The 112,198-nt window shown below is 63.2% G+C and carries 108 protein-coding genes, 1 tRNA gene and 5 pseudogenes (1 of these 114 cut by a window edge); 50 read left to right on the top strand and 64 right to left on the bottom strand.

Features of this window, described 5'->3' with window-relative positions:
- On the top strand, positions 1-2,640 hold the 3' portion of the coding sequence (fdhF, locus tag AX756_RS04970) for a formate dehydrogenase subunit alpha (protein ID WP_068309292.1). 117 nt of this gene lie to the left of the window's left edge; the window shows 2,640 of its 2,757 coding nt (coding positions 118-2,757); its start codon lies off the left edge, out of view; it ends in the stop codon at positions 2,638-2,640.
- Positions 2,641-2,673: 33 nt separating this feature from the next.
- On the opposite strand, the gene AX756_RS04965 is transcribed toward fdhF, so the two are convergent.
- Positions 2,674-4,887, bottom strand: a complete 2,214-nt coding sequence (locus AX756_RS04965; RefSeq protein ID WP_068309290.1) for a hypothetical protein — start codon at positions 4,885-4,887, stop codon at positions 2,674-2,676.
- 265 nt (positions 4,888-5,152) lie between these two features.
- Here AX756_RS04965 and AX756_RS04960 point away from each other — a divergent pair, with 265 nt between their 5' ends.
- From AX756_RS04960 to AX756_RS04945, 4 genes are all read left to right on the top strand, one after another.
- Positions 5,153-7,366 (top strand): NADP-dependent isocitrate dehydrogenase, encoded by a 2,214-nt coding sequence (locus tag AX756_RS04960; RefSeq protein ID WP_068309288.1) that lies wholly within the window; start codon positions 5,153-5,155, stop codon positions 7,364-7,366.
- A 452-nt stretch (positions 7,367-7,818) separates the two neighbouring features.
- Complete coding sequence (locus AX756_RS04955) at positions 7,819-8,871, top strand: UDP-glucose--hexose-1-phosphate uridylyltransferase (protein WP_068309286.1); 1,053 nt, start codon at positions 7,819-7,821, stop codon at positions 8,869-8,871.
- Positions 8,868-9,974, top strand: a complete 1,107-nt coding sequence (gene galK / locus AX756_RS04950; protein WP_068309284.1) for a galactokinase — start codon at positions 8,868-8,870, stop codon at positions 9,972-9,974. The genes AX756_RS04955 and galK overlap by 4 nt, the downstream gene beginning before the upstream one ends.
- Before the next feature lie 273 nt (positions 9,975-10,247).
- Positions 10,248-11,090: an SDR family NAD(P)-dependent oxidoreductase gene (locus AX756_RS04945; protein WP_068309281.1), complete on the top strand. Its 843-nt coding sequence runs from the start codon at positions 10,248-10,250 to the stop codon at positions 11,088-11,090.
- A 385-nt stretch (positions 11,091-11,475) separates the two neighbouring features.
- On the opposite strand, the gene AX756_RS26615 is transcribed toward AX756_RS04945, so the two are convergent.
- From AX756_RS26615 to sciP, 5 genes are all read right to left on the bottom strand, one after another.
- Positions 11,476-11,598, bottom strand: coding sequence for a hypothetical protein (locus tag AX756_RS26615; protein ID WP_269432943.1), 123 nt, complete (start codon positions 11,596-11,598; stop codon positions 11,476-11,478).
- Positions 11,599-11,713: 115 nt separating this feature from the next.
- Positions 11,714-13,804, bottom strand: a complete 2,091-nt coding sequence (gene recG / locus AX756_RS04940; RefSeq protein ID WP_068309277.1) for an ATP-dependent DNA helicase RecG — start codon at positions 13,802-13,804, stop codon at positions 11,714-11,716.
- Complete coding sequence (gene ligA / locus AX756_RS04935; protein WP_068309274.1) at positions 13,801-15,999, bottom strand: NAD-dependent DNA ligase LigA; 2,199 nt, start codon at positions 15,997-15,999, stop codon at positions 13,801-13,803. Before ligA ends, recG begins: the two co-directional genes overlap by 4 nt.
- Positions 16,000-16,237: 238 nt before the next feature.
- Entirely contained in the window at positions 16,238-16,951 is a 714-nt protein-coding gene (gene ctrA / locus AX756_RS04930; protein ID WP_068309271.1) for a response regulator transcription factor CtrA, read from the bottom strand.
- A 127-nt stretch (positions 16,952-17,078) separates the two neighbouring features.
- Entirely contained in the window at positions 17,079-17,363 is a 285-nt protein-coding gene (gene sciP / locus AX756_RS04925) for a CtrA inhibitor SciP (RefSeq protein ID WP_068309270.1), read from the bottom strand.
- A gap of 298 nt (positions 17,364-17,661) precedes the next feature.
- Here sciP and mnmA point away from each other — a divergent pair, with 298 nt between their 5' ends.
- Both mnmA and AX756_RS04915 read left to right on the top strand, forming a co-directional pair.
- A complete protein-coding gene (gene mnmA / locus AX756_RS04920; protein ID WP_068309268.1) occupies positions 17,662-18,804 on the top strand; it encodes a tRNA 2-thiouridine(34) synthase MnmA in 1,143 nt (380 codons plus the stop codon).
- A gap of 66 nt (positions 18,805-18,870) precedes the next feature.
- Complete coding sequence (locus tag AX756_RS04915; RefSeq protein ID WP_068309267.1) at positions 18,871-19,950, top strand: FAD-dependent oxidoreductase; 1,080 nt, start codon at positions 18,871-18,873, stop codon at positions 19,948-19,950.
- A 7-nt stretch (positions 19,951-19,957) separates the two neighbouring features.
- Here the strand turns inward: AX756_RS04915 and lpxB are convergent, their stop codons facing one another.
- From lpxB to pyrH, 14 genes are all read right to left on the bottom strand, one after another.
- On the bottom strand, positions 19,958-21,127 hold the full coding sequence (gene lpxB / locus AX756_RS04910) for a lipid-A-disaccharide synthase (protein WP_068309264.1): 1,170 nt from the start codon (positions 21,125-21,127) through the stop codon (positions 19,958-19,960).
- Positions 21,128-21,130: 3 nt separating this feature from the next.
- The gene (locus AX756_RS04905) at positions 21,131-21,937 is read right to left on the bottom strand and encodes an LpxI family protein (RefSeq protein WP_068309262.1); all 807 of its coding nucleotides are present in this window, start codon (positions 21,935-21,937) and stop codon (positions 21,131-21,133) included.
- Between the two features lie 4 nt (positions 21,938-21,941).
- A complete protein-coding gene (gene lpxA / locus AX756_RS04900) occupies positions 21,942-22,739 on the bottom strand; it encodes an acyl-ACP--UDP-N-acetylglucosamine O-acyltransferase (RefSeq protein WP_068309260.1) in 798 nt (265 codons plus the stop codon).
- 2 nt (positions 22,740-22,741) lie between these two features.
- Positions 22,742-23,221 (bottom strand): 3-hydroxyacyl-ACP dehydratase FabZ, encoded by a 480-nt coding sequence (gene fabZ / locus AX756_RS04895; RefSeq protein ID WP_068309258.1) that lies wholly within the window; start codon positions 23,219-23,221, stop codon positions 22,742-22,744.
- 180 nt (positions 23,222-23,401) lie between these two features.
- On the bottom strand, positions 23,402-24,010 hold the full coding sequence (locus tag AX756_RS04890; protein ID WP_068309255.1) for an OmpH/Skp family outer membrane protein: 609 nt from the start codon (positions 24,008-24,010) through the stop codon (positions 23,402-23,404).
- Positions 24,010-26,415 (bottom strand): outer membrane protein assembly factor BamA, encoded by a 2,406-nt coding sequence (bamA, locus tag AX756_RS04885; RefSeq protein ID WP_082738941.1) that lies wholly within the window; start codon positions 26,413-26,415, stop codon positions 24,010-24,012. The genes AX756_RS04890 and bamA overlap by 1 nt, the downstream gene beginning before the upstream one ends.
- Before the next feature lie 125 nt (positions 26,416-26,540).
- Positions 26,541-26,675, bottom strand: a complete 135-nt coding sequence (locus AX756_RS26610) for a hypothetical protein (RefSeq protein ID WP_269432942.1) — start codon at positions 26,673-26,675, stop codon at positions 26,541-26,543.
- 79 nt (positions 26,676-26,754) lie between these two features.
- Positions 26,755-28,092: an RIP metalloprotease RseP gene (gene rseP / locus AX756_RS04880; protein WP_068309252.1), complete on the bottom strand. Its 1,338-nt coding sequence runs from the start codon at positions 28,090-28,092 to the stop codon at positions 26,755-26,757.
- A gap of 6 nt (positions 28,093-28,098) precedes the next feature.
- The gene (gene dxr / locus AX756_RS04875) at positions 28,099-29,277 is read right to left on the bottom strand and encodes a 1-deoxy-D-xylulose-5-phosphate reductoisomerase (RefSeq protein WP_068309250.1); all 1,179 of its coding nucleotides are present in this window, start codon (positions 29,275-29,277) and stop codon (positions 28,099-28,101) included.
- Positions 29,274-30,083 (bottom strand): phosphatidate cytidylyltransferase, encoded by an 810-nt coding sequence (locus AX756_RS04870; protein WP_269432941.1) that lies wholly within the window; start codon positions 30,081-30,083, stop codon positions 29,274-29,276. Before AX756_RS04870 ends, dxr begins: the two co-directional genes overlap by 4 nt.
- Positions 30,076-30,801 (bottom strand): undecaprenyl pyrophosphate synthase, encoded by a 726-nt coding sequence (uppS, locus tag AX756_RS04865; RefSeq protein ID WP_068309556.1) that lies wholly within the window; start codon positions 30,799-30,801, stop codon positions 30,076-30,078. Before uppS ends, AX756_RS04870 begins: the two co-directional genes overlap by 8 nt.
- A gap of 36 nt (positions 30,802-30,837) precedes the next feature.
- Positions 30,838-31,404 carry a ribosome recycling factor gene (frr, locus tag AX756_RS04860; protein ID WP_068309246.1) on the bottom strand — a complete coding sequence of 189 codons (567 nt, stop codon included), beginning with the start codon at positions 31,402-31,404 and terminating at the stop codon, positions 30,838-30,840.
- A 205-nt stretch (positions 31,405-31,609) separates the two neighbouring features.
- Positions 31,610-32,194, bottom strand: coding sequence for a VPLPA-CTERM sorting domain-containing protein (locus AX756_RS04855; protein WP_068309244.1), 585 nt, complete (start codon positions 32,192-32,194; stop codon positions 31,610-31,612).
- A 166-nt stretch (positions 32,195-32,360) separates the two neighbouring features.
- Positions 32,361-33,098: a UMP kinase gene (gene pyrH, locus AX756_RS04850; protein WP_068309555.1), complete on the bottom strand. Its 738-nt coding sequence runs from the start codon at positions 33,096-33,098 to the stop codon at positions 32,361-32,363.
- A gap of 78 nt (positions 33,099-33,176) precedes the next feature.
- On the opposite strand from pyrH, the gene miaA reads away from it, so the two are divergent.
- The 8 genes and pseudogenes from miaA to AX756_RS04815 all read left to right on the top strand — a co-directional run bounded on the left by miaA (position 33,177) and on the right by AX756_RS04815 (position 41,113).
- Positions 33,177-34,046 carry a tRNA (adenosine(37)-N6)-dimethylallyltransferase MiaA gene (gene miaA / locus AX756_RS04845; RefSeq protein WP_068309242.1) on the top strand — a complete coding sequence of 290 codons (870 nt, stop codon included), beginning with the start codon at positions 33,177-33,179 and terminating at the stop codon, positions 34,044-34,046.
- A gap of 104 nt (positions 34,047-34,150) precedes the next feature.
- Complete coding sequence (locus AX756_RS04840) at positions 34,151-34,957, top strand: AraC family transcriptional regulator (protein WP_068309240.1); 807 nt, start codon at positions 34,151-34,153, stop codon at positions 34,955-34,957.
- Positions 34,958-35,265: 308 nt separating this feature from the next.
- A complete protein-coding gene (locus AX756_RS04835) occupies positions 35,266-35,865 on the top strand; it encodes an ABC transporter substrate-binding protein (RefSeq protein WP_068309237.1) in 600 nt (199 codons plus the stop codon).
- Positions 35,866-36,354 (top strand): hypothetical protein, encoded by a 489-nt coding sequence (locus AX756_RS26730; protein WP_321186382.1) that lies wholly within the window; start codon positions 35,866-35,868, stop codon positions 36,352-36,354.
- Positions 36,239-37,282 (top strand): annotated as a pseudogene (locus tag AX756_RS04830) (ABC transporter permease). The gene AX756_RS26730 and the pseudogene AX756_RS04830 overlap by 116 nt, the downstream one beginning before the upstream one ends.
- 12 nt (positions 37,283-37,294) lie before the next feature.
- Positions 37,295-38,455 (top strand): ABC transporter permease, encoded by a 1,161-nt coding sequence (locus AX756_RS04825; protein ID WP_068309235.1) that lies wholly within the window; start codon positions 37,295-37,297, stop codon positions 38,453-38,455.
- On the top strand, positions 38,455-38,820 hold the full coding sequence (locus AX756_RS04820; RefSeq protein WP_068309232.1) for a hypothetical protein: 366 nt from the start codon (positions 38,455-38,457) through the stop codon (positions 38,818-38,820). Before AX756_RS04825 ends, AX756_RS04820 begins: the two co-directional genes overlap by 1 nt.
- Positions 38,821-39,043: 223 nt before the next feature.
- A pseudogene (locus tag AX756_RS04815) lies at positions 39,044-41,113 on the top strand (dipeptide ABC transporter ATP-binding protein).
- A gap of 68 nt (positions 41,114-41,181) precedes the next feature.
- Here AX756_RS04815 and AX756_RS04810 read toward each other — a convergent pair.
- From AX756_RS04810 to fabG, 3 genes are all read right to left on the bottom strand, one after another.
- Positions 41,182-41,556: a hypothetical protein gene (locus tag AX756_RS04810; protein ID WP_068309230.1), complete on the bottom strand. Its 375-nt coding sequence runs from the start codon at positions 41,554-41,556 to the stop codon at positions 41,182-41,184.
- A 268-nt stretch (positions 41,557-41,824) separates the two neighbouring features.
- A complete protein-coding gene (locus AX756_RS04805) occupies positions 41,825-42,058 on the bottom strand; it encodes an acyl carrier protein (RefSeq protein WP_068309229.1) in 234 nt (77 codons plus the stop codon).
- A gap of 350 nt (positions 42,059-42,408) precedes the next feature.
- Entirely contained in the window at positions 42,409-43,146 is a 738-nt protein-coding gene (fabG, locus tag AX756_RS04800; protein WP_068309227.1) for a 3-oxoacyl-[acyl-carrier-protein] reductase, read from the bottom strand.
- A 230-nt stretch (positions 43,147-43,376) separates the two neighbouring features.
- Here fabG and trhA point away from each other — a divergent pair, with 230 nt between their 5' ends.
- Positions 43,377-44,042, top strand: coding sequence for a PAQR family membrane homeostasis protein TrhA (gene trhA / locus AX756_RS04795; RefSeq protein WP_068309224.1), 666 nt, complete (start codon positions 43,377-43,379; stop codon positions 44,040-44,042).
- 64 nt (positions 44,043-44,106) lie between these two features.
- Here the strand turns inward: trhA and AX756_RS04790 are convergent, their stop codons facing one another.
- Both AX756_RS04790 and AX756_RS04785 read right to left on the bottom strand, forming a co-directional pair.
- A complete protein-coding gene (locus AX756_RS04790) occupies positions 44,107-45,903 on the bottom strand; it encodes an AMP-dependent synthetase/ligase (protein WP_068309222.1) in 1,797 nt (598 codons plus the stop codon).
- A 415-nt stretch (positions 45,904-46,318) separates the two neighbouring features.
- On the bottom strand, positions 46,319-46,507 hold the full coding sequence (locus AX756_RS04785) for a hypothetical protein (RefSeq protein WP_068309220.1): 189 nt from the start codon (positions 46,505-46,507) through the stop codon (positions 46,319-46,321).
- Between the two features lie 347 nt (positions 46,508-46,854).
- On the opposite strand from AX756_RS04785, the gene ruvC reads away from it, so the two are divergent.
- From ruvC to ruvB, 3 genes are all read left to right on the top strand, one after another.
- A complete protein-coding gene (ruvC, locus tag AX756_RS04780; RefSeq protein WP_068309217.1) occupies positions 46,855-47,358 on the top strand; it encodes a crossover junction endodeoxyribonuclease RuvC in 504 nt (167 codons plus the stop codon).
- Positions 47,355-48,029: a Holliday junction branch migration protein RuvA gene (gene ruvA / locus AX756_RS04775; protein WP_068309215.1), complete on the top strand. Its 675-nt coding sequence runs from the start codon at positions 47,355-47,357 to the stop codon at positions 48,027-48,029. Before ruvC ends, ruvA begins: the two co-directional genes overlap by 4 nt.
- A 106-nt stretch (positions 48,030-48,135) precedes the next feature.
- Positions 48,136-49,185, top strand: a complete 1,050-nt coding sequence (gene ruvB, locus AX756_RS04770; protein WP_068309214.1) for a Holliday junction branch migration DNA helicase RuvB — start codon at positions 48,136-48,138, stop codon at positions 49,183-49,185.
- A 242-nt stretch (positions 49,186-49,427) separates the two neighbouring features.
- Here the strand turns inward: ruvB and AX756_RS04765 are convergent, their stop codons facing one another.
- The 5 genes from AX756_RS04765 to AX756_RS04745 all read right to left on the bottom strand — a co-directional run bounded on the left by AX756_RS04765 (position 49,428) and on the right by AX756_RS04745 (position 53,375).
- Complete coding sequence (locus AX756_RS04765) at positions 49,428-49,778, bottom strand: hypothetical protein (protein ID WP_156461396.1); 351 nt, start codon at positions 49,776-49,778, stop codon at positions 49,428-49,430.
- 76 nt (positions 49,779-49,854) lie between these two features.
- Positions 49,855-50,724, bottom strand: a complete 870-nt coding sequence (locus AX756_RS04760) for a 50S ribosomal protein L11 methyltransferase (RefSeq protein ID WP_068309211.1) — start codon at positions 50,722-50,724, stop codon at positions 49,855-49,857.
- Between the two features lie 88 nt (positions 50,725-50,812).
- Positions 50,813-51,358, bottom strand: coding sequence for an AAA family ATPase (locus AX756_RS04755; protein WP_068309210.1), 546 nt, complete (start codon positions 51,356-51,358; stop codon positions 50,813-50,815).
- 17 nt (positions 51,359-51,375) lie between these two features.
- A complete protein-coding gene (msrA, locus tag AX756_RS04750) occupies positions 51,376-52,038 on the bottom strand; it encodes a peptide-methionine (S)-S-oxide reductase MsrA (protein WP_068309208.1) in 663 nt (220 codons plus the stop codon).
- A gap of 101 nt (positions 52,039-52,139) precedes the next feature.
- Positions 52,140-53,375, bottom strand: coding sequence for an MFS transporter (locus tag AX756_RS04745; protein WP_068309206.1), 1,236 nt, complete (start codon positions 53,373-53,375; stop codon positions 52,140-52,142).
- A gap of 165 nt (positions 53,376-53,540) precedes the next feature.
- Here AX756_RS04745 and AX756_RS04740 point away from each other — a divergent pair, with 165 nt between their 5' ends.
- On the top strand, positions 53,541-54,605 hold the full coding sequence (locus tag AX756_RS04740) for a YeeE/YedE family protein (protein WP_068309204.1): 1,065 nt from the start codon (positions 53,541-53,543) through the stop codon (positions 54,603-54,605).
- 272 nt (positions 54,606-54,877) lie between these two features.
- Here the strand turns inward: AX756_RS04740 and AX756_RS04735 are convergent, their stop codons facing one another.
- Together AX756_RS04735 and AX756_RS04730 are read right to left on the bottom strand one after the other, a co-directional pair.
- Positions 54,878-55,999, bottom strand: coding sequence for a flavin-containing monooxygenase (locus AX756_RS04735; protein ID WP_068309202.1), 1,122 nt, complete (start codon positions 55,997-55,999; stop codon positions 54,878-54,880).
- Positions 56,000-56,096: 97 nt separating this feature from the next.
- Entirely contained in the window at positions 56,097-58,295 is a 2,199-nt protein-coding gene (locus AX756_RS04730; protein ID WP_068309199.1) for a primosomal protein N', read from the bottom strand.
- A gap of 87 nt (positions 58,296-58,382) precedes the next feature.
- Between AX756_RS04730 and AX756_RS26850 the strand changes: the two are divergent.
- The 6 genes and pseudogenes from AX756_RS26850 to AX756_RS04705 all read left to right on the top strand — a co-directional run.
- A pseudogene (locus AX756_RS26850) lies at positions 58,383-58,509 on the top strand (fructose-6-phosphate aldolase); the annotation flags it as partial.
- Positions 58,510-58,686: 177 nt separating this feature from the next.
- A pseudogene (locus tag AX756_RS26845) lies at positions 58,687-58,806 on the top strand (fructose-6-phosphate aldolase); the annotation flags it as partial.
- A gap of 56 nt (positions 58,807-58,862) precedes the next feature.
- Positions 58,863-59,576, top strand: a complete 714-nt coding sequence (locus AX756_RS04720) for a DUF484 family protein (protein WP_068309196.1) — start codon at positions 58,863-58,865, stop codon at positions 59,574-59,576.
- A gap of 29 nt (positions 59,577-59,605) precedes the next feature.
- Complete coding sequence (locus tag AX756_RS04715) at positions 59,606-60,496, top strand: tyrosine recombinase XerC (protein ID WP_068309195.1); 891 nt, start codon at positions 59,606-59,608, stop codon at positions 60,494-60,496.
- Between the two features lie 281 nt (positions 60,497-60,777).
- Positions 60,778-61,044 (top strand): hypothetical protein, encoded by a 267-nt coding sequence (locus tag AX756_RS04710; RefSeq protein WP_156461395.1) that lies wholly within the window; start codon positions 60,778-60,780, stop codon positions 61,042-61,044.
- 157 nt (positions 61,045-61,201) lie between these two features.
- Entirely contained in the window at positions 61,202-61,912 is a 711-nt protein-coding gene (locus AX756_RS04705) for a CDP-alcohol phosphatidyltransferase family protein (RefSeq protein ID WP_068309192.1), read from the top strand.
- A 210-nt stretch (positions 61,913-62,122) separates the two neighbouring features.
- Here AX756_RS04705 and truA read toward each other — a convergent pair whose 3' ends face one another.
- A complete protein-coding gene (gene truA / locus AX756_RS04700) occupies positions 62,123-62,890 on the bottom strand; it encodes a tRNA pseudouridine(38-40) synthase TruA (RefSeq protein ID WP_068309191.1) in 768 nt (255 codons plus the stop codon).
- A 206-nt stretch (positions 62,891-63,096) separates the two neighbouring features.
- Between truA and AX756_RS04695 the strand changes: the two genes are divergently transcribed.
- Positions 63,097-64,515 (top strand): YcjX family GTP-binding protein, encoded by a 1,419-nt coding sequence (locus tag AX756_RS04695; protein ID WP_068309190.1) that lies wholly within the window; start codon positions 63,097-63,099, stop codon positions 64,513-64,515.
- 22 nt (positions 64,516-64,537) lie between these two features.
- The gene (locus AX756_RS04690) at positions 64,538-65,560 is read left to right on the top strand and encodes a YcjF family protein (protein WP_068309554.1); all 1,023 of its coding nucleotides are present in this window, start codon (positions 64,538-64,540) and stop codon (positions 65,558-65,560) included.
- On the opposite strand, the gene AX756_RS04685 is transcribed toward AX756_RS04690, so the two are convergent.
- Together AX756_RS04685 and AX756_RS04680 are read right to left on the bottom strand one after the other, a co-directional pair.
- Positions 65,557-65,979, bottom strand: coding sequence for a PaaI family thioesterase (locus tag AX756_RS04685; RefSeq protein WP_068309189.1), 423 nt, complete (start codon positions 65,977-65,979; stop codon positions 65,557-65,559). The genes AX756_RS04690 and AX756_RS04685 overlap by 4 nt on opposite strands.
- A 95-nt stretch (positions 65,980-66,074) precedes the next feature.
- Positions 66,075-66,554, bottom strand: a complete 480-nt coding sequence (locus AX756_RS04680) for a component of SufBCD complex (protein WP_068309553.1) — start codon at positions 66,552-66,554, stop codon at positions 66,075-66,077.
- 218 nt (positions 66,555-66,772) lie between these two features.
- Here AX756_RS04680 and hemB point away from each other — a divergent pair, with 218 nt between their 5' ends.
- Positions 66,773-67,774: a porphobilinogen synthase gene (gene hemB, locus AX756_RS04675; RefSeq protein WP_068309187.1), complete on the top strand. Its 1,002-nt coding sequence runs from the start codon at positions 66,773-66,775 to the stop codon at positions 67,772-67,774.
- 373 nt (positions 67,775-68,147) lie between these two features.
- Positions 68,148-68,717, top strand: a complete 570-nt coding sequence (locus AX756_RS04670; protein ID WP_068309185.1) for a lipid-binding SYLF domain-containing protein — start codon at positions 68,148-68,150, stop codon at positions 68,715-68,717.
- A gap of 17 nt (positions 68,718-68,734) precedes the next feature.
- On the opposite strand, the gene AX756_RS04665 is transcribed toward AX756_RS04670, so the two are convergent.
- From AX756_RS04665 to AX756_RS04650, 4 genes are all read right to left on the bottom strand, one after another.
- The gene (locus AX756_RS04665) at positions 68,735-69,703 is read right to left on the bottom strand and encodes a DUF3179 domain-containing protein (RefSeq protein ID WP_068309183.1); all 969 of its coding nucleotides are present in this window, start codon (positions 69,701-69,703) and stop codon (positions 68,735-68,737) included.
- Positions 69,704-69,798: 95 nt separating this feature from the next.
- Positions 69,799-71,151, bottom strand: a complete 1,353-nt coding sequence (locus tag AX756_RS04660) for an NAD(P)/FAD-dependent oxidoreductase (RefSeq protein WP_068309181.1) — start codon at positions 71,149-71,151, stop codon at positions 69,799-69,801.
- 108 nt (positions 71,152-71,259) lie between these two features.
- The gene (locus tag AX756_RS04655; protein WP_068309179.1) at positions 71,260-71,877 is read right to left on the bottom strand and encodes a peptidylprolyl isomerase; all 618 of its coding nucleotides are present in this window, start codon (positions 71,875-71,877) and stop codon (positions 71,260-71,262) included.
- Positions 71,867-72,370 carry a peptidylprolyl isomerase gene (locus AX756_RS04650; protein ID WP_068309177.1) on the bottom strand — a complete coding sequence of 168 codons (504 nt, stop codon included), beginning with the start codon at positions 72,368-72,370 and terminating at the stop codon, positions 71,867-71,869. Before AX756_RS04650 ends, AX756_RS04655 begins: the two co-directional genes overlap by 11 nt.
- Before the next feature lie 147 nt (positions 72,371-72,517).
- Between AX756_RS04650 and AX756_RS04645 the strand changes: the two genes are divergently transcribed.
- The 4 genes from AX756_RS04645 (at position 72,518) to ilvN (ending at position 76,989) form a co-directional block, all read left to right on the top strand.
- Positions 72,518-73,693: a phosphoglycerate kinase gene (locus AX756_RS04645; RefSeq protein WP_068309175.1), complete on the top strand. Its 1,176-nt coding sequence runs from the start codon at positions 72,518-72,520 to the stop codon at positions 73,691-73,693.
- A 299-nt stretch (positions 73,694-73,992) separates the two neighbouring features.
- On the top strand, positions 73,993-74,889 hold the full coding sequence (locus AX756_RS04640) for a cation diffusion facilitator family transporter (RefSeq protein WP_068309173.1): 897 nt from the start codon (positions 73,993-73,995) through the stop codon (positions 74,887-74,889).
- A gap of 196 nt (positions 74,890-75,085) precedes the next feature.
- On the top strand, positions 75,086-76,015 hold the full coding sequence (locus AX756_RS04635) for a class I fructose-bisphosphate aldolase (protein WP_068309171.1): 930 nt from the start codon (positions 75,086-75,088) through the stop codon (positions 76,013-76,015).
- 410 nt (positions 76,016-76,425) lie between these two features.
- Positions 76,426-76,989: an acetolactate synthase small subunit gene (gene ilvN / locus AX756_RS04630; RefSeq protein ID WP_068309169.1), complete on the top strand. Its 564-nt coding sequence runs from the start codon at positions 76,426-76,428 to the stop codon at positions 76,987-76,989.
- 57 nt (positions 76,990-77,046) lie between these two features.
- Here ilvN and AX756_RS04625 read toward each other — a convergent pair whose 3' ends face one another.
- The 11 genes from AX756_RS04625 to yajC all read right to left on the bottom strand — a co-directional run bounded on the left by AX756_RS04625 (position 77,047) and on the right by yajC (position 84,780).
- Positions 77,047-77,733: a fumarylacetoacetate hydrolase family protein gene (locus AX756_RS04625; protein ID WP_068309167.1), complete on the bottom strand. Its 687-nt coding sequence runs from the start codon at positions 77,731-77,733 to the stop codon at positions 77,047-77,049.
- Between the two features lie 31 nt (positions 77,734-77,764).
- Entirely contained in the window at positions 77,765-78,316 is a 552-nt protein-coding gene (locus AX756_RS04620; protein ID WP_231700982.1) for a DsbE family thiol:disulfide interchange protein, read from the bottom strand.
- Complete coding sequence (ccmD, locus tag AX756_RS04615; RefSeq protein ID WP_068309165.1) at positions 78,309-78,491, bottom strand: heme exporter protein CcmD; 183 nt, start codon at positions 78,489-78,491, stop codon at positions 78,309-78,311. Before ccmD ends, AX756_RS04620 begins: the two co-directional genes overlap by 8 nt.
- The gene (locus tag AX756_RS04610) at positions 78,488-79,240 is read right to left on the bottom strand and encodes a heme ABC transporter permease (RefSeq protein WP_068309163.1); all 753 of its coding nucleotides are present in this window, start codon (positions 79,238-79,240) and stop codon (positions 78,488-78,490) included. The genes ccmD and AX756_RS04610 overlap by 4 nt, the downstream gene beginning before the upstream one ends.
- 56 nt (positions 79,241-79,296) lie before the next feature.
- Positions 79,297-79,953, bottom strand: coding sequence for a heme exporter protein CcmB (gene ccmB, locus AX756_RS04605; RefSeq protein ID WP_068309161.1), 657 nt, complete (start codon positions 79,951-79,953; stop codon positions 79,297-79,299).
- Positions 79,950-80,570: a heme ABC exporter ATP-binding protein CcmA gene (gene ccmA / locus AX756_RS04600; RefSeq protein ID WP_068309159.1), complete on the bottom strand. Its 621-nt coding sequence runs from the start codon at positions 80,568-80,570 to the stop codon at positions 79,950-79,952. The genes ccmB and ccmA overlap by 4 nt, the downstream gene beginning before the upstream one ends.
- Before the next feature lie 79 nt (positions 80,571-80,649).
- The gene (locus AX756_RS04595) at positions 80,650-81,030 is read right to left on the bottom strand and encodes an Mth938-like domain-containing protein (RefSeq protein WP_068309156.1); all 381 of its coding nucleotides are present in this window, start codon (positions 81,028-81,030) and stop codon (positions 80,650-80,652) included.
- A gap of 7 nt (positions 81,031-81,037) precedes the next feature.
- On the bottom strand, positions 81,038-81,796 hold the full coding sequence (locus AX756_RS04590) for a sulfite exporter TauE/SafE family protein (RefSeq protein ID WP_068309155.1): 759 nt from the start codon (positions 81,794-81,796) through the stop codon (positions 81,038-81,040).
- The gene (gene secF / locus AX756_RS04585) at positions 81,783-82,751 is read right to left on the bottom strand and encodes a protein translocase subunit SecF (protein ID WP_068309153.1); all 969 of its coding nucleotides are present in this window, start codon (positions 82,749-82,751) and stop codon (positions 81,783-81,785) included. Before secF ends, AX756_RS04590 begins: the two co-directional genes overlap by 14 nt.
- Before the next feature lies 1 nt (position 82,752).
- Positions 82,753-84,414, bottom strand: a complete 1,662-nt coding sequence (gene secD / locus AX756_RS04580) for a protein translocase subunit SecD (RefSeq protein WP_068309151.1) — start codon at positions 84,412-84,414, stop codon at positions 82,753-82,755.
- A gap of 36 nt (positions 84,415-84,450) precedes the next feature.
- Positions 84,451-84,780 carry a preprotein translocase subunit YajC gene (yajC, locus tag AX756_RS04575; RefSeq protein WP_068309149.1) on the bottom strand — a complete coding sequence of 110 codons (330 nt, stop codon included), beginning with the start codon at positions 84,778-84,780 and terminating at the stop codon, positions 84,451-84,453.
- A gap of 368 nt (positions 84,781-85,148) precedes the next feature.
- Between yajC and AX756_RS04570 the strand changes: the two genes are divergently transcribed.
- Positions 85,149-87,197, top strand: coding sequence for an ASKHA domain-containing protein (locus AX756_RS04570; RefSeq protein ID WP_231700981.1), 2,049 nt, complete (start codon positions 85,149-85,151; stop codon positions 87,195-87,197).
- A 51-nt stretch (positions 87,198-87,248) separates the two neighbouring features.
- Positions 87,249-87,322: transfer RNA gene (locus AX756_RS04565), tRNA-Gly, on the top strand.
- A gap of 22 nt (positions 87,323-87,344) precedes the next feature.
- Here the strand turns inward: AX756_RS04565 and AX756_RS04560 are convergent.
- A complete protein-coding gene (locus AX756_RS04560; RefSeq protein ID WP_068309146.1) occupies positions 87,345-87,974 on the bottom strand; it encodes a TetR/AcrR family transcriptional regulator in 630 nt (209 codons plus the stop codon).
- A 137-nt stretch (positions 87,975-88,111) separates the two neighbouring features.
- Here AX756_RS04560 and AX756_RS04555 point away from each other — a divergent pair, with 137 nt between their 5' ends.
- From AX756_RS04555 to AX756_RS04520, 8 genes are all read left to right on the top strand, one after another.
- Positions 88,112-89,173 carry an ABC transporter substrate-binding protein gene (locus tag AX756_RS04555; protein ID WP_068309144.1) on the top strand — a complete coding sequence of 354 codons (1,062 nt, stop codon included), beginning with the start codon at positions 88,112-88,114 and terminating at the stop codon, positions 89,171-89,173.
- 53 nt (positions 89,174-89,226) lie between these two features.
- Entirely contained in the window at positions 89,227-90,036 is an 810-nt protein-coding gene (locus tag AX756_RS04550; protein WP_068309143.1) for an ABC transporter permease, read from the top strand.
- Positions 90,036-90,824 (top strand): ABC transporter ATP-binding protein, encoded by a 789-nt coding sequence (locus AX756_RS04545; RefSeq protein WP_068309140.1) that lies wholly within the window; start codon positions 90,036-90,038, stop codon positions 90,822-90,824. Before AX756_RS04550 ends, AX756_RS04545 begins: the two co-directional genes overlap by 1 nt.
- A gap of 17 nt (positions 90,825-90,841) precedes the next feature.
- Positions 90,842-91,609, top strand: coding sequence for a creatininase (locus tag AX756_RS04540; protein WP_068309551.1), 768 nt, complete (start codon positions 90,842-90,844; stop codon positions 91,607-91,609).
- Positions 91,609-92,376 carry an SDR family NAD(P)-dependent oxidoreductase gene (locus AX756_RS04535; RefSeq protein WP_068309550.1) on the top strand — a complete coding sequence of 256 codons (768 nt, stop codon included), beginning with the start codon at positions 91,609-91,611 and terminating at the stop codon, positions 92,374-92,376. The genes AX756_RS04540 and AX756_RS04535 overlap by 1 nt, the downstream gene beginning before the upstream one ends.
- Positions 92,373-93,077 carry an SDR family NAD(P)-dependent oxidoreductase gene (locus AX756_RS04530; protein WP_068309138.1) on the top strand — a complete coding sequence of 235 codons (705 nt, stop codon included), beginning with the start codon at positions 92,373-92,375 and terminating at the stop codon, positions 93,075-93,077. The genes AX756_RS04535 and AX756_RS04530 overlap by 4 nt, the downstream gene beginning before the upstream one ends.
- A gap of 9 nt (positions 93,078-93,086) precedes the next feature.
- Entirely contained in the window at positions 93,087-94,040 is a 954-nt protein-coding gene (gene speB, locus AX756_RS04525; RefSeq protein WP_170307690.1) for an agmatinase, read from the top strand.
- A 79-nt stretch (positions 94,041-94,119) separates the two neighbouring features.
- Positions 94,120-94,800 carry a GntR family transcriptional regulator gene (locus AX756_RS04520; protein ID WP_068309134.1) on the top strand — a complete coding sequence of 227 codons (681 nt, stop codon included), beginning with the start codon at positions 94,120-94,122 and terminating at the stop codon, positions 94,798-94,800.
- Position 94,801: 1 nt separating this feature from the next.
- Here AX756_RS04520 and AX756_RS04515 read toward each other — a convergent pair whose 3' ends face one another.
- The 5 genes from AX756_RS04515 to AX756_RS04495 are packed head-to-tail and all read right to left on the bottom strand — an operon-like array spanning position 94,802 to position 99,712.
- Positions 94,802-95,629: a sulfite exporter TauE/SafE family protein gene (locus AX756_RS04515; RefSeq protein WP_068309131.1), complete on the bottom strand. Its 828-nt coding sequence runs from the start codon at positions 95,627-95,629 to the stop codon at positions 94,802-94,804.
- Positions 95,630-95,633: 4 nt separating this feature from the next.
- On the bottom strand, positions 95,634-97,220 hold the full coding sequence (locus tag AX756_RS04510) for a gamma-glutamyltransferase family protein (protein ID WP_068309129.1): 1,587 nt from the start codon (positions 97,218-97,220) through the stop codon (positions 95,634-95,636).
- A gap of 3 nt (positions 97,221-97,223) precedes the next feature.
- Positions 97,224-98,549 carry a TRAP transporter large permease gene (locus tag AX756_RS04505; RefSeq protein ID WP_068309127.1) on the bottom strand — a complete coding sequence of 442 codons (1,326 nt, stop codon included), beginning with the start codon at positions 98,547-98,549 and terminating at the stop codon, positions 97,224-97,226.
- 6 nt (positions 98,550-98,555) lie between these two features.
- Positions 98,556-99,137 carry a TRAP transporter small permease subunit gene (locus tag AX756_RS04500; RefSeq protein WP_231700980.1) on the bottom strand — a complete coding sequence of 194 codons (582 nt, stop codon included), beginning with the start codon at positions 99,135-99,137 and terminating at the stop codon, positions 98,556-98,558.
- Positions 99,092-99,712: a hypothetical protein gene (locus AX756_RS04495; protein ID WP_082738958.1), complete on the bottom strand. Its 621-nt coding sequence runs from the start codon at positions 99,710-99,712 to the stop codon at positions 99,092-99,094. The genes AX756_RS04500 and AX756_RS04495 overlap by 46 nt, the downstream gene beginning before the upstream one ends.
- A 589-nt stretch (positions 99,713-100,301) precedes the next feature.
- Here AX756_RS04495 and AX756_RS04490 point away from each other — a divergent pair.
- The 3 genes from AX756_RS04490 to AX756_RS04480 all read left to right on the top strand — a co-directional run bounded on the left by AX756_RS04490 (position 100,302) and on the right by AX756_RS04480 (position 103,971).
- Positions 100,302-101,486 carry a hypothetical protein gene (locus AX756_RS04490; RefSeq protein ID WP_068309121.1) on the top strand — a complete coding sequence of 395 codons (1,185 nt, stop codon included), beginning with the start codon at positions 100,302-100,304 and terminating at the stop codon, positions 101,484-101,486.
- Between the two features lie 93 nt (positions 101,487-101,579).
- Positions 101,580-103,346: a hypothetical protein gene (locus tag AX756_RS04485; RefSeq protein ID WP_068309119.1), complete on the top strand. Its 1,767-nt coding sequence runs from the start codon at positions 101,580-101,582 to the stop codon at positions 103,344-103,346.
- A complete protein-coding gene (locus AX756_RS04480; RefSeq protein ID WP_068309117.1) occupies positions 103,339-103,971 on the top strand; it encodes a cytochrome b/b6 domain-containing protein in 633 nt (210 codons plus the stop codon). Before AX756_RS04485 ends, AX756_RS04480 begins: the two co-directional genes overlap by 8 nt.
- Positions 103,972-104,014: 43 nt before the next feature.
- Here AX756_RS04480 and AX756_RS25995 read toward each other — a convergent pair whose 3' ends face one another.
- Together AX756_RS25995 and AX756_RS26605 are read right to left on the bottom strand one after the other, a co-directional pair.
- On the bottom strand, positions 104,015-104,272 hold the full coding sequence (locus tag AX756_RS25995; RefSeq protein ID WP_082738937.1) for a hypothetical protein: 258 nt from the start codon (positions 104,270-104,272) through the stop codon (positions 104,015-104,017).
- 25 nt (positions 104,273-104,297) lie between these two features.
- Positions 104,298-104,429, bottom strand: a pseudogene (locus tag AX756_RS26605) (hypothetical protein); the annotation flags it as partial.
- Between the two features lie 167 nt (positions 104,430-104,596).
- Between AX756_RS26605 and AX756_RS26600 the strand changes: the two are divergent.
- Positions 104,597-104,941, top strand: a complete 345-nt coding sequence (locus AX756_RS26600; RefSeq protein WP_269432940.1) for an IclR family transcriptional regulator domain-containing protein — start codon at positions 104,597-104,599, stop codon at positions 104,939-104,941.
- A gap of 237 nt (positions 104,942-105,178) precedes the next feature.
- On the opposite strand, the gene AX756_RS04475 is transcribed toward AX756_RS26600, so the two are convergent.
- From AX756_RS04475 to AX756_RS04455, 5 genes are all read right to left on the bottom strand, one after another.
- Entirely contained in the window at positions 105,179-105,535 is a 357-nt protein-coding gene (locus tag AX756_RS04475; protein ID WP_068309115.1) for a hypothetical protein, read from the bottom strand.
- Between the two features lie 178 nt (positions 105,536-105,713).
- Positions 105,714-105,920: a cold-shock protein gene (locus AX756_RS04470; protein WP_068309113.1), complete on the bottom strand. Its 207-nt coding sequence runs from the start codon at positions 105,918-105,920 to the stop codon at positions 105,714-105,716.
- A gap of 167 nt (positions 105,921-106,087) precedes the next feature.
- Positions 106,088-106,315, bottom strand: a complete 228-nt coding sequence (locus AX756_RS04465) for a hypothetical protein (protein ID WP_068309111.1) — start codon at positions 106,313-106,315, stop codon at positions 106,088-106,090.
- Positions 106,316-106,468: 153 nt separating this feature from the next.
- Complete coding sequence (locus AX756_RS04460; RefSeq protein WP_068309109.1) at positions 106,469-106,717, bottom strand: ParB N-terminal domain-containing protein; 249 nt, start codon at positions 106,715-106,717, stop codon at positions 106,469-106,471.
- A gap of 91 nt (positions 106,718-106,808) precedes the next feature.
- Positions 106,809-107,630 (bottom strand): transglutaminase-like domain-containing protein, encoded by an 822-nt coding sequence (locus AX756_RS04455; RefSeq protein WP_068309107.1) that lies wholly within the window; start codon positions 107,628-107,630, stop codon positions 106,809-106,811.
- Between the two features lie 372 nt (positions 107,631-108,002).
- Between AX756_RS04455 and AX756_RS04450 the strand changes: the two genes are divergently transcribed.
- The gene (locus AX756_RS04450) at positions 108,003-109,310 is read left to right on the top strand and encodes a tyrosine-type recombinase/integrase (RefSeq protein WP_068309105.1); all 1,308 of its coding nucleotides are present in this window, start codon (positions 108,003-108,005) and stop codon (positions 109,308-109,310) included.
- Positions 109,311-110,228: 918 nt separating this feature from the next.
- On the opposite strand, the gene AX756_RS04440 is transcribed toward AX756_RS04450, so the two are convergent.
- Positions 110,229-111,683 (bottom strand): SEL1-like repeat protein, encoded by a 1,455-nt coding sequence (locus tag AX756_RS04440; RefSeq protein WP_068309101.1) that lies wholly within the window; start codon positions 111,681-111,683, stop codon positions 110,229-110,231.
- Between the two features lie 174 nt (positions 111,684-111,857).
- On the opposite strand from AX756_RS04440, the gene AX756_RS26725 reads away from it, so the two are divergent.
- On the top strand, positions 111,858-112,085 hold the full coding sequence (locus AX756_RS26725; protein WP_331457756.1) for a transposase: 228 nt from the start codon (positions 111,858-111,860) through the stop codon (positions 112,083-112,085).
- The last annotated feature ends 113 nt before the right edge of the window (positions 112,086-112,198 follow it).

Raw genomic sequence — 112,198 nt, 5'->3', positions numbered from 1 at the left:
CCCGCGCCCGGCTACCGGCCGGACGGCAATTGCCGGGCCTGCATGGTGGAGATCGAGGGAGAGCGGAACCTCGCCGCCTCCTGCATCCGGGAGCCATCCGAGGGTATGGTCGTCAATACGGCCACCGCCCGCGCCGAGAGCGCGCGCAAGATGGTGGTGGAGATGCTCGTAGCCGACCAACCGGAGCGCGAGGATGCGCATGACCTCTCCAGCCATTTCTGGGACATGGCGGATGCCGTCGGCGTCAAGGAGAGCCGCTTTCCAGCCATGGAGAAGGCGCGCATTCCGCTTCTGGATGACAGCCACGTCGCCATGCGGGTCAACCTCGATGCCTGCATCCAGTGCGGCCTTTGCGTGCGGGCCTGCCGCGAGGTGCAGGTGAATGACGTGATCGGCATGGCCGGGCGCGGGCATGACAGCTTCCCCGTCTTCGATCAGGGCGATCCGATGGGCGCCTCCACCTGCGTGGCGTGCGGCGAATGCGTGCAGGCCTGCCCAACTGGCGCATTGATGCCCGCGTCGATCATGGACGGAGCGCAGCGCGGCGACAAAGCGGATTTCGACAGCGAGACGCAAAGCGTCTGCCCGTTCTGCGGCGTGGGCTGTCTTGTCAGCCTCAAGGTCAAGGACGGGCGGATTGCCCATGTCGAAGGTATCAACGGGCCGGCGAACGAGGGCCGACTGTGCGTCAAGGGACGTTTCGGCTTCGACTATATCCACCACGAACACCGGCTGACCAAGCCGCTGATCCGGCGCGCGGATGCGCCTCCCAAGGGGTTGAATGTGGACCCCGGAAACCTCTCGACCCATTTCCGCGAGGCGAGCTGGGACGAGGCGCTGGAGGCCGCAGCCGGTGGCCTTGGCGGCTTGCGTAACGCGCATGGCGGACGGTCGGTCGCCGGTTTCGGTTCGGCCAAATGCACCAACGAGGAGGCCTATCTCTTCCAGAAGTTGATCCGCGAGGGCTTTGGCCACAACAACGTGGACCACTGCACCCGGCTCTGCCACGCCTCCTCGGTCGCCGCCCTGTTGGAAAATGTCGGCTCGGGCGCAGTCACAGCCACGTTCAACGAGATCGAGAATGCCGATGTGGCGATCGTCATCGGCGCCAACCCGGTCGAGAACCACCCCGTCGCTGCGACCTATTTCAAGCAGTTCGCCAAACGTGGTGGCAAGCTGATCGTGATGGATCCGCGCGGGATCGGCCTGCGCAGCTTTGCCTCGCATATGCTGCAATTCCGGCCGGGCACCGATGTGGCCATGCTCAACGCGATCATGGCGACCATCGTCGAGGAGGGCCTTTTCGACGAAGCCTATATCGCTCAGCGCACCGAAAACTGGGAAGCCGAAAAGGCGCATCTGGCCGAATTTGCCCCGGAGAAGATGGCGAAGATCTGCGGCATCGACGCGGCAACCCTGCGCGATGTCGCCCGGACCTTTGCCGGGGCCAAGGCGGGAATGATCTTCTGGGGCATGGGTGTGAGCCAGCATATCCACGGCACGGACAACTCGCGCTGCCTTATCAGCCTCGCGCTCATGTGCGGCCATGTCGGGCGCCCCGGCACCGGGCTGCACCCGCTGCGCGGACAGAACAACGTGCAGGGTGCGTCCGATGCAGGCCTGATCCCGATGTTCCTGCCCGATTACCAATCCGTTACGGATGACGGTATCCGCCAGCGCTTCACCGAGCTTTGGGGCTCGGAGGATTTTGGCGACCAGAAGGGGCTGACCGTTACCGAGATCCTCGATGACGTCCATGCCGGGCGCATTCGCGGCATGTATATCCTCGGCGAAAACCCGGCCATGTCGGACCCGGATGTGGAGCATGCCCGCGAAGCGCTGGCCAAGCTGGAGCACCTCGTGGTGCAGGACATCTTCCTGACCGAGACGGCCAATTTCGCCGACGTGATCCTGCCGGCCTCCGCGCTCTACGAGAAAGCCGGCACCGTCTCCAACACCAACCGGCAGGTGCAGATGGTCCGCCCTGCCCTCGCCCCGCCGGGCGAGGCGCGCGAGGATTGGGCGATCACCATGGAGCTTGCGCGCAAGCTGGGGCTGGACTGGCAGTATACGCATCCGCGCGAGGTCTTTGCCGAGATGAAGATCACCATGGCCAGCCTGAACAACATCACCTGGGAACGGCTGGAGCGGGAGAGCGTGACCTATCCGTCTCTGTCCGAGCAGGATCCGGGGCAAGCGGTGGTGTTCGGCGACGGCTTCCCGCGCGAGGGTGGCCGGGCGAAATTCACCCCCGCCGCCATCATCGCACCGGACGAGGCGCCGGATGCGGATTTCCCAATGGTCATGACCACCGGGCGGCAGCTGGAGCATGGGCATACCGGGTCCATGACCCGCCGCTCGAAGGTGCTGGACGCGGTGGAGCCGGAGGCGAATTGCTCGCTCCACCCGGCCACGCTGCGCAAGCTCGGCGTGGAGCCGGGCGGCATGGTGCGGCTAAGCACGCGGCGCGGGGCTATCGAGATCATGGCGCGGGCGGACCGGGCAGTCTCGCCGGACATGGTCTTCGTGCCCTTCGCCTTCGTCGAGGCGGCGGCGAATGTACTGACCAACCCGGCGCTGGATCCATATGGAAAGATCCCCGAGTTCAAGTTCTCGGCCGTTCGTGTGGAACCTGCCTGACCTAACGAGCGCGGCCCATGGGCGGCGCCCCGACTAGCCCTCGACCAGCTCCCGGATCTCGGCGACAGGGAACGGGCTTTCGGCGATGACGGCCTCCGCAACCGGCAACTCTCCGGCCTTGTCGAACAGGCGATACATGTGGGCGAATGTCGTCGCCTGCGCCACGCCGCTGCGGGCCAGTTCCCGGAAGATCGCCGCGGATCGCTCCAACTGCCCCATCTCGGCCAGGATGCGCGCCTGCGCCGTCTGCAGCCGTTGCGCGCCATGGCCGAGCTGGACCGCACGGGTGATCTGCGCCAGCGCCTGCTCCCGTGTTGCCTCCCGGCGGCGGAGCACTTCCGCCGTCATCAGCTGCAGCTCGATCAGGTCATGTTCCACCGTGGCGATCTCGGCATAGACCTGAGCCATCTCCTCCGGACGCTTGGCGCGGCCATACCAATGGCCGAGGGCTGCCAGGTAACAGGGGTGCCGCTCCGCCGCCTCTGTTGCCTCTTCCAGCCGCACAAGGCCCGCGGCAAGCTTGCCGTCTTCCAGCAGAATATCTGCCTCGCGCTTGAGGTAGATCGGTTCGTCGGGATAGGCGCGCAGTGCCGCGCGGTTGCGCGCCAGCGCCTCGTCGGCCTGGCCCAACTCGCGCAGCATCACCGCCGCTGCGCTCTCCAACTCCGGGCTACCGGCCAGGCGCGCGTGGTTTTTCTCCAGCCGCACCAGCCCGTTGCGAATGCGGGTATGGTTCCAGTAGCCGCGCCCCACCCGCTTGCCATGCACCAACCGCCAATCCCTGAGCGCGACCTCCCAGGGGTAGGACACCGTGCCGGCGTCCATCCAACCCTCGGGCGGCGCATAGTCGTTCAGTTTCGACAGCCGCTCGTCGGCGCCGGGAAAGAGACTGCCCTTGCGCGAGATCATGCGGGGGTCGATCGGATAGCTCGGCGCACGGTTCAGCCAACCCGCCGAAAGCAGCGCCCCCAGAACGCCGGGCACCAGCCGGTCCATCGGACCCATCCACCAAGCGACATGCGCCCAGCGATGCGCCTCCTGCGCTTCCCCGGCTTCGAGATGGGCAAGCGCCGCGTAGCTGGCAACATTTCCGAGCGCATCGTCACCGGTCACCGGACGGCCCCAGGCTGCCTTGTGCACCTTGCGGCTGCTGGAAAGGTCACCGCAATCGACGCAAAGCTCGCTCAGAAGCGGGAAGACATAGGGCTTGCGGAAGCCGCGATTGACCTGTGCCGCGAGCAGGTCGCGGGCCTGCGCGGCGCGTCCCTGCCCGCGCAGGTAATCGACGAGAAAGGGGAAGCACTGTCCCAGGTCGCCATCGCCGAGGAAATGTTCCTCCGGCGCATCCATGCGAGAGATCAGAAGCTCCATCGCCTCGGCCTGCCCCTCTGAGGAAAGCGCGTCCTGCACCGAGAAGACCGTGCCGCCGCCCAGCGTCGCCGCGGTCTGCGAAAAAGCGGAATGCGGCGGGCCGAAGATCTGCTTGCAGCGCGACATGGCAAAAAGTTCAAGGAAATCGCGCTGCCCAAGCAGCAATTCCTCGTCCCCCACCAGCTCCTCGAAGGTCATCACCCGGTCGCCACCGGCAACCTTGAGCCGCTCCACCTCGTGGCGCGTGTCGGAAAAGACGAGACAGGCCGCCTCCGGGTCTTCCAACTGGTGGGTCAGGTGCACCTCGTAGAATTCGCGCGGGATATACTTGTTCGGCCAGAGCTTCTGCGAGGTGATCGGGTTGGAGATGATGTCGCCGCGCCGGATGTGATAGGCACTCAGATGGGTGCCCGCGAGCCGCGCGTCGATCTGCTCGGAGACGCGCCGGATCGTATCGCAAAAGCCGATGCCGTCGAAACAGCCCGCCAGCCGCTCGGCCACGGCCTCCGCATCCTCCCATGGCAGAACGGTCGTACCCACCGAGCGCTGCGAAAGAAACCCCTTCCCTTCGGTCGCGGCTGCCTTCAGCGACTCGGCACTGCCGAGATGAGTCGCGTCCAGATCGTCCAGCGCCGCCCAGTCCGCAGCCGACATGTCGCCATCGATGAAATGGCGCGAGACATATTCCGGCGTAAAGATATCGGTCGGGTTGCGCAGCTCCTCGGCGGTGCGGCCATGGCTGACCCAGGCCACGACGAAGGGAATGTCATAGTCGCGCGAAATTCGGATGGCATTGAGAATGGAGATCAGCCGCCCGCCCATGCGGTCGTTGCGATGGGCGACGATTTGGCCGCCATGCGTCTGAGATCGGTCCATTCTGCTCTCCCGGCTTTTGCCAGCATGATGGGCTGCAATTGAAAGCAGGTAAACGGCGGAACTGCGGCAGGGACCAGCTCTTACCGAGGCGCAACCCCGTTTTGCTGCAGATGCACACTTATGGTCGCATTTGCATGTTCCTCCAGAGTCGCTACTGTGCCGCCCGAACCGGGCCTGCAGTCGCAGAATCTGGCATTGGGGAGAATGCCGCGCCGCCTGTCCCGACCTGAGGAACACTTCGGAATATTTTGAAAGGTAACGACAAATGGCTGAAAACCAAACGCCCGACATTCTGTATACCAAGGTAGACGAAGCGCCCGAACTCGCTTCTGCTTCGTTGCTGCCGATCATCCGGAAATTCGCTGCCGCAGCCGGAATCGAGGTTGGAACGAAAGATATCTCCGTCGCCGGACGGATTCTTGCGACTTTTCCGGAATATTTGAAGGAAGATCAGCGGGTTTCCGATGACCTTGCGGAACTGGGTGAGCTGGTGAAGACGCCGCAAGCCAACGTGATCAAGCTGCCCAACATCTCCGCCTCCGTGCCGCAGCTGACCGCCGCCATTGCCGAGCTGCAGGCCCAGGGTTTTGCCGTGCCGGACTACCCCGAGGATCCCGCCACCGACGAAGAAAAGGCCGTGCGCGCCAAGTATGACGCGATCAAGGGCTCCGCCGTGAACCCCGTTCTGCGCGAGGGCAACTCCGACCGTCGCTCCGCCAGGGCGGTGAAGAACTACGCCCAGAAGAACCCGCATTCGATGGGCAAATGGGCTTCCGACAGCAAGACCAAGGTCTCGTCCATGTCGGATAACGACTTCTTCGCCAACGAGAAATCCGCCACCATCACCGCCGCGCAGGCCGGCGACGCGAAGATCGAGTTCGTCGCCAAGGACGGTGCCGTGAGCGTTCTCAAGGCTGGCTGGCCGCTGGAAGAAGGCACCGTGGCCGACGCGACCTTCATGTCGGTGCGTGCGCTCTCGGCCTTCCTCGCCGAAGCGATCGAGGACACCAAATCCGACGGCACGATGTTCTCGCTGCACATGAAGGCCACGATGATGAAGGTCTCCGACCCGATCATCTTCGGCTACGCGGTGAAGGCCTGGCTCGCCCCGGTCTTCGAGAAATTCGGCCGCGAGATGGCCGCGCTTGGCGTGAACGCCAATTCCGGCATGGGTGACGTGTTGGAGCGCGTGAAGGGCAACCCGGAGATCATGGCCGCAATCGAAGCCGTGGCCGCCGAGCGCCCCTCCATGTACATGGTCGACAGCGACAAGGGCATCACCAACCTGCATGTCCCGTCGGATGTCATCATCGACGCCTCCATGCCGGCCGTGATCCGCGCTGGCGGCAAGGGTTGGGACGAGAAAGGCCAGAAGGGCGACACCAACTGTGTCATCCCCGACCGCTGCTATGCCACGGTTTATGACGAGACGATCAACTTCTTCAAAGCCAACGGCGCGTTGGACGTGTCCACTGCGGGCTCTGTCGCCAATGTCGGTCTGATGGCGCAGAAGGCGGAGGAATACGGCTCCCACCCGACCACTTTCGAAGCCCCGGGCGATGGCGAGATCCGCGTCGTCCTGGCAAATGGCGAGACGTTGCATTCGCACGCTGTCGAGGCCGGCGACATCTGGCGCGCCTGCACCGTGAAAAAGGCCCCGATCGAGAACTGGATCCAGCTCGCGCTGGACCGTCAGCGCCTGACTGGCTCCGAGGCGATCTTCTGGCTGGACAGCGCACGCGCCCATGACGCGCAGCTGATCGAATACGTGAAACCCGCCTTGGAAGCCGCTGGTGTTGCGGATAAATTCCAGATCATGGCGCCGCGCGAAGCAACTGCCCAGTCGCTCAAGACTATCACCGCCGGCAAGGACAGCATCGCCATCACCGGCAACGTGTTGCGGGACTACCTGACGGACCTGTTCCCGATCCTGGAGCTGGGCACCTCGGCCAAGATGCTGTCCATCGTCAAGCTGATGAATGGCGGCGGGTTGTTCGAGACCGGTGCCGGCGGGTCGGCCCCCAAGCACGTCCAGCAACTTGTGGCCGAGAACCACCTGCGGTGGGACTCGATGGGTGAGTTCTGTGCCCTCGGCGAGAGCTTCAACTTCCTCGCCGACACCAACGAAAACGCCAAGGCCGGCGTGCTGGGCGCAGCCGCCGAGGCCGCGACTCAGGGCATCCTGGACTTCAACCGTTCGCCCTCGCGCAAAGTGGGCGAGCCCGACAACCGCGACAGCCATTACTGGTTCGCCCGCTACTGGGCCGAAGCCCTGGCCGCGCAGACCGAAGATGCCGCGCTTGCCGCCGAGTTCGCCCCGATCGCCAAGGCGCTGGCCGATGGCGAGGAAGCGATCCTCGGCGAGCTGGCCGCTGTGCAAGGCGTGAAGGTTGACCTCGGTGGCTACTTCAACACCGATCCGGCCAAGACCGCCGCGGTAATGCGCCCCTCGGCGACGTTGAACGCGATCATTGGCTGAACACAGTCGATTGCAGAGTAGGAAACGCCCGCTTCGGCGGGCGTTTTCCGTTTTCCGTGCGTCTCCGTTGCGCGCATCTTGACGCGTCACTTGCGGGCGTTTTCAGTATAGGGGGCGTTGGCCCCGCACTCATGCGAGCGCTCCCCCCAAGATAATTGGGGAAGGTGGATGTAACACGCGGCGGAAAGGCATTATTAGTTTCGTTATTAGTTTATTAGTTTTTCGACACAGCGCCATGTTGGAGGCACGGAAACCCCGCCCCAAAGTCGCGCTTCTTCTTGCTGATTTGCTTATAATATGATACCCGCGTAGCGTTCGACATGCAGGAACGACAGGAACCTTTTGGACAAGAACCCCGAAGCCCTGCCGAAGTATCGACAAAATCGAACAATTTAGAACACAAACGCGCATACAGCCCTGAATGCGCGTTCCCAGTGCAAAGGGATGAGCACATGGCATCCGATACCGTCTCCACCGACGCACCGCATCGGCGTTTCAACCCCCTCAAGGGCGAATGGGTGCTCGTCTCTCCGCATCGCAACAAGCGTCCCTGGTCCGGCCAGCAGGAAAAGACCGCAGGTGTGGAGAAGCCGGAATTCGACCCGGGCTGCTACCTCTGCCCCGGCAACACGCGCAACAATGGCGTAGTGAATGACAGCTACAAGGGGCCCTGGGTCTTCGACAACGACTTTCCGGCTCTGCTGACCGACAGCCCAGAGGGTGGCACCACGGGCGATCCGCTGTTCCGTGCCACCAATGTGCGCGGCACGGCGCGCGTCATGTGCTTTTCGGAGCGCCATGACCTGACACTGCCCGAACTGCCCGTGACAGAGATCCGCAAGGTGGTCGATGTCTGGGCCGGGCAGATCGAGGAATTGGGCGCGCGATATGACTGGGTGGCGCTGTTCGAGAACAAGGGCGTGGTGATGGGCTGCTCGCAGCCGCACCCGCATGGGCAGATCTGGGCCTCCGATTTCCTGCCCAACGAGGTCACCCGCGAAGACGAATGCCAGAGGAAACATCTCGAAGAGACCGGCAATGTGCTGCTGGTCGAATATGCCGCTTCCGAGGCGCAGAAACAGGAGCGCATCGTCGTCGAGAATGACGACTGGCTAGCCGTCGTTCCGTGGTGGGCGGTTTGGCCCTTTGAAGCGCTCGTGATGCCGCGCCGCCACGTGCTGCGGCTGCCGGATCTGACCGGGACGGAACGCGATGGGCTGGCCGATATCCTCAAACGGCTCTGCACCCGTTATGACAACCTTTTCGAGACCGAGTTCCCCTACACGATGGGCTGGCATGGCGCGCCGACGCGGGAGGGCCGCTGGGACCACTGGCAGTTGCACGCCCATTTCTACCCGCCGCTGCTGCGCTCGGCCACGGTGCGCAAGTTCATGGTTGGCTACGAGATGCTGTCGGAAGCGCAGCGCGACCTGACGGCGGAACAGGCTGCCGAGCGGCTGCGCGGCCTGTCGGATGTCCACTACAAGCAAGGAGCCGCCTCGTGAAAACGCAGGATCGGGACATGACGGCTGATGTCGCCGCCGCCTATGAGCAGCATTTCGGCCGGGCGCCGGAGCTGACCACCTATGCCCCCGGTCGTGTGAACCTGCTGGGCGAACATACCGATTACAATGGCGGCTACGTGCTGCCGATGCCGCTCAAGGGGCTTGGCGTCTCCATCGCGGTCGGACGCGGGCCAGCACCGGGCGTGGTGGAGGCCTATTCGGACACGTTCAATGCCTCCGAGACCCGCAAGATCACGGATGGCAAGGAAGGCCGTTGGTCGGATTACGTGCTGGGCTGCCTGAAGGCCGTCGCCCAAGAGGAGATCGCGGAAACCGGACTACGCGTGACGCTGATCACGACATTGCCGATGGGGGCGGGCCTGTCGAGTTCCGCCGCGCTCGAAGTCGCCTCGATCCGGGCCGCCTCCGAGCTGTTCGGAAAGCCGATTTCTCCGGTCGAGATTGCCGTAAAGGCCCGCGCGGTGGAGAATGGTTTCGTCGGCATGCCCTGCGGGATCATGGATCAGTTTGCCTCCTCCGTCGGCACGCCCGGCAATGCGCTCTTCCTGAACACCCGGACGCTGGACTACCAGCCGGCGCATCTGCCCGATGGGCACAGCTTCGTCATCGTGCATTCCGGCGTCAGCCATCAACTGACCGAGGATGGCTATGCGACGCGGGTGGCCGAGTGCAACGCCGCCTGCGAGGCGCTCGGTGTGGAGATGTTGAGCGACCTTGGCCCCGGCGATCTTGATCGCCTGTCGGGTATCCCGGGGCTTCTGGCGCGGCGCACGCGGCATGTGATCACCGACAACCAGCGCGTTCTGGACGGGCTCGACGCTCTCAAGGCCGAGGACATGATCCTTTTCGGCGAACTGATGAATGCCAGCCACGCCTCGCAGCGGGACGATTACGAGATCACCGTTCCGGAGACGGATGCGCTGGTCGAGGCGGCCTTGAAGGCCGGCGCCATCGGCGCGCGCCAGACGGGCGGCGGCTTCGGCGGCTCCATCGTTGTGCTGGTGCCTGATACCGCCGTCGAAACGGTCGGACAGGCGCTGGTGGACTCTTTCTCCAAAGCGCGGGTGCTTGCGGTCACCTGAGGCCTCCAACAGATCAGGGCAACCAATTGTTAGGAATTATGACCGACCTTGAGGGCGTGCGGGATGAGGCTCCACTTCCTCCTGCGTGCGGCGCTTGAGTCGCTGCGGGAAAGGCCCGCCATGTCGATCGCCGGCTGTTCTGCCTGGAACAGGTCTCAACTGATTGATTTGGCGGGTCTCTTTTCCTCTGCCCTCCGGTTCGAACCAAAGCGTCCCATTGGGTTCTGGCCTGCTGCGCGCTAGGGTGCCGGCGAAGCCAAATGGGAGGTTCAGATGGTCGATTCCGTTTTCAATGAAGATTCCGTCGCTGTCGTCACCGGATCCGGTGCCGGGATCGGCCTTTCCCTCGCGCGGGAATTCGCATCCATCGGCATGCGCGTGGTGCTTGTGGACAATCGCGCGGACGTTCTGGACACCGCTGCGCAGAGCGTGCGCGCTGCCGGTGCCGCCGACGTGATGACGCGCAGCGCCGATGTTTCCGATGCAGCCGCGATGGAAGCGCTCGAGGCGGAGGTTGCCGAGCGTTTCGGGGGCACGGACATCCTCGTCAACAACGCGGGCATCCAGCCCGGCAGCTCCATGTTCGGCCCGCGAGACGCTTGGGAAGCTGTTCTGAATACCAATCTTTGGGGCGTCATCAATGGAACACGCGCCTTCGCGCCGCGGATGATCAAGCGCGCCCGCCCCGGGATGATTGTCAATACGGGCTCCAAGCAAGGGATCACCACGCCTCCGGGCGATCCGGCCTACAATGTCGCCAAGGCCGGCGTTAAGGCCTATAGCGAGGCTCTGGCGCACGAATTGCGCAGCGGTCCGGGCGCACATCTCAGCGCGCATTTGCTGATCCCCGGCTTCGTTTTCACCGAACTCACCGCCGGTGGGCGGACAACGAAGCCCGACGGCGCCTGGACGTCGGAGGAACTTGCGCGTTTTGCAATGGACAAACTCCGCGAACGGGATTTCTACATTCTTTGCCCGGATAACGACGTCTCGCGGGAACTCGACGAAAAGCGGATGGCCTGGGCGATGGGCGACATTATCGAGAACCGACCGGCCCTCTCGCGCTGGCATCCCGATTATGCGGCAGCATTCGAGGCCTATATTCGGAAAGCCTAGACCGCCCGGCCGGGATCTCGCCCCCAAACTCATATCGGTCATTTGGGGGCACCGCCCCCAAACCCTCCAGATATTTGAGGAAAGAAGAAGGCGGTGCGCGGACGGGCCTTTCCTCTTTCCGCAAGTATCCGCACCGGAGGCACGATCCGCAGGATCGCAACCGCACGCCCAGAACGTCGACAAGCTCCCCATTGGAGGACAGTCCTCCGAACAAAAAAACCGCCGCGCATCCGGGCTGGATGGCGGCGGCAAAGTCGCGATTCTGTAGTCCGGCTGGCTGGGGCGAGGCGCGCCCCTGACCTATTGGGGACAGGCAAGATGCCGGGCGTTCATCACGATGGGGACGAGGATGGACGCCGCCGGTTGGCAGATCGCAGGCAGAAACTCAGACGAGCGCGGGCAGATGCAGGCCAGCGACGAGGATCACCATGAGCGCAACCGCGCCAAGTGCATCAGGCAGAAGAGTCGCTTCGGTACGGGCAATCAGGTCTTTCAGATCGGTGAACATCGGGGCAGGTCCTGTTGGCTGTCTTTGCTCGCTTTGTTGCACCTTTGTTCTCATTTCGGCACGCAAAAGTAAAGAACTTTTTAAGAACATTCGTGAACAAAGTGGAACAAGCCCGTTAACCCACTGAAATCAGGCGAATCGCCTTGTCCTGTTCCATGAGCCAAAGGAGCGTGCGGACGGCTTTGCCGCGCGCGCCCGTCAGGTCCGGGTCGTCCTGCAACAAGCGGCGGGCATCCTGCTGGGCCACCTGCATCAGGCCCGCCTGCCGTTCGATATCGGCAACTCGGAATTTGGGAAGGCCCGACTGTGCGGTTCCGATCAGGTCCCCTGCCCCGCGCATGGCGAGATCCTCCTCAGCGATGCGGAAACCGTCCTCCGTCTCGCGCAGGATCTCAAGCCGCCGGCGCCCGCCTTCGGTCAGCGGCCCCTTGTACATGAGCAGGCAGGTCGAGGCCGTCGCGCCGCGCCCGACCCGTCCGCGCAGTTGGTGCAACTGCGCCAAGCCGAAATTCTCCGCCTGCTCGATGACCATGATCGAGGCATTCGGAACGTTGACCCCGACCTCGATCACCGTCGTTGCCACAAGCACCGCCGTCTCCCCCGCAACGAAACGCGCCATCGAGGCGTCCTTTTCCGCCGGCGGCATCTGTCCGTGCACGAGACCGACCTTGCCTTCGCCGAGGGCGGCACGCAGGTGACGAAAGCGGTCCTCGGCAGCGGTCATGTCGACCACCTCGCTCTCCTCGACCAGAGGGCAAACCCAGTAGGCCTGCCGCCCCTCTGCAATCGCGCGGCGCAACCTCTCGACCACTTCGTCGATACGTTGGGCGGAAACGAGCGCCGTCTGCACCGGTTGGCGCCCGGGTGGTTTCTCGTCCAGCACCGAAAGATCCATATCTCCATATTGCGCGAGCGACAGGCTGCGGGGGATCGGTGTGGCGGTCATCACCAGCACATCGACCGCGTGCCCCTTGGCGCCGAGTTCCATCCGCTGAGCCACGCCAAAGCGATGCTGTTCGTCAACCACGGCGAGTCGAAGATCCCGGAATTCCACATCTTTCTGGAACACTGCATGTGTGCCGACAAGAATATGGATATCGCCACGCGCCAGCGCCTCCAGCTTGGCCCGCCGCTCCGCCCCCTTGTCGCGGCCGGTCAGGAGTTCCAAAACCACGCCCGCGCTCTCGGCCAGCGGCCGCAGCGATTCCAGGTGCTGTCGGGCCAGGATTTCGGTCGGTGCCATCATCACACCTTGCCCGCCGGCCTCCACCGCCACCAGAAGCGCCATCACCGCGACCAGCGTTTTGCCCGCGCCGACATCGCCCTGCAGCAACCGCGACATGCGCTTGGGGCCAGCCATATCGGCGGAGATCTCGGCGATCGCGCGCTCCTGTGCGCCGGTCGGCACATAGGGCAAGGCATCCAGAACGCGTGACTGCAAACGGCCCGTCGCGACGGATTGGCGCCCCTTGCCGCGCCGCTCGACCTGCCGGGCCAGCGCCAGCGTCACCTGATGCGCGAAAAGCTCGTCATAGGCCAGCCGCCGCCGCGCGGCGCTGTCAGCGGAGATATCGCGCAGGCTCTCGGGGCTATGCGCGGCCTCGAGCGCGCTTCTCCAGCCGGTCCATCCCTCTCGCTCCACCAGCCCGGGATCGGACCATTCCGGCAAGTCCGGCGCCCGTTTCAACGCGCCCCGGCTTGCCTTCAGCATCACCTTCTGCGTCACGCCCGAGGTCAGTGGATAGACTGGCTCGAATTCCGGGATCTCCCCCGCCTCTTCCGGGCGCAGGATGTGGTCCGGATGGACCATCTGCGCCACACCATCGAAAAACTCGATCTTGCCCGACACCAGACGGCGCTGCCCGGTGGGCAACTGCCGCTGAAGATACTCGGCATTGGCGTGGAAAAAGACGAGCTGGAAACGTGTCTGCGCATCTTCGACCTCTATCCGATAGGGCCCGTTGCGCCGCGCCGCGCCGTGATGCTGGCCGACCGTCACTTCGACACTTGCCGTGCGCGGCAACTCCAAGCCCTGCACCGTCGGAACCCGCCTGCGGTCGATGCCGGAATGCGGTAGCGTAAAGAGCAGATCGCGCGGGCGCTCGATGTCGATATGCGCGAGGTTACGGGCCGTTTTCGGCCCGATGCCTTCCAGCGTCTCCAGCTCGGCAAAGAGCGGGAACAGGATCGACGGCCGCCCGCTCATGCCTGCCCTATCAGTTCCAGCCAGCCGTCTTCATCCAGCGTCTCGATGCCAAGCTCGGCCGCTTTCTTTGCCTTGGAGCCTGCGCCGGGTCCAGCAACCAGCAGGTCCGTCTTCTTGGAGACCGAACCGGACACCTTCGCGCCCAGTGCTTCGGCGCGCGATTTGGCCTCGGCCCGGGTCATCTTTTCCAGTGTACCCGTGAAGACAACGGTCTTTCCGGCGACCGGGCTGTCGCTCACGCGCGGCGCCGCAACATCCTGGATCTGCAGCCGGTCGACAAGCGCGTCGACCATCTCCCGCTCGGCCGTCTGCGCCATCGCGGTTACCAGCGATTGCACCAGCGTCTCGCCAATGCCATCGACCGACAGCAACTCGGCCCAGTTCGGGCTTTGCTCCAGCACCGCCTTGCGTGCCTTGGCATCCCCGGCCTGCGCGGCGGGTTCGGAAATCGCGCCGTCGATCACCGTTTTCAGGGCGTCCCAACTGCCGAAATGCCGCGCGAGCGTCGCGCCCGCCACCTCACCCAGATGCCGAAGTCCTAGCGCGAAAAGGAAACGGTTGAGCGGTATACGCCGTTTCTCTTCGATGGCGCGGAAGAGATTGGTGGCCGATTTCTCGCCCCACCCCTCCCGGTTCTGCAATTGCTGCAGCCCGGAGCCGTAGTTTTCTTCCAGATCGAAGATGTCCGCCGGAGTCTTGATCCAGCCATCGCGATAGAATTGCTCAACTTGTTTCGCGCCCAGCCCCTCGATATCGAAGGCCGCGCGGGAGACGAAATGCTTCAGTTTTTCAACCGCCTGAGCGGCACAAATCATGCCGCCAGAACAGCGGCGGACGGAATCGCCTTCCTCGCGGATGGCGTCAGAACCGCAGACCGGACAAGTATGCGGAAAGGCAAAGGGCTGAGCATCGGCAGGGCGTTTCGAAATGTCGACATCGGCGATCTTGGGGATCACGTCGCCGGCGCGATAGACCTGCACCCAGTCGCCGACGCGAATATCGCGACCCTCCCGGATTTCCGCGCCCGAATTGTCGCGCCCGGAAATGTAGTCCTCATTATGCAGGGTCGCGTTCGACACCACGACCCCGCCCACTGTCACCGGCGACAGGCGCGCAACCGGGCTGAGCGCGCCGGTGCGGCCGACCTGGATGTCGATCCCCTCAAGCCGTGTCCAGGCAAGCTCGGCCGGGAATTTATGCGCGATCGCCCAGCGGGGCGTGGTGGAACGGAAGCCAAGCCGCGCCTGGTACGCCAGATCGTCCACCTTGTAGACCACGCCATCGATATCATAGCCGAGGCTCGCCCGCTGCGCTTCGATATCGCGATAATGGCGAATCATCGCCTCGGGATCGGGGCAGAGGATGGTGAGCGGGTTGGTCTGGAAACCCAGGTTAGCCAGTCGCTTGATGGCGGCAAGTTGCGTCTCGTCCAGCGGCGCGGACAGCTCTCCCCAGGCATAGGCAAAAAAGCGTAGCGGGCGTTCGCGGGTGATCGCGGGATCGAGTTGGCGCAGAGACCCCGCCGCGGCGTTGCGCGGGTTGGCGAAGGTCTTTGCAACCCGTTTTCCGGGGTTCGGGATCGCGGCATGCTCGGCCAAAATTCGGTCGTTGAGGGCTTCGAAATCGGCGTGGCTCATATAGACCTCGCCGCGCACTTCCAGGATCTCCGGCGCGTTTTCAATATGTTGAGGGATATCGCCGATAGTGCGGGCATTGGCGGTCACGTTCTCGCCAACGCTGCCATCGCCGCGCGTTGCAGCCTGGACCAGCTGGCCATTCTCGTAGCGCAGCGACAGCGACAACCCGTCGATCTTGGGCTCGGCCGTGTAGGCCAGCGGTGCGTCCGCCGACAGCCCGAGATAATTGCGAATCGAGCGGTCGAACTCCAAGACGTCCTCGTCTTCAAAGGCATTGCCAAGCGAGAGCATCCGGACGGCATGCGTGACTTTGGAAAAACCTTCCGAGGGTGCGGCGCCGACCTGTTCCGTCGGGGTGTCCGGTCGCATCAGTTCCGGGAAACGCGCCTCGATTTCGGTATTTCGTCGTTTGAGCGCGTCATATTCGGCATCGCTCATCACTGGCGCATCATCGGCGTGATAGGCGCGGTTGGCATCCGCCAGCATCTGCGCCAGGCGCGCAAGCTCGCTGGCGGCCTCTTTGGCAGTCAGGGATTGCACCGCTTTCGATTTTGCCATGTCTTCCTCCGCCGCCAAGGTTCCCGATTGATAGGGGGTGGACGGCGTCTGGTCCAGATACCGCCGACAGGGAACCCCATACCAGAGAGCCGGTTGTCCTTCCCGCCGACGCTTCAGGCAAAAAAAGTGGGCGGCCATGTCACCATGAACCGCCCCGAGATACACTGCCTGAAGGGATCTTGTGGTGGGTCCGGTTGCTGCGTGGCAAGCGGGCCCGTCCGTGTGTTCTGTCGGCGGCTCAGGCGCCGACTGCGACGCGCCGGCTCATGCCGTCTATGTCGGGGTCACGCAGGACGTAGCCCCGCCCCCAAACCGTCTCGATATAATTGTCGCCGCCCGTGGCATTGCTGAGCTTCTTACGCAACTTGCAGATGAAGACGTCGATGATCTTCAGCTCGGGTTCATCCATGCCGCCATAGAGATGGTTGAGAAACATCTCCTTGGTCAGCGTCGTCCCCTTGCGCAGGCTCAGAAGCTCCAACATCTGGTATTCCTTGCCGGTCAGATGCACGCCCTTGCCTTCGACATCCACCGTCTTGGCGTCGAGGTTGACCGTCACCTTGCCGGTTCGGATCACGGATTGCGCATGCCCCTTGGAGCGTCGAATAATTGCGTGAATACGCGCGACCAGCTCTTCGCGATGGAAGGGCTTGGTCAGGTAATCATCCGCACCGAAGCCAAAACCCTTTATCTTGTTGTCGGTATCGTCCGCCCCGGAAAGGATCAGCGTTGGCGTCTCGATCCGCGCAAGCCGCAATTGGCGCAACACCTCATGCCCGGTCATGTCCGGAAGGCCGAGATCCAGCAGAATCAGATCGTAATCGTAAAGCTTTGCCAGGTCGATTGCCTCCTCGCCAAGATCCGTCGAGTAGACGTTCAGGTTGGCATGAGTGAGCATCATTTCGATGCTCTTGGCAGTCGCCGGGTCGTCTTCGACGAGCAGGACACGCATTTTCTTACTCCGCTTCAATCCCTTATTTCAGACACCATGACCGGATTTGGTTAACCCACAATTACCGGAAAAACAGATGCCGACGTTTCAATCAAAAGTTGCACAAAACGTTAAATGGTTAACCTCGCTATTTTGGGGGAGTACGGTAGTGCTGAAGTCGTGTTGTCTTCAGCGCGACCTCGCCATGAACCGACACGGCCGTCATCCAGCTTTCGAATTCCTCCTCCGAAACCGAGTACCACTTGCGCGCTTCCTCCATGGAGATCAAGCCTCCGCGCACGGCCCGAACCACGGCAGCCTTGCGGCTGGCGACCCATCTGCGCGTGTCTTTCGGCGGCAGGTCCGCCCGAGTCATGATGGTTCCATCCGGCAGCGTCACGGCACGCGGCCCGTCGATTTTCTTTATGAACATGTCTAGTACCCACGGGATGCGGTTGAAGAGTTGGTTTTTCGGAAGCTCAACGGAGACCAGTTCTGCAGTCTCCGGAGCATCACGCTCCTTGCCGCCGTCATGGGGGGATGCTGGCCGGGAAGCGGTGCAAAATAGGTTAAGCGGAGCGGCCAACCCGCCGGCTAAGTATCTTCAATGCTCGACATTTTTTAGGAACTCCCGCCCTGCGCCGGTAAGGTTACCTTGACAGTCGGGGCGGGCATTGCCATCTGCTCCCCTTCGGCCCCCAGTCCCGGCAACAAGCGAAAGGCTCCACAAGATGGCGCTCGATGCAAATATACCGTTGAATTCCCTCGGCTTTCCCAAGCCGCCGAGCGAAACCCGTGTGGTCGTTGCCATGTCGGGCGGGGTTGATTCGTCCGTCGTCGCCGCCGAGTTGGCCAGCCAGGGCTATGATGTGGTTGGCGTCACCCTTCAGCTTTACGATCACGGCGCGGCGCTCGCCAAGAAGGGCGCCTGCTGCGCCGGGATCGACATTCACGACGCCCGTCGGGTGGCCGAGGATATGGGCTTTCCCCATTACGTGCTCGATTACGAGAACATCTTCCGCGAAACGGTAATCGACGAGTTTGCCGACAGCTACCTTGCCGGCGCCACGCCGGTGCCCTGCATCCGCTGCAACGAGCGGGTCAAGTTCAAGGACCTGTTGCAGACCGCGCGCGACCTGGATGCCGATTGCATGGCCACCGGCCATTACATCCAGCGCAAGATGGGTCCGAACGGCCCCGAGCTGCATGCCGGTGCCGATCCGCGCCGCGACCAGTCCTATTTCCTGTTCTCGACGACGCCGGAGCAGCTCGACTTCCTGCGCTTCCCGCTCGGCCACCTGGCCAGCAAGGACGAGACGCGGGCACTGGCCGCGCGGCACGGACTGATGGTCGCAGACAAGCCGGACAGCCAGGATATCTGCTTCGTGCCGGACGGGAACTATGCCTCCGTCATCGAGAAACTGCGCCCCGGCGCGGGTGAGCCGGGCGAGATCGTCGATATGGAGGGCAACGTGCTCGCGCAACATGAGGGCGTTATCCACTACACGATCGGCCAACGGCGCGGGCTTGGCATCGGCGGGCTGACGGAACCGCTCTACGTGGTCAAGCTCGACCCGGATGCCCGGCAGGTAATCGTCGGCCCCAAGGAAGCGCTCTCGACCCGGATCGTGCCGGTGCGCGAGATCAACTGGCTTGGCGACGCGCCACTGCAATCGCGCGACGAATGGCACCTCTCGGTCAAGGTCCGTTCCACCCGCCCGCCCCGCGAGGCGATCCTGCGCCCGACCGGGCCGGACACGGCGGAGGTCGAGCTGTTCACCCCCGAGGAAGGCGTCTCGCCCGGACAGGCCTGCGTTTTTTACGAAACCGAGGGCAGCCGCATCTTTGGCGGCGGCTGGATCTGGCGCGGCTGACCCCTCGACACGCCGCGCGAGGCCGGGCACAAAGCGCGGCAGGGCAGAAGGCGCGGGAGCAGCACCATGAACAAGAAAGTCGTGATCGTCGGCGGCGGGTATGTCGGCACGGAACTGGCACAGTCGCTCGAGCGCTACTGCGACGTGACGCTTGTCGAGCGGAAGAAATTCTTCTGCCACGCGCCGGCGATGATCCGGTCTCTGGTACAGCCGGACCTGTTGGAGAAGGCGCTCTTTCCCTATGACAAGCTGTTGCAGCGCGGCCAGGTCATGCAGGCCAGCGTGATGGCGGTGAGTGAAAGCGGTGTCACGCTGGAAAACGGCAAGGCGCTTGCCGCCGATGCCATTGTTGTGGCGACCGGCTCTTCGCACGATACCGCCTTCAAGGCACCGGGCGCATCGGTGGACGACCTGCGCGCCGCCAATCGCGCATTGGCGCAACAGATCGAAGGCGCCGCGTCGATCGCGATCATCGGTGGCGGGGCGCTTGGCGTGGAACTGGCCGGCGAGATCAAGGCCGTTCGCCCGCAAAAGCACGTCACGCTCGTCTCGGACTCATCGCTGACCGATGGCTATGACCCGCGCCTTGGACAAGGGCTTGAAGCCAAGCTGGGCCTGCTCGGCGTGGAGGTCATCACCGGCCAGAAGGCCGTTGACCTGCCGCAGACGCGTGGCGCCTTTGCCGGCCCGGTCCGCCTTGCCGATGGACGCGAGATCGCGGCCGAACTGGTTATCCCCGCGCTCGGGTCGACGCCCAACACCGCGCTGCTCGATCCGCTTCCGGGCGTGGAGAAAACCGCCGATGGACGCGTGCGCAATGATCGATGGATGCGGCCCTCGGAGCTTCCGAATGTCTTTGCCGCCGGCGACGCGGCCGACAACGGCGACCAGATGACGATTGTCGGCGCCTCGCGGCAGACGCCCTGGCTCGCTCGCAACCTGCGCAATTTCCTCGCCGGCAAGCGGATGGACCTGACCCCGGCCTATGGCCCCTGGCGCAGGCCGCCGCTGCTGGTGCCTCTGGGCGAGCATGTCGGGCAATCGATCCTGCCGGTGGTGGGGCTTGTCGGCTCGCGCACGACGCGGCTGGTCAAGGGGCGGGATCTGTTCCTGCCGAAATACCGCAAGCTCTTCCGGACAGGCTGAGGACGCCTCAGCGCGCCTTCGCCAGCCCGTCCAGCACCGCCCGGGCCGCGCGCAGGCCCGGAGCCTCCTGTCCACGCCCCAGCCGCTCCATGGTAAGCTGCATTGCCGCACGTTGCGCATCCGGATTTCGCAGGACGTCCAGAAGCGCATCGGCGAGGGCGTCGGGGCGACAGGCCTTGCCGATGAACTCCGGCACGACGCGGGTGTCGGAAACGAGATTCACCAGCGTCACCGTGTCCACCAGCAGCATCCGCTGCACGATTTTTCCGGTGAGCCAGTTCGCGTCATAGCCGATCACCATCGGCGTGTCGGCGGCGGCCAGTTCGAGCGAAACTGTGCCCGAGGCCGCCAGCGCCACATCGGCGGCGGCAAAGGCCGCACGCTTCTCGGCCTGAAAGGCCTGCGCCGTCTTGCCCCGCGGGTCCAGCAGGATCGGGGAACCGGGCCAGCTTTGCAGGGCCTCCTGCATGATCTCCGCCTTGGCCTCGATCGTGGGCACCACGATGCGCGCGGACGGATGTTCGGCCAGCAGCCGCTTCAGCGTTTCGCCAAAGACCGGTGCAAGCCGCTTGATCTCGCCTCCACGCGAGCCGGGAAGCACGAGAATGAGCGGCGCATCCGACGCGATGCCGTGGCCCGCCCGGAACGCGGCAACATCTTGCTCCGTTGGCTGCGGCTCGGCCACGACCGGGTGGCCGACGAAATCGCAGCGCATACCCGCCGCTTCCATATAGGGCGGCTCGAAGGGCAGCAGCGCCAGCACCTGATCGATAGTCGGCGCCATCTTCACCGCCCGCCCGGGGCGCCATGCCCAAACGGTCGGGGCGACGTAATGCACCGTGCGTTGATCCGGCCGCCGTTTGCGTACCTCCCGCGCCAGTGGCACGCAGAAGGCCGGCAGATCGATGGTCAGCAGGATATCGGGCGCCAGTTCTTCCGCGCGGTCCACCGCTTCGAACAGGCGGCGGCGCAGATGCATGTACTTGGGCAGGATCTCCACGATCCCCATCAGCGACAGTTCGGACATCGGGAAAAGGCTCTGCAGGCCCTCGTCTTCCATCTGTGGCCCGCCGATGCCGTGGAATTCCACCTCTGGCACCAACTCCTTCAACCCCGCCATCAGCGCCGCGCCGAGCTTGTCGCCCGAGGCCTCTCCGGCCACCACGAATACCCGCATCGCTCAGCCTCCCTTCGGCCGCACCCAGAGGAAGAGCCCGGCCGCATCGGCCGCGGCAACTGCCTCCGCGCGGTCGAGCAGCATCACGCCACCCGCCTCGATCACCACGCCGCGCAGGCCCGCCTCGGCAGCCGCGCGGATGGTGTCCGGCCCGATCGTGGGAAGGTCGACGCGCCGGTCCTGACCGGGTTTCGGCGCCTTGAAAAGCAGCCCACCCTCCGGCAGCCCGCTGCGAGTGCCCTTCAGCGAGGAAAGCATCCAGTCCGTGCCCGGCATCGCTTCGATGGCCAGCGCCTGCCGGCGGGCCACGACACAGGCCTGCCCGACATCGGCCACGCCCATCGCGGCGACGATCTCCTCGCCGCGGGCGGCGTCCTTCTCCTCGTTCTTGTCCGGCCGTGCGCGGGTCAGAACGCCTGGATCGGGCAACAACTCGGGCAGGATCTCATGCGCGCCACGGACAGTCATGCCATTCTCCTCGAAAAGCGCGATCAGCTCGCGCAGCGCCCCATCGTCACCCTTGCCAAGCGCACGCAAAAGGCGCGGCACCAGCAACAGCGTTGCGAAATCCAGTCGGCGCAGGCGCAGCTTTGGTCGCGTGATACCGCCGGCCATGCAGATTTCCGTCACGCCCCGGCGACGCAGCTTCCGCACCAGCCCGCCCAACCCTTCGAGATGAAAGGTCAGTTCGGGCGAGAGGCGATCCGGCGCGCTGGCATAACCGCACACCAGCGGCGTCTTGCCCGCCGCGCGGGTCTGCTCGGCCAGGATCTCCGGCAGACGCCCCTGCCCCACGATCAAGGCCAGCATCGGCTTATTCCGGCTGGTGGAAACTGCGGTCGGACTCGCCGGTGATGAACTCGACGATCTGCTGGACATATTCGCTGTCGGAGGCCTCACCAAGCGCCGCCGCGCGTTCCTTGAACGTGCCGCCTTCGGCTGCAAGCGCTTTGTAGGCCGCGCGCAGCTCGGCAATGTCGATCCGTTCCAGCCCGCGCCGCTTCAGCCCGACAAGGTTGAGCCCGACAAGGTGGCCCGCGCCGCCCTGAACCTGGCCGTAGGGAATGACGTCCTTCTCGACCTTGGTCAGCCCGCCGATAATTGCGCCCTGCCCGATCCGCACCCATTGATGCACACCCGAGATGCCGCCGATGATCACATCGTCGCCAACATGGCAATGGCCGGCAAGGCCGGAATTGTTCACCAGAATCACGCGACTGCCGACCTGGCAATCATGCGCGACATGGGTGCCGGCCATCAGCAGGCAGTCATCGCCGATGCGAGTGATGCCGCCGCCGCCCTCGGTGCCCGGGTTGATCGTCACATGCTCCCGGATCCGGTTGCGCGCGCCGATCACCAGCCTGGTGTCCTCGCCGTGGAATTTCAGGTCCTGCGGGATCTCGCCGATCACCGAGAAGGGAAAGATCACCGTGTCGTTGCCGATCGTGGTGTCCCCGGTCACGACGACGTGGGACTTGATCTCCACGCCTTCGGCCAGTTTCACCTTCGGGCCGATCATCGAGAACGGCCCGATGCTCACCCCGGGGCCAATCTCCGCCGCCTCGTCGATCGCTGCCATCGGGTGAATGCGGGCGGTTGGGTCGATGGCCATTCTCAGCTCTCCGAGGCTTCGTTTTTCGGCAGTTGTACCATGGCGGAAAACTCCGCCTCTGCGGCAAGTTCACCGTTCACCAGCGCGCGACCTTCGAACTTGCCGATGCGCGAGCCGGCCCGCTTCACCGACACATGCAACTCAAGCACATCGCCGGGCACGACGGGCCTGCGGAACTTCGCCTTGTCGACCGTGGTGAAGTAGATCATCAGCTCTTCGGTGATCCCGCGCGAAATGCCGATCAGAACAGCCGATGTCTGCGCCATCGCCTCGATCACGAGAACACCAGGCATGACCGGGTGACCGGGGAAATGGCCCTGGAAATGCGGTTCGTTGAAAGTGACATTCTTGACGCCCACGGCGCTCTTGCCCGGGTCAATGTCGCGTACGTGATCAACGAGCAGGAACGGGTAGCGGTGCGGCAGAATCTTCAGGATGGTCTCGTGATCCGCCTCGAGAAGCGCGCTGGTCTCTTCTGTCATGGTTTCCGATGCCTTGTTGTCGTCTGGTCGCCGCGCCCGCGGCTTCCCGGCGTCCTACACGCAGGACTTGCCAACAGCAAGCAGCGCGCGCCGGGTTGTCCCAAGCTGCAGCCAGATCGGCGTGATTTCGAGCTCCAGACCAGGTGTTTTTCAATCTCCCAAGCGCCAAGGGAGCGCTGCTCATTTTTCGGCGGGAGCCGTTGGCTCGGGTGTCTCCTCTGGTGGAGCGGTCTCCTCCGCGCTCGTGCCATCTCCCAGAACCGCGTCGATCCTCGCAATGGCCCGGTCTGTCACGTCGATCGCATCGGCCGAAAGGATGACCGCCCGGTTGTCGAGCAGCGCCACCGCACCGCTGTCGCGGACAATTTCGGACAGGATCGGCAGCGCGCGGCCAGTGAAGATCCGGCGGTCCAGATCCCGCCGCCGTTGGAGCGCGGAGATCTTGGCATCCTGATCCTCACGAAGTTTGACGACCTTTTCGTCGAATGCATCCGCAAGACCACGAAACTCTTCGATAGAGACCTGCTTGCGCTTCTCCGTCAGCTCCAGTTCCTCGACCGTCAGCGCCTCGGTCAGTTCCCGGTTTCGCTCCGCCAACGCCTTCGAGGCCTGCGCAAAATCTGCCTGAAGGCGTTTCCCGAACAGGGTCTCGGCATAGAGGCGATCCTGATCAAGCGTCAGAACGGGCGAATTGATCGGCGAAAAGACCTGGGCCAACGCAGGAAGCGGGGCAAGCGACGCCGCAAGCAGCAGCCAGCAAGACAGTGCCTGCCCCCAAAAACGACGCATCAGAAGGACGTCGACACGGTGAACTCGAAGTTCTGCTCCTCGTCATAATCCTCTTTCAACAGAGGCCGCGAGAAGTTGAACCGCAACGGGCCGAGCGGCGAGTCCCACAAAAGCGCGACACCGGCCGCGGAACGGAGATAGAAGTCGTCATCGACCTCGTCATTTCCATCCGTGCCACCAGCAGTATTGTCGAGCCCCCAGACCGAGCCGATATCCCAGAACAGGCCGCCCGAGATGCCGTATTCCTCGGGCAAACCGATCGGGAACTCGGCCTCGAAACGTGCCACGGCGAAATAGTTGCCACCCAGAACGTCCTCGTTGCCGACATTCAGGTCGCGCGGACCCACCGAGTTGGGCTCGAAGCCCCGGATTTTCCGCGACAGCATGTAGCGTTCGAAGATCCGGCTTTCGCCACCGGTGAAGGCCACCGCACCGCCTTCCAGTTCGGCCCGGAAGGTGACGTCTTCGTTGAAGGTCTGCTTCTTGGCCCGCAGCAACGCCTCGGTCCGAACGAAGCTCGCGCCGTCCTCGCGGCCTCCGAAATCCTGCCGGAAACGGAGATAGACCCCTGAACGCGGGTCCAGACCGTTGGTGATGGTGTCGTAGATATAGGAATAGCCGACCGAGAAGGAGCTCAGCGGGCCCATCTCCTCTTCCTGCTGGAGGATATAGGAGGACACATCATCATCGGAATCGCCGTCATCGTCGGTGTCGTCTGTACCGTCCTCGACACCGTGCAACTTGCCGTAATCATAGGTCGCCCGAAGGCCCAGCCGCGAAAAATCAGTCAGCGGGAAGGTCAGAGAGGGTTCGAACTGGCCCAGATCGGTATCGTAGGAGGAGTTGTCCTGCTCGGTCTTGCGATAATAGGCAGACAGTCCGAAGGCGACGTCTCGTCCCAGGAAGGCCGGTTCGACGAAATTGAAGTTGAAGGTCGAGGTGGACCCCGTGATCCCGAGACCCGCGCTGAGCGACTGCCCCCGACCGAGGAAGTTGCGCTCGGTGAAGGAGAAGTTGAAGCCTAGGCCGTCAGAGGTACCATAGCTTGCGCCGAAGCCGAGCGAACCGGTCGGCGCCTCCTCGACATTGACATCCACGACAACGAGATCGCTGCTGGAGCCCTGCCGGGCTTCCACCTGGGCGTCCTTGAAGAAGCCGAGCGCGCGAATCCTGTCCGCCCCCTGGCGAATCTCACGCGCGTTGAACGGGTCGCCCTCGGCAACGTCGAATTGACGGCGCACCACTCGGTCGAGCGTTGTCGTGTTGCCCTCGATGTCGATCCGCTCGACGAAGATCCGCGGACCGCGGCTGATGACATACTCGATATCCAGCGTCAGATCGCGGTCATTGCGGGTCACGCGCGGTTCCACGCGGATGAAATCCAGACCCCGGCGCGAGGCGAGGGTTTCGAGCCGGGTGATGTCCGTGTCGATCGGCACCGGGGAATAGACCGTGCCGGAACGGAGCTTGGCCGTCTTGCGGAAGGCATCGATATCGATATCCGCAACGGTCGAAGAGACCGAAACCTTACCGACCCGGAACTGTTGTCCCTCGCGCAGGTTGAAGGTGACGACATTGCCGCGGCGGTTGCGGTCGATCTCGGCCGTCGCGCTGAGAACCTGCACGTCGACATAGCCACGGTTGGTATAGAAATCGCGCAGCAGCTGCTTGTCATATTCCAGCCGGTCCTCAACCAGCGTGTCGCGCGCCACGAAGGCCCGGAAGATCCCGGCCTGCTTTGTCTCCAGCGCCCGGCGCAGCCGGTAATCCGAATAGCTCCGGTTGCCGACGAAGGAAATGCGCTCGATCTCGGAGACCTTGCCTTCCTGGATCTCGAACACGAGGTCCACGCGGTTGTCGGAGCGACGAATGATCTTTGGCGTGACGGTCGCGGCAATTCGGCCTGTCTGCCTATAGGCCTCGGCGATATTGGCCGCATCTGCCTCGGCGTCCGTGGGAGAATAGATTCGGCGCGTTTGCGATTCGACGACCTCGGAAAGCGCCGTGTCGTTCAGGCGACGATTCCCCTCGAAGGCGATCACGTTGATAGTCGGGTATTCCTGAACCTTGATGATCAACGTGTTGCCACTCGGAACCAGTTCCACGGTCTCGAACAGGCCGGTACCGGCAATGCCCTGATATGCATCGTTCAACTCGGCGGCCGAAACCGTCTGCCCCCTGCCGATTCCGGCGTAAGTGGCGATGGTAGCGGCATCAATTCGCTGATTCCCCTGAATATCCAGGTTCGTGAAGCTGTAGCTCTGGGCCATGGCCGCTTGCGGAAAGGTGCCGCCGGAAACCATCAGAACCCCCGAGAGGGCCAATGCCGCCACACCGGAAAGCTTCCGTGTCCGGCTGCTCTTCCGGGCGTTCATGGCAGTGCCGCCCGTTATATGTTTTTTCATGCTGCCGCCCCCCAGGCGCGAGGTTCTCTTATTTATGCCATTTGCTAGCGAGGTTCGCATCTCTTGTCAAAACGACAAAGGGCGCCGCGTGAGCGTCGCCCTCCCTCAAGAAATATCGGCGGAAATCAGCCTGCAAGCAGGGATCCGAGCGCCGCGGCACCGGTCAGAGCCGCGATAATCGCTGCAATATAGAAGAACCTGTCCCAGTTCAGCTGAACAATCAGGCTGATGCTTTGGTACCCAGCGGACATCGTTTGCATGACTCGCACCCTTTGCGCGTTTCGTCTTGGCCTCAACTTAGCCGGAAAATATGTCCAGATTGGGGCGAAACGACGCGCTTTATGGGCAGAACAAATCGTTGGTGACCGCGAAAACCATCAGGCTCAGCATCAGTGTCAGACCGATTCCCATGAGCACACGCAATGCGTTGTCGCTTGGCGGGCGCCCGGTGATGGCTTCGTAGAGATGAAAGGCCAGGTGGCCGCCGTCGAGAACCGGAATCGGGAAAAGGTTCAACAGGCCGACCGCCGTCGAGAGCACCGCAATGAACCAGATGAAATTGCTTGCCCCCTGGCTCGCCGCCGCGCCCGAAGTCTCGGCAATGCCGATGGGGCCGCGCAGGTTGCAGGACGAAATCGCGCCCGTCACCATGTGCCAAAGGCCCGAGAGAGAGCTTTTGACGATGAACCAGGTCTGATCGACACCGTAGTTGATGGCCTCGAAAACACCCGGCGCCTCGGTGGCCGGCGTGAAGAGCAACCCGCCGGTCATGCCGATGAGCCAACGGGTCTCAAAGCTGCCATCCGCGTTCGGCACGTCCACGCGCCGCGGCGCAAGGACGAATTCGAGCGCCTCGCCATCACGCCAGACATCGAGCTTCAACGCCCGCCCCTCGGAGCCGGCCACGGTTTCCTGCAATTGCTTGAAGGCCGTGATCGGGGTGCCGTCGATGGCCGTGATCACGTCGCCGACTTCGATTCCCACATCCATCGCCGCCGAGCCCGGTTGCAGCCCGTCTACCATCGGTGGGAAAGGAAATGGCCCGTCCACCGAGACCTGCCGTCCCGCGCGCTCGATCTCGTAAGACACCGTCTCGGACACGTCCAGCCCGCGCACGACCTCGAAGAAGCCGACATAATTGATGGCTTCCTGCCCGCCGACCGAAAGGATTCGATCCCCCGGCATGAGCGCCTGCACCTGCGCCGGCATCGGCTTGAGCGCGCCCACTTCCACCGGCTCCTTGGCCGTGCCTTCCCACAGGATCATGGCCGAGAAGACGAGAATCGACAGGATGAAATTGAACACCGGCCCCGCGGCAACCGTCGCCGCACGCGCCCAGAGCGGTGCGCCATGCATGGTGTGGCGGCGCGTTTCCGCATCCATCTCCTCGAAATCGTCCGAGGCCTTGTCGCTGGCCGCCGAAGCATCGCCCAGGAATTTCACGTATCCGCCAAAGGGAAGCGCCGCGACCTGCCACTGGGTGCCATGTTTGTCCGTGCGCTTGAGCAGGACCGGCCCAAAGCCAATGGAGAACACCTCCGCCCGGATCCCGGACCAGCGGCCCACGATGTAATGGCCGTATTCATGCACGAAAACGATCACGCTGAGAGCGATGACAAAGGCGGCGATGGTCCAGAGAAGGCCCCCGAATTCGGGGATCAGCGAGGCAAAATCCATATGATATCAAGCATCCATGTTGATCCGGGCCGCGGCCTCGGCCGCACGCATCCGAGCGACATGATCTGTTTCAATGACATCTTCAAGGCACATGCGGTCACATTTCAGGGCGTTCTCGCCTTCCATTGCGGAAAGCACCTCCTCCACGACGACCGCCATGTCGGTGAACCGGATCTCTCGCGCAAGAAAGGAATCCATCGCCCGCTCCTTGGCGGCGTTGAACACGGCGCCGGCAAGGCCACGCATCGCCATCACCTCGCGCGCAAGCCGCAGAGCCGGCCAGCGGGCCTCGCTGGGCTCGCGGAATTCCAGCTTTCCGATCCGCGCGAGGTCCAGCCGCTCCACGGGCAGCGACCGGCGATGCGGGTAGTGCAGCGCATAGCCGATTGCGTGGCGCATGTCCGCCGGGCCCACATGCGCCATCAGCCCGCCATCGTTGAAGCCGATCAGCGCATGCACCAGCGATTGCGGGTGCACCAACACCTCGATCTGGCGAGGGTCAAAACCGAAAAACTCTCTTGTTTCAATCAGTTCCAGGGACTTGTTGAACATGGACGCGGAATCGACCGTGATCCGCTGCCCCATATCCCAGTTCGGATGGGTACTGGCCTGTTCCGGCGTCGCTTTCGGCAGGTCCTCCAGCGGCCAGTCCCGAAAGGCCCCGCCGGACGCTGTGATGATCACCCGTTCCACCGCGGAAATATCTTCGCCAACAAGGGCTTGCCAGACGGCGCTGTGCTCGCTGTCGACCGGCAGAACATCGGCCTTGTTGGCCCGTGCTGTCCGCATCAGCAACTCGCCGGCACAGACGAGCGATTCCTTGTTGGCCAGCGCCAGGGTCGCGCCCTGTTCCAGCGCCTTCAGCCCGGGCACCAGCCCCGCCGCGCCGACAATGGCGGACATGACCCAGTCAACAGGGCGTTCCGCGGCCTCGGCGATCGCCATCGGGCCGGCCGCAACTTCGATTCCGGTGCCTGAAAGAAGCTCTGCAAGATCCTGTTTGTATTCTGGAAAACAGGTCACAGCCAGCTTAGCGTTGAGCGAGATCGCCTGCTCCGCTAGCCGCGCAATATTGCGCCCGCCGGACAGGGCCACGACCTCGTATTCCTCCGGGGCGCGCGCGATCAGGTCCACCGTGTTCTCGCCAATGGAGCCGGTGGAGCCAAAGATCGACACCCGTTTCATATACGAACCTCCGGCACATCCACCAGAAGCGCTAGGAGCAGCATGAAGAGCGAGGCGCCCAACAGCCCGTCAAAGCGGTCGAACAGCCCGCCATGGCCGGGAATGATGGCCGAGGAATCCTTGACCCCCAACCGGCGCTTGAGTGCGCTTTCGGCGATATCCCCCATCTGAGAGGCGAAGGACAGCAGCATGGAGAGCCATATGAGATCCCGCCCGGCATCGGTGAAGGTTAGGAAGATCGCCCCGATCAGGCCGGCACCTATCCAGCCCGCGGCCGTCCCGGACCAGGTCTTCTTGGGGCTGATACTCGGCCAAAATTTCGGCCCGCCAAAATGGCGCCCGGCGAAATAGCCTGCGATATCCGTCACCACGACACAGATGACCATCCAGAATAGCCAGGTTCCGCCATAGGCTTCACGCGCTTCTACAAGGCCCCAGCCAGCCAGCGTTATCCCGAACGCAAACAGAAAAAATGTAATCTTTTCCAGTGGCATGGAGAGCATTCCTGCCAAGGCGGGCAGGAACAGGAGAAACAGGTGCCAATCGGGCTGCTGCGGGGTCAGCCCGGAAATGACGGAGGCGGAGAAGGCCGCGAGCAGCATCGCGCCTACGTCCCATCCCGGCCGGATCATCCGCGCCAGTTCCCAGATCATCACCGAGGTGACGAACACCACCAGCATCTGGAACCAGATACCACCGAGACGGATCGCCACGATGCCGATCAGCACCATGAGCAATCCGGTCCATGTCCGCGCATTCAGGTCTTCCCAACGTGCGGTGGACGTCTTTTTATTGCCTTCAGCCAAGAACCGCTCCATATCGCCGCTCCCGCTTGCCATAGCTGGCAAGCACCTCGGCGAATTTATCTGCCGTGAAATCGGGCCAAAGCGTATCGACGAATTCATATTCCGAATAGGCCGATTGCCAGAGCAGGAAATTCGAGATCCGCGCCTCGCCCGATGTCCGGATCACCAGATCCGGGTCCGGCAGGGTATGGGTGTCGAGGAAACGGCCCAGCGTTTCTGCATCGACGTCATCAGGGTCCAGCCGCCCGTCCGCGACCTCGCGGGCCAGCCGCCGGGTCGCCCGGGTAACCTCGTCCCTGCCACCGTAATTCAGCGCGATCGTCAGGTGAACATGGTCATTGTCCGCCGTCAGCGCTTCCAGGTCGTCCATCAACTTCACCAGCTTGCGATCCAGACGGTCACGATCGCCGATAAAGCGCACCCGTACCCGCTTGGCCAGCAAACGCTGCGCCTCTTTCAGGATATAGCGGCGAAACAGCGTCATCAGCCCGGAAACCTCGGTCTGCGTCCGCTTCCAGTTTTCGGTCGAGAAGGCAAAGATCGTCAGGTAGCGCACGCCGAGATCCGGGCAGGCCTCCACGATCTCGCTCACCCGGCGCGCGCCGGCCTGGTGGCCGAACAGACGCGGACGGCCGCGGGCGGTTGCCCAGCGGCCGTTGCCATCCATGATGATGGCGACATGTTCGGGGGCCCTCTGGAGGCTGTCTTCGGCGGGCATCAGGCCCCCTTTCAGCTTTGCCAAACGATCCGCAGGTCAGACCTGCATGATCTCTTCCTGCTTGTGCTCCAGGGTGGCATCGACCAGCTTGATATGCTTGTCGGTCATCTCCTGAATGTCGTCATGCCACATCTTTTCCTCGTCTTCGGGCATGCCGTCGGACTTGGCCTTCTTGAGCTTGTGCATGCCGTCCTGACGAACGTTGCGAATGGCGATTCGGGCACTCTCGGCATAGGTCGCGGCGACCTTGGTCAGCTCGCGGCGGCGCTCTTCGTTCAGCTCCGGGATCGGCAGGCGGATGATGGTGCCATCGACGACCGGGTTGATGCCCAGCCCGCTCTCGCGCAGCGCCTTCTCGGCCTTGGAGACCATGGTCTTGTCCCAGATGTTCAGCGTGATCATCCGCGGCTCCGGCACGTTCACGGTGCCGATCTGGTTGAGCGGCGTCATCGCGCCATAGGCATCGACCTGGATCGGATCCAGCATGGACGCCGAGGCCCGGCCCGTCCGAAGCGTCAGGAATTCCGCCTTCAGCGCCTTGATCGCCCCATCCATCCGGTGTTTCAGGTCGGCGACATCGGGTTCTTCATAGTCTGCTGACATGTGCCTGTTCCCTCCCAAGCATCTCATTCGTTCGCCACGTTCTACAATCGCTGCAACGCGTTGTATAGCATCCGCGCGGCGTTGTTTAGAACGGAAAGTCCATAATTTCCGTTTCCGCGAAATCGACGCGGCCGGCAAAGCTCGAAGCTGCCGGCCGTTATCCCGCTTCGGGATGGCACATGCAAGGGGGCGCCCGGCCGCCGGTTCAGCCCGCGCCTTTTCGGCGCCGCCGGCGGCTCGCGAATGCCCCCGCGCCCAGCACCGAGCCCAGCAATACCGAGGATGCAGGCAGCGGAACCGGCGAGATCTCGACCGAGATATTGTCGAATTGGTGGTAATCGGCGGTCTGGGTCCAGGTCACGCTGACGACACTGTCGAAGCCTGCGAAATAGAAGGTCTCCATGCCCCAGACACCGTCGAGATCGAAGGTTTGCTGGACGGTCGCCCCGTTCTCGTAGGTGCCCGTGAAAGTCACACTCGTATCGCCGATCCGGTTGGACGCGAGTTCGGACAGGTCTATGGATTGCAGGTCGAAGGCGCTGCCGTCGTTCGCCGCAAGCTCGGTTACACCGTTGACGCGGTTGTTGAGTATGGATGTCGATCCGGTATTGTAGCGCGTATTGCTGCTCTCGGGGACGGCAAAGGCGGTCGTGGTGCTGGAGGTCAGGTTCGTCAGCGTGAAATCGTCGTAGCTATAGGTTCCACCGATAAAGTCGAAGGAACGTCCCGACGTTTCCAGATCCTCGAAATCTATTGTGATCGCTTGCGCCGACGTTGCGAATCCCGCCACGAGAAGAGTGGTCCAGATCCATAGTATTTTTCCAAATCCCAACATGACGCCTGCCAATTCCAACTGCTCTCGGACCGATTTCCATCGGTTCTTAGGGAATTTTTAAGCATGAATATCGGCGAGAAAGCGGCGCCGGTTTGGTGATTTGTTAACCTTTTCGGGGTTCTCAGCCCTGAACGCGGGTATAGGTGCCCTCGCCGGCAAGGATGCCGCGGAAGCCGCCCGGCTCGTCGAGCGAGAAGACGATGATCGGCAGGTTGTTGTCGCGTGCCAGGGCAATGGCGGAAGCATCCATCACCTTGAGCCGCTTGGCCAGGCACTCATCATAGGTGACGCTGTCATATCGTACGGCATCGTCGAACTTTACCGGGTCCTTGTCATAGATCCCGTCCACCTTGGTGCCCTTGAAGATCGCCTCGCAGGCCATCTCGTTGGCGCGCAGCGCGCCCGCGGTGTCCGTGGTGAAATAAGGGTTTCCGGTGCCGGCGGCAAAGATGCAGACCCGCTTCTTCTCCAGGTGGCGTACCGCGCGACGGCGGATGTAAGGCTCGCAAACCTCGTCCATGCGAATGGCGGAGATGACGCGGGTAAAGACGCCCATTTCCTCGAGCGCGGACTGCATCGCGAGCGCGTTCATCACGGTGGCGAGCATGCCCATGTAATCGGCCGTGGTGCGCTCCATGCCTTGCGCGGAGCCCGACAGGCCGCGGAAGATGTTGCCGCCGCCGATCACCATGCAGATCTCGACGCCCAGGTCGTGGACCGATTTCACTTCATTGGCGATGCGCTGCACGGTGGGCGGGTGCAGACCGTAGCCCTGGTCGCCCATCAATGCCTCGCCTGAGATTTTCAGAAGGACCCGTTTATAGGCCGCTTTCGGTTGATCCTCGGTCACGTCGAGCATATCAAAATCCCTCTGATCTGGCTTCCGCGCCTTCCTGTCGGAAAACGGCGCGATCTTCAACCGTCAAGGCGCGTTTCAATGGCAATATCCGTCGGTGAAATCGATCCCGGCAAACCGGTCCTCATTGCCGGACCGACGGCCAGCGGCAAGTCCGCCCTCGCGCTCGAGATCGCGGAGGCGCAAGGCGGCGTGATCGTGAATGCCGACGCGCTGCAGGTCTTTGCCAATTGGCGCATCCTGACGGCGCGTCCGCCGGACGAAGACCTCGCGCGGGCGCCGCACCTGCTCTATGGACATGTCGGGTCGAGGGAAGACTACTCGGTCGGCCACTGGCTGCGCGAGGTCGCGGAGATCCTGTCCGGTCCGGAGCGGGCGATCATCGTTGGCGGCACCGGGCTCTATTTCTCGGCGCTGACCGAAGGCCTGGTGGAAATCCCGCCGACTCCGTCGGAAATCCGCAATGCCGGCAATGCGATGACGCGCGAGGCGATGCTGGCCGAACTGGACCCCGAAACGCGTGCCCGGATCGACATCGCCAACCCGGCGCGGGTGCAGCGGGCCTGGGAAGTGTTGCGCGCGACCGGCAAGGGGCTCGCGCCCTGGCAGGACGAAACGCCTCCCGCCCTGCTGCCGCTCGATGCCGCGCAGGCTTTCGTGCTGGAGGCCCCACGCGACTGGCTGACACCACGGATCGAGCGGCGGTTCGGGTTGATGATCGCAGCCGGTGCGCTGGAGGAAGCCCGGACAAACCTGGATGACTGGGACCCCGCCCTGCCCTCCTCGCGCGCCATCGGCGCTGCTGAACTCATTGCCCATCTGCGGGGCGAGATGGATCTCGACGCAGCCACGCGTGCCGCCTGTATCGCCACCCGCCAATATGCCAAGCGGCAGCGCACATGGTTCCGGGCACGGATGAAGAGCTGGCGGAAAATCCCGCCCGATAGCTGATTACACGGCCGCAAAGCAGGAATCGAACATCTGCGTGCTTGATTCGCAGTTATCCACAGGGCAGAAAGAGCAATATCGAACCCTGCTGCCCAAAGGTTCCGCTCATGTCCGTGATTCCCGCCGCACCTGTCGGCCCGCTCCGCCTTGTGCCCATGCAACGCCTGACCCATGGCGGGCGCTGGCGCACCGAGGCGATGCGCAGCTACCGGATGCCCGTCCTGCTCTGGTTCACACGCGGACAGGGGCGCATCACCGTGGCCGGGCTGACGCGCGGTTATGGCGCGCATAACGCCGTCTTCATCCCGGCCGGCACGATGCATGGCTTCGACGTGTCCTCGCAGGTCTATGGCACGGCCGTCTTCTTCAACGAAACCGTCCCGCTGGACTTGTCCACCACCTCCTTCCACCTGCGGGTGCGCGATGCCCGCCACCAGGGCGAGATCACCGGCCTTCTGGAGAGCCTGCAACGCGAGATCGACGGCGAGCGCCCGCTCAAGGACCGCGCCATCGCCCATTACGGCGGGCTGCTCTCCGTTTGGCTGGAACGGCAGCGCTTCGAGGCCGAGGACCGCCCCGAGGACAGCGCCGCCCGCGCGCTGGTGCGCCGCTTTACCGAGGCGATCGAGGAGCAACTCTATACCGGGCAATCGGTGAGCGATTATGCCGAAGGCCTCGGCGTGACCCCGACCCATCTCAGCCGCGTCTGCAACCAGACCTGCGGCCGCCCCGCCTCAGACCTGCTCGCCGACCGGATCACGTTTGAGGCGCGCCGTCTGCTGCTCGACACCTCCCTGCCCGTCAAGCGCGTGGCCGAAGTGCTGGGCTTCAACTCGGCGGCCTATTTCACCCGCTCCTTTCACCACCGGACCGGCCAGACCCCGAGCGACTTTCGCGAAGCGCGCCGGGCCTGAGGATTTCAACCTGATTTCAGGCAGTTCCATTACGGAGCCCCGCCGGGCCGGATATCTGTCGCAGCGCCCGGATTTCGGTTGCCTGCGAACGTGGTGTCGTTTTTGATTCCGACGAATGTCGCAATCGGCTCCTGAAGGGTCAAATGTGAGCGTTGACGGACCAGTGCATCTGATGCCGATTGCAAAGGTCGACAGGGAACAATCGGGAAAGCGCGCAGGATCCGCGACGGACGGATCGGCGGAATGGTGTTTTGCTTTCTGCGGCGCCGAAAAAAGGCAAAAAGACTGTCTGGCACAGGGAGCGAGAAATGACCCAATCCACTCTGACCGGAAAACTGGACCGCCGCGAATTCCTCGCCCGCGCCATGGCGGTTGGTGTAACAGCGGTGGGTGCATATGGCCTGATTGGCATGCAACAGCCCGCCCTTGCCATGGGCACGGCCACGAAGGGCGGAACGCTGCGCATCCAGCAGGAAGTGCGCGCGATGCAGGAGCCGCGGCTCTACCAATGGGCGGAAATGGGCAACATGACACGCGGCTGGCTGGAGCATCTCGTCTATTTCAACCGCGACGGCTCCATGACCCCATGCCTGGCCGAAAGCTGGGAGGTAAACGAGGACGCCACCGAGATCACTTTTGACATCCGCAAGGGTGTGAAGTGGAACAATAACGACGATTTCACCGCCGAAGACGTGGCCTATAATTTCGAGCTGTGGTGCGACGCCGGCATGGAAGGCAACTCGATGGCTTCCCGCATGGGCCCACCGGTCGACCCGAAGACAAAGAAGTCGGTCGATGCCGGCATCAAGGTGAAGCGGACCGGCCTTCCCGGCTCGATCTACTGGAACGATTGGGCCAAGTTCCCCTTATCCACGACCGCCTGGGCCCAACGTCCGCTGGGCAATTAGGTGCTGGCGCTGGCATACAGGTCCGGCGTTCCGTGGAACGAGACGAGCTTTGCCAACGAGGAGTTCGACCGGGTCCTTGCCGAAGCCAGTTCCGTCGCGGATGCCGATGCGCGCCGCGCGCACTCCCTCTGGCTGCAAACGATCCTGCGCGACGAGGGCGTCATCATCCAGCCATACTGGCGCTCCACGTTCCGCCATTACGTCGAGGGGCTGGTCAACGCCGAGATGCACCCGCAATTCGAGATCCGTTACCAGTATTCGGCTGGGAAGGCTGATCTGGACGCAGGCGGCGGGCTGACCGTGCCGCCGTCCCAAACATTGTTTCGCGCCTTCGGGCGCGCGACACCCGCCGAAGGCACCTACAGGAATTCCTATGGTTTTTCTTCTTCGACGTTTTGGTGTCATGATTTTGACGGGCCTGGCGCTGGCCATGGTCGTCTTTTCGCTGACCAATCTCGAACCCAACCTGGAAAAGGTGGCAAAGTTTGAAGGCAACGCCCGGATGACGGATGAGGAGGTCGCCTCCTGGCTGGTCAAGAACGGCTATAGCCAACCGATGTCGAAACGCTACGCCGAATGGCTGGGAGTCGCCCCCGGCTGGACCTATACGGACGAAGACGGAAAGGTCACCGGGCGCTGCATTTCCCGCGATGTGCCGGCCGAAGAGGCGCCCGCCCGGTGCGGCGTGTTGCAGGGCGACTGGGGCGTGTCCACGATCTTCAAGGAAGACGTGCGCGGCATCATCGCCAAGCGACTCTGGCTCACGGGCAAGCTGATGTTCTGGGTGATGCTGGTCATGGTGCCGATGGCGTTGGTCATGGGGGGTCTGGCGGGCATGCGCGAAGGCTCGAAGCTGGACCGCTCGCTCTCCACCGTCTCCATCGCCTCTACAGCGACGCCGGAATATGTCTCGGGCGTCATCCTGATCGCCGTCTTTGCCTCCGCCGCCGTGGGGCTGAAATGGTTCAAGGGCACGGCAACCTCGGCCATGGACGGGATCACGTTCGAGAATTTCACCCTGCCGGTGGCGACCATCGCGCTTTACGGCATGGGCTATATCGCGCGGATGACACGGGCCTCTATGACCGAGGTAATGACCGCGCAATAAATCCGCACGGCCCGTCTCAAGGGCGTGAGCTTTTACAATATCGTCGTGAAACACGCGCTGCGAAACGCGCTGATCGCGCCCTTCACCGTCATCATGCTGCAGATCCCCTGGCTTCTGAACGGCGTGGTGATCGTGGAAACGCTCTTCAATTACAAGGGGTTCGGATGGACGCTCGTGCAGGCGGCCGGCAATAACGATATCGAGCTGCTGCTGGGCTGTTACGTCGTCGCCGTGATCGTCGTTCTCGTGACGCAGTTGATCAGCGATATCGGCTATGTCTTCCTCAACCCGCGCATCCGGATTTCGTAAGGGGCTGATTGCATGGAACCGCTTTCCTGGACCGCCATCATCGGCCTGATTATCGCGCAACTGATCCCTGTCTGGATCGGCATGCTCGTTGTCTTCACCCTGTCGGTCCTGTTCAAGCGCAGCCTCGGGCTTTTCGGCAAGCCCTTCGACAGCACGATCGGCATGATCGGCTTCGCGCTGGTGCTGTTCTGGGTCTTTACCGGGATGTTCGCCGACATGATCATCACCCATGACCCGCTGGCGCAGGTCTCGGGCATGAAAAACAAGTTGCCGGGCACACCGCTGCCCGATGGGTACGAGGGCTACGCCTATTACCTGCTGGGCGGCGACAATCTCGCCCGCGACGTGTTTTCCCGCATGGTGGCGGGCTCCACCATCGTCATGCAGATCGCGCCGCTGGCAACGCTCTTTGCCTTCATGGTGGGCATCACACTCGGCCTGCCTGCGGCCTATTACGGCGGCAAGCTCGACACGCTGCTGTCCTTCCTCGCCAACCTGATCCTCGCCTTCCCGGTGATCCTGCTCTTCTACCTGCTGGTGACACCCGAGATCGTGCAGACGGGGCTGCCGACCTACATGGCGGCGGTGCTGTTCATCTTCCCGATCATCTTCTTCGTCGTGCTGTGGAACGCGCGTTTTTTCACCCAGCCGGGCAAGCGCGCGGCCTATCTCGGCGTGACGCTGGTGATCGGGATCTGGATCTATCTAGGCGTGGCCTGGAACGCGGACCCGCTCGGCATCATCTCGGTGCCGTCGAATATCCTGATCGTCTTCGTCTCCGTGGTCTTCGTGAACTCGCCTACCGTGTTCCGTATCGTCCGCGGCCTCGGGCTCGACATCAAGACCCGCGACTATGTCGCCGCCGCCCAGACCCGCGGCGAGGGTCCGTGGTACACCATGCTCTGGGAGATACTGCCCAATGCGCGCGGGCCGCTGATCGTCGACTTCTGCCTGCGCATCGGCTACACAACGATCCTGCTCGGCACGCTCGGTTTCTTTGGCCTGGGTCTTGCGCCGGAGAGCCCGGACTGGGGCACCACGATCAATGATGGCCGCCGGTTGCTGTCGATCTATCCGCACCCCGCGATTGCACCGGCACTGGCGCTGATGAGCTTGGTGCTAGGCCTCAACCTGCTGGCCGACGGCCTGCGTGAAGAAAGTTTGAAAGACTGATGGAAGACGTGAAAGATACCCCGCTGCAAAAGCTGAGCCGGACCCTTCGGCGAGCCGTCATCGTCGTGGTCGGCGTGGTTGTCGGATTGACCGTTCTCTTTACCGTGCTCGGCACGTGGCAAGGGATATCCTCCCGCAACGAGCTTCTGGATGCCACTGGTGTCCATGTTCTGCCGCATGTGCTGCGCAACACCTATACAGGCGGTGCCCGTTTCGATGTGGCCTGCAAGGCAACCGAGACCTGTACCGCCACTGCCGGCGAGATCTGTGGCGACGCGGTCATTGTTCTGAGCGAACCGCAGGAGGAGGACGGGATCTGGGTCATGGTGGCGGAATGCGGGCCTGGGACGGAGCCCCAATGGTAACGCCCGGATCCGTTCCCAGGATGGGGGCCAGCCCCCCAACGATCATTGGTTCGGGGAACCAATGACCGCCCCCCGGGATACTTGGGATCAGATGAAGACCTGGGGAGAGCACGCGCGCGCAGCGCGCGCCACGCCCGCCGCTTTCGATAAGCCCTGCAAGGGCGCGTGAAAGGGCGGGAAGCCGCCCCCTCCACCGGGCGGAACAGCTGACAGGGAGGCTGCGATGAAGAAATGGGAATATGACGGGCCGATCCTCGAGATCGAGAAGCTATCGATTTCCTTCTTCACCCGGCTGCGGGTAATCCCGGCGGTCATGGATTTCTCGATCAAGGTGCAGCCCGGCGAAGCGATGGGACTGGTGGGCGAATCCGGTTGCGGGAAATCCACCGTGGCGCTCGGTGTCATGCAGGATCTGGGCGTCAACGGGCGCGTCGTCGGCGGTTCGATCAAGTTCAAAGGGCGCGACCTGTCGGAGATGACTGCCGAGGAGTTGCGCGACATTCGCGGCTCCGAGATCGCCATGATCTACCAGGAACCGATGGCGAGCCTCAATCCTGCGATGAAGATCGGCCAGCAACTGATCGAAGTGCCGATGATCCACGAGGGTATCTCCAGGCAGAAGGCCTTGGAGCGCGCGCTGGAGGTGGTGACCGATGTGCGCCTGCCGGACCCCAAGCGCATGCTCAATTCCTATCCGCACCAGCTCTCGGGCGGCCAGCAGCAGCGGATCGTCATCGCCATGGCGCTGATGTCCAAGCCCAGCCTGCTCATTCTCGACGAACCCACCACCGCGCTCGACGTGACGGTGGAGGCTGCTGTCGTTGAGCTTGGCAAGAAATACGGCACCTCGATGCTCTTCATCTCGCACAATCTCGGGCTGATCCTGGAAACCTGCGACCGGCTCTGCGTGATGTATTCGGGCGAAGCGGTGGAGCGCGGCTCCATCAAGGATGTCTTCGACGAGATGCAGCATCCTTACACGCAGGCGCTCTTCCGCTCGATCCCGCTGCCGGGGGCAGAAAAGAACGCCCGCCCGCTGGTGGCCATTCCGGGCAACTTCCCCCTGCCCCACGAGCGCCCGCCGGGCTGCAATTTCGGCCCGCGCTGCGATTACTTCGAGGCCGGACGCTGTGACGCGCAGGATATCGAGATGCGCCGCGTGCCCGGCAATGACCGCCATTACACGCGCTGCCTCAAGTTCCAGGAGATAGACTGGAACGCGCCGGTCGCCAAGGCCGAGACGACCGAGGCCAGCCTTATCGGGCGCGAGGTGCTGCGCATCGACAAGCTCAAGAAATACTACGAGGTCGCGGCCAACACGCTCTTTGGTGGCGCCCACAAGGTCGTGAAGGCCAACGAGGAGATCAGCTTCGTCGCCCACGAGGCAGAGACGCTGGCCATCGTCGGCGAGTCCGGTTGTGGCAAATCGACCTTCGCCAAGGTGTTGATGGGGCTGGAGACGGCGACCGACGGCGTGGTGTAGCTGAACGGCAACGCGATCCAGGACATCCAGATCGAGGCGCGCGACACCAGAACCATTTCCTCCGTCCAGATGGTGTTCCAGAACCCGTTCGACACGCTCAACCCCGCGATGACCATCGGGCGGCAGATCATCCGGGCGCTGGAAATTTTCCGCGTCGGCAAGAGCGAGGCCGAGCGCCGCAACCAGATGCTGGAGCTTCTGGACCTGGTGAAACTGCCCCGTGCCTTTGCCGAGCGCATGCCACGCCAGCTCTCGGGCGGGCAGAAACAGCGCGTGGGCATTGCACGCGCCTTTGCCGGCGGCGCGCAGATCGTGGTGGCCGACGAACCAGTCTCGGCGCTGGACGTTTCGGTGCAAGCAGCCGTGGCCGACCTCCTGATGGAGATCCAGCGAAACGAGAAGACCACGCTGCTCTTCATCTCCCACGATCTCTCCATCGTGCGCTATCTCGCCGACCGGGTGATGGTGATGTATCTCGGCCATGTGGTGGAGCTTGGCACCACCGATCAGGTCTTCTCGCCGCCCTACCAACCCTATACCGAGGCGCTGCTCTCGGCCGTGCCCATTGCAGATACATCGGTGAAGAAGAAGCACATCGTTCTGGATGGCGACATTCCCTCGGCCATGAATCCGCCGCCGGGATGCCCGTTCCAGACCCGCTGCGGCTGGAAATCCCAGGTTCCCGGCGGGCTTTGCGAAAAGGACGTCCCGCCCATTCGTGACGTTGGCGACGGACACCAGGTGAAATGTCATCTGACGGAAGACGCCCTGAAGGAGATGGAACCGGTCATCACCTTTGCCGCCGAGTAAACCGCCCTGGCCGGTCCGCTTGCGTTAGCGCGTGCGCAGCAACGTTTCGGGTAGAAATCAGAGCGGTCTCAGGTTGGCTTCGTCACGCTGTCGTCCAACGCGTCTGTGCCGGCCTCCCGTGCCACGCGGCGCTCCTTCGACCCGGCCAGCCTGCCGTTCTCGGCGTCCAGGCTCTGGGCGGCCGTGAGATCGATGACCGGCTTCGTCTCACCCAGAGCCGCGCCAAGGACCGATTTCGGCGCACTCAGCGCCTGTTCCAGATTCGACAGGACCGGGCGGGCTGGCGACATTGTCGGCAAGCGCCCTGCCCCACCCGGTTGTGGCCCCGGCCCGGGGTCCCGAACGGACATGCCGTCGCTCATCAGCCCCATGACGATATTGCCAGGCGACCCGGTCAATTCCCGCGGCCAGAACTGCGCCATGGCGAATCCGACGGCACTCATTGCCAGCGCCGCTTCCTCCACGTTGATGCCGACGATTGGATGATCGAGATCGTGACAGCCCCGGCGATCACCGCACTTGTCCGGGCGTGGAGCCTCTCTGGCTTATTCATTCCAGAAATGTCCTGGGGGAGCGCTCGCAAGAGCGTGGGGGCAACGCCCCCTCCAGGCGCCCGTGTCATCTCGAAACAGGTCATGGAAGCGACACGGCCCCCGCAAAAAGAAAAAGGCGCCCACAGGGGGCGCCCATCTCATCTCGGCATGTTGCCGATCAGGCGGCTTCGGTGATGAACTTCACCGCGTCTCCGAAGGTCTGGATCGTCTCGGCAGCGTCGTCCGGGATCTCGATGCCGAACTCTTCTTCGAAGGCCATCACCAGCTCGACGGTGTCCAGGCTGTCTGCGCCCAGATCGTCGATGAACGACGCGCTTTCGGTCACCTTGTCTTCTTCGACGCTCAGGTGCTCAACAACAATCTTCTTCACGCGATCGGCGATGTCGCTCATGTCTCTTCCTCATGCATTGGGCGTCACTGCCCGTTCTTGCTTCGTGCCCACGGTGGGCGAATTACCTTGCCCTGCTCTCAGGGCGCTCATCCCCGTCTGATGCGAGGCTTCTTTCCCGGGCCGGGCACATATTCAATGCTCCACGCCGAAAACTGCGCCGCCTTTAGCATGTTCCCCTGCAAAAGCAAACGCTTTGACCGGACATTGTTTTCGTTGCGTCACATGAGCCGGTCAGAGAAAGCAAGATGGGGGGGCGTGTACGGCTTCACAAGTGCCGACAGCAGTTTTCCGTCATCGCCGCACGGGTTCCCGGACAGTCGCCACGGGTGCGGCGTGCCGGAATAGCCCAATCAGAGCATGGCCATACCGCCATTGACGTGCAGTGTCGCGCCCGTCACGTAGCCGGCTTCCGGGCTGGCAAGATACAGCACAGCCGCAGCGATCTCGTCGGCTTCGCCCATGCGGGCCGCCGGGATCTTGGTGTTGATCGCGGCCTTTTGCTCATCGGTCAGCTTGTCTGTCATCGCCGTGGCGATGAAGCCCGGCGCCACCGCGTTTACGGTGATTCCCCGGCTGGCCACTTCGTAGGCAATGGATTTGGTCATGCCGATCATCCCGGCCTTGGAGGCGGCGTAATTCGCCTGGCCCGGGTTGCCCGTGGCGCCCACGATCGACGAGATATTCACGATCCGGCCCCAACGTTTCTTCATCATCGGCCGCATCACGCCCCGGCAGAGCCGCATCGTGGAGGTCAGGTTGACCTCGAGCACCTGCGCCCATTCCTCGTCCGACATGCGCATGAAGATCTGGTCGCGGGTGATGCCGGCATTGTTGACCAGGATGTCTAGCCCGCCCATCGCCGCGATGGCCTGCTTGGGCAGCGCATCGACCGCTTCGGCATCGCCGAGGTTGCAGGGCAGCACATGGGCGCGTTCGCCCAGCTCGGCGGCCAGCGCCTCGAGCGGTTCCACCCGCGTCCCGGAGAGCCCGACCGTCGCTCCTGCGCCGTGCAGCGCCTTGGCGATGGCGCCGCCGATACCGCCAGAGGCTCCCGTTACAAGCGCCGTCTTCCCTGTCAGATCGAACATTTGGCCATCTCCTCGCGATTGAACTCTCTTCCGTCAGCAGGAGGCATGCCACGACATCCCCTGCCCCGCAACGCCGATTTGCCTCTCTGGCCGACGATACCGCCCCGGACGCACAGGCCTCGCCCGCTTGGGCGGTCACGCCGCCCTCGCCGATCCGAGCCATCTTCAAGCCTTGGTGATCCCGAGCTTCTCCATTGCCCCGCCGCCCGTCGCGCCCTAACCTGACAGGCATGCCTTCTGTTGCACATATCCGACCAGCCTATAGCCGGGCCGAACGCCTCAGCGACGGTGTTGTCCATGTTGTCGGGGTTGTTTCGGCCTTGATGGCAGTCCCCGTCCTGATCGCGCTGACGATCGCCCTTCGCAACGAATCCGCTGCGATCTGGGGTGCATCCGTCTACGGAACGACCCTGATCATGATGCTTACTTTCTCGGCGCTCTACAACATGATCGACAATGCACGCTGGAAGGGCCTGCTGCAGCGGCTCGACCATTCCGGGATCTATTTCAAGATCGCCGGCACCTACACGCCCTTCGTGTTGCTGACCGGCGCTCAGGTTCCCGGGCTCCTCGCAGGGCTCTGGGGCTCGGCCGCGCTCGGATCCTTCCTGAAGATCCTCGCCCCCAGCCGGTTTCGCTGGTTCGCCCTGGCGCTGTATCTCGGAATGGGCTGGGCGGCGCTCTGGGCCGGAGGCGAGATGCTCGCGGAACTGCCGGGATCGGTGCAGCTTCTCATGCTGATCGGCGGCGTGGTCTACACGATCGGCGTCGTGTTCTTCCTCCTGAACCGGATGCCCTTTCACAACACGGTCTGGCATGTTTTCGTGCTCGCCGGCAGCGTATTCTTCTTCATCGCCGTGGCCTTGAGCATCGCGGAGCTTCCCGCCGGCCTATAGACGCTCCACCCACTATGCACAGGTTTCGCGCAGGTTTTGCCGGGCGGCAACCGAGAGCAGCCGCTCACCCCTTGGAATACATCCGGCGGATCTCGTCCTTGTACTCGTCGATCACCCGCTCCCGGCGCAGCTTCAGTGTCGGCGTGATCAGCCGGCGCTCGACGGTCCACTCGTCCAGCGTGGCGTAATAGGCCTTCATCTGCTGCCAGGACGGAATGTCGCCCGAGGCCTTGCGGATGCGGTCGAGGATGAACCTTTCAGCCTCGCGAGCGTTGGGATCGTTCTCGTCCAACCCGTGCTTCTTGGCAATAGCCGTCCAGTCGTCGCGATTCAGCACCACCAGCGCCGCAAGGAACGGGCGGCCATCGCCCACGACGCAGACCTGCTCGATCAGCGGATCGCTCTCGATGTTAAGCTCGATCGGGCGCGGGTTGACGTTCTCGCCATTGGACATGACCAGGATATGCTTCAAGCGCCCCGTGATACGGATGCGGCCATCGACGATCTCCGCCATGTCTCCGGTCCGCAGCCAACCTTCGTTGTCAAAGGACTCCGCCGTCGCGTCCTCTCGCTGCCAGTAACCCGACATGCGCGAGGGTGTCTTGATCAGAAGCTCGTTGCGCTCGCCGAGCTTCACCTCGCACCCGGGCAACGGATAGCCGACCGTCCCTGGCACGCAATCTTCCTGCAAGGAGGCCGTGGCCACCGGGCCCGCCTCCGACAATCCATAACCCTCGACAAGCGGCAAGCCGAGCCCCAGCAGCGCCTGTCCGATTTCCTCGGGCAGGTTGGCCCCTCCCGCAACGGCGACACGCATGCGCCCGCCAAATGCCGCCTGGACCTTTTTCGCCACCAGCCGCTCCAGCAGCGGCCAGATCAGACGTTCTCCAAAGCTCGGCCCCGGCCCATGCCCGGCGCGCGCGGCGTGCCGCGCGTATCCGATCCGCGCGGTCATGTCGAAGAGCCGCTGCTTGAGCTTGCTGGCCGAAGCGTTGCGCCGCGCGCCGTTATAGATCGTCTCGTAGAAACGGGGCACGCCCATGATGACGGTCGGGCGCACTGTGGTCATGTCCTGCCGCAGCCGAAGCAGTGACTGCGGATACGCATTGCACGCCCCCGACATCACCGCCAGCACATAGCCCAGCGTGCGCTCGAAAGCATGGGCAAGTGGCAGGATAGACAGGAAGACATCGCCCTCCAGCGGCGAGACGACCGCGGCCGTCGCTTCGGCATTAGCCAGAATCGCACGGTGGGACAGCATGACGCCCTTGGGGGTGCCCGTCGTGCCGGAGGTATAGATCAGCGTCGCCGGTGCGAGCGAATCCGTCGCCGGTTCGGGCAGGTCCTGCGGCGCGGGCGGCAGAATCGCTTCGAGATGATCAACGTTTTCTTCCGCGCCATAAACGAAGTCCGCCGTTACATCCTGCAGCCAAACACGCTCGATGAAGGAATGATTGGACAGCGATTTCTCTAGGTCGCGCCACCGCCGGTCGGTATCGACCAGGACGATCCGGGGCCGCGAATCTGCCAGCATGAAGGCACCGTTGGAGATCGCGTCATTGGTGTAGAGCGGCACCACCGTCAGCCCGCAACGCGCGGCCGCCATGTCGAAACAGACCCAGTCAACGCAGTTCTGCAACAGGATCCCGACCCTGTCGCCCGGTTGCATGCCCGCCGCGATGAAGGCGGCTGCAAAACGATCCGTCCGCTCCAGCACCTGCGGCCAGGTGAACTTGCGCCATTTCCCGGTCTTGCGATCATATTGCCGATAAGCGGTGAGCTTCGGCGAAATACGCGTGCGTTCCTGCAAGAGTTGGTAGAGCGTGTTCACCGACTCTGCGGGAATATTGTTCTTGCGCATGTGTCCTCCTGATGGGGACGCCCCCCGGCCAGCACCTTACTTAAGGTCAAGGTATCATGGCAATGTCCGCGCGTGATAGACGCCGCCGTTTCGATGGGCAATCGGCGGTTTCGCCTCACCTGTCGGTTCCGGCGAACTTGCCCAAAACGGAATACGAAAGTCCTTTCGGGAAGGAGAAATTAGGGGCGCTGCCCCTCAGGATATTTGACGAAAGAGGATCGGATCGAATGTCTCGAGTCGAGATCCACGTGTCGTTCCGGCGAGCGCGGAGGACGTTTCGAAAACAGATCGATCAAAAACGAAAAAACGCCGACAAATCCTGTCGGCGTTTTTCCTGGTGGAATGCTATTGAGCGGAGTATGGGCCCCGGAGAGAACAGCCGGTTCTCAAAATGCCATTGCCACCCCTCCGACCATCAGGCCCGAAGATTGGTTTCCACACGACCGCCGAACAGCGCGGCCGGCGCTTTGAAAACACGGGCAAAGAAGGAGGTCAACGAGGATCCCATCGCGCGGGCAACCTTGGCTTGCTCCGAACGGACCTCGATTTCGACCTGACGCCAATCGACCGGGACTTCTTTGATTTCATGCAATGCAATGCTCATTTCAAGCTCCTTTGAAGTAACTCTGTTTTCTGAGGATCAAGATAACTGTTAGCGCCACCATTGCTACAGCCACCTGTGCATTGCGGCATTGCAGCATTTGCAACCTTCCGAGTTTTTATTTGGCTATCCCTTGGAAAAGACGACATTCAATGACGGTACTCATCGGCTTCAAAGCGCGGGCCCACCGAATGCAGAACCGAAGAAAGGTTCTCTTCACGAGGTCCGAATAGAAAGACTACGACCGACGCACCGCGCTTGAGAGCGGCCCTTTCCTCTGGTCGATGTTCACTTTTCGTGCTAACCCATGCGAAAGGCAAAACAAGAACACAGGCAGGATTGCAACAGCCATGCGTGTCATCGGCATCGACCCGGGGCTCAGAAATCTCGGCTGGGGCGTGATCGAACAACAGGGATCGCGTCTCACTCACATCGCAAATGGCCTGTGCACATCCGCTGGGAAGGATCTCGGCGTGCGCTTGCTGTCGCTCTACGAACAGCTCACCGATGTCTTCCACATGTATGAACCTGAAGCGGCCGCGGTCGAGCAGACCTTCGTCAACCGCGACGGCGCCGGAACACTAAAACTCGGCCAGGCGCGCGGCATCGCCATGCTGGTGCCGGCAAAGGCCGGGCTGGACATCGGTGAGTATGCCCCGAATGCGGTGAAAAAGGCGATTGTCGGCGTGGGCCATGCCGAAAAACACCAGATCGCGCACATGATCGGCATCCATTTTCCCGGCGTGAAGCTGGCCGGTCCCGACGCCGCCGATGCGCTCGCCATCGCCGTCACCCATGCCCATCACCTGCAATCGAGCTCCCGGCTGTCGCAAGCCATCGCGAGAGCCTCATGATCGGGCGTCTGGCCGGACGGATCGATTATCGGGGGCTCGACCACGTTCTGCTCGATGTGAACGGGGTCGGCTATGTCGTCTACGTCTCCGAACGTACGCTCATGGAATTGCCCGGCACCGGAGAATTCGCCGCCCTCTACACCGATCTGGTCGTGCGCGAGGACCTGCTGCAGCTCTTTGGCTTCCCCTCCTTGCAGGAAAAGGAATGGCACCGCTTGCTGACCTCCGTGCAGGGGATCGGCGCCAAGGCCTCCATGGCCATCCTTGGCGCGCTCGGCCCCGACGGCACCTCGCGCGCCATCACCCTTGGTGACTGGTCGGCCATACGCGCGGCCCCGGGCGTTGGCCCGAAACTCGCCCAACGCGTCGTCAACGAACTCAAAGACAAGGCGCCGGCGATCATGGCGATGGCCGGCAGCCTGGGCCAGGTGATCGAGCCGATCCCGACATTAACCCAGGCGCCCGCGTCCGCCGGCGCGGCAGCCCAACTGAAACCGGCGCCCCCCCCGCGCGCGGCTGCCCAGTCCGAAGCGCTCTCGGCGCTCACCAATCTCGGCTACCAACCCGGCGAAGCCGCCGCTGCCGTGGCCCGGGCCCTGACCGACGAGCCGGACGCCGACACTTCCGACGTGATCCGCGCTGCCCTGAAATCTCTGGCGCCCAAGGGCTGAAGATGCACCGTTGTTCCCCAGATACCCTCGGGGGGAGCGCCACAAGGCGCGGGGGGCAGCCGGCCTCCCTCCGCAATCTTCACCAGCGCGCCACCGGAGCCGATAGATGACCGAACCAGACCCGCTCCTGCGCCCGGATCCTCAGCCCGGCGAACAACAGGGCGAAGACCGCGCACTGCGTCCGCAACAACTCTCCGACTTCATCGGTCAGGCCGAGGCGCGCGCCAACCTGCGCGTCTTCGTCGAAAGCGCCCGTCGCCGGGGCGAAGCCATGGACCACACGCTGTTTCACGGCCCACCCGGTCTCGGCAAAACAACGCTGGCCAATATCATCTCCCGCGAACTCGGCGTGAATTTCCGCATGACCTCCGGCCCGGTTCTCGCGCGCCCGGGCGATCTCGCCGCGATCCTGACCAATCTCGAAGCGCGCGACGTGCTGTTCATCGACGAGATCCACCGCCTCAACCCGGTGGTCGAGGAAGTGCTCTATCCCGCGATGGAGGATTTCGAACTCGACCTCGTCATCGGCGAAGGCCCCGCCGCGCGCACCGTCCGCATCGAGTTGCAGCCCTTCACTTTGATCGGCGCCACAACCCGTCTCGGACTGCTGACAACGCCGCTGAGGGACCGTTTCGGCATCCCGACACGATTGCAGTTCTACACGATCGACGAGCTTCACGAGATCGTCACCCGAAACGCCCGCCTTCTGGGCGTGCCTGCGGAATCCGAGGGTGCCCGCGAAATCGCGTCCCGCGCCCGCGGCACCCCCCGTATAGCCGGCCGTCTCCTGCGTAGGGTGGTCGACTTCGCCCTTGTCGAAGGCGATGGCAACCTCTCCCGCGCGCTTGCCGACAGCGCGCTGACACGCCTGGGCGTGGACACGCTCGGACTGGACAGCGCCGACCGCCGCTACCTTCGCCTGATCGCAGAGAATTATGGTGGCGGGCCAGTCGGAGTGGAGACGATGTCGGCCGCGCTCAGCGAAAGCCGTGACGCACTGGAGGAGGTGATCGAGCCCTACCTGCTGCAGCAGGGCCTCATCCAGCGGACCCCGCGCGGCAGAATGCTCGCCCGCAAGGCCTGGCAGCATCTCGGACTGGATGTTCCGCAACCACCGGATGCTCCGAAAGCCGGGCAAGGAAAACTCTTCGAATAGACGCCCAAGAGCGGCCCGAGGCAGCATTACGGCCTCGGCAGCCCTCAGCGCGCGGGAACGATCCTGCGGCTCGTGCCTCTCGCGGAGGTATTTCCGGGAAAGATGACACCGGAAGGGCCGCCCGGTCATCTCTTCCAAAATATCCCGGAGGGAGCGCTCGCAAGCGCGCGCGGGAGGCAACGCCCCCTTCAGGCCTGTTCAGACAGAACGGTCAATGCGCAAACCCTGGCGATCCGGTCGACCTATCCGCCGATTATCGGGGCAACCATTTGCGCGATGGTCGCGGTGAACGGGTCGATCGCCATGATGAAGGCGCCAATTTTCTCGACGGTGTCGCCCTGGTGGAGCACGGAGAGTTTCTGTGCATAGACCTCTGCGCCGATGGCTGCCAACAGGACTCCCTTGAACAGCATGATGGTGCAGACGAACACGACTGCCGGGCGCAAAATCGGGCGCCTTTGGTGGCGCAGGCGCAGTTTCGTGTAATAGGACTGTCCGAGCGTGCCAGAGGCTTCAAAAGCTCCGCCACGCTTCTTGATCTTCTCGATGCGGCGCAAACGGCCGGAAAATTCATTCATCTGTGGATTGCTCATCGCGAAATCCCAAAGCTGTAATGCCCCCGTAAGCTCCCACAGTAGGGCAAGAATCCGGCGCAAATACGACCGCGCCTCAGGATTTGCGGAGACAAAGTGTAGTCCACTCTCCGATTTGCTCACGGTCGTGCACAATCATCCCCTCGTCCGCATAGGCCGCGACGACATCTGGCGCTTGTTCATTCAGCAAACCGCTGAGAATCGCGAAGCCTTCGGGCTTGAGGGCCTTGGAAATCGCGGGCGCGAGGGCGACAAGCGGCGCCTTCAGGATATTGGCGAAGATGAGGCCAAAAGGTGCGGCCGCAGCGAGTTCCGGGTGATCGAAGCCAGTGGCCTCGATGCAGCGCAAGCGGTCGGCCAGCCCGTTGGCCTCGGCATTGGCTTGCGCCACCTCCACGGCAACGGGATCGATATCGGAAGCGAACACCGTTCCGGGCCAGATACGGGCCGCGGCCATGGCCAGAACGGCGGTGCCACAGCCGATATCGGCCACGGGAAGCGCCTCGTGTCCCGCGGTGACGAGCCGGTCGAGCGCCTTGAGACAGCCCAGCGTGGTGCCATGATGGCCTGTGCCGAAGGCCATCGCGGCTTCGATCAGCAACGGCTCGACATCGTCGGGAACCGTTTCGGCATCATGGCTGCCATATAGATAGAAACGCCCCGCGCGAACGGGGGCAAGCTCGCGCTTCACCTTGGCCACCCAGTCGGTTTCAGGCAGCTCGGAGACGGCAAAATCCTTTGCGCCATGGGCGGCGGCCAGCAGAGCCAATGCAATCTCGTCGGGCTGCTCGATGAAGTAACCGCCCACTTCCCAGAGGCCGGAGCCATCTTCGATTTCGAAGACACCGACGCCGGTCGGCTCGGGAGACAGGTTTTCCATGGCCGTGCCAAGGGCCTCTGCCTGTTCCTTGCCGGCAAGGGTCGTCAGGGCGGTGAAGGTGGGCATGTCATGCTCCTCGTTATGACCGGTCGCGCGCGGAGAGCGGCGGGTGCCTCCGGCGGGGATATTTCTCGTCAGAAGAATTGGAGAGGCGCTAGGCTCTTGTGCGAGCCTGGTCAAGGGTTTCGAGGATGTCATGGACAAGTATCGAAACGGGCCGACCAGAGTCGAGGCTCATGATCGGACAGTCGAGCGTATCTGCCCAGGCGAGATGGCGCGCACGGTTGCGGCCGGGCAGCAACCCGTCGTCATACGCCGCGGCCCAGGCGAGGAAGGCCTCCATGCCGGGCATTTCCGAAGGGTCCTGAAGGCGCCACCCCTCGCGGGCGCGCAGGCGGCGCAGGCGGGTTTCGGTTTGCAACGTCAGGAATACCGCGAAGGTAAAGCGATGGTCGATGCCCTCGCTCCAGCTATCGAGCGAGCCCGAGAGCACCCAATCGCGGCGCGGCAGGAAGACCTGCTCCATCAGGGCGCGGCGTTCCGGGACAGGGCGTTTCTCCTGGAATGGCGGGTCGGTCGGATACCAGAAGAAGTCATCCGTATCGAAGTGTTGGCTCTCGAGGGCAGAGGCAAGTGCGCGACCGAGGGTTGTCGTCCCCGCTCCGCTGGCGCCAAAGATGTGGATGCGATTTCCCGACATCGCCTCTCCGCAAGAGCTCAGTTACCGGGAGAAACTCCCGTTCCAACCGGACAAGCGACCCCGGTCCCACCGATTCCACAATAGCCGCCCGGGTTCTTCGCCAAGTATTGTTGGTGGTAGTCCTCGGCGAAGTAGAACGGGCCGGCGGCGGAGATCTCGGTGGTGACCTGGCCACGCCCGGCAAGTGTTAACGCTTTCTGATAGCGCGCACAGCTGTCAAGCGCCAGTTCCAGATGTGCAGGCAGACTTGCATAGATCGCAGAGCGGTATTGCGTGCCGATATCACCGCCCTGGCGCATGCCCTGGGTCGGGTCATGGCTTTCCCAGAAGCAGCGGAGCAGGTCCTCGAAGGAAATCACCGCCGGATCGAACACGACGCGAACCACTTCCGCGTGGCCGGTCCTGGCGGTACAGGTCTCCTCGTAGGTCGGGTTGGGAGTGGTCCCCCCGGAATAACCGACCATTGTGAGCCAGACGCCCGGCAGTTGCCACAGCAGCCGCTCGGCGCCCCAGAAACAGCCCATGCCCAGCATCACCGCTTCCATGCCCTCGGGAATATCGAGCGTGAGCGGACGGTGAAACACATGGTGGCTCGGGGCGGTCGGGATCGGTTGCGCGCGCCCCGGTAGCGCGTCTTCGGGGCGGATCATTTCCATCTTGGCGGCTTTCGTCAGGAACATCGCTCTCTCCCATGGCGGTATCGCGGTGATTTCAACACATATGGGACCCGCAGGCATCCGGGTCCAGCGTCGGCTCTGCGGACTGATACGGTTGTGATGGCCTATTCCGCCGGGGCGGCCCTGCGACGATAGCGGGCAAAGATGGTTTCGTTGCCGGGCTCGGGGTTGCGCGGGATCAGCAGGGACAGCGCCAGCGAGGCGCAGGCCATGCCCGCCGCGAGGAAGAAGACCATCTCGGGTGCCTGCAACCACAGGTAGCCGAGCGCGGCCGGCAAGAAGACCGCCGCGATATGGTTGATCGTGAAGGCCACCGCTGCCGTCGGCGCCATGTCCGCCGGGTCGCCGATCTTCTGGAAATAGGTCTTCAGCGCCAGCGCGAGGCCGAAGAAGATGTGATCGAGCACGTAGAGCGTGGCCGCGAGCGCAACGCCCCAGCCAAAGGCATAGACCCCGCCATAGGCGGCGAAAATCAACGCAAGGCCGGAATACTCGAAGATAAGCGCGCGGCGCTCGCCGAAACGCGAGACGGCCCAGCCAAAGACCGGCGCAACGATCATGTTGGCCACGAGCGTGAACATGAAGAGCGAGGTGATCTCATGCACCTCGAAACCAAACCGCTCGACCATCATGAAGCCGGCAAAGACGACGAAGATCTGCCGCCGCGCGCCGGCCATGAACTGCAACGCATAATAGAGCCAGTAGCGGCGGCGCAGGATGAATTTCTTTACCTGCGGCGTGGGCGATTCGAATTGCGGGTAGAGCGTCAGGCAGAGGATCGCGACCACGGCGGTCGTCAGGCCGGCCGACATGTAGACGGTGTTATAGTCGAGATCGAAGGCCTTCCAGGTCGAGACGATCAGCGCATAGGCCACCAGGGTTGCCGCCGACCCGACTGCGAGCATCCAGCCCAGCACCTTGGGCGCGCGCTCCTTGGGGAGCCACTGCAATTGCAGCGACTGGTTCACGGTTTCATAATAATGAAAGCCGATCGAACTGAGCATGGTGATGGTCAGGATCCCGCCGAGGCTCGGGAACCACGCCGTCAGCGCCGTCGCCACCCCCAACAGAAGAAGCGAGACGATGCCGAGCACCTGTTCCCGCACGATCCGGATCAGGGCAATGACGCCGATGGCGAGAAAGCCTGGAATCTCGCGTACCGTGTGCAGCCAGCCGATATTGGAGCCGTCGAACTGCGCGACCTCGATGACGAAGTTGTTCAGCAGCGCTGACCATGTGGCGAAGGCAATCGGCATGGCCGCCGCCATGACGAAGAGCAAGGTGACAGGGCGGCGCCAGAATGGCATCTCCCGTGCCTGAGACAGCGAAATCGTTTGCATGTTTCGCGCATAGACCCGCGCGCGTGATTTGAAAAGCAAAATGGGCGTGCATCCGCGCAGAACATCCTTGCATGATATCCGGACTGATCTGAATCAAGGCATCCCTTTTTGCGTTGCGGCATGTATCATGGCAATTTTTGAATATTACGCGTGCGAGAGGACAAAATGGACATTCTGGCAATTGTCGAGCGTATCGGCGAAGCGCCGACAGCCGCTCTGTTCGGGCTGATCACCGGCATGATCTTTGGCATAGCGGCGCAGAGATCGAATTTCTGCCTGCGCGCGGCGACGGTGGAATTTGCCCGTGGCAATATCGGGCCGCGCATGTCGATCTGGCTGCTGACCTTCTCCACGGCGATGGTCTGGGTGCAGGGCGCGCAGATGCTGGGGCTGATGCGGGCCGAGGATGCACGGATGATGGCGGTGCCTGGTACATGGTCCGGCGCGATCATCGGCGGGCTGCTCTTCGGCATGGGCATGGTGCTGGCGCGCGGCTGTTCGGGCCGGTTGCTGGTGCTGGCGGCGACGGGCAACCTGCGTTCCGTGGTCTCGGGGCTGGTCTTTGCCGTGGTTGCACAGATGAGCCTTGGCGGCTGGCTGTTGCCGCTGCGCGAGAAGATCTCCGGTGTCTGGATCACCGAGGGCGGCACGAATATGGACGTGCTGGCCGCGCTTCATCTGCCCGAGGCGACAGGCCTCGCACTTGGCCTCGTCCTCGCCGCGCTTGCAATTTACCTGTCCCGGAAAAACGAGCTGGGAACGCGAAAGCTCTTCATGGCCTCGGGCGTTGGCTTTGCCGTGGCCGTGGGTTGGGTGCTGACCTACGGCCTCAGCCAGGTCGCCTTCGATCCCGTCCAGATCGAAAGCGCCACCTTCACCGGGCCGTCGGCGCACACCTTGATGTTCTTCCTGGTTCCGGACACGGTGCTGGAATTCGATATCGGCCTTGTGCCGGGCGTCTTCCTGGGCGCCTTCCTCGCCGCTGCCTGGGCAGGCGAGTTGAAGGCCCAGGGCTTCGAGGGGGCGGGCAACATGCAACGTGCCATGATCGGAGCGGCCGCCATGGGCTTCGGCGGCATGCTCGCCGGTGGCTGCGCCATTGGTGCCGGGGTGACCGGAACGTCCATCTTCGTGGGTACGGCCTGGGTTGCGCTGACCTGCATGTGGATCGGCGCCGTGGCGACCGATTACCTCGTGGACCAGAAAGGCGGCGCCGCAGTTACTGCGTAGCGCGAAATCAGGACCAACCAACGAGCAGCAGCGCCCCGACGTTCATTGGCCGTCAGGACAATGCCGCGGAATTGAGGGCGCTGCGCCCGTGGATATTTCTGTAAAGAAGACGCCCTGAAGAGACCTGCCCTTTCCCTCCTTCTGGAAATATCCCCGCCGGCGGCACGATCCGCAGGATCGTTCAAGCGTGCCTTTCCTGCGCCTGAGAACAAGAGACCCGCCTACATTCTGCCCCAACGGCATCACAGGGCCGGCGCATCGCAGCGAGCGGGTTACCCCCGCCGCACCATCTCCGCCGCGTCGCGGGCAATGGCCTCGGCCTCCCGGCCAGCCTGTTTCAACTGCCCATTGGCCGAGACAACGTAGGAACAGAAGTAAAGCCCCCGCTCCGCAGTACGCCGCCCGCTCGCCAGCGGTCGGCCTGCGGCGTCCAGCACGCCGGGCAGGCCGGGCAGCAGTGAACGCAAATCAAGTTGGTAGCCCGTTGCCAGAACCACCGCATCGAATTCGACCCCCAACCCATCGACGAAGCGTGCAACCTGCCCTTCGAACCGCTCCAGGCCCGGACGCAGGATCAGCTTCCCCTCCCGGATCGCCGCCAGCGCGCCGGTATCGATCATCGGGATGCGTCCATCCTCGATCACCCGCGCCGCCGGGCCCTTTGAATGCGCCACCAGCCCGAAGTCCTCGGGCCTGCCAACGGCTGCCCTGAGAAGGGGTGCTACCAATCGGTCCGCCCAGCGATAGGGCAAAAGCCGTGTCAGCAACTCAAAGGAGGTGATCGGCACTCCCAGCAGTTCCTTGGGCAGGATATTCACCGGGCTGCGCACCACGATCTGCACATCGCGGCCCGCGGCGATCAGGTCCAGCGCGATATCCGCGCCGGAATTGCCGAAACCGACCACGAGAACGCGTTGTCCCGGCAACGCCTCGGGGTTGCGATAGCAGGAGGAATGCACCACGGGCCCGTCGAATTCCTCCAGTCCGACGATGACCGGCTGGCGCGGCCTGTCATTTATACCGGTCGCGAAGACCACGACATCCGCCATCCGTTCGCCCATGGACCCGGTAACCCGCCAGCGTTCCCCGGATTTCTCCACGCGACGTATCTCCGCGCCAAAGACCGGCTCCAGTTCGAAATGGCGGGCATAGCTTTCCAGATATTCGACGACCTGCGCACGCGTCGGATAACGCGGATAGGTTCGTGGCATGGCGAGGCCCGGCAGGCCCGAGCGTCCTCGCGATGTGTGCAGCTGCAGGGAATCGTAATGCCCACGCCAACGCGCACCGACCTGCTGCGCGCGGTCGAGCAATTCGACATCGAATCCCTGCCGTTTCAGACAAGCACCGCAGGCAAGCCCAGCCGGCCCCGCCCCGATCACGATCGCGTCCATCGACATCCTCCCCGCCGCAGCATCCCTGCCCGTTCAGCGCGTGGCAAGCGTCGGAGCACGCCGTGACGACGCGTTTCCTGAAATTGTGGCCGTATGGTTACCAGAAACTCTGCGGATCGATGTCCACGCTCAGGCGCAGGTTGTTCGGCACCCGCAGTTGCGCGATCCAGCGGGTCAGCGCCCCCTGAAGCGCAACGCCCTTGGCAGCCTTGACCAACAGCCGCAACCGGTGCCGCCCGCGCACCCGTGCAATCGGCGCCGGCGCGGGGCCGAAAACCTGCGCCCCCACCTCGCGCAGCGGCCCGTCGCGGCGGGCAAGCTCGGTGCCGAAATCGAAAACTTCGGCGATTTCCGGCGAGGAGAGGATAATCCCGGCCAACCGCCCATAAGGCGGCATGCCGACCACGCGGCGCTGCTCGGCCTCCGCGCGCCAGAAGCCCTCCTCGTCCCCCGACAGGATCGCCCTGATCACCGGGTGATCCGGCTGGTGGCTCTGAAGCAGGGCCACGCCCTGCCGGTCCGCCGTCCGCCCTGCCCGCCCGGCCACCTGCCGCACCAACTGGAAGGTGCGTTCGGCGGCGCGAAGGTCCGTTCCTTGCAGGCCCAGATCTGCATCGATTACGCCCACCAGCGTCAGCAGCGGAAAGTTATGTCCCTTGGCCACCAGCTGCGTGCCGATGACGATATCGGCTCCGCCACCCGCGATCTCCGCGATCTTTTCCTTGAGCGCGCGGGCAGAGCCGAACAGGTCCGAGGACAGCACCGCCACCCGTGCCTCCGGGAACAGGCTCACCACCTCCTCGGCGAGCCGCTCCACCCCCGGCCCCACCGGCGCCAGCCGCCCCTCCACCTCGCATTTCGGGCAGACCTCCGGCATCGGCTTGGTCTCGCCGCATTGGTGGCAAACGAGCCGCTTCTGGAACCGGTGCTCCACCATCCGCGCGTCGCAATGGTCGCAGCCGATCTGGTGGCCACAAGCCCGACAGACCGTGACCGGCGCATAGCCACGCCGGTTCAAGAACAGCAGCGACTGCTCACCCTGCGCGATCCGCGCCTCGACGGCACGCTGCAATTCGCCCGAAATCCAGCGCCCGGAGGGAATCTTTTCCCCGCGCAGATCGATCGCCCGCATATCCGGCATCTCCGCTGCGCCGAAACGCGCGCCAAGCTCCAGCCGGGTGTACTTCCCGGCCTCTGCATTGGCCCAGCTCTCCAATGACGGCGTGGCCGAGGCCAGCACCACCTGCGCGTCGCAGAGCGAGGCGCGCAGCACCGCCATGTCACGGGCATTGTAAAAGACGATGTCCTCCTGCTTGTAGGAACTGTCATGCTCCTCATCGACGACGATCAGACCCAGATCGCGAAACGGCAGGAACAGCGCCGAGCGCGCGCCCACGACCAACTCCGCGCCCCCCTCGGCGATCATCTTCCAGCAGCGCCGCCGCTCCGTCATCGTCACACCGGAATGCCATTCCGCCGGCCGGGCGCCGAACCGCCGCTCCACGCGGGACAGGAACTCCCCTGTCAGCGCGATCTCCGGCAACAGAACCAATGCCTGCCGCCCCGCCGCAAGGCATTCCGCCACCGCTTCCAGATAGACCTCCGTCTTGCCCGAGCCGGTAACGCCCTTCAAAAGCGTGGTGCCGTAGGCGCCGCGCTTTCCGGCGGCGCGCAGCGCCGCCGCCGCCGCCGCCTGAGCTTCGCTCAGCGGCAAGCCCGCCCGTTCATGGTCCAACCGCGGGTATGGCAGATCGCGCGGCGTCGCCTCTTCCACCACCACGCCTTGCTTGACCAGCCCCTTGATCACGCTGTTCGTCACCCCCGCCGTCGCCGACAGTTCCGACATGGTGAAGGCCAGCCCGCCGTATTCTTCCAGCGTCGCCAGCACCCGTCGGCGCGCATCGGTCATCCGCTCCGGTTTCCCTTCCCCGCGGCGATAGACCCACCGCATCGACGGGGCATCCGTCAACCCCGGCGCGCGCGTCGCCATGCGCAGCATCGAGGCCATCGGCGTCAGCGTGTAATCGGCGCAGCGACCCAGGAACTCCCGCAACTCCGCCTGCATCGGCGGAACGTCCAGCACCCGGTCGATGCTGCGCACTCGGGCGCGGTCGAAATCGCCCGCGCCCGGCCCCCACACGACGCCCAGAACCTTGCGCGGCCCCAGCGGCACCTCGACGAAAGCGCCCTCCGGACAGCCACCCTCGGGGGCCGCGTAGTCCAGGCACCGATCCAGCGGCTGCGTGGTTAGAACCGCAACCAGATCACCCTTGGCATACCAGCCGTTATCCGTCATCCCGTCCCCCGACGGGACCGGCCCGCCGTCATTTCACCTGGGCCGCAGCCCGCAAGTCGGCTTGATACCGTCTCGAGGACGAAGCCGGTGAGATTCTTCGTTGACCCGGCCTATATCAACGCCATCGCCGAACCACACGCTCTCGGCATGGTCGATGGCGATACGACCAACCCGACGATCATCCTGAAATCCGGCGGGGACATCAAGGAAGTCATCGGGAAAAAATGCGACAGGGTCTCCAGCACCGTTCCAGTCGAAACCATGGCGTGCAACCCTGACGACCTGAATGGGAAGGGGCACTGGATCCATACCCGATAGGGCCTAGCGGCCATCTATCTCGAAGCCTCCTTTTGCTTGTCCGGATTGCTTGGTCACAAACATGAAAGTGCTCGCCCAGACCGGCGCAATTGTGGCACCAGCGCCACCTGCCGTGATCAAATCCATGGTCAACCACGCTCTCACCGACAAAGGACTGGACGCCTTTGAGCAGGAATGGGCAAGAACTGGATAGAAATTTCTCCGACCTGGTATAGGATTGCCGGGCGAAATTGATGTAGCGGGACGAAGATGAACGAAGTGGCGGTAGATCTGGAAGACCTCAAAGACAAGATCATCGCGCAACCGGATGTGATCCTGGATGACAGGGAGATCATGCGAGCGCTCATTTCCGCCAATGAAAAATCGCTTGGCGGCAATATCATCGACCTGCGCGGCATCGCGATGGAGCGGCTGGAAAGCCGGCTCGACAGGCTGGAAGATACCCATCGCTCCGTGATCGCAGCCGCCTATGACAATCTTGCCGGAACCAACCAGATCCACCGCGCCATCCTTTCCATGCTCGACCCCGTGGAGTTCGAGGATTTCCTCAAGGGACTCGGGGGCGATGTGGCCGCGATCCTGCGGGTGGACTGCATCAAGCTGGTGCTGGAGAGCAGCGCCAATGCCGAGGGCGAGGTTGCCGTGCGCCGGCTGGGCGATGTTCTCAGCGTCGTACCGCCCGGCTTTATCGAGGCTTATCTTACGCAAGGCCGCGAAGGCGCGCCCACTCGGCAGGTCACCCTGCGCCAGCTGCGCCCCGAGAGCGAGGTCCTCTATGGCGACGCGGCCGACTGGGTCAATTCCGAGGCCCTGCTCAAGCTCGACTTCGGGTCGGGCACCCTGCCCGGCATGCTCGCGCTCGGCTCCGAGGACCCGCACCAGTTCCGCCCGAACCAGGCAACCGACCTGCTGGCCTTCTTTGCCGGTGTCTTCGAGCGCCAGATGCGCCGTTGGCTGAGCTGATCCAGATATCCGACGGGCTGAGGGACGCCATGTCCCGCTGGCTTGCCCATCTAAACGCCGTCGATGGCGTGGCCGAGAACACGCTGACTGCCTACCAACGCGACCTTGCCGGTTTCCTCGCGTTCCTGACACGGCATTTCGGCGAGAGCCTCGGCGCGAGGCCGCTGGAAAGGCTGACCATTTCCGACATGCGCGCCTGGATGGCGCATGAGCGCGGACGCGGTGTTGCCGCCCGGTCGCTGGCGCGCGAACTCTCCGCCGTGAAGAATTTCGCCGGCTGGATGGCCGAACGTGACGGGTTCGACGCCACTGCCATTCTCGCCGCCCGCGCCCCGAAATACCGCCGCAAACTGCCCCGTCCGCTGGCCGAAGACGCCGCGAGGGCGGTGCTGGACACGGTGGAACTGCAATCGGAGGAACCATGGATCGCCGCCCGCGATGTCGCGGTCGTCACCCTGCTTTATGGCTGCGGGTTGCGGATCTCCGAAGCGCTTGGGCTCGATGCCGACAGCCTGCCCCTTGGCGACGGCCTGCGCATTCGCGGCAAGGGCGGCAAGGAGCGAATCGTACCTGTCCTGCCCGCCGCCCGCGAGGCGGTCTCCCGTTATGTCGCGCTCAGCCCCTGGCCAGCCGAGACGGGGACGCCGCTCTTTCGCGGCAAGCGCGGCGGGCGGCTCAATGCGCGGCTTGTGGCAAGGGTGATGGAGCGCAGCCGGATGCAGCTTGGCCTGCCCGCCTCGGCCACCCCGCATGCGCTGCGCCACAGCTTCGCAACCCACCTGCTCGCCGCCGGCGGAGACCTGCGCGCGATCCAGGAATTGCTCGGCCATGCCTCCCTCTCGACCACGCAGGCCTACACCGCCGTGGATGCCGAGCGGCTGATGGAAGTCTATGAAAAGGCCCATCCACGGCTGGGCTGAAGGCTATGACACCCCAAGAATTTGTCGGATTGTTTTATTGATTTTCCCGCCGGGCAGCGCGTCCGGATTCAGTCGGAATTTACCTCGATGCGGATTGATGTCTCCGGCACCACATCACATCGAAAAGGCAATTCATGATTGGAAGTATGACGAGTATGGGAAGCGGGATGACCCTGCACTCCATCGGTATGAACCCTACGCCATCCGGGCAGGGACAACAGGCATTCTCGCAGGGCGTAGAGGCCGGGCAAACCTCTTCCAGCGCTCAGGCCTCCACAGCCATGCAATCAACCAAAGAGACCGCCAGCACCCAAGGCAAGCGCCCGCCACCGCCACCGCCGCCGGAGGATGCCGAAGGATCGAGCACGCAGAGCACCGAGCAGATCAGTACGGCGAATTCCGCGAACCTGTTCCAGAGCCTTCTGCAGAGCGGCGAAGGCGTTGCAGGCGGTGGCAGCTTCAACCTGTCGGCCGATTCCGCGATGGCTGAGATGCTCTACAACAACGCGCAATCCGCCCTCGGCGCGGGCGCAAGTTCATACGCCTGAACCACTTGAAAACCGTCGGAGCGGCCCTCTGGCTACCTCCGACACCTTCCCTGTTCGCGCTGAACGCCGAACCGGCCGTTTTCCGCATTCGCCGCGCCTGCGAAAATCCTTTGCTATCCGGTTTGCAAATCCGTCCGATATTCGGCATTGGAAATGAATGAAGCCCGAACACCGCGCCTATTCTGTCCATCTGCTCACCGCCACCGGGGCCGTTCTGGCCATGCTCTCGCTGATCTCGGCGGTAAGCTATGACTGGCCTATGATGTTCGTCTGGCTGGTCGCGGCTTTCGTGGTGGATGGAATCGACGGACCGCTTGCGCGAAAATATGATGTCTCGTCCAATGCACCGCAGGTCGATGGCGCGCTGCTCGATCTGATCATCGATTACCTGACCTATGTCTTCATCCCCGCCTTCGCCCTCTTTGCCTCGGATATCCTGCCGGGTTGGACAGGATGGGCCGCCCTGATCGTGATCACCTTCACCTCGGCACTCTATTTCGCCTACACCGGCATGAAGACGGCCGACAAATCGTTTTCCGGCTTTCCCGGATGCTGGAACATGGTCGTGCTGGTGATCTTTGCCATCAAGCCGCCGGTCTGGATCTGCATGATTGTCATTGCACTGCTCTCGGCCGCCATGTTCACCAACCTGCGCTTCATCCATCCGGTGCGAACCCGTCGTTGGCGCGCAATCTCGCTGCCGGTGATCATGATCTGGATCATCTGCGCCGCATGGGCGGCCTGGGTATCCTTCGATCCGCAGAGTTGGGCGCGCCTGGGATTGGTTCTATCCAGCATTTACCTGCTGGGCGCGGGCATATTGCAGCAGATACTGCCGAAGACCCGCAGTGCCGAGAACCAGGCCTGATCGTTTCAACGGACCACTCCGAAACAAGAAGCTGCTTTGGCAGGCCAAGACGCACGCGCGCGCTCGACGTCACTGATCGTGCCGCTTGCCGGGGCACTCTTGGAAAGAGGACGAAATCGACGTCCTGAAATCTCCCTTTTCCTTAAACATCTCAGGGTTTTGGGATACAGCACCCCCCCAAAAAATTGCACAATCACCGCGCCGCGGGCGTCACTCGAACGGATCGTCCATGTAGGTCACGCCCGCGAGGTAAAGCCCCTGAGGGGGACAGACCGGACCGCAAGCCGCACGGTCTCGCGCCTCCAGTGCCTCGCGCACATCTTCGGGCTCCCAGGCGCCGGCCCCCACCCGCTCGAGCGTGCCGACAAAGCTGCGCACCTGGTTGTGCAGGAAGGAGCGCGCGCGGACATGAAAGTGGATCTCCGGCCCGAGAGGGGTCTGCACCCGTTCTACATCGAGCTGATCCAGGGTGCGCACCGGGCTGTCGGCCTGGCATTCGGAGGCCCGGAATGTCGTAAAATCGTGACGCCCCAGCAGGAAGCGCGCGGCCTGCTGCATTGGCGCAACTTCCAGCGGCGCGGAAACCTGCCAGACCTTTCCGGCGCTGAGCGCAGCCGGAGCGCGCCGGTTCAGCAGTCGAAAGAGATACCTGCGTTCGGTCGCCGAGAAGCGCGCATGCCAGTCATCGCCGGCCCGCGCCATGGCCGTGATGGCAACCGGCAATGGCTTGAGGTGGTAGTTAAGGGCCTCCGACAGGCGAAACGGCTCCCAGTCGCGCTCCATATCGGCATGGGCGACCTGGGCGAGTGCATGGACGCCGGCATCGGTCCGCCCAGCGGCCGCGATGATGGGCTGCTGGGATTGCAGCCGGCCAAGCGCTTCCTCCACCGCTTGCTGGACGGAGGGGTGGTCTTTCTGGCGCTGCCAGCCGGCGAAGGGAGCGCCGTCATATTCGATCTTGAAAGCGTAGCGGGGCATGATGGGCGCAATATCGCCTGAGGCAAGCGCTGTCCATTGCCGGCTTGAAGGCCGCTGAACGACCTGCCTCCGGCGGAGGTATTTGGGGAAAGATGACGGCTGATGGTGGTGCCTCGATCTCCGGTGGTCGTCGCGAAACGGGCTTGCCCCCTAGGCAATGGCGGTTGCACGCCATATGTCTGATCCGAACAGAGAATGAGGGTTTGGTGGTTATCGGTCGTATCGCGGACGGGATCGTGCAGGGGGTCGAGGACGCGTCGGCCGCCCTGTCCGAAAGCCTGTTCGAACCCGTCATTCGGATCGGCGTGACGGGGTTTGCCCGCGCCGGAAAGACGGTTTTCATCACTTCACTGGTGGCCAACCTGATGGATCGGGGGCGGATGCCGGGGCTGGTTTCGGCGGCGGATGGGGCGATCGTGGGCGCCTGGCTTCAGCCGCAGCCCGACGACACCGTGCCGCGTTTTGCCTTCGAGAGCCATTTGGCGGCGCTGACCGGCCCCGCCCCGCATTGGCCGCAGCCGACAAGCGCTGTCTCGGAGTTGCGGCTGTCGCTGAAGGTGCAGCCGCGCGGCTTCATGGGCAGTTTCTCCGGGCCGCGGACCATTCATCTCGATATCATCGACTACCCCGGAGAATGGCTGCTGGACCTGCAATTGCTGGAGCGCAGCTACGACGACTGGTCCTCCGAAATCCTGCAGCGGGCGGCGGATCGACCTTCGGCGGCCGGGTTCCTGCAGGCACTGGAATCGGTCGACGGCGATGCGGAGGTTACCGAGCCCGCAGCCCAGGCACTGGCCGCGGCTTATATCGGCTATTTGGGCGCCGCACGCGAGGCCGGGTTTTCCGATTGCACGCCGGGGCGGTTCCTGATGCCCGGAGAGATGGCCGGCTCGCCCGCGCTGACTTTTGCGCCGATGCCCCCGCAAGAGGCCCGCGCGCCACGCGGCTCGCTGCGCCGCGAGATGGAACGGCGTTACGAAAGCTACAAGGCGAAGGTGGTCAAGCCTTTCTTCCGCGATCATTTCGCCCGGATCGACCGGCAGATCGTACTGGTCGACCTGCTCGGCGCCATCCATGCCGGACCGAAAGCGGTCGAAGATCTTGGCCGCTCGATGAACGACATTCTTGGCGCCTTCCGGCCCGGACGGAACGCCTGGTTGACGCGCCTGCTCGGCGCGAAGCGGGTTGAACGCATCCTGTTTGCCGCGACCAAGGCGGACCACATCCATCACACCCAGCATGGCCAGGTGACCGCGATCATGGAGGCGATGCTGCGCCAGGCACGCGACCGGGCCGATTTCGCAGGCGCCCGCACCAACGCGATGGCGATTGCCGCGCTGCGCGCCACGGTGGAGGAAACCCGCACCGTCGAGGGGCGCGAGCTGGGCATGGTGCGCGGGCGGCTGGAGAGCGGCAAGGAGGCCGTTCTCTACCCCGGAACGCTGCCGGAAGACCCCTCGCGCCTGCTGGTTCCGGCACGGGAGGGCGCGGAACGCTGGCTCGATGGCGACTATTCGGTGATGCGCTTCGCGCCGGCCCCCGGCACGCTGAAGCCGGGCGAAGGCCCGCCGCATATCCGGCTCGACCGTGCGGCGGAGTTTCTCTTTGGGGACCGGTTGAAATGACATTGCAAAGATGGAGCGGCAAATGAGCGAGACGCCGAAGGGGCCGGTTCTGATCGAGATCGATGAGGCCGCAGAGACGACCCGGCCGTCCGCCAGCCCGGCCGAGGCGCCGCCAGTGCCGGAACTTGCCGCCATCGCACCGAGCGGACAGGCCATGCAGGGCGCGGTCCGCCTTGCCACGCGGCGGTCCTCACCGCTGGGGCGGCTTTTCTGGGGGGCGCTGGCAAGCTTCATCGCCTTTGCGGCCTCGGTCGCGGCCTGGGACTTCGTCACCAGCCTGTTCGCGCGCAACACGTTTCTGGGCACGCTTGCGCTCGGCCTGCTCGGCGCGGTGCTGCTGGCTTTCCTGCTGTTGGCACTGCGCGAAGCGGCGGGGTTCTTTCGCCTCGCACGGCTCGACCGGATTCACCGCGATGCCGCCAGCGCACAGAGCATGAACGACCTGAAGGCGGCGCAATCGGTCATCGAACGGCTGAACAAGCTCTATGCCTCGCGCAAGGAGCTCGACCTGCCGCGGCAACGCCTGCGGGATCGTGCCGACGAGCAGTTTGATGCCGATGCCCTGCTCGGGTTGGCGGAGGCCGAGTTGTTGACCTCGCTGGATGCCGCGGCGCGGGCCGAGGTGGAGAGCGCCGCACGGCAAGTGGCAACCGTCACCGCCATTGTTCCGTTGGCGCTGGCCGATGTCGCAACCGCGCTGCTGTCGACGGTCCGCATGATCCGCCGGATCGGCGAGATCTATGGCGGCCGCTCCGGAACGCTCGGCAGCCTGCGCCTGACCCGCGCCGTCTTGACCCATCTGGTCGCCACGGGCGCGGTGGCGGTGGGCGACGACCTGATCCAGTCCGTGGCCGGCGGCGGGCTGCTCAGCCGCATCTCGCGCCGCTTTGGCGAAGGCGTTGTGAACGGCGCGCTGACCGCCCGCGTTGGCGTCGCCGCAATCGAGGTTTGCCGCCCCCTGCCCTTTACACGGCTGAAGCGGCCCTCGGTTTCGGCCATCGTCAAGCGGGCGCTGGCCGGGCTTTTCGGTGGATCTTCAGCTTAACCGCTTGGCGGGATGGAATAGGTGAGCGCGGCGCGGGCAACTGGCGCCGAGCCCCCCTCTCTGGTGATCAGGCAATCGCCCACGGCAAGGCTCCTGCCGAGCTTCAGCAGCCGCAAGTCGCACAGCAGGTCCCGCCCCGCTTTCGGCTTGCGCATGAAATCGATGGAACAACTGGTTGTCACGGTCAGCGCCTCTGGCCCGATCCGGCTCATCACCGCCATATACATCGCGCAATCGGCCAGCGCGAAGATGGACGGCCCCGAAACCGTGCCCCCGGGGCGCAGATGCTTCTCGGCAACCCGCAGGCGCAGGCGAATACCGTCTTCGGTGACCGCTTCCACCCTGAAATCATTGGCAACCTGCGGGAATACCTCCGCGATCAGGCTTTCAAGATCCGCGCCCTGCATCACGATGTCCATATCCGCTCTCTCTCCTCCCGCTCCGAGCCGCGAGGCTGGCGAAGAAAGCCGCTCAGTGCAAGCAAGGATCGGGGAGGGTTGGCACGAAACCGGGCTCAGAAGGCCCCATGCGCCATGTTCTGCCACATGCCCCAGAAGGCGGTGACGAAGATCGAGATCATGCCGAGCACCTGCACGCTGAAACGGTGAAAGTGCAGTTTCCGGTAGAGATCGGCGCCGTCGGCATCGTGGATCCTGCGGGCGGTGCGGACGCTGAGCCAGGACACGATGCCCATGGGCATGGCCAGCAGGAAGACGGCCTGGGCGAATTCGATCTGGTAGTAGAATCCGAGCGTGGCCAGCACCGTGAGGCCGAAGCTGCCGAAGGCGATGATCCAGATACCTGCAGTTTGAGAGATGAAGAGAATCCGGTTCACGTTGACGCGAACGATATCGTGGAGATCCGCTTCCGCCTCGCCGCCGTGGCGCCTGGCCCGGGTGACCATGTCGTAAGGCACCCCGATCACCCAATGGCTTGACGTGGACCACAGGACAGCGAGTGCGATCCAGTACCAAAGGTTCGAGAACGACCGCATGTCGATCAGCTCGAACACTGTCAGATACCAGTCCTGCACCAGAATTGCTCCCGTTCCGCCCCGTGCGGTCAACGACCGACAGCGCCATTCGCTTAGCTCTCCTTTTCCGAGGGCGCAAGCCGCTCGGGCCGCGCGCGGTTTGTCGCCCTTGAGATAGCGCCCGATCCGTGCAACCTGACGGGAAGTGCGACCTAAAAACCACATTCGAAGGCAAGATCATGCGTCCCACCATCGCTCCGTTTCCCGCCGCCCGCCCGCGCCGCATGCGCGCATCCGAGCCGCTGCGCGCGCTTGTGCGCGAGAACGGGCTGAGCCGGGAAGACCTCATCTGGCCGATCTTCGTGCGCGACGGCGAAGGCCAGCTCGAGGAGGTCACCTCTATGCCCGGCGTGATGCGCCGCTCTGTGGACCTGACGGTGGAGGCAGCGGCAGAGGCGGCGGAACTCGGCATTCCGGCGATCTGCATCTTTCCCTATACCGACCCGTCGTTGAAGACCGAGGGCTGCGAGGAAGCCTGGAACCCGGAGAACCTCTCCAACCGGGCGATTCGTGCGATCAAGAGCCAAGTGCCGGGCATCGCGGTGATGACCGATGTCGCGCTCGACCCCTATAACATCAACGGCCATGACGGTTTCGTGCGGGACGGCGAGATCCTCAATGACGAGACGATCGAGGCGCTGGTGAAGATGACCCTCGCGCAGGCCGAGGCCGGGGCCGACATCATCGGCCCGTCGGACATGATGGACGGACGGATCGGCGCCATGCGTGCGGCACTGGAAGATGGCGGGCATCGCAACGTTACGATCATGTCCTACGCCGCGAAATACGCCTCGGCCTTTTACGGGCCGTTCCGCGACGCAGTCGGCGCAAGCGGCGCGCTCACAGGTGACAAGAAGACCTACCAGATGGACCCCGCAAACAGCGACGAAGCGATGCGCATGATTGCGCGCGACCTCGCCGAGGGGGCCGACATGGTGATGGTCAAGCCTGGCATGCCCTATCTCGATATCTGTGCGCGGGTGAAGACGATGTTCGGTGCGCCGACTTTCGCCTACCAGGTCTCGGGTGAATACGCGATGATCGCGGCGGCGGAAGGAAATGGCTGGATCGATGGCGAGAAGGCAATGCTGGAGAGCCTTATGGCCTTCAAACGGGCCGGATGCGACGGGATCCTGACCTATTTCGCGCCGCATGTGGCGCGCCTGCTGAAGGAGGGATAGACGCCGGCAGGCATTCACATCGCAAGAAGAAGACCTTGCCCGACCGACCCTTCACCTTGGCCTGTGAACCAGGCCAGATTTTGGAGATAGAACAAAGGGACGGAAAGTGGGGGCCTCGCCCCCCGCGCTCTCTCGAGCGCTTCCCCCAGGATATTTGAAGTCAGAAGAAGATCTGCGCGTCGCTGCCTAAACTTTTTTGAAAATATCTCCGCCCGAGGCACGATCCGCAGGATCGTTCCGACGGCGAAGCCTTGCCGGTCCTGCAAGAAATGAAATGGATGACGTGACACCCCCCCGCCATGCGCGTATAACCCCCTCAACCGGCCGTTGAGCGTCGGGCAAAGGCAAAACAGGCAGTTCCAGGGGCAGTCTCATGGAAAACAGCAATCCCATCTCTCGTCGCGGCTTTCTCGCGGTGGCCACGGCCGGAACCGCAGTCCTTGCAGGCTGTGCGAATGGCGTGAACTCGCAAGGCGGAAGCCGGATCGATCAACGCATTGACGTGACGCGCAATTTCCTCTTTTCCACCTATCCGGGCACCGCCCAGCTAGAAGCGAAGGCGACCGGCGTGCTGTGGATGCCGCTGATAACCAAGGCGGGGTTCGGCGTTGGCGGAAGCTATGGCACCGGCGCGCTGCGGATCGCGAACTCGACCGTCGATTATTATGAAGCGCTTCAGGCCAATGTCGGCTTCCAGCTCGGCGCGCAGCAATATGCGCATGCGCTGTTCTTCATGACGCCCGAGGCATTGGCGAATTTCCGAACCTCGCACGGCTGGTCGGTCGGCGCGGATGCGGAATATGCGCTGGTAGACCAGGGTGGAAATATCTCGGCCGAAACGCTGACGACGTTGGAGCCTGTCGTGGCGATGGTCTTTGCACAGGCGGGGCTGATCGCCGGCGCGACTCTGGGTGGCACGAAATACCGCCGCATCATCCCCTGACGTTCGGTTTCTCTGTCCTAGTCCAGCATCCATGTTCCATCCGGATGGAAGGCATGGAAGGCGAAAGCAAAGAGCACGTCATGGGGGACGTCCTTTCCCTGTTCATCGAAAACGCGGATCGAGCCGATATCGCGTCCTCGGGCAATGGAACCGCTATCCAACGCGGAGGCCTGTCCGGGGCGCCAGCGGATCACGAGGCCTGCTTCGCGGATTTCGCCCGCCTTTGACAGGCGTTCCACCGGCCAGGCACGGTTGCCGACCTTGAGCACGCGGGCAAGCGCCGGGATGCCGTGTGGCGGCATTTCGCCATTATACAGGAAAGGTCGGGCGGAACTGTCATAGCCGGAATAGGGGTTGCGGCCATAGGCACGGTCATGGTCCGGCTCGGCCATGACGAGCCCATCCGGGTTCCTGCTGCGGAAGTCTTCCCAGCTTTCCATCCAACTCGGCAACTGGGTGAGTTCCGCGCCGGTGTAACGTCCCACGATTCCGGTTCCAATCGCCTGTTGCCACCAGCTCTCGCTCTGATGGTCATACATGATCATGTCCGAATTGCGCAGCTTGCCGGAGACGCCGAAGCTCAGCGTCTCTCCGTCCAACCGTCGATCAAAGGTAATGCCGGAATTGCACAGCGGACAAAAGGTGACCGCGATGGGGATGCCCGCGACGCTGTCATTGACGATCTCGTGCCAGGTCAGATAGCGGATCGGATAGGCGCGTGGCGCGGTCCCATCCATTTCCACCGTGATCACCGGTTCGCGCGGCCCGATGCCGGATTTCTTCGAAGCCGCGACGAAGGTCGGGTCGGAAAGCGCCGGAATGCCATCCTTGGGCGGGCCGCCCGACAGGATTTCGACCCAGTTCTCGACAGTCGTCCGCGAAAAATCCGTCCGTGGCCATTCGTTCTTCCAGAAATTCGGTTCGGCAGCGGCGGCCAGCGGTGCGATGGACAGCAGTGCTGCGGCCAGTAACGGGGCAAGGCGCATGGTCTCTTCCTCCTGTCGGAAACCCTGACAGAGGCAGCACGTCCTGCACAGGGTCACTCACGAAGGGTTCAGCGGATGAGAGGAAGCGCGCCGCCTCAGAGCGACGGTCCGAGTTTCAGCGGCGTACCATCGCTGAAACGGGCGAAGCGGAAGCGGGAGAGGTCATGCTCCGGCGTCGCGCCCAGCACCATCCGCGATAACACGCGCCCAAATCCCGGACCGATGCCAAATCCATGCCCGCTCATGCCGGTGGCCACGATCAACCCGTCCAGCCCGGGCGCGCGATCGACGATGGGGACCGCGTCCGGCATGGCGTCGATCATCCCCGCCCATGCGGAGGCCGGCACCGGCGCGCCGACCCCGGGGAAGCGCTCGGCAAATCGGTCGATCATCAGCTTGACGTAGCGCTCATCCGGCGCGGGTTCCAACACGCGCCGACGCTCGAAGGGGGATTTCTCCTCCGCGCTCCAGTTGCGTGGCGTACGCCAGCTGTCGGGGAAACCGGCGGGGGATTTGTAGACTGTATCGGTATGCGCGAAGGTGCGCCGGATCTGCGGCCAGTACAGGCGGAAATGGCGGAAGGCATCCGGGCCAAGATAGAAACCATGCCGATCCCCGAGCGCCAGATTGTAGCCGCCGTCAGCCCGTCGGCGCAGGGCAAGCTCCTCGTCAACCGTATTCGCGTCTGTGAAACATGGCAGCGGAGCGGTCTGGGCCACGGTGGCGCGGACCGAGAGTTGCGGAATGCTGAGCCCATGCGCCCCCAGGAACAGAGAGGACCAGGCGCCGCCGGCGAGAATCACCTGATCGCAGGCAACACGGCCCGCTTCGGTCAGAACAGCGCTGACGCGCCCCGCGCTGCGTTCCAGCCGGCGCACGGCGCAATTCTCGCGTATCAACGCGCCGGCTGCCCGCGCCAGTTCGGCCACCGCCGGCACCGCCGTCCAGGGCTCGCCGCTGGCATCGCTGGGCGTGCGCACCCCGCCGAGCCAGCGACGGTCGGACTGGCCGGTAAAGCTCTCGGCAATCTGGTCGGGCGTCATCATTTCCGAATGCAGCCCATGCGCGCGGGCGGTTTCGACCCAGGCCTCGTAAAGAGCCAACTCCTCGGGAGAGGTGGTCAAGTAGTTCACCCCCACCGTCCGGACAGCGCAGGCGCCGCCGGTGCGCGCATCGGCGTCCTGCCACAGGCCGAGCGCCTGCATCATGATCGGCAGCTCATCCTCGTCGCGCCCCTGCTGGCGAATCCAGCCCCAGTTGCGGGAGGATTGCTCGCCCGCCACCCTGCCCTTTTCACACAGAAGCACCTTCTGCCCTGCCTCGGCCAGGTAGAGCGCGGCGAAGGTGCCGATGACACCGGCTCCGATGATGACGGTATCCACTGCCTCGGGCAGCGGGTCGGAAAAGCGGATCGGCGTGTCGATCGTGATGCGGGAAATCTCTGCCATGCCCGATTGCTAGCAAGCCCGCGCATGGCGAAAAACGAAAAAACGCCCCGGCTGGAACACCGGGGCGTCAAAAGCGGTATACTGCTGTCTTTTCAGGCAGTTGGAATCTCAGCGCTCGACGGAGACCTTCACGATACGGTCCGGATCGGACACCGAGCCATTGGCGGTTTTTTTGCCGCGCTTGATCGAGTCCACAACATCCATACCCTCGATCACCTGTCCCACTACCGTGTATTGACCATTCAGGTGCGGCGCGGGTGCGAACATGATGAAGAACTGGCTGTTGGCCGAATTCGGATTCTGCGAACGGGCCATACCGACCACACCGCGCTCGAAGGAAACGTCCGAGAATTCCGCCGGCAGGTCTGGCAGGGATGACCCGCCCATGCCCGCATTTCCAGTGTCGCCGCCGGCCTTGCCGAACTGCACGTCACCTGTCTGGGCCATGAAGCCGGCAATCACACGGTGGAAAACAACATTGTCATATTCCCCACCCTCAGCCAGCGCGACAAGGCGCTCGGCATGTTTCGGCGCGACCTCCGGCAACAGGTCGATCACGATGGTACCGTTGGCCTCGCCCGCGACCTCGATCACGAGGTTCGGGCCGGGCCCGTCCTCGGCCGCCAGCGCGGGCGAGCTGGAGACGGTCTGCATGATCGCAAAGCCGCCAACAACCGCCAGCCCGAGGCCGAACAACCCACCGGCAAGGATCCGGTCACGCAACATCGGCGGCCACCTTCACGGAGATCATCTTGTCGGGGTTCGCGGGCGGCTCGCCGCGGGTGATGGCGTCCACGAATTCCATGCCGTCGATCACGCGGCCATAAACGGTGTACTGGCCGTTGAGGAAATCGTTGTCGTTGAAATTGATGAAGAACTGGCTGTTGGCCGAGTTCGGATTCTGCGAACGCGCCGCGCCGAGCGTGCCACGGGCATGGGGCAGCTTGGAAAACTCGGCCGGCAGGTCCGACAGATCCGAGCCGCCACGGCCGGCCATGCGGATATCGCCGGTAGACTTGCCAAACTGCACGTCTCCGGTCTGGGCCATGAAGCCCTCGATCACACGGTGGAACACGACGCCATCATAGGCGCCGGAACGGGCCAGTTCCTTCATCCGCTCGGAATGCTTCGGCGCCACGTCGGCCAGAAGCTCGATGACGACATTGCCGTCCTTCAGTTCGATGATGACAGTGTTTTCCGGATCCTTGATCTCGGCCATGTTCGATTCCTTCCTTCGCTCGCATAGCGGGTATTCCTCCCGCGCTGTCGGCGCGACCCTAAACCGCGTTAGCGGAAACCGAAAGCCCATAGCTCGCCGTTAGCGCTTGCGGTATGGGTCCTCCAATTTCATCGAAGGAGCCTTCTCATGAGCTGGAAAACCCTCGACGACATGGACATGGCCGGCAAGACCGTGCTGATCCGCGTCGATATCAACGTCCCCGTCAAGGACGGCGTCGTCACCGACACTACCCGAATCGACCGCATCGTGCCCACCGTCAAGGATGTGCTGGCCGCTGGTGGCAAGCCGGTCCTGATGGCCCATTTCGGTCGCCCCAAGGGCAAGGTCGTCCCCGAAATGAGCCTGGGCCAGATCGTCCCGGCGCTCGAAGCCGCCTTCGGCCAGGAGGTGAAATTCGCCGCCGACAATTTCGAGGCCGCCGCCGCCGATCTGAAGGATGGCGAAATCCTGCTGCTGGAAAACGTTCGCTTCTTCCCCGGCGAAGAGAAGAACGATCCCGAACTGGCCGCCTCGCTCGCCAAGCTCGGTGACATCTATGTCAACGACGCCTTCTCCTGCGCCCACCGCGCGCATTCCACCACCGAAGCCATGGCCCGCGCCCTGCCCGCCGCCGCCGGCCGCCTGATGGCCGCCGAGCTGTCGGCACTGGAAGCGGCCCTCGGCACCCCCGAGCGCCCCGTTGTCGCCGTTGTCGGCGGCGCAAAGGTCTCGACCAAGCTGGACCTGCTGTCCAACCTGATCGAGAAGGTCGATCACCTCGTGATCGGCGGCGGCATGGCCAACACCTTCCTCGTTGCCAAGGGCGTCGAAATCGGCACCTCGCTGGCCGAACGCGACATGGCCGATACCGCCCGCGCGATCCTGAAGAAATCCGAGAGCACCGGCTGCACCATCCACCTGCCCGTCGATATCGTCGTGGCCGGTGAATTCGCCGCCGGCGCGGCCAACGAGACCCTGCCGGTCGACGCATGCCCCGCCGACAAGATGATCCTCGATGCCGGCCCCGCCACGGTCGATGCGCTCAAGGGCGTATTCGCCGAATGCAAGACGCTGATCTGGAACGGTCCGCTCGGCGCCTTCGAGATCGAACCCTTCCACAAGGGCACCTTCGACGCTGCGCTGGCCGCCGCTGCACTCACGGCCGAAGGCAAGCTCAAGACGGTCGCCGGCGGCGGCGATACCGTCTCCGCGCTCAACAAATCCGGCGCGGCCGAGAACTTCACCTATATCTCCACCGCCGGTGGCGCCTTCCTCGAATGGATGGAAGGCAAGGAACTGCCCGGTGTTGCAGCCCTCGGCTGAGAGGTCTAGAAGCCCTATCGAAAGGCCGGGCCGCGCGCCCGGCCTTTTCTTTTGGGCCGCGAATGCAGAATGGGTCAGATCGCAATGAAGGAAATGCTGGCATACGAAGGACCGCGCCTTGCGTGCGGGAACAAACCTTCGGGTCGCGCCTCCGGCGGGAGTATCTTCCTCCAGGAGACGCCAGCACCGCGTTCTCGACGTCTTCTGGCTGAAAATATCCTGGGAAGTGCGCTCGCAAGAGCGTGGGGAGCAGTGCCCCCCTGCATCCGTCATGAACACGCACACGGATTGCCGCCGAAATGCTAGCGCAGAGCACCCCCAACAGGCTCGCCATCGGCTCGCTTCTCGTCGCGCTCTCTGTGCTCGCGCTCAAGATCACGGCCTGGCAAATGACGGGCTCGGTGGCGCTCTATTCGGATGCGATGGAGACCGTGGTCAACGTGGCCGGCGCGATCATCGCCTGGACGGCGATCCGTTTCGCGGCCCGGCCACCAGACGCGTCGCACCCGTTCGGCCACCACAAGGCCGAGAATTTCTCGGCAATCGCCGAAGGGGTGCTGATCGTGGTCGCCGCGATCCTGATCCTGCAACAGGCCGTTGGCGCGTTGTGGACCCCCGCCCCGCTGGAACTTGGCTTGGTGGGCCTTTCGGTCAATGCCACGGCTGCGGTGATGAACCTGCTTTGGTCGCGGGTGCTGATCCGTGCCGGAGCGCGCCACCGCTCCCCGGCGCTCGATGCGAATGGGCGCCACCTGATGAGCGATGTCTGGACCTCGGTCGGCGTGCTGGGGGGCCTTGGCTTCGCCGCGCTAACCGGCTGGGCCTGGCTCGATCCGCTCATGGCCATGCTCGTCGCGTTCATGATCCTGCGTGAGGGATGGAAGGTGATCAAGGCCTCCGCCGACGACCTGATGGATTCGGCCGCGCATTCCCAGGATCGCGAAGTCATCGAGAGCGCCGTGCGCGCCTCCTCGGCCGGCGCGCTGCAAATTCACGATCTGCGCACCCGCCGCGCCGGCCAGGCTGTGTTCGTCGAGTTTCACCTCGTCGTGCCGCGCGAGATGAGCGTTGGGGCGGCGCATGATATCTGCGACCGCATCGAGGCCGCAATCGACGAACAGATCGAGCAGGTCCGCACGACCATCCATGTCGAGCCCGACTTCCATATCAAGAAACATGGCTTGGAACCGGATTGATCCGCGCCGGGGACGCCATGCGCGCAAGACATAGCGGTAATCCCAAATCCGCCCAAAACCCGGTTTCACAGCACCGAAACGCTGTTTTGCAGCGCTCACACTGCGACTTGGCGTCCACTTCGTGCAATCTCGCTTGCGATAATCCCTCCGCTTCCCTAGGTCGCTCGAGACATCCACAAACATAGGGATCGAATCCATGAAAGCCACACGTGCCGTTCAAAAGATCCTCGCCAATTATGAAGGCGAGACTCCCGGCGTGAAGGCCAATCTCTGCCGCATGCTGATGACCGGTAAGCTCGGCGGAACCGGCAAGATGATCGTCCTGCCCGTCGACCAGGGCTTCGAGCACGGCGCCCTCCGTTCCTTCGGCCCGAACCCGGCCGGCTACGACCCGCATTACCACTACCAGCTGGCCATCGACGCCGGCCTGAACGCCTACGCCGCGCCGCTCGCCTCGCTCGAAGCTGGCTCGGACACCTTCGCTGGCCAGATCCCGACGATCTGCAAGATGAACTCCGCCAACTCGCTGATGTCCGACACCGCCGCCAAGGATCAGGCCGTGACGGCTTCCGTGGACGACGCGCTGCGCATCGGTGCCTCCGCGATCGGCTTCACGATCTACCCAGGCTCCGACGCCATGTTCGACATGTACGAAGAGATCGTCGAGCTGCGCAAGGAAGCCGCCGCCAAGGGTCTGCCGACCGTGCTGTGGTCCTACCCGCGCGGCGAAGGCATCACCAAGGAAGGTGAAACCGCGATCGACGTCGACAGCTACGCCGCCCACATGGCCTGCCTGCTCGGCGCGCATATCGTCAAGATCAAGTTGCCCTCCGATCACATCATGCAGGCAGAGGCCCGCAAGGTCATCGAAGACACCGGCATCGACATCTCCACCCAGGCTGCCCGCGTCAAGCATTGCGTTGACGCCTGCTTTGCCGGCAAGCGTATCGTGATCTTCTCCGGTGGTGCCGCCAAGGGCGCCGACGCTGTCTATGACGACGCCCGTGCCATCCGTGACGGTGGCGGCAACGGCTCGATCCTCGGCCGGAACGCGTTCCAGCGTCCGCGCGAAGATGCCCTCAAGCTCTTTGCCGACCTGATCGACATCTACAAGGGCAAGGCCTGATCCTTCGCCTTCGGGCTGCAAGACTGCCCGGCTATTGAAAATGACCCCGTGCGCAATCGCGTGCGGGGTCTTTCGTTGATAATGCAAAAAATATCGCCGCTTGGCGGAGGAAGCTGCCGTTCGAGGACGCACGCTTAGTTCGCGGGAAACGATCCTGCGGATCGTGCCTCCGGCAGGGATATTTCTCGTCAGAAGAACTGGTTAGAGCTGCTCTTTCATCTTCTGACCCGAAATACCCCGGGGGTTTGGGGGCCGCGCCCCCAATCTCCGAAATCGGCTCGCCATCGCCAGCGGTCGAAATCTTCAGAACCCTTTGCTACCTGCGGCGGAAATATCCTTTCCCCCTTGCATTCGCCGTTGTATGCAAGGCGACGCATCCACGAAATGCGCGCTAGAACCGAGGAAAGTCCATGTCCGCATTGAAGATCGAGAAAGGCTCGTCGAAGCACTCCGCCTATGATCTGCGCAACCCCAACCAAGAGGTCATCGAAACCCACACCCTGGCCGTGGTGGTGGATAACGAGGCCGGCGTATTGGCACGGGTAATCGGGCTGTTCTCGGGCCGTGGCTACAATATCGAAAGCCTCACCGTGGCCGAGGTGGACCACACGGGCCACCGCTCGCGCATTACCGTTGTCACCACCGGCACGCCGGAAGTGATCGAACAGATCAAGGCGCAGCTTGGCCGCATGGTTCCGGTGCATGCCGTGCATGACCTCACCATCGAGGGACCTTCGGTGGAGCGCGAACTGGCCCTCCTCAAGGTCGCCGGCACCGGTGACAAGCGTGTCGAGGCGTTGCGGCTGGCCGATATCTTCCGTGCCAATGCGGTCGATTCGACGCTGGAGAGCTTCATCTTCTCGATCGCCGGCTCACCGGAAAAAATCGACGCATTCACCGACATGATGCGCCCTCTCGGCCTGGTGGAAATCGCCCGTACCGGCGTGGCCGCCCTGACGCGCGGCTCGGATTAACGCCGCCAATCACCTGAATTGAAAGAGTTTCCGGAGCCGCGAGGCTCCGGTTTCGTTTCAGACGATCTGAACTTTCATTTCGCCAAGGCCTTCGACCGACGCCTCCAGACTATCCCCCCGCTCAACGGGACCGACACCCGAGGGAGTGCCGGTGAGGATGACATCGCCCGCCGCCAGCTCGAAACACTCCGACAGGTAGGAGATCATTTCCGGCACTTTCCAGATCATCTGCGCCAGATCGCCCTGCTGGCGCAGCGATCCGTTCACCTTTAGAGACACCTCGCCCGAGGACGGGTGGCCAATCTCGCTCGCCGGCACCAGCGGACCGACCGGGGCCGAATGCTCGAACGCCTTCCCTATCTCCCAGGGACGCCCCATCTTCTTCATCTGCCCTTGCAGATCGCGCCGCGTCATGTCGAGCGCGATGGCATAACCATAAACATGGTCAAGCGCCTCGGCGACCGGGATGTCGCATCCGCCCGACTTCAAGGCGACCAGCATCTCTACCTCGTGATGCACGTCCGCACTCTGCGCGGGATAGGGAAACTGCCCGGATGCGTCGAGATTTTCGGCGTTCTTCTGAAAGAAGAAGGGCGGCTCGCGATCCGGGTCATGCCCCATCTCGACGGCATGGGCCGCGTAGTTGCGCCCGATGCAATAGACCCGGCGAACCGCGAACACGCCCTCGGCGCCGCGCACCGGAAGGCTCGCAATGGGCGGGGGAGCGATTACGAAACGGGACATGTTTCCCCTTCTGCGACCACTGGGGAAGCGATCACTCTGAAGCCGCGGCCTCGGCAATGGCCGGGCGAATGGTCTTTTCCATCACCGAGCTGGTAATCGGGCCAGCGAAGCGGGTGATGATCTTGCCGCTGGCGTCGATGACGAAGGTCTCCGGCACGCCGTAGACGCCCCAGTCGAGCCCCGTGCGGCCGCTCTTGTCGGAACCGGCAAGCGTGTAGGGGTCGCCTAGACCGGCCAGGAAAGCCGTGCCCTTGGCATCGGTATCCTTGTAATTCACACCGTGGATCTCGATCCCTTCGGCAGCAAGGGCCATCAGGTTGGGATGCTCGACCCGGCAGGGGGCGCACCAACTCGCCCAGAAATTCACCAACTTCACGCCGCCTTCGCGCAGAGCCGCATCCGTCAGTATGTCCTTGCCCGCGAAGGCTTCGAGCTGCATCGCTGGCGCAGGTTGCCCCTTGAGCGCTGTCGGCAACAAATCGGGGTTGTCGCGCTGCATTCCGAAGAAGAACAACGCCGCCACGCCGAGAAAGATCACCGGCGGCAGGATCATCATGAAGGAGACGCGTTTGTTTTCAGACATCCGTGGCGCTTTCCTTGCCCGACCTGTTCTTCCGCGCCGCTTCGACATCGCGCAGCGCCCGTCTCGTTCTCGCAGACTGGCGCAGCGAGATCAGCAGCAAAGCGACCATCAACGTGATTGTGACCGCATAGGCCGAAAGCACTTCGGCGGCGTATTTTCCAAGCTCCGGCATCATGCCATCCGCTCCCGTGCCTGAAGCGCCTTCATCCGACGCGCGCGCACCTCCGTGCGGGTCCGCACGAGGATCAGCAGGATGAAGAAGCCGACGAACCCGGCCAGGCAGAAGAGCAGCGGCCAGTAGAAGACGTCCGAGACGTTCTCTTCCTTGTCGAGCGAAAGCGAAGCGCCCTGGTGCAGGCCCTGGTTCCAGAAGACGAGCGCATAGCGCGAGAGTACGGCAAATACCGAACCGACGATGCACAGGACGGAGGTGAGCTCCGCCGCGGTGTCGTCATTCTCGATCGCCGCCCAGAGCGCCATGTAGCCGAGGTAGAACAGGAACAGCACGAGGAAGGAGGTCAGCCGCGGGTCCCAGGCCCACCAGGTGCCCCACATGGGCTGCCCCCAGATCGCGCCTGTGGCCAACGCGATGAGCGTCATCGTGGCGCCCACGGGCGCGGCGGCCTTGGCGGCGAGCGCGGAGACATGGTGGCGCCGGATCAGCCAGATCAGCGAGGCCACGAGCATCATCAACCACGCATTGATGGCGACCATGGCCGAGGGCACATGGATGTAGATGATCTTGACCGTCGATCCCTGTCGGTAATCGTCGGGCGTGAAAAAGAATCCCCATATCAGGCCGATCAGCAGCGCGGCGGCGGTTCCGACCGCCACAAATGGCAGCAGGAAGCCGGAAAGCGCCATGAAGCGGCGAGGATTGGCGTATTCCCAGAGCGATGTGGGTTTGGGCAGACGTTCAGACATGTCGCGGAGCCTATTCATTCCTTATTGACGGCTCAACAGCGCCGTGCGGCACAAATTCAGCGCAGGTTGATGCGGATTGCCGCAGCCGAGGCAAATGGAAGGAGCGCGACGGTTGCCAGCGTGATGCCGGCCAGCAGCGCCAGCGGCGTATCGGCGGACATCCCCTGCGTTCCGCGGCGGGCGACCTCGGCGCCGAAGATGAGCGTGGGTACATAGAGCGGCAGCACGATCAGCGAGAGCAGAAGCCCTCCCCGCTTGAGCCCGACCGTCAACGCCGCACCGAAAGTTCCAATCACGGAGAGCGCGGGCGTGCCGATGGCGAGCGAGAGCGTGAGCCAGAAGAAGCCGTCCGTCGGCAGATGGAGCAACACCCCAAGCACGGGCGCGGCGAGTGTAAGCGGCAGCCCGGTCGTCAGCCAATGGGCGAAGGCCTTGATCGTGGCCACCCCTTCGAGCGGGATAGGCGCCGTTGCAAGCAGCTCCAGCGAACCGTCTTCGAAATCGAGCGCAAGGATCCGATCCAGCGAGAGCAGACAGGAAAGCAGCGCGCCGAGCCAGAGGATACCGGCGGCAATGGTTGCCAGCGTTGCCGAGTCCGGCCCCACCGCGAAAGGGGTAAGGGTCACCACGATCAGGAAGAAGGCCAGCGCGAGGCCGAAGCCACCGCCCGCGCGGATCGCCAACGCCAGGTCGCGTTTGAGAAGGGCGATCACAGGAAGGCCTCGTGGAAATCTTCATGCGGGTCTTCGGGGGCCTCGGCCTTGAAGGGGCCAAGCTGGAGCACCTCTGCGTCAAGGCCGAGATCGATATGAGTGGCGATCACCGCGCTGCCGCCCTGCGCAAGGTGGCGTTCGACCGCGCTGGCGAAAAGGGCGACAGAATCGGTATCCAGCGAGACGGTTGGTTCGTCCAGGAGCCAGATCGACCGTCCTGTCACAGCCATGCGCGCCAGCCCCAGACGCCGTTTCTGCCCGGCCGAAAGGCTTCCCGCGGGGCGTTCAACCAGAGTTTCAAGGTTGAAATCCCTCAGAGCCGCCGAAATCTCGAACATCCCGTGCAGCTTTGCCCAGAAGGAAAGGTTTTCGCGCACACTCAGCGTCGCCTTGATCCCGTCGGCATGGGAGGCATAGGCCATGGCCTCGGGCCCGGGCTCCACCTTGCCCGCATCCGCGCGCTGCAGACCGGCGAGCGTGCGCAGCAGCGTCGTCTTGCCGATTCCATTCGGCCCGCGCAGCACGACCGCCCTGCCCGGCACGACGCGAAAGCTCACGGCTTCCAGCACGCGCATGCCGCCGCGCGTGACGGCGAGTTCGGTCACATTCATTTCCATGAAAGTCGGTCTAACGCAGGCTTGCGCGACGGAAAAGCAGGGAATGCGCGACGCGGCCAAGGCAGCGGAGAAACCGGCGTCACGCCAGACCGGGTTCCTTGTCCTCCGGTAATGTCAAAACCGCGGCGGCGAGCCGGCGTCCTTCGCTCAGCAGTACGTTATAGGTCCGGCAGGCCGAACCGGTGGACATCAATTCGACGCCGATCCCGGCGCCTTCGAGCGCGCTGCGCAGAGCGGCGGGGATCGGGGCCATGTCCGCGCCGGTTCCGAAAAGAACAAAGTCGATCTCATCCCGCAGGTTCAAGATCGTCGCGCTGTCCGTGAAACCAGCCCAGGTCTGTATTCCGGAGGGCCCCACGACCAGGTTGCCTTCATGCACTTTGCCCCCGAGGCGAAAGAAGCCGGGGCCGTAACCGTCGAACGGGGTGGCTTGCGGGTAGCTGACTTCCTTTAGATCCATGCGGTCCTCATCCGAAAATGGGCAGCGCGAGCAAAGCCGATGCCGCGATCAACCCGTGGGCCAAAAAGCGATACATTCTCGCGCGGGCCGGGTCAAAGAGCCGGGCGCCGAGCATGCTGCCGAGGGTGCTGGGGATCATCAGGACCAATCCCAGAACGACGGCATGCATCTCCAGCAGGCCCCGCAAGAACAGTGCCGCGACCAGCAGGATATCGAAAGCGAGAAGGAATAGCAGGGTGTTGGCGCGGATACGGGCCGCTCCGTATTCTCCGCCGAGATAGGCCAGGATCACCGGCGGGCCCGGCTGGCCGGTGAAGCCGCCGAGAAAGCCGGAGGCGCCGCCGATCCCGGCAAGCGCGGTCCGGCCGAAGGTGACATGGTGGCGCCAGCCACTGGCCAGAAGCGCCACCATCGCAAGCGCCACCAGCGCCACCACCCAGCGGAAGGCTTCCGGGTCCATCCGCTCGAGCACCATGATCCCGAAGGGCAGGCACAGGGTGCACCCCAGCGTGAGCGCACCGACATCTCGCAGCTCGGAATCCCGCAGGGCCTTGGGTGCGAGCGTCATGGCGCCGACGATATCGGCGGTCATGATGACCACGATCACCCAGACCGGCGGGATAAAGAGAGCAGCCAAGGGCACAAAAACAAGGGCCGCGCCGAAACCGGCGAAGCCCCGCACGCAGCCTGCAACGAAGATGATGCCGAAGAGCCAGCCGAGGCCCGGCGTCGCCAGGGCCTCGGCCAGAGCCTCAGGCATCAACATTGGCGAATTGCGTCCCGCCGCCCTGGCTGGGTTTGGACCAGTCGCGCTTCACGCCGAGCCGCAGCAGGATCGGTGCTGCGACGAAGATCGACGAATAGGTGCCGACCACGACGCCCCAGATCATCGCGAAAACGAAGCCTCGGATCACGTCACCGCCGAGTATGTAGAGCGAAACCAGCGCGATCAGCGTGGTGACGGAGGTCATGACGGTACGGCTCAGCGTTTCGTTGATCGAGAGGTTGAGCACTTCCTTCAGGTCCAGCGTCTTGTAGCGGCGCAGGTTCTCGCGCACCCGGTCGAAGACGACCACGGTGTCGTTGAGCGAATAGCCGACGATGGTCAGAAGGGCCGCAATGATCGTCAGGTCGAAACGGATCTGTAGCAGGCAGAAGACACCTATGGTCAGGGTCACGTCATGAATCAGAGCCGCCACCGCGCCGAGCGAGAACTGCCATTCGAAGCGCAGCCAGATGTAGAAGAGCACCGCGGCAATTGCCAGCACCACCGCCTCGATGGCGGTCCAGACCAGCTCGCTGGAGACTTTTGGCCCGACGGACTCGACCGAAGGGAAGGTGACATCCGGGTCGACCGCCTGCAGCGCCGACTCGATCTGCTGGATCATCTCCGGCGTGATTGACTCGTGGCCTTCTTGCTGCTGGATACGGATCTGGGCGACGTGCTCATCCTCGTCAAAGGAGGCGTCAAACACCTCAGTGATCGACACGTCGCCGAGATCGAGGGGCGCGATAGCCTGCCGGTACGCACCGACATCCACGGCCTGGCTGCTCTCGGTCCGGATCGTGGTGCCGCCAAGGAAGTCGATGCCAAAGTTCAGGCCGACCGAGAAGAACAGCGCGACGGAGACCACCATGGCGAGGATCGAGGCACCGAAAGTGATCTTCCAACGCTTGAAGAAATCCCATTTCGTGTTTTCGGGTACGAGTTTCAGGCGCATCTCAGACCTCGATGGTTTTCGGGCGGCGGCGTTCGAACCACATCACGATCAACAGCCGCGTGATGTAGATCGCGGTGAAGACCGAGGTGAGGATGCCGAGGCCGAGCGTGATCGCGAAACCGCGCACCGGGCCGGAGCCAAGCGCGAAGAGGATCGCGGCGGTAATGAAGGTGGTGACATTGGCGTCAAGGATCGCCGAAAGTGCTTTCTCGTAGCCAAGCTCGATGGCGCGGGATGGACCGCGCGCCGTCTTCAGTTCTTCGCGGATCCGTTCGAAGACGAGCACGTTGGCGTCCACGGCCATGCCGACGGTCAGCACGATACCGGCGATGCCGGGCAGCGTCAGCGTGGCGCCGATGATCGACAACAGGCCGAAGATCAGGCCCACATTGATGATCAGCGCGATATTGGCGAAGATTCCGAACAGCCCGTAGGACAGCCACATGAAGGCCAGCACCGCGACGAAGGCGACGATGGTCGCGATGCGCCCGGCCTCGATGCTGTCGGCGCCAAGCTCCGGGCCGATCGTCCGTTCCTGCAGGAACGTCATCTCGGCGGGAAGCGCACCCGCGCGCAGCAGCACGGCGAGATTGGTCGATTCCTCGATGGTGAAATTGCCGGTGATGATGCCGGAGCCGCCGGGGATATGGTCTTGGATGGTCGGCGCCGAGATTACCTCGTTGTCGAGCACGATGGCGAAGGGCGAGCCGATATTGTCCCGCGTGTAATCGCCAAACTTGCGCGCCCCGGTCGGGTTGAAGCGGAAGCTCACCGCCGGGCGGCCGTTCTGGTCAAAGCTGGGCTGGGCGTCCGTCAGCTCATCGCCGGAGACCACGAAGCTCTCCTCGATGATATAATAGGTGCCTTCCTCGTCCATTGACGGCACCACGAGGTTGCGGGCGCCGGCATTGGCCTCCGGATCGGACGTGCGCGAGACGACCGGGTGGAAGGTCAGCTTCGCCGTCTGACCGATCAGGTCCTTCAGTTCCTGTGCAGAGCCGATGCCGGGCACCTGGATGATGATCCGGGTCTCGCCCTGACGCTGGATCGAGGGCTCGCGGGTGCCCGCCTCGTCCACGCGGCGGCGGACGATTTCGAGCGACTGCTTCACGGTGCGGTCGTCGGTGGCGATCCTTTCATGCTCGGAAAGAGTCACGATCAGCGTGTCGCCCTGCCCCGTCACTTCGATGTCGTTGGAGCCGACCCCGGTCAGGCTCAGGATCGGGCGTGAAATGCTCTTCGCCGTCTCGATGGCCTCGGCCATCGCCTCGGGGTTGGCGATCTTCACATGCAGCTCGCTGACCGGCCCGTCGACACGCCGGATGGCGCCGACCGTGTCACGCTTCTCGCGCAGTGCGTCGCGGACCTCGGGCCAGTAGCCGTTCATCCGTTCGGCATAGACATCCTCGACCTGGACATCGGCTAGAAGGTAGGCGCCGCCGCGCAGGTCGAGACCGAGATTGACCAGCCCCGAGGGCATCCAGGAGGGCCAGGCCGAGACCGCCTCCTGCAACTCGGGTGTGGAACCGGCGGCTTCGATCTGCTTGAGCGCGTCGTTGTGACTCTCGACCCGCGGGTAGAAAAGGTTCGGAACCGCCATGAAGAGGACCAGAGCGGTAAACGCCCAGATCAACACGCGTTTCCAGGTAGAAAACTGCAGCATGTGAGGGATCGCCTTCAGCTATTGCAGGCGGGGGCCTCAGCCCTCGGATGCGGGCTCGGTCTTGGAGAGAACCTGGGCGACGGTGGAACGCACGATCCGCACCTTGGTGCCGTCCGCGATTTCGACTTCCAGCTCGTTTTCGTCCTTCACCTTGGCCACTTTGGCGATGATGCCGCCCTGTGTCACGATCTGGTCGCCACGGCGCAGCTCGGTGACCATTTTCTGGTGCTGCTTCATCTTCTTTTGCTGCGGACGGATCAGCAGCAGGTACATGATCGCAAAGATCAGGATCAGCGGCACGAACTGCATGATCGCGCTTCCACCGGCGCCACCGGCGGCCTGAGCATAGGCGGGCGTTGCAAACATAGAAAATCCCCTCGAGTCGGATAGAGGGCCATGCGGCCCGTCAGAATTGCGCGGAACCTATGTGCCACGGGCGGCAAAGACAAGGCGAAGCAGCGAAGGCATTGGTGCAACCCTGTCACAACACTGCGTGAGGCGGCGATGTTTGCGCCTTTTCGCCCCTCACCGACCGGCGTTACGGCTATTGGAGCTGCCTTTCGCCGGGGGCCGGCCAAGGACGGGGCGTTGAATTCACGGCCCACTTGCCCGATAAGGCCCGACAGCGCGTCGTCCGTCTTCCCGTTATGTCGCAAACGGGAAACCTCGGCGCCGCGCGCTACTTACACTCGCCGACAGACATGCCGGGCATCCGGGAACAACAGGACCAGATCGTGAGCGCACAGGACCCCCTCGTCATATTCACCCCCTCCGGCAAGCGCGGACGCTTCCCGACAGGCACGCCGGTTCTGACCGCGGCGCGGCAACTGGGCGTGGATCTCGATTCCGTCTGCGGTGGGCGCGGGATCTGCTCCAAGTGCCAGGTCGCCCCGGCCTTCGGCGAGTTTTCCAAGCATGGCGTGACCGTCGCCAAGGACGCGCTGTCGGAATGGAACGCGGTGGAGGCCCGTTACGACGAGAAGCGCGGGTTGAAACCGGGCCGGCGGCTCGGCTGCCAGGCGACGATCCAGTCCGATATCGTGATCGACGTGCCGCCCGAGAGCCAGGTCCACCGCCAGGTCGTGCGCAAGGCCGCCACCGAGCGCGTGATCGAGATGGATCCAGCCACGCGCCTGCTGCTGGTCGACGTGGCCGAGCCGGACATGCACGACCCTTCGGGGGATCTCCAACGTCTGAAGGCGGCGCTGCACGCGGCCTGGCAGGTGGAGCTGGGCGATCTGCCGCTGCCCCTTCTGGCAAAGCTCCAGCCGGTCCTGCGCAAGGGCGGCTGGCAGGTCACCTGCGCCATCTTCCAGCCCGCCGACGGGCCGGTGCAGCTTCTGGACATCTGGCCCGGCTATTTCGAAGGCCCGCTCTACGGGCTGGCGATCGATCTCGGCTCGACCACCATGGCGGCGCATCTGTGCGATCTCGCCACCGGGACCGTGCTCGCCTCCTCCGGCCTGATGAACCCGCAGATCCGCTTCGGCGAGGACCTGATGAGCCGGGTGTCTTACGCGATGATGAACCCCGGCGGCGATGCCGAGATGACGACGGCCGTGCGCGAGGCGTTGAACCAGCTTGCCGGAGAAATCGCGCAGGAAGCCGAGATCGACCCGCGCCTGATCGTGGAGACGGTCTTCGTCTGCAACCCGGTGATGCACCACCTTCTGCTGGGGATCGATCCGGTGGAACTGGGCCAGGCGCCCTTCGCGCTGGCCACTTCCGATTCCCTCTCCCTCTTCGCCTCGGAACTGGGGATGGACGCGATCCACCCCCAGGCACGCAGCTACATCCTGCCCTGCATCGCCGGCCATGTCGGCGCGGATGCCGCCGCCGTGGCGCTTTCCGAAGCGCCCGGGGAGCAGGACGACCTGACACTTGTGATCGATGTCGGCACCAATGCCGAGATCCTGCTTGGCAATCGCTCCCGCGTGCTGGCCTGCTCCTCGCCCACCGGCCCGGCCTTCGAGGGCGCACAGATCAGCTCCGGCCAGCGCGCCGCCCCCGGCGCCATCGAGCGCATCGAGATCGACCCGGAAACGAAGGCGCCGCGCTTCCGCGTCATCGGCTGCGATCTGTGGTCCGACGATCCCGGTTTCGACGCCGCCACCGCCGTGACCGGCATCACAGGCATTTGCGGCTCCGGCATCATCGAGGCGGTGGCCGAGATGCGCATGACCGGGCTGCTCGATGCCTCTGGCCTTATCGGCTCGGCCGAGCAGACAGGAACCTCTCGCTGCGAGGCAGACGGGCGCACCCATAGCTACCTGGTACATGACGGCAGCGCCGATGGCGGACCGCGCATCACCGTCACCCAGGGCGATATCCGCGCAATCCAGCTGGCGAAATCCGCGCTTTATGCCGGCGCGCGGCTGCTGATGGACGAGATGGGCGTGGACACGGTCGACCGCGTCGTGCTGGCCGGGGCCTTTGGCGCCCATATCAGCCCCAAACACGCGATGGTGCTGGGCATGATCCCGGACGCGCCGCTCAACAAGGTCACCTCCGCCGGCAATGCCGCCGGAACCGGCGCCCGAATCGCGCTCCTGAACCGCGCGTCGCGCAAGGAAATCGAGACCGTCGTGCGCCAGATCACCAAAGTCGAGACCGCCATCGAGCCGCGTTTCCAGGAGCATTTCGTCGCCGCAAACGCCCTGCCCCACGCAAGCGATCCGTTCCCGAATCTCTCGGCGCTGGTCCCGCTCCCCGATCTGAGTTTCAACACCGGCGGCGGCGACGGCTCTGACGGCGGACGCCGCCGTCGCCGGCGTCGCGGCTGAGCCTTATCCGCTTGACGCGGACAGCGCGTCTTCGTATGCCAAAATTCCGGTGCGGGTGTAGCTCAATGGTAGAGCAGGAGCTTCCCAAGCTTAAGACGAGGGTTCGATTCCCTTCACCCGCTCCAAACTTCCAAATCCGTCAAAACCCTATTCAGCCGCCTCGTGGGCCGGAAGCGCGTGAAGCAGCGCCGAGACGTCGCTGCGCAGTTTTTCGGCGGCTTCCTCGTCGGTCATCTCGTCCGATGACACGAACTGGATGAAGCGAGTGTTTTGCAGATGGAAGAGCCCCTTGCCGAGGGCGAAGGGTGAGACATCGGCCGAGACGCGCCCGTCCTGCTGCAACCGCTCGACCTCGCGGACAAGCACCAGGGAAAGCTTGTGATCCAACTCGTGATAAGTCTTCGCGAAACGCGATTCCGAATCGACGATGGTTGCCGCCACGACCTGCCGCCAGATCTGCTTATTCAGGTTCGTGACGGCGTGATTGCGCACGATCGCGGCGAAATTCAGCAGGAGTTCCGGCAGGTCGTCGATGTCCCCGGACAGCGCTGCGCCCATTCTTTCCAGCAGTTTCCGGTCGCTCTCGGCGACGATTGCCAGCAGCACGCCAGCCTTGGTCCCATAATAGTTGTGAACCGTCACACCGGACAGACCGACCGCAGCCGCGATCCCCTCGATGGTCGTGGCCTCGTACCCCTGCTCCAGGAACAGCGCGCGGGCCTCTTCCACGATACGTTTCTGGCGGTCTTGCTTCTGGCGTTCTCTCAAACCGGCCACTGACAGGACTCCTTGATTAAAAATTGTGCACACTGCTCGGTGGCGTCACCCACACCTTAGTCGAATGAAATTTTTATTGAACTAATTTTTTTGTCGTGCCTAAGTTTTATCAACGAATGTTCAACAGGGGGAACTCCATGAATAATCTTGCGCGTACTCTTCTCTTTTCGACACTTTCCGCCGCAGCGCTCGCCGCGCCTGCCGCTCAAGCGGACTCGGTCAATGTCGGTGTCTGCGTCTCCTGGCCGGGATACGCCATGCTCGAAATCGCCCGGCAAAAGGGGCTGACCGACGGGCATGATCTCAACATCACCATCTTCGAGGACCCGCTGGGTGGGCACTCCGCGCTCGCGGCAGGCCAACTCGACGTCTATGGCTGCACCGCCGATTACACGCCGCTGATCGTGGATCGCGGCACGGACGTGGTGAACGTCGCCTTCCTGAACCCGTCCTACGGTGTCGATCACGTCATCATGAAGGGCGGCGTGGAGATCGCGGATCTCAAGGGCAAGAAAGTCTCGGCCCCGCAGGCCTATATCGGGCACCTGCTCATGGGCATCTGGCTGGACTCGCAAGGGATCGCGCCGGATGAGGTCGAATGGGTCAACCTGAATGCCGACGAGGCCGTGGGTCCGATGCTGTCGGGCGATCTTTCGGCGGCCTACATGTACGAGCCCTGGATCTCCAAGGTTCTTGAAGCGACGCCCGGTTCGAAGAGCGTGGTCAACACCGCCGATCCGGACGTGCTCAAGACCGGTATCTTCATGGACGGCCTCTACATGAACACCAATTTCATCGAGGAAAAGCGCGGCGTGGCGCTGGCCGTACTCAAGGCTCGCTGGGAGGGTCTCGGCTACTGGCATGAAAATGTCGAGGAGACCAACCAGCTTCTGGCCGATTTCCTGCAATGGCCGGCCGAGGATATCGGCTACGTGATCGGCACCAATGGCAAGAGCTTCGAGGGCGGCATCTACATGTACGACTTCGACGAATCCGCCCGCGCCTGCGGTGTTCTGGAGGGCGATCCGCCCTTTGGCCTGCCCAATGGCGGCATGGTGAATGCCATCGCGCTGACCAATGACTGGTGGATCAAGCTGGGGCTGATGGAGAACAAGATCGACGCCGCCGCCGGGATCGATTGCTCGCTGATGGGCGATCTGGTCGAGGCTGGCTACCGCCAGTCCTTCACGGCCAACTGAGCCAACCGGCGCGCCCCTCTGCGGGCGCGCCGCCATTTCACGGACGAGCCCCCATGCCAACTCCGCATCAAGCGCGCCATTTCCTTGAAATCCGCAAACCCGTGTCGCGCCCGCAGGCGATCCTGTCGGCAATCGGTATCTGGGCCGTGTTTTTCGGCATCTGGAGCGTCGCCGCACATTCCGGTTGGGTGAATGCCCTGCTGGTCCCGCCGCCCGATCAGGTCTTTGCCACCACCTGGGATCTGTTTGCCTCCCGCGGCTTCACCAGCGATGTGCTGATCTCGATCACCCGCGTGCTGGTCTCCTTTGCGATGGCCTGCGCGGTGGCCATCCCCCTCGGCGTGATGATGGGAACCTTTCCCTCGGTCGAGGCGATCTTCAACCCCTTCGTCGGCGCATGGCGTTACCTGCCGGCACCCTCCTTCATCCCGATCCTGCTGATGTGGTTCGGCACCGGCGAGGCGCCGAAACTGGCGCTGCTGTTCATCGGGGTGGTGTTCTTCCTGATCACGCTGGTCATGGACCACACCAAGAACGTGCGAAAGGAGCTGATCGAAACCGCGCTGACACTCGGCGCCAGCCGTCAAGTGACGGTGTTGCAGGTGGTCTTTCCCGCCGCGCTGCCGGACATCTTCACCGCCATGCGCCAGATGATGGCGATGGCCTGGACCTACCTGGTGATCGCCGAAATCGTCGCCTCCACCACCGGTATCGGCGCGATGATGATGCGGGCGCGGCGCTTCCTGAAAACCGACGAGATCCTCTCGGGCATTATCGTGATCGGGGCGCTCGGGCTGTTCTTCGACCTGGCCTTCGGGCGGCTACACCGATGGCTCTTCCCCTATCGCAAGGAGACACGCTGATGAGCGAGGCACTCTTGCATCTGGACGGTGTTTCGAAAGTCTTCCCGATTGCCGGCGGCAAATCCGTCAAGGCGGTGGACCGCGTCTCCTTCGACGTCGAGGAAAACCGCATCTGTGTGCTGCTTGGGCCCTCGGGCTGCGGAAAATCCACGATTCTGCGCATGATTGCAGGGCTGGAAGACCCCTCCGACGGCGCGGTCACGCTGCACGGCAAGCCGGTTGTCGGCCCCGCGCGCGACCGGGGCATGGTGTTTCAGGCCTACACCTCCTTCGACTGGCTGTCGGTGCGCCGGAATGTCGAGTTCGGCATGAAGGTGAACGGCGTGCCACACGCAGAGCGCCGGGACCGGGCCGCGCATTTCATCGATCTGGTCGGGCTGACGAAATTCGCCGAGGCCTATCCCTCGCAGCTCTCCGGCGGCATGCGCCAGCGCGTGGCCATTGCCCGGACGCTGGCCAATGGGCCGGAACTGCTGCTGATGGACGAACCTTTCGGCGCGCTCGATGCCGAAACACGCTGGCACATGCAGGAGTTGATGATCGACATCGCCCGACAGGAAAACACCACCATGGTGATCGTCACCCACGATATCGAGGAGGCGATTTTCCTGGCCGACAAGATCATCTTCCTGTCGAGCCACCCCGGCCGGCTGAAGGAGGTGATCGTGCCCGAGTTCAAGCATGGCAGCCGGATCAACGACAAGGAACATATCGTGCAGCTGCCGGGCTATGCCGAGATGGAACAGAAAATCATGCGGTTGATGCGCGAAGAAGGCTCCCGCGAATGACGAAAAAGGACATGCCAATGAGAACCGTGATGATGCCGGAGATGACCTGGCCGGAATATGCCGAGGCGCTGAAGACCAACCCGGTCGTGTTCCTGCCTACCGGCACGCTGGAGCAGCACGGGCCGCACCTGCCGATGGGCCTGGACTACCTGCTGCCCTACGCCATTTCGCGCGAGATCGCCGAGGCGGTTGGCGGCGTTGTCGCCGCCCCCGTGACCTATGGCTACAAGTCCATGACCCGCTCCGCCGGCGGGCCGTTCTTTCCCGGCAGCACCGGGCTCGACGGCAACACCCTGAGCTGCGTTATCCGCGACGTGATCCGAGAGCTGGTGCGCCACGGCGCGCGACGGATCTGCGTGCTGGACGGGAACTACGAGAACCTGTGGTTCCTAAACGAAGGCATCGACCTGGCCATGCGCGAGGTCGGCGACAAGGGCGTGCGGATCATGTGCCTGCAGCACTGGGAGTTCCTGACCGAAGAGACGCTCGCGCAGGTCTTCCCCGACGGCTATCCTGGCATCGAGCTGGAACATGCCGCGGTGCTGGAGACCTCGCTGATGATGAATTTCCATCCTGAACTGGTGCGGTTCGATCTCGTGCCCGACAACGACGCCGCCGAGGCGCCCTGCTACGATGTCTGGCCGCCGCGCCGGGAATGGGTGGCCCCTGAAGGCTCGCTGATCTCGGCCAAGGGCGCGACCCCCGAGAAGGGCGCGCTCATCGCCGCGCAATACCGGCGCGACATCACCGCCGCCATTCGGCGCGAATTCTACGAGCTGGGATGATGCGCGCGCTCTTTGACTATTCCGGCCACCGCGTTCTGGTAACGGGGGCGGCCGGGGGGATTGGCCGCGCCGTCGCCGAGGGCTTCGCGGCGGCCGGGGCCAGCCTTGTGATTGTGGACATGAACCCGGCCATTCAGGCGGTGGCTGAGGAGATCGGCGGCGATGTTACCGCGCTTCAATGCGACATCGCCGATGGCGAGGCCGTGCGATCTGCGCTTGGCGGCCTCGGCTCTGTCGACGTGCTGGTCAACAATGCCGGGCTGGAGCGCCCCACCCCGCTGGCCGGCCCGGATCCGGAAACCGACGAGATCTTCGACCGGATCATCGACGTTAACATTCGCGGCACCCGCAATGTCACCCGCGCGCTGCTGCCCGCGATGCAGCCCGGCGCGCGCATCCTGCTGACCGCGTCGATCTGGGGCCGCACGGCGGTGCCGGATTTCTCGGCCTATGTCGCTTCCAAGCACGCGATCATCGGACTGGCGCGGACATGGGCGCAGGAACTCGGGCCGCGCGGTATTCGCGTCAACGCGATCTGCCCGGGTTGGGTGCGCACGAAACAGGCGATGGGCTCGCTTGCGCGGATGGCCGAAGCACAGAGGCGCAGCGAACAGGATCTCCTGACCGAGGTCTCCGACGCGCAGGCGCTCGAAGGCGTGATGGACCCGGCCGATGTGGCCGGGCTCTACCTGTTCCTGGGAAGCGACGCCGCCGCCAATATCACCGGACAGGCGATCAATATCGACCGTGGCGAGGTGATGTCGTGACGCTGCGAGGCAAGGTCGCGCTGGTTACCGGCGGCTCGCGCGGCATAGGCCGGGCCATCGCCGAGGCGCTCACCGCCGCAGGGTCCCGCGTGGCAATCTGCCATTCGGACGATCCTGCTTCCGTGACCTTTCCGGTCGCATACTCCGCAGATGTTTCGAGCGAGGTCGAAGTTATCAGCCTGTTCGACCGAGTGACGGAGGAACTCGGCACGCCCGAAATTGTCGTCAACAACGCTGGCATCCTGCACGAAGCCCCGCTCACCGAGACCACGTTGGCCGACTTCGACCGGGTGATCGCGGTCAACCTGCGTGGCAGCTTCCTTGTCGCGCGCGAGTCGGCGCGACGGATGGAGAGCGGGCGCATCCTCAACATCGCCTCCGATCTCGGGTTGCTGGGGCGCGAGAACATGGCGGCCTACAGCGCCTCCAAGGGCGGGATCATCGCGTTGACCCGCTCCATGGCGCGAGAGCTGGCACCACGAATACTCGTGAACGCCATCGCCCCCGGCCCGATCGATACCGACATGACCAGCCCCGGAGCGATGAGCCCCGAGGCGCTGGCCAAGGACCTTGATACGCCGCTGGCCCGCTTCGGCCGCCCCGAGGAGGTCGCCGCGCTCGCCACCTTCCTCGCCGGACCGCAGGCGGGCTTCATCACCGGGCAATGCTACGGGGTGAATGGCGGCAGCGTGATGACCTGACAGGAGACGATGATGAGCGATCCCTTCTTCCAGCCGGTGTCCGGCTTCGACCTGCCCCGTTACGCGGGCGTGCCCACCTTCATGCGGCTGCCACATATCCCGCTGGAGGACGAACGCCTCGGCCAGGTCGATGTCGGTCTGATCGGCGTGCCCTGGGACAGCGGCACCACCAACCGCCCCGGCCCGCGCCACGGCCCCCGCCAGCTGCGCGACATGTCGACGATGATGCGGGCCGAGAACGGCGCCACCGGCATCCGTCCCTTCGAGGCGATGAACTGCGCCGATCTCGGCGACGTGCCGCCGAACCCGGCGGATATCCAGGAGTCGATGACCCGGATAACCGCCTTCTACAATCGTGTCCTCGCCGCCGGAATCCGCCCGCTCACCGCTGGCGGAGACCATCTGACCTCGCTTCCGGTGCTGCGCGCGCTGGCGGCCAAAGAGCCGCTCGGCATGGTGCATTTCGACAGCCACACGGACCTCTTCCACAGCTATTTCGGCGGCACGATGTATACCCACGGCACGCCCTTCCGCCGCGCCGTCGAAGAGGGCCTGCTGGACCCGAAGCGCGTGGTGCAGATCGGCATTCGGGGCACCACCTATGACCGCGAGGACCGGGATTTTGCCGAGTCCGTCGGCATCCGGGTGATCCCGATCGAGGAATTCCACGCGCGCGGAGTCGCGGACGTGATGGCCGAGGCGCGCGAAATCGTCGGCACCGAGCCTACCTATGTCTCCTACGATATCGACTTCATCGACCCCGCCTTTGCCCCCGGCACCGGCACGCCGGAGATCGGCGGCCCGAACTCCTTCCAGGCGCTGCAGGTGGTCCGCGCGCTGAAGGGATGCAAAATCGTCGGTGCCGATCTGGTCGAGGTCTCGCCCCCCTTCGACGCCTCGGGCGGCACGGCCTATCTCGGCGCGACGATCCTGTTTGAATTGCTATGCGTGATGGTCGGCTGAATGCTCGGTTCGGGCTGACAAATCCGGATTATGGCTGCTATTGTATACCACAACAAAGGATATGAACCCGATTGAAGACATGAGCTCCAGTACCAGCATCGACGACCCTGCCGGAAGAACCCAGCCACGCGAATTGCATTCCACCGTGATCGCCTCCCAGCTCGAGGCCGAAATCGTGGCCGGGGAGTTGAAGGCAGGAACGAAGCTCGACGAGAAGACCCTGACCGAGCGTTTCGGCGTGTCCCGGACACCGATCCGGGAAGCGCTGCATGTGCTGGTGGCCCGCTCGCTCGCCGAGCGCGTTCCCTATCGCGGGGTTGTGGTTGTCGATATCACCCGCGACCGGATCGAACAGATGTTCGAGGCGATGGGCGAGATCGAGGCGCTCTGTGGACGCATCGCTGCCGAGCGCATGCAAACCAGCGAGAGGATTGCACTCGAAACCCTTCACCGGCGCATGTCGGAACAGGCAAAGGCGGGTGATGCGGAGAATTACGAAGGCGCGAATATCGAGTTCCACGAGCGGATCTTTCGCGGAACCCATAATGACGACCTGATCGAACTGGCAAACACGCTGCGTCTCAAACTGGCGCCGTTCCGCAAGTCCCAGCTTCGCAGCGCCCGGCGTGTGGAGCGGTCGAACGAGGAGCATGACGAGATCGTCAACGCGATCCTCGACCGCGATCCGAAGCGAACCGAGAAAGCATTGCGGCGGCACCTTGTGAGTGCCGCGCGCGAAGTGCTTTCCCGGATCGACTAGCTCAGGTCAGGCCCGCCGACAGCATCCGGATCGCGGTGATGCCGAGAAACAGCGCAAAGGCGCGCTTGATCCATTTCCCGTCGAGCCTGTGCGCCAGCGACGCGCCCACCGGCGCGAAGCTGACCGTGAAGGGCAGGATCAGAAGGGCGGCGGGCAAGCTGATGAAACCGAGCGAGAATGGCGGGCGGCCAGGCACGCCCCAGCCGGAGATCACGAAGCCGATCACCGCCGGAACCGCGATCAGGAACCCGAAGGCGGCTGCCGTGCCGACGGCCCGCTTGATCTCGACCGAACAGGCGCTGAGGATCGGGACCGACAGCGTTCCGCCGCCGATGCCCATCAGAGAACTGAAGGTTCCCACCACGTAGGAAATGATGCCGTTGCCCACCCGGCCCGATGGCAGGGATTTGCTAAGAACGATGGTCCTGGGATTGGCCATGTTGATGGCGACTAGCAGGGCGATTCCGCCAAAGATGAGCTTCAGCCCGTCGGCGTCGATGTATTTCGCCAGCAGCCCGCCGCTCAGCGCACCCAGTACAATGCCGGGGCCCCAGAGCTTGAGAAGCGCGGTGTCGACCGATCCGCGCCGGTGATGCGCCCGCGCCGAGGAGACCGAGGTGAAGACGATTGTCATCAGCGAGGTGGCGACCGACATGTGCATGGCCAGCTCGGGCGGGAAATCCGTCAGCGACAGGATCCAGAACAGCATCGGGACGAGGACGATCCCGCCTCCGACCCCGAGCAGGCCGGCGAGAATCCCCGCGATAATGGAGGTCACGACGACGCCGAGCAGGATCGGCAGGATTTGCATCAGTGTAAAGTCTGTCATCTTTTCAGTAGCTCACGGCTGCACCGTCCGAACGCGGGTCCGACGCCGCTTCAAGAAGGCCGTTGGGGTGTAGAAGGACCGCGCCTGCATGGCCGGCCAGATCGGAGAAGGCTGGTATCATTTCAACATCATGTCCCGCGGCCCGCAGCGCACCGACCAGTTTCGGATCGAACCGGTCCTCAAGTTTCAGGGACGTGGTGGCATCGCCCCAGGTTTTTCCGAGCAGCCAGCGCGGCGCGGTCACCGCCGCCTGCAGGTCCATGCCGAACTGGACATGGCGCGAGAACACCGCCGATTGCGTTTGCGGCTGCCCCTCGCCGCCCATCGTGCCATAGGCCAGAACACGCCCGTCATCAAGCTGCGCAAGCGCCGGATTGAGAGTGTGGAACGGGCGCTTGCCGGGCGCCAGCTGGTTCGGGCCGGGCGAGAGCGAGAAACCCGCGCCCCGGTTCTGGAAGAAGACGCCGGTTTGCGGGCAGACGAGCCCCGATCCGAACTCCCAGAACACACTCTGGATGAAGCTCACCACGGTGCCATCGGCATCCGCGGCCCCCATCCAGATCGTGTCGCCCTCCTTTGGCTCGTGGGGCCAGGGCAAGGCCCGCTTGCGGTCGATCTGTGCTGCCATTGCGTCCAGACGCGCGTCCTGCAGCCAGTCCTGCGCCGGTTCCGCCATGCTGTCAGGATCGCCCAGGCCGGCGTTGCGGAGCAGGAAAGCCTGCTTGGTTGCCTCGATCAGCCCGTGCAGGTGATCGAAGCTTTCCCCCTCAGCGACATTCAACCGGTCGAACAGCGCGAGAATCATCAGCGAGGCGACCCCCTGCGTCGGCGCGACCATGTTGAAGAGCTTTCCGTGAGTGGTGGTCACGCTGAGGGGGAAAACACTACGCGGCTGGTATGCTTGGAAATCGTCGAGGCGCAACGGGCTGCCCTGCGCCTCCAGATAGCCCGCATGGGCCGCCGCGATCGGACCGTCATGGAAGCTGCGCAGCCCGTCACGCGCGAGGGCCGCGAGCGTTTCGGCCAACGCTTCCTGCCGCAGCCGGTGGCCCGGCGCGGGGGGCTGGCCGTCGACAAGGAACGTCTCGGCAAAGCCGGGAACTTCCTTCAGCCCGTCCAGCTTTTCAGCCGTCGTGCGCGACTGGTTGCCGGTGACCGCGATCCCGTCCCGCGCATAGGCAATGGCGTTGCCCAGCAGGTGCTCGAGCGGCAGGCGGCGTGCTTCAGGCACCAGTGACAGCGCTGCCTCCCAGCCCCCGATTGTGCCGGGAACCGTCAGGGCGGCAAGCCCACCACGTGCCGGGATGGCGTCGCGATGACCATGTGCGGCGTACCATTCCGGCGTCGCCAGCCCCGCCGCCTGCCCGCAGGCGGAAATACCTATCGGCTCCGTTCCGGGGCGATGGATGAGCCAGAACCCGTCGCCGCCGATCCCGTTCATATGCGGATAGGTCACGGCAATCGTGGCCGCCGCGGCAACCATCGCCTCAATGGCCGTGCCCCCGGCCTCCAGTATGTCCCGCCCCGCAAGGGCGGCGGCGCGGTGGGGCGCGGAGATCGCGCCGTTATAGCCAAGTGCGGATTGCAGCATGTGTTACCACCCAATCGTTTCGGGCAGCCAAGTGGCCAGGCCCGGGAAAAAGAAGACCATCGCGAGCCCGAAGAGTTGAAGGCCGATGAAGGGGATCACGCCGCGATAGATATCGGCGGTCGAGACCGAGGGGGGCGCCACACCCTTGAGGAAAAACAGCGCCCAGCCGAAGGGTGGCGTGAGAAACGAGGTTTGCAGATTTACCGCCACGAGGATCGCGATCCAGGCCATGTCGACGCCCGCGTTCAGGAAGATCGGCAGGAAGAGCGGCAAGGCGATATAGGAGATTTCGATCCATTCGAGGAAGAATCCGAGCACGAAGAGCAGCAGCATCAGGAAGAAGATCTGACCGTTCAACCCGCCCGGCACCATCGCGAAGGCATCATGCACAAGCTTTTCGCCACCCAGGCCCCGAAAGGCCAGGCCGAAAGGCTGGGCAAAGATCAGGATCAGGAACACCATGGCGCTGGTCACGAAGGCCGCACGCACGGAGTCCCGCATGACGGTGTAACGCAACCGCCCCGAGATGGCCGCGAGCAGGATCGAGCCGAAGGCCCCCATCGACGCGGCCTCGGTCGGCGCGGCAACGCCACCGATGATGGAGCCCAGCACCAGCACGATCAACGCGATCGGCGGGAGCACCACCTTCAACAGCTTCATGCCAAGCGCGCGCCCGGTATATTGCGCGCGTTCCTCGCTCGGGATGGCCGGCACGGCGTCGGGCCGCAGGATCCCGAGGATAAGCACGTAGGCCACGAAGAGCCCGGCCAGCAGCAGCCCGGGAAACAGCGCCGCGGCAAAGAGCGTGCCCACGGATTCACCGAGGATATCCGCCAGCAGGATAAGAACGAGGCTCGGTGGGATGATCTGCCCAAGCGTGCCGGAGGCGCAGATCACGCCGCTCGCCACGCTGGCGTCGTATCCGCGCCGGATGATCGGGCCGAGCGCGATCAGGCCCACGGTGACGACGGTCGCGCCCACCACCCCAGAGGCCGCCCCCATCAGCACACCGACAAGGATGATCGCCAGCGCCATTCCGCCCCGCAACCCGCCCATGGCCAAGCCCATGACGTCCAATAACTCCTCGGCGATTTTGGACTTCTCCAGCATGATCCCCATGAAGATGAAGAGTGGTAGCGCCAGCAGGGTATACTTCGTGATCACCCCGAAGATCCGCGCCGGAAGCAACGTGAACAGGAACGGCCCGAAGCCAGCATAGCCAAAGACCAGACCGGTCACGCCGAGACAGGCTGCAACCGGCACGCCGCCCAGAAGCAGGATGAAAAAGGCGCCGATCATGCACAGGGCGAGGATTTCGTTGAGTGGCATCTGTCGTCAGTCTTTGTCTTGGGCAAGGCGGTGCGGATGGATCACGGCCAGCAGATACCGGCACGCCATGGCGACGCTCTGCAAGGCGAGCAGCACGAACGCGACCGGCATGGCCGCCTTCAGGAGGTATCGGTATCCCAGCCCGCCGGAATCGGGGGAGCCTTCGTTGATGGAATAGCTGCTCTGGACATAGGCAATGCAGAGCCACGCGATGATGAGCGACACCGCGCACATCGAGACGCTGGCAAACAGGTCGACCATCGCCTGAACCCGTGGCCGCATGTTGGCATGGAAAATATCCACCCGCACTTCGCCCTCCTGGTTGAGGCCATAGGACATGCCAAACAGGGCGACGATCGCCATCAGGTGCCATTCGGCTTCCTGCAAGCCGACCGTGCCGAAGGAAAACAGGTAGCGAGACAGCACGTTGAATGCGACCAGTAGCACAAGCACCAACCCGCTCCAGGCGGCGACCTGGCCGGTGACGCGAACGATGCCGGAAGCACCGTTCGCGAGCTTTTCGATCAGGGCGATCATCACCGTTAGACCGGCAGGCTCTGGTAGGGCTTCTCGGAGATCGCCGCCCATTCCGAATGCTCGGCCTTGAAGGCCATGAAGGCGTCATGCACCTTCCTGGCGGCCGGATCCTGTGTGGCGAATTCGGACAGAACGCTGTCCGTCACCGATTTCAGCTCCATCACCACGTCCTCGGGCAGGACATCCGCGATCACGCCATCGTTCTCGATCATGTCCTTCAGCGCGGATGCGTTGTTGGCCTCGCACCAGGTGTGGCTTTCAAGGTTGCAGGCCATGGCGGCGGTCTGCACGATCGCCTGCAGGTCGGCCGGCAGGCTGGCCCAGGCATTGGCGTTGGCGGCGTTCATCTCGACCGCACCGGAGCGCACGGCGTCGAAGCCTTCCAGCGCCGGGATCAGCTCGCCGGCAGCGAAATGCTGGATCGTGATCCGGCCGTCCGACATTGCCGCGACCTTCTTGCAGAAATCGGTCGGGCTGCCGGGACCTTCGACATAAAAGGGCGATCCCGGCCCATAGGCGTTGGTCATCTTCCTGTTGAAGCTGGTCTGCGCCCTGGCAATCGACGGGGCGGCGAGCGGTGCACCGGCCAGCGTTACACCGGCGGCAATGAATTCGCGTCTGTCCATCATCTATCCTTTCGCGGTCAAACGATCCTGCGACCACGAAATTCGCTGCATCGCGGCTTTCAAGGCAATTGAGCGTTCGAGCACAGAAGCAGCTCCCTTTTTTGTATACAATCTTAGATCATAGAACTCAAATCGAATACAAATTGAAAAGTGTTGGAATCTGTAGCGCTAACGGATGCGGCTCGGAGCGTCAGGTTTTTCGAGGATCGAATGCGCTTGTAAAACCCCGGGACGCAAATCGAACCTGCTCCCCTCAACGAGCACTCGTCCGCCAATCCAACAGCCATCCGAACCGCGTTCCTGCGTTCGAGACCTTTGATCGCTCGGCCGGCCGGCCGACATTTCTCCCGCGCAGGGGGCCACTCGCAAGCCACCAAGGGGCTCCTGCAATCTGGCACTACCCACAACCGAAGTTGCATCCCGCCACGCTGTCTCGGGGCCTGAATGCGCCCCTTTGCCTCAGGCCTGCACAACCACAAGAAGATTTTTCTAGCCGATTCAACCTATTGTTGTCAGGTCGACATTTTCGGGTTTACCATAAGGAAGGAAGCCCGACTCTCTCTGGGCTTGCGCGAACGGAGGAACAGCAATGAGACGTGTAACGCGCGCCACCATTCTGGTGGCTTTGACGACGTATATGACCATTTGCGGCGGCCCGGAGCGGCTGTCGGTGGCACTTGCTCAGGACAACTCCGACACGGCGGCGATCACGCCGGCCACCCTCATGCCGGAGATCCCGGCCCTTGAGGCATGGCGCAAATCGCCCCATGCCGACATCACCAAGGAGGCCTTTCGCCACTGGGACGAGGAAGAGGACAAGATGATCCCGGAGGCCTGCTCGCAGTGCCACTCCACGGCGGGCTATCTCGACTATCTCGGTGCAGATGGCAGCGAGGCGGGTGTCGTCGACACGAAACACTCCCCCGATCCGGCAATGGCCCCGGGCGTCGCCTGCATGGCCTGCCACAGCATGGAAGCGCGGGAACGGACGGTCGTGACCTTCCCCTCGGGCATTGAGCAGGAAGTCTTCACCGACGATATCCGCTGCATGACCTGCCATGGCGGACGGAATTCGAAGGTCCAGGTCCTCGCCAAGATCGAGGACGCGGGCGCGCCCGCTGACGATACGACATCGGAAGATCTCGCCTTCGTCAACATCCACTACCGCGCCGCCGCCGCCAGCCGGTTCGGAGGCGATGTGCAGGGTGGCTTCGAATATGACGGCCAGGACTACGTCGGGTATTACTTCCACGACCAGGTCTCGCAGACCTGCAACGACTGCCACAACCCGCACACGCTGCAGGTGAAGGTGGAGACCTGCACCGACTGCCATGACGAGGTGATGGGCGACAACAAGGACAGCATGCATCTCGTCCGGACGTCCAAGGTCGATTACGATGGCGATGGCGACACCTCCGAAGGCATCGAGGCCGAAATCCAGGAGCTTCACGGCAAGCTGTTGGAAGCGATCATCGGCTACGGCGAGAACACCGCCGGCACCGCCATCGGTTACGAGGCGCATTCCTACCCGTATTTCTTCGCCGATGGCGACGGCAGCGGTGCGATCGAGGAGGGCGAAGCCAAGTACCCCAATCGGTACCAGGCCTGGACACCGCGCCTGTTGAAGGCCGCGTATAACTACCAGGTCGTGGCCAAGGACCCGGGGATCTACACCCACAATCCCCATTACGCGCTGCAGCTGCTGCACGACAGCATCGCCGACCTGGCAGAGGCTGGAAGCGGCGTCGATGTCGCCGGGGAACGCCCGCAGTGATCGGCGCATTTCGCTGACATCGCAAGGAACGGACCGGCTGGTTTCCACGGCCGGTCCGGACAAGTCTTCGAGATCCGAAAAGGGACGGCAAACATGGCAGGACATGTGTTCCTCCGCCTGACACTGGCGGTGGGTCTGGCCGCGGCACTCGCCGCTTCGGCGGCGGCACAGTCTGACACACCGGCGCAAGATCCCGGCGCAGCGTCGCCCTCAACCGCGGCGACCGTGCCGGCTTCCACCGCCGATCACAGCCAGTTCGATGCGCTGGCGGGACCGTTCGCTTCGGCGCAGGAGGTCAACGAGGCCTGCCTGTCGTGCCACAATACCGGGCCCGCACAACTCCACGGCACGCTGCATTTCACCTGGTCCTGGCCGGCCGCCGGGTCCGAGCAAACGGCTGACGCCAGTGCCGTGGCGGGTGGCATGGCCCATGTCGCCAACGGGTTCCTGCTCTCCACGCCCTCCAATCTCGATGCCTGCAGCTCCTGCCACATCGCCGGAACCCGCTTCGAGGATCCCGCGATGCTCGACCCTTCCAGCGCCCCGGTGGCGCCGGTCGACTGCCTGAGCTGCCACGAGCCGACGGGCCTCTGGACCGTCGCCAATTTCCATGAAGGCGGCGCAGCCTGCTCCATGTGCCATGACGAACGGCTTCGCGGCGACACACCTGAGGTGACGGATTTCGTCGCGGCGGCCAAATCGGTCGGCCCCTCGACCAAGGCAAGCTGCGGCGCCTGCCATTTCAATGCCGATGGCGGGTATGGCGTGAAGCATGGCGACCTCAACGCCGATCTCCTCGCTCCCCCGGCAACGCTCGACGTACACATGGCGGCCGCCCCCGACGGTGCCGGCTTCACATGCAGCACCTGCCACAGCACGACCGATCACGCGCTTGCCGGAAGCCGCTATGACGGCGGGCCGGGCGCAGGGCCCGAACGCCCGGCGCTTGTCGGGGCCGCTGCCTCCTGCCAGGGCTGTCATGGGGCCGAGCCACATGACGCAATCGCGCGCGGCGTTCGGTTGGATCGACACATCGGCACGGTCGCCTGCGAGACCTGCCACATCCCGTCCATCGCGCGCGGCGAAACAGCCACGCGCGTGCTTTGGGACTGGTCGACGGTCGGCAAGCTGGGCCGCGACCGCAAGCCGATGGCGCAGAAACAGAAGGACGGTCGCATCACCTACACGACCGAAAAGGGCCATCTCGAAGTCGCCCGCGCCTTTGCTCCGGAATATGTCTGGTCCGACGGGCGGCTCGACATGCATCGCCCCGGAGATCCGCTCCCGGAGACCGGCGCGGAGCAGAGCGAGGGCGTGGCTCCCGGCCGCGAGGCCAGCACCGATCTCGCGCTCATCGAGGCCGCCTTCGCCGACACGCCCTGGATCGCCGCCTATTCCGGCGACCCGGATGCGGCCGAGGCGCGGATCGCGCCGGTCAAGGTCATGCATTCGGTCGTGCCGATCGATGCCGAGAGCCGCGCCCTCGCGGCGGTGAAGCTCTCCGGCCGCAGCGGTGACGCGCTCTGGAACCGCTTCCGCTGGGAGAACGCCGTGGAGGCCGGCATGGAGGCGGCCGGCCAACCCTTCAGCGGCGAGGTCGCCTTTGCCCGGGTCCGGCAGATGATCCCGGTCAACCACATGGTGGCCCCCGCTGAAGCAGCGCTCCAATGCGCGGCCTGTCACAGCTCGGACGGGCTGCTGGCGGAGCTTCCCGGCGGTTTCGTGCCCGGACGCGACCGGTATGACTGGCTCGACAAGGCAGGGCTGCTGCTGCTTGCAACCACGCTTGCAGGGGTCCTGTTCCACCTCGTTCTGCGGCTGGGTTTCGCACTGTTCCACAAGGTTAAGCGTCATGGCTGATACGTCGTCCGGGAACCCTCGCGGGGTCTATATCTTCCACCGTTTCGAACGGTTCTGGCACTGGTCGCAAGCGGCGCTGATCCTGTTCCTGATGGCCACCGGGGCCGAGATCCACGGGTATTGGCACTGGCTCGGGTTCGAACGGGCGCTGGAGTTGCACATCGTGGCCGCCTTCACGCTGATTGTCCTTTGGGCCTTTGCCATCTTCTGGCATCTCGTTGCCGGCGAGTGGCGTCACTACGTGCCCACCACCAAGGGTCTGTGGAAAGTGATTTCCTTCTATGCCACCGGCATTTTTTTCGGCGAACCGCATCCGTTCAGACCGAGCACCACGCGCAAGCACAACCCGTTACAGGCCATCGCCTATCTGAGCTTCAAGGTGCTCATGGCGCCCGCGCTCTGGATTTCGGGCCTGATCTTGTGGGCCTATAGCAGGTATCCCGCATTTTATCCCGACGGGTTGCCGATCCTCTGGGTCAACGCCGTTCACGTTGGCGGAGCCTTCCTCATCGGCGCTTTCCTGATCGCGCATCTTTACCTGATCACCACCGGCGAGACAGTGTTCGCGCAGCTCAGGGCAATGATTACCGGGTGGGACAAGCACGCCGAAGACAAGCAGGACTGATCTTCGAGCGTTCCCCATCGCGTGGTTCCCCCCCGGGGCGGCCTCACCCGACGGGCTCGGAGGGCACCTCTGCCGCCAACGCCTTCCTGCCGGCTTCCAGCACTTCCACGATGCGGTCGGTGTCGAAGACAAAGCCGCGCCAGGTTCCAACGCTTGCGACCTGAAGCGCGGCCCAGAGGGGCGTGTCTTCGCGCAGCTTGTCCGCCGGTCGGAGCTCGGGATGGGGGGGCGTGTGGCGTGGATCGCGGCCCCCTCCTCCGGGCCGCCGAGAAAGTTGACGCGCCGCTCCAGTTTCACTCAATCGACGATCACTTCGATCAGGTCGCCCCGTCCCGGAGCTTGCCGAGCGGCCCGCCCGCCAGCGCCTCGGGACCGACATGGCCGATGCAAGCCCCGGAGGACACGCCAGAAAAGCGGGCATCGGTGATCAGCGTGACATGCCCTGCCCCGTTTCCCGCCGCCATCTTTTCCGACCCGTCGGCCGATTGTTCCATATGAGCAAACGAGATTTTGCATTCCGGAACATATCAACAAGGGCTCGGGCCACGAAAGGCTCGCGCGTCCCGAGGGGACTTTGCCGCAATTTCGAGCGTTTATTCTGGGCGCTTAACGCCCCCTGTCAAAGGTGGGGCATACCGATCAGTCAATCCGTGCAGCGCGCGCTTCAGATCCTCGACCTTTTCGACGAGTCCACGCCCGAGCTGAAGATCACCGAGATCAACAACTGGCTCTGGCTGCTCTGTCCAAACTGGACGGAGTTCGCGCGCAGAGACTCGCGCTCGACGAGGAAGAACTCCGTCTCGGAGTGCGGTGCTTGGCGGCTCCCATCTTCGACCATGCGGGGCGTGTGGCCGCCGCCGCGTCGCTTTCCACGTTGCCCCTGGACAGCACGCGAGAGCAATTCGACGCGTTGATACCGGAGGTTCGGGAATGCGCTCGGGAGATTTCGGAAGCGATCGGTCGGGAGTAGCGCTCGGTGCAGGCTGCGGAGCCTCGGGCTCCGGAGAGGCCGCCTTCCCTCGTCCAACCCGCGCCGTTCTGCTGACGCCGTTTTCCTCGGAGGGAAACCGTCAGCCACGGCCTGCAGGTTGGGAAAAGAAACCATCAAATCAGATCGGCGGGAACAAAGGGTAGACTGAAACGCGCCAGATAATGCCCAGCTATTCCAGGTATTCGGGAGCGGTTCAGAGCGCCGATCCGGCGGTTGTCATGTCCAACCGGCTTCGTGTTTCAGCGCGTCAGCGGGCTCAATACCGCACCAGTAACAGACCGCGGCCAGCGCGTATGCCCGAAGGTCGTTGGCGAAACGGATCTCTGTGTAAATGTCGCAAGCCTCGTCCACCGGCCGGGGGTCCGAAGGGGCCGGGCCAAGCCGCGCGATGAGCTTCGTGAGTTCGGAGTGAATGCTCTTTATGGTGTTGTGATCTTTCAATTTCTGTCCGTTCATTATTGGAATGGGAACAGGCCGAACAGTGCCGGCCTGTGGAATTTGTCGTTGGCTCTGTGGGTGGCTATTGAGCGTCGGCGGGGCTTGCGCTGTGTTGCCGATCCGCTGGATCGACATCCGCCGATATCTCGGCAGATGCGGTCATCTTAAATGCAACAGCCACGATCATGAGAAGAACGAGAACGGCCTGAGGCGCGAGATCCGCGTCGCGAAGGTTCACGTATGCCCTTTCATCGGGCACCTGTTCTCTCGTGGAAGAGCATGAAGCGGGGCGCTCAGTGAGCGCCCCGGCAAATCAAGCAAGAGCCAGATTGGTCGCGGACTCACGTCCGTCGCGGCCGGCCTCGACGTCGAAGGTCACTTTCTGACCATCTTCGAGGGCGGACAGACCAGCACGCTCAAGGGCGCTGATGTGAACGAACACGTCGCGCTTGCCACCTTCGGGCTCGATGAAGCCAAAACCCTTAGTTGCGTTGAACCATTTTACGGTGCCATTAGCCATCGTAAAGTCTCCTATTTGTTTGCTGCCCGCGGAGTTGCGGCAGCCCGGCTCAGTAAGATCAATTTCGATACTGAAGCCTGGTTAGGGAGACAGAGGTCAAAGAGATAACGTCGCCCTCACCACATGGGGTGTGTCCGGCGAAAACGCAAGAGAAAATATCGAGACGATCAAAAATCGAGTTCGATCTCCTCGAAGCCTATCATCTTTTCGAAATCGGCAATCGCGGCCGCCGCATTGCCATAGGTGCCCATCAGGCGATCCCTGTGATCCCTGAGTTCGGTGGTTTCGCCGTCGATCTCCACCACGCATCCAACCACCGCCCCGTCGATGACGAGTTTCTGGGTATTGGCCATTTGCGCAGTCTTCACGACGCTGATCTGCTTTGGACGTGCCATGTCTGATCTCCCGGAGCTAACACCGGCCCGAGGAATCAGGGCAAGCTGATCCCCCAAGAACACATCCCGCTCGGCAACACCACCGGTTTCACGCATGCGTGCCCCGGGCAAGGCGCGCGCAACGGGGCCCGGCCCGGCGCCGTGTTGCCTCGTTCAGTGCAGGCGCGCGCCCACGAGATAGCCGACGACCTCTTCCTCCCCTAGCGACCGGAGCGCCTCGAGACGATGGAACCCCTCGATCAGCACGAACCTGTCGCCGTCTTTGCGAACCCGGATCGGCGTGGTCTGTCCGTTCTCCAGCATGCTCTCGGCAAGTTCCAGAACCTTCTCCGGATCCAGAGATTTGACCCGCTTGACGGGCACATGGATCTTGGCGATCGGGAAGGAGGTTTTCTTCAGCATTTTTTCATCCCCATGAAGATCTGGACAATCTGGGTTCGTGCGGGCTGCCCCCTTGGGGGCGGCCTCTCATTTGTGCGTTTGGTCGGGGGCGTCACGCCACGGGCTCGCCATCCACCGGGTCAATCCAAACCTGAAACCCTTTGAGTTGGTGCTCGCCGAAACTGTGTGTCAGCGGCACGTCGGCCGCATCGCGCCCCCGCGCGATCAGAACGCGGCCGAAACGCGTGTCGTTGTTGCGTGGATCGAACACCCACCACTGCCCGCCAAGATAGACTTCCATCCAGGCCGCGAAATCCATTGGCGCATAAGGCGGCGCCTGGCCGACATCACTGATATACCCCGTGCAGTAGCGTGCCGGGATGTTGAGGCAGCGGCATAGCGTGATCGCGAGATGGGTGAAGTCCCGACAGACGCCGACGCCTTCATTCAAGGCTTCAGCGGCGGTGCGCGTCGCCCGGGAATGCTGGTATCCGAAGCTTATCCGTTCATGCACGAAATCGCAGACCGCCTGGACACGCTGCCACCCCGCTGGCCCCTGGCCGAACTGTTTCCACGCAAAGGTAGACAGGATGTCGGTCTCGCAGTAGCGGCTCGGCAGCAGGAAGGTCAGCACGTCGATTGGCAAGCTTTCGACGGGAATTTGCCCGGCGTCGAAATTTTTTGGATCGGCGGCCCCCGAATCCCGGATCGTACCGGCCGTGGATACCGTAAAATCGCCGGCCGGTGCGAGCAGCCGGTTGCACCAGTTGCCGAAACTGTCGCGATAGCTCTCGATTGGAACCGCGGGTTCGGTGATCAGCAATTGGGGCTGCTCAAGATCGCTCACCCGTGAATAGTGTACATTCAGGAGCAGGATCATCGGTGTCGCTGACGGCAGCCAAAAGCCAAGCCGACAGCCAAGTTGCAAGCGCATTGGGTTAAACTTTCTCGCCGATACCATGAATGGTACGATCAGCGGCTATGCTATCAAACGCCTTAGCACATCAGTCTGGCGCTGTCGCGGAAGTCATTTTGTGCGGCGACGCTCCGCAAGCGGCATCACCGGGGACACGACAAGACCCAAGCTCTCGACGTTTCGTGCCGGGTTGAAGATATGTGGGGTATCTATGGCGGTCGCTATAGCCGCCGAGATACCGTTGCCGTCTGTATAGAGACGCAGCATTTTTTATTTTTTTGTCAGATCTGTAGACGACGCCCGAGCAGTCTTTTGTCGCCTTATGTCGTGGACAGTAGCGTCGAGTTACGTTATTTTTGGTGTGTAAGTAGGTGGGTAAGGAGCGGATGAATGCCACGAGTGGCCAAAGAGCTTTCGGCGCTGGATGTGAAGAGGCTGAAACACCCCGGAACAACAAAGTTCAATGCACGGCACACCGTCGGCGGCGTTGGCGGCCTCATGATGCAGGTCACCCCCAATAACGGAAAGACTTGGCTGTTGCGCGTCACGGTTGGCAGCGTTCGGCGGGAGATCGGACTAGGTGGTTATCCGGACGTTACTTTAGCGCAGGCACGGGAACGCGCTCGTGAGATGAAGGAGAGCATCAAACAGGGCATAGACCCTGTTGAAGAGCGGAAGCAGCACAAAGCCGAACTGGTCGCAGCCCAGCGCCGAGGTCTGACGTTCTCCGAAGCAGTTGATCGGTTTCTTGACAGTAAACTGGATGAGTTCAGCAACGCCAAACACAGGCAGCAGTGGCGCAGCACCCTCGAAACACACGCGGTTCCGGAACTGGGCAAGATGCTCGTTGGCGACATCACTGTGCAAGACGTCTTGCGGGTGTTGGAACCGATCTGGCGGACCAAAACCGAAACCGCTTCCAGAACACGCAGACGGATCGAAGCGGTGATCTCGTGGGCGACGGTGGCCGGGCACCGCAGCGGGGACAACCCCGCACGCTGGGCAAACAATCTGAAGGAACTTCTCCCTGCCCCGTCCAAGGTCGCGAAGACATCAAACCAGCCTGCATTGAAGATCGAAGATGCCCAGAGGTGGTTTGCTGCCCTTCGGGACAGAGATGGCATCGGCAGTCGGGCGCTGGAGTTTACCGCGCTAACGGCTGCGCGTTCACAAGAGGTACGCGGCGCTTGCTGGGACGAAATCGACTTGGACGCGGGCATTTGGGTTATCCCGGCCAAGCGAACGAAGATGAACCGGGAGCACCGCGTGCCGTTGTCTGATGTGGCCGTTGCCCTGCTGCGGTCCCTGCCCCGGTTTGAGGACAATCCGCTGGTCTTCCCTGCCCCGCGGGGCGGCGAGATGTCCGACATGACCCTGAGTGCCACCATGAAGCGGCTGCACAAGGCAGATCTTGCCGAGGATGGTCATGGATATGTGGACCGCGTTTCAGGCCGTCCGGCGGTGCCCCACGGACTGCGCAGTACCTTCCGCGACTGGGTTGCAGAAACCACAAGTTTCCCCGGCGAGATGGCCGAAGTTGCCTTGGCCCACAAGATCAGCAACGCCGTAGAGGCTGCCTACCGGCGCGGCGACATGGTCGAGAAGCGCAGAACCATGATGCAGGCGTGGGCGAACTTCCTGACAAACAGTGAACCGGGGTGCAATGTCGTCAGCATCACGGGGATATCTGCGCGATGACGTCGCACCGAAAGCTGGACCACCGCAAGCTTTGGGCAATCGAAGACGCACTGAGGGACACGGTAGCGGTTGCCTTTCGTGATGCCCATGGTTCGGATCTAAAACTTCGGGGGCCGCTCCCAGAAGCATGGCCAGCGGATGAACGGGGACAGATCACGAAGGGCTTCATTGATTTGGTCCAAAAGGGCATCGTTTTCTACTGCATGGAGGACCTTCTGTGGCCGCTGGGTCGAGACAAGCCTGCAAACAGAGACATATTCTGGGGTTCATTCGGGCGGTTTCATCGTTGCGGCGAGGACGGAACACCTAAGCTGAGCGATTTCCTTCGAACACGGCGGCATCCCGGAAGGCAACCAGTTGCTCTCAGGACGTACAGTGATGCCCTCACGTACCGACGCACCGGAGAGATTGCCGGAAATGTATTTCCGCTTGTGAATGAGCGCTGGGCAGTCCGCGGTATGGACGGAAGTTCTGTTGCCGAGATCGTGCCTCAGCGCATAAGACTAAGTATCCTATACCTCTTTGGCGAACCTCCAAGCAAAGTCGCGGAAAGCCGTGCACCGGAGATACACTACGTTGTTGGCACCAAGATCGCTGGCAAGCCGGAGAGAGACCTCTTCGCTCCCCCGACCCGCGCTTACGAGCACGCCTTTAGACGGCAGGTCGATAAGTTGTGGGATGAATGGCATGCTTCCTCGAACTTGAAACCAGATCACCTAACCTGCGACTGGGTTCGCGACAGACTGGGTGTTTGGGACGGGGACGACCCAGTCAACCGAGGCGGTTGGGTGGGAGACGCGGTAGTCGATGCTTACAAACAGGAACTCATGGAGCGCTTGGCTGCTCCCGCAATGCAAACTGAGAGCCGACCAACCCCACAGACGAGACCCACCACACGGCAATAGATGACGTCTGAACCTACCATTTCCCAAGCCACATGAGCTCAGCGGCCATTTGAATGCCTGCATTGCTGTCGATATTCGGTGGCTGGTAATTGTTGTCGTAATTCCCTCCTGCTGGGTCACCAAGACCAACTAGAGCAAGACCAATGAGACCTAGAATTGCATATGCTCTCTCACGTTCAGCTTGTCTGCGATCTCGTATGCGAATGTCTATGTTTTGTAGCTCTGCGGAAGCCTGTTGACACAGCTCTGTGCTACGTGATGGATCGGTGCAGTTGCTTGCGTTTCTGAACCACAATTTTTCCCAGCTCTCTGCACCACTTCTTTGATAATCGCTCAATTCGGGTTGTAATCTACGGGACCTATACAAATAGGCGACGGCAAGCTGTGCTTCATGAAGTCCCGCCTGCGCCGCTTCGAGATAAAAATCAAATGCCGCGTCCATATTGCTCGAACGGGCGGCCGCCGCCGCTCTCTTATAGGCCAAGGGGCCAAGCAACGGGTTTATGACAGCATATACCTCCCACCTTGGGTCGCTCTCTCCGACGCGTAGCTCTGGGAGTGGCTGACTGGAAACTCGAGTTTTTAATCCACTAAGAAGTTCATAGGCGGCCTCTTCATTTGTTGGAAGTTCCCCTCCGGGCAACATGTGGCGTGCAATGTGATATCCTGCTTGTGCTGCCCCTTTTCTCCAGCCTTCCTGATAATATCCGATGGCCCGATTTATGTCGCGTTCTACCCAAGCACCTTCCTCATAAAGAAATCCGAGGGTAGCTTCCGCCACGCCATTGTTCAGTGAAATGGCGTCATTCAGAAGGACGAGTATACGTTGTTGGTTTTCTGAGGATCTGTCCCCTGCTGTCAAAATTTGGGCAACTACGTCGCCAGTAACGCCGAGGTCACCACCCTCAAGCAATAGCTGTTTGAGTTCTGAAATTCTATCTGAGCCGCCTAGATTATTGAGCTGTTGAACGCGAGCCTCGTACATTTCAATGTCAAACTGATGCATCTCTTCGCGGGAGTATTCTACTGGCCCCGAACTGGTATAGACTTCAATTGGACGGAAGGAACCTATCCGGTTGGCGATATCGGATGCTTCTTGCTCAATACCTCGCTTCCGTGTCTGAAGAATATCGGTCAATCGCTCCATGAAGCCGATTTGAATCTCGATAAAATCGGCATCTCCGCGAGCGACACCTGCGTCAAGGAAATCAAATATTTCAGAGCCGTATGAATTGATCTCTTTGCCGTATGGCCAACTTTCGGGCGAACGCTCTCTATCTAGGAATTGCAGTAGCTCAAGCTGCGCAGCTATATCACCCTCTATTGCACGGTTGACTACGCAATCATCCCCACCCTGGAAGTGCCGCGAAAAGGCAGAAGGGCAAGAAAGGCCGTCAGCCAAAAGAGGGGGAGCCAGTGTGTTGAGGGCCATCGCAAAGACAAATGATGTGATCGAAAAAAAGCGCATATTGGTTCCAAAAAATCTGAGCCGACATTCCCCAAGTGGCCTGCCTCTTGACGGCAAAGTCCTTCGTTTCTGATCTTTGAGCAAGCGTTTTGTCCCTCATCGGCCGGTTCCGCGGCTTCATGAAGCCCTTCTGCGGCCCCGCCTCGAAGAACCTTGCCGCCTACGGTCGGTGGCATGCCGCCCGCGACAACGCGGGCCGCAGCTATCTCGACGTGCTCAGGCTGCTGCTCGCGTCAGGCCCTCGTCCCAACACGGTTTACTGACACCGCCCGTCGCAATCGTATCGAGATCATGTTCGGACGCCTGAAGGATTGGCGCCGTGTCGCAACACGATATGACCGATGCCCGAAGGTCTTCCTCTCAGCCATCCCTTCGGTCGCAACCGTCATGTTCTGGTTATGAAACGAGAACGAGTCCTGACCGCAATTGGATCACAGTAGACAAGGAATGTTCGACTCAACCCGTATGTCTGACGTCAGCGCCTATGGGACAGATTTGAAGTTTTCGTAACGGAG

This window comes from Aliiruegeria sabulilitoris (genome assembly GCF_001558155.1).
Classification (GTDB): Bacteria; Pseudomonadota; Alphaproteobacteria; order Rhodobacterales; family Rhodobacteraceae; genus Tropicimonas; species Tropicimonas sabulilitoris.
Note: the sequence above shows the minus strand (reverse complement) of the source record. Positions and strands in the feature narration are given on the sequence as shown.

What these genes read in the sequence shown, in the direction of transcription:
- AX756_RS04965 (WP_068309290.1), bottom strand. Translation starts at nt 4,887, where the DNA reads ATGGACCGATCTCAGACGCATGGCGGCCAAATCGTCGCCCATCGCAAC.
- AX756_RS04960 (WP_068309288.1), top strand. Translation starts at nt 5,153, where the DNA reads ATGGCTGAAAACCAAACGCCCGACATTCTGTATACCAAGGTAGACGAA.
- AX756_RS04955 (WP_068309286.1), top strand. Translation starts at nt 7,819, where the DNA reads ATGGCATCCGATACCGTCTCCACCGACGCACCGCATCGGCGTTTCAAC.
- AX756_RS04945 (WP_068309281.1), top strand. Translation starts at nt 10,248, where the DNA reads ATGGTCGATTCCGTTTTCAATGAAGATTCCGTCGCTGTCGTCACCGGA.
- AX756_RS26615 (WP_269432943.1), bottom strand. Translation starts at nt 11,598, where the DNA reads ATGTTCACCGATCTGAAAGACCTGATTGCCCGTACCGAAGCGACTCTT.
- recG (WP_068309277.1), bottom strand. Translation starts at nt 13,804, where the DNA reads ATGAGCGGGCGGCCGTCGATCCTGTTCCCGCTCTTTGCCGAGCTGGAG.
- ligA (WP_068309274.1), bottom strand. Translation starts at nt 15,999, where the DNA reads ATGGCAAAATCGAAAGCGGTGCAATCCCTGACTGCCAAAGAGGCCGCC.
- ctrA (WP_068309271.1), bottom strand. Translation starts at nt 16,951, where the DNA reads ATGCGTGTCCTGCTCGTCGAAGACGACCCGGCGACTGCCAAGAGCATC.
- sciP (WP_068309270.1), bottom strand. Translation starts at nt 17,363, where the DNA reads ATGTTCATAAAGAAAATCGACGGGCCGCGTGCCGTGACGCTGCCGGAT.
- mnmA (WP_068309268.1), top strand. Translation starts at nt 17,662, where the DNA reads ATGGCGCTCGATGCAAATATACCGTTGAATTCCCTCGGCTTTCCCAAG.
- AX756_RS04915 (WP_068309267.1), top strand. Translation starts at nt 18,871, where the DNA reads ATGAACAAGAAAGTCGTGATCGTCGGCGGCGGGTATGTCGGCACGGAA.
- lpxB (WP_068309264.1), bottom strand. Translation starts at nt 21,127, where the DNA reads ATGCGGGTATTCGTGGTGGCCGGAGAGGCCTCGGGCGACAAGCTCGGC.
- AX756_RS04905 (WP_068309262.1), bottom strand. Translation starts at nt 21,937, where the DNA reads ATGCTGGCCTTGATCGTGGGGCAGGGGCGTCTGCCGGAGATCCTGGCC.
- lpxA (WP_068309260.1), bottom strand. Translation starts at nt 22,739, where the DNA reads ATGGCCATCGACCCAACCGCCCGCATTCACCCGATGGCAGCGATCGAC.
- fabZ (WP_068309258.1), bottom strand. Translation starts at nt 23,221, where the DNA reads ATGACAGAAGAGACCAGCGCGCTTCTCGAGGCGGATCACGAGACCATC.
- AX756_RS04890 (WP_068309255.1), bottom strand. Translation starts at nt 24,010, where the DNA reads ATGCGTCGTTTTTGGGGGCAGGCACTGTCTTGCTGGCTGCTGCTTGCG.
- bamA (WP_082738941.1), bottom strand. Translation starts at nt 26,415, where the DNA reads ATGAAAAAACATATAACGGGCGGCACTGCCATGAACGCCCGGAAGAGC.
- AX756_RS26610 (WP_269432942.1), bottom strand. Translation starts at nt 26,675, where the DNA reads ATGCAAACGATGTCCGCTGGGTACCAAAGCATCAGCCTGATTGTTCAG.
- rseP (WP_068309252.1), bottom strand. Translation starts at nt 28,092, where the DNA reads ATGGATTTTGCCTCGCTGATCCCCGAATTCGGGGGCCTTCTCTGGACC.
- dxr (WP_068309250.1), bottom strand. Translation starts at nt 29,277, where the DNA reads ATGAAACGGGTGTCGATCTTTGGCTCCACCGGCTCCATTGGCGAGAAC.
- uppS (WP_068309556.1), bottom strand. Translation starts at nt 30,801, where the DNA reads ATGCCCGCCGAAGACAGCCTCCAGAGGGCCCCCGAACATGTCGCCATC.
- frr (WP_068309246.1), bottom strand. Translation starts at nt 31,404, where the DNA reads ATGTCAGCAGACTATGAAGAACCCGATGTCGCCGACCTGAAACACCGG.
- pyrH (WP_068309555.1), bottom strand. Translation starts at nt 33,098, where the DNA reads ATGCTCGACGTGACCGAGGATCAACCGAAAGCGGCCTATAAACGGGTC.
- miaA (WP_068309242.1), top strand. Translation starts at nt 33,177, where the DNA reads ATGGCAATATCCGTCGGTGAAATCGATCCCGGCAAACCGGTCCTCATT.
- AX756_RS04840 (WP_068309240.1), top strand. Translation starts at nt 34,151, where the DNA reads ATGTCCGTGATTCCCGCCGCACCTGTCGGCCCGCTCCGCCTTGTGCCC.
- AX756_RS04835 (WP_068309237.1), top strand. Translation starts at nt 35,266, where the DNA reads ATGACCCAATCCACTCTGACCGGAAAACTGGACCGCCGCGAATTCCTC.
- AX756_RS04825 (WP_068309235.1), top strand. Translation starts at nt 37,295, where the DNA reads ATGGAACCGCTTTCCTGGACCGCCATCATCGGCCTGATTATCGCGCAA.
- AX756_RS04820 (WP_068309232.1), top strand. Translation starts at nt 38,455, where the DNA reads ATGGAAGACGTGAAAGATACCCCGCTGCAAAAGCTGAGCCGGACCCTT.
- AX756_RS04810 (WP_068309230.1), bottom strand. Translation starts at nt 41,556, where the DNA reads ATGAGTGCCGTCGGATTCGCCATGGCGCAGTTCTGGCCGCGGGAATTG.
- AX756_RS04805 (WP_068309229.1), bottom strand. Translation starts at nt 42,058, where the DNA reads ATGAGCGACATCGCCGATCGCGTGAAGAAGATTGTTGTTGAGCACCTG.
- fabG (WP_068309227.1), bottom strand. Translation starts at nt 43,146, where the DNA reads ATGTTCGATCTGACAGGGAAGACGGCGCTTGTAACGGGAGCCTCTGGC.
- trhA (WP_068309224.1), top strand. Translation starts at nt 43,377, where the DNA reads ATGCCTTCTGTTGCACATATCCGACCAGCCTATAGCCGGGCCGAACGC.
- AX756_RS04790 (WP_068309222.1), bottom strand. Translation starts at nt 45,903, where the DNA reads ATGCGCAAGAACAATATTCCCGCAGAGTCGGTGAACACGCTCTACCAA.
- AX756_RS04785 (WP_068309220.1), bottom strand. Translation starts at nt 46,507, where the DNA reads ATGAGCATTGCATTGCATGAAATCAAAGAAGTCCCGGTCGATTGGCGT.
- ruvC (WP_068309217.1), top strand. Translation starts at nt 46,855, where the DNA reads ATGCGTGTCATCGGCATCGACCCGGGGCTCAGAAATCTCGGCTGGGGC.
- ruvA (WP_068309215.1), top strand. Translation starts at nt 47,355, where the DNA reads ATGATCGGGCGTCTGGCCGGACGGATCGATTATCGGGGGCTCGACCAC.
- ruvB (WP_068309214.1), top strand. Translation starts at nt 48,136, where the DNA reads ATGACCGAACCAGACCCGCTCCTGCGCCCGGATCCTCAGCCCGGCGAA.
- AX756_RS04765 (WP_156461396.1), bottom strand. Translation starts at nt 49,778, where the DNA reads ATGAGCAATCCACAGATGAATGAATTTTCCGGCCGTTTGCGCCGCATC.
- AX756_RS04760 (WP_068309211.1), bottom strand. Translation starts at nt 50,724, where the DNA reads ATGCCCACCTTCACCGCCCTGACGACCCTTGCCGGCAAGGAACAGGCA.
- AX756_RS04755 (WP_068309210.1), bottom strand. Translation starts at nt 51,358, where the DNA reads ATGTCGGGAAATCGCATCCACATCTTTGGCGCCAGCGGAGCGGGGACG.
- msrA (WP_068309208.1), bottom strand. Translation starts at nt 52,038, where the DNA reads ATGTTCCTGACGAAAGCCGCCAAGATGGAAATGATCCGCCCCGAAGAC.
- AX756_RS04745 (WP_068309206.1), bottom strand. Translation starts at nt 53,375, where the DNA reads ATGCAAACGATTTCGCTGTCTCAGGCACGGGAGATGCCATTCTGGCGC.
- AX756_RS04740 (WP_068309204.1), top strand. Translation starts at nt 53,541, where the DNA reads ATGGACATTCTGGCAATTGTCGAGCGTATCGGCGAAGCGCCGACAGCC.
- AX756_RS04735 (WP_068309202.1), bottom strand. Translation starts at nt 55,999, where the DNA reads ATGGACGCGATCGTGATCGGGGCGGGGCCGGCTGGGCTTGCCTGCGGT.
- AX756_RS04730 (WP_068309199.1), bottom strand. Translation starts at nt 58,295, where the DNA reads ATGACGGATAACGGCTGGTATGCCAAGGGTGATCTGGTTGCGGTTCTA.
- AX756_RS04720 (WP_068309196.1), top strand. Translation starts at nt 58,863, where the DNA reads ATGAACGAAGTGGCGGTAGATCTGGAAGACCTCAAAGACAAGATCATC.
- AX756_RS04715 (WP_068309195.1), top strand. Translation starts at nt 59,606, where the DNA reads ATGTCCCGCTGGCTTGCCCATCTAAACGCCGTCGATGGCGTGGCCGAG.
- AX756_RS04710 (WP_156461395.1), top strand. Translation starts at nt 60,778, where the DNA reads ATGCAATCAACCAAAGAGACCGCCAGCACCCAAGGCAAGCGCCCGCCA.
- AX756_RS04705 (WP_068309192.1), top strand. Translation starts at nt 61,202, where the DNA reads ATGAAGCCCGAACACCGCGCCTATTCTGTCCATCTGCTCACCGCCACC.
- truA (WP_068309191.1), bottom strand. Translation starts at nt 62,890, where the DNA reads ATGCCCCGCTACGCTTTCAAGATCGAATATGACGGCGCTCCCTTCGCC.
- AX756_RS04690 (WP_068309554.1), top strand. Translation starts at nt 64,538, where the DNA reads ATGAGCGAGACGCCGAAGGGGCCGGTTCTGATCGAGATCGATGAGGCC.
- AX756_RS04685 (WP_068309189.1), bottom strand. Translation starts at nt 65,979, where the DNA reads ATGGACATCGTGATGCAGGGCGCGGATCTTGAAAGCCTGATCGCGGAG.
- AX756_RS04680 (WP_068309553.1), bottom strand. Translation starts at nt 66,554, where the DNA reads ATGCGGTCGTTCTCGAACCTTTGGTACTGGATCGCACTCGCTGTCCTG.
- hemB (WP_068309187.1), top strand. Translation starts at nt 66,773, where the DNA reads ATGCGTCCCACCATCGCTCCGTTTCCCGCCGCCCGCCCGCGCCGCATG.
- AX756_RS04670 (WP_068309185.1), top strand. Translation starts at nt 68,148, where the DNA reads ATGGAAAACAGCAATCCCATCTCTCGTCGCGGCTTTCTCGCGGTGGCC.
- AX756_RS04665 (WP_068309183.1), bottom strand. Translation starts at nt 69,703, where the DNA reads ATGCGCCTTGCCCCGTTACTGGCCGCAGCACTGCTGTCCATCGCACCG.
- AX756_RS04660 (WP_068309181.1), bottom strand. Translation starts at nt 71,151, where the DNA reads ATGGCAGAGATTTCCCGCATCACGATCGACACGCCGATCCGCTTTTCC.
- AX756_RS04655 (WP_068309179.1), bottom strand. Translation starts at nt 71,877, where the DNA reads ATGTTGCGTGACCGGATCCTTGCCGGTGGGTTGTTCGGCCTCGGGCTG.
- AX756_RS04650 (WP_068309177.1), bottom strand. Translation starts at nt 72,370, where the DNA reads ATGGCCGAGATCAAGGATCCGGAAAACACTGTCATCATCGAACTGAAG.
- AX756_RS04645 (WP_068309175.1), top strand. Translation starts at nt 72,518, where the DNA reads ATGAGCTGGAAAACCCTCGACGACATGGACATGGCCGGCAAGACCGTG.
- AX756_RS04640 (WP_068309173.1), top strand. Translation starts at nt 73,993, where the DNA reads ATGCTAGCGCAGAGCACCCCCAACAGGCTCGCCATCGGCTCGCTTCTC.
- AX756_RS04635 (WP_068309171.1), top strand. Translation starts at nt 75,086, where the DNA reads ATGAAAGCCACACGTGCCGTTCAAAAGATCCTCGCCAATTATGAAGGC.
- ilvN (WP_068309169.1), top strand. Translation starts at nt 76,426, where the DNA reads ATGTCCGCATTGAAGATCGAGAAAGGCTCGTCGAAGCACTCCGCCTAT.
- AX756_RS04625 (WP_068309167.1), bottom strand. Translation starts at nt 77,733, where the DNA reads ATGTCCCGTTTCGTAATCGCTCCCCCGCCCATTGCGAGCCTTCCGGTG.
- AX756_RS04620 (WP_231700982.1), bottom strand. Translation starts at nt 78,316, where the DNA reads ATGTCTGAAAACAAACGCGTCTCCTTCATGATGATCCTGCCGCCGGTG.
- ccmD (WP_068309165.1), bottom strand. Translation starts at nt 78,491, where the DNA reads ATGATGCCGGAGCTTGGAAAATACGCCGCCGAAGTGCTTTCGGCCTAT.
- AX756_RS04610 (WP_068309163.1), bottom strand. Translation starts at nt 79,240, where the DNA reads ATGTCTGAACGTCTGCCCAAACCCACATCGCTCTGGGAATACGCCAAT.
- ccmA (WP_068309159.1), bottom strand. Translation starts at nt 80,570, where the DNA reads ATGGAAATGAATGTGACCGAACTCGCCGTCACGCGCGGCGGCATGCGC.
- AX756_RS04595 (WP_068309156.1), bottom strand. Translation starts at nt 81,030, where the DNA reads ATGGATCTAAAGGAAGTCAGCTACCCGCAAGCCACCCCGTTCGACGGT.
- AX756_RS04590 (WP_068309155.1), bottom strand. Translation starts at nt 81,796, where the DNA reads ATGTTGATGCCTGAGGCTCTGGCCGAGGCCCTGGCGACGCCGGGCCTC.
- secF (WP_068309153.1), bottom strand. Translation starts at nt 82,751, where the DNA reads ATGCGCCTGAAACTCGTACCCGAAAACACGAAATGGGATTTCTTCAAG.
- secD (WP_068309151.1), bottom strand. Translation starts at nt 84,414, where the DNA reads ATGCTGCAGTTTTCTACCTGGAAACGCGTGTTGATCTGGGCGTTTACC.
- yajC (WP_068309149.1), bottom strand. Translation starts at nt 84,780, where the DNA reads ATGTTTGCAACGCCCGCCTATGCTCAGGCCGCCGGTGGCGCCGGTGGA.
- AX756_RS04555 (WP_068309144.1), top strand. Translation starts at nt 88,112, where the DNA reads ATGAATAATCTTGCGCGTACTCTTCTCTTTTCGACACTTTCCGCCGCA.
- AX756_RS04550 (WP_068309143.1), top strand. Translation starts at nt 89,227, where the DNA reads ATGCCAACTCCGCATCAAGCGCGCCATTTCCTTGAAATCCGCAAACCC.
- AX756_RS04545 (WP_068309140.1), top strand. Translation starts at nt 90,036, where the DNA reads ATGAGCGAGGCACTCTTGCATCTGGACGGTGTTTCGAAAGTCTTCCCG.
- AX756_RS04540 (WP_068309551.1), top strand. Translation starts at nt 90,842, where the DNA reads ATGAGAACCGTGATGATGCCGGAGATGACCTGGCCGGAATATGCCGAG.
- AX756_RS04535 (WP_068309550.1), top strand. Translation starts at nt 91,609, where the DNA reads ATGCGCGCGCTCTTTGACTATTCCGGCCACCGCGTTCTGGTAACGGGG.
- speB (WP_170307690.1), top strand. Translation starts at nt 93,087, where the DNA reads ATGATGAGCGATCCCTTCTTCCAGCCGGTGTCCGGCTTCGACCTGCCC.
- AX756_RS04520 (WP_068309134.1), top strand. Translation starts at nt 94,120, where the DNA reads ATGAGCTCCAGTACCAGCATCGACGACCCTGCCGGAAGAACCCAGCCA.
- AX756_RS04515 (WP_068309131.1), bottom strand. Translation starts at nt 95,629, where the DNA reads ATGACAGACTTTACACTGATGCAAATCCTGCCGATCCTGCTCGGCGTC.
- AX756_RS04510 (WP_068309129.1), bottom strand. Translation starts at nt 97,220, where the DNA reads ATGCTGCAATCCGCACTTGGCTATAACGGCGCGATCTCCGCGCCCCAC.
- AX756_RS04505 (WP_068309127.1), bottom strand. Translation starts at nt 98,549, where the DNA reads ATGCCACTCAACGAAATCCTCGCCCTGTGCATGATCGGCGCCTTTTTC.
- AX756_RS04500 (WP_231700980.1), bottom strand. Translation starts at nt 99,137, where the DNA reads ATGGGCGGCGATCTCCGAGAAGCCCTACCAGAGCCTGCCGGTCTAACG.
- AX756_RS04495 (WP_082738958.1), bottom strand. Translation starts at nt 99,712, where the DNA reads ATGGACAGACGCGAATTCATTGCCGCCGGTGTAACGCTGGCCGGTGCA.
- AX756_RS04490 (WP_068309121.1), top strand. Translation starts at nt 100,302, where the DNA reads ATGAGACGTGTAACGCGCGCCACCATTCTGGTGGCTTTGACGACGTAT.
- AX756_RS04485 (WP_068309119.1), top strand. Translation starts at nt 101,580, where the DNA reads ATGGCAGGACATGTGTTCCTCCGCCTGACACTGGCGGTGGGTCTGGCC.
- AX756_RS04480 (WP_068309117.1), top strand. Translation starts at nt 103,339, where the DNA reads ATGGCTGATACGTCGTCCGGGAACCCTCGCGGGGTCTATATCTTCCAC.
- AX756_RS04475 (WP_068309115.1), bottom strand. Translation starts at nt 105,535, where the DNA reads ATGTCGATCCAGCGGATCGGCAACACAGCGCAAGCCCCGCCGACGCTC.
- AX756_RS04470 (WP_068309113.1), bottom strand. Translation starts at nt 105,920, where the DNA reads ATGGCTAATGGCACCGTAAAATGGTTCAACGCAACTAAGGGTTTTGGC.
- AX756_RS04465 (WP_068309111.1), bottom strand. Translation starts at nt 106,315, where the DNA reads ATGGCACGTCCAAAGCAGATCAGCGTCGTGAAGACTGCGCAAATGGCC.
- AX756_RS04460 (WP_068309109.1), bottom strand. Translation starts at nt 106,717, where the DNA reads ATGCTGAAGAAAACCTCCTTCCCGATCGCCAAGATCCATGTGCCCGTC.
- AX756_RS04455 (WP_068309107.1), bottom strand. Translation starts at nt 107,630, where the DNA reads ATGCGCTTGCAACTTGGCTGTCGGCTTGGCTTTTGGCTGCCGTCAGCG.
- AX756_RS04450 (WP_068309105.1), top strand. Translation starts at nt 108,003, where the DNA reads ATGCCACGAGTGGCCAAAGAGCTTTCGGCGCTGGATGTGAAGAGGCTG.
- AX756_RS04440 (WP_068309101.1), bottom strand. Translation starts at nt 111,683, where the DNA reads ATGCGCTTTTTTTCGATCACATCATTTGTCTTTGCGATGGCCCTCAAC.
- AX756_RS26725 (WP_331457756.1), top strand. Translation starts at nt 111,858, where the DNA reads ATGCCGCCCGCGACAACGCGGGCCGCAGCTATCTCGACGTGCTCAGGC.